The organism is Myroides sp. DW712 (genome assembly GCF_046557355.1).
Lineage (GTDB): Bacteria > Bacteroidota > Bacteroidia > Flavobacteriales > Flavobacteriaceae > Flavobacterium.
Genome location: NZ_JBKFDO010000004.1, coordinates 115,344 through 220,787, shown reverse-complemented (window position 1 = coordinate 220,787; position 105,444 = coordinate 115,344). Strand labels below are relative to the sequence as shown.

The 105,444-nt window shown below is 37.3% G+C and carries 104 protein-coding genes and 4 tRNA genes (1 of these 108 cut by a window edge); 10 read left to right on the top strand and 98 right to left on the bottom strand.

What is annotated here, in order from left to right; translation table 11 throughout:
* Positions 1 to 492 precede the first annotated feature (492 nt).
* Complete coding sequence (locus ACLJX0_RS05265) at positions 493 to 2,658, top strand: M3 family metallopeptidase (RefSeq protein ID WP_410879027.1); 2,166 nt, start codon at positions 493 to 495, stop codon at positions 2,656 to 2,658.
* A gap of 37 nt (positions 2,659 to 2,695) precedes the next feature.
* Here ACLJX0_RS05265 and ACLJX0_RS05260 read toward each other — a convergent pair whose 3' ends face one another.
* From ACLJX0_RS05260 to rpsL, 43 genes are all read right to left on the bottom strand, one after another.
* Positions 2,696 to 3,250 (bottom strand): hypothetical protein, encoded by a 555-nt coding sequence (locus tag ACLJX0_RS05260; RefSeq protein ID WP_410879026.1) that lies wholly within the window; start codon positions 3,248 to 3,250, stop codon positions 2,696 to 2,698.
* A 36-nt stretch (positions 3,251 to 3,286) separates the two neighbouring features.
* Positions 3,287 to 4,294 carry an LLM class flavin-dependent oxidoreductase gene (locus ACLJX0_RS05255; RefSeq protein WP_410879031.1) on the bottom strand — a complete coding sequence of 336 codons (1,008 nt, stop codon included), beginning with the start codon at positions 4,292 to 4,294 and terminating at the stop codon, positions 3,287 to 3,289.
* 154 nt (positions 4,295 to 4,448) lie between these two features.
* Positions 4,449 to 5,015 (bottom strand): xanthine phosphoribosyltransferase, encoded by a 567-nt coding sequence (gene xpt, locus ACLJX0_RS05250; protein ID WP_410879025.1) that lies wholly within the window; start codon positions 5,013 to 5,015, stop codon positions 4,449 to 4,451.
* A gap of 145 nt (positions 5,016 to 5,160) precedes the next feature.
* On the bottom strand, positions 5,161 to 5,817 hold the full coding sequence (locus ACLJX0_RS05245; RefSeq protein ID WP_410879024.1) for a class I SAM-dependent methyltransferase: 657 nt from the start codon (positions 5,815 to 5,817) through the stop codon (positions 5,161 to 5,163).
* A 249-nt stretch (positions 5,818 to 6,066) separates the two neighbouring features.
* Positions 6,067 to 7,515 (bottom strand): HmuY family protein, encoded by a 1,449-nt coding sequence (locus ACLJX0_RS05240; protein ID WP_410879023.1) that lies wholly within the window; start codon positions 7,513 to 7,515, stop codon positions 6,067 to 6,069.
* A 2-nt stretch (positions 7,516 to 7,517) separates the two neighbouring features.
* On the bottom strand, positions 7,518 to 9,641 hold the full coding sequence (locus ACLJX0_RS05235; RefSeq protein ID WP_410879022.1) for a TonB-dependent receptor plug domain-containing protein: 2,124 nt from the start codon (positions 9,639 to 9,641) through the stop codon (positions 7,518 to 7,520).
* Positions 9,642 to 9,783: 142 nt separating this feature from the next.
* Entirely contained in the window at positions 9,784 to 10,719 is a 936-nt protein-coding gene (gene ctlX, locus ACLJX0_RS05230; protein WP_410879021.1) for a citrulline utilization hydrolase CtlX, read from the bottom strand.
* 10 nt (positions 10,720 to 10,729) lie between these two features.
* On the bottom strand, positions 10,730 to 11,644 hold the full coding sequence (locus ACLJX0_RS05225; RefSeq protein ID WP_410879020.1) for a dimethylarginine dimethylaminohydrolase family protein: 915 nt from the start codon (positions 11,642 to 11,644) through the stop codon (positions 10,730 to 10,732).
* 153 nt (positions 11,645 to 11,797) lie between these two features.
* Positions 11,798 to 13,084 carry a citrate synthase gene (locus tag ACLJX0_RS05220; RefSeq protein ID WP_410879019.1) on the bottom strand — a complete coding sequence of 429 codons (1,287 nt, stop codon included), beginning with the start codon at positions 13,082 to 13,084 and terminating at the stop codon, positions 11,798 to 11,800.
* Between the two features lie 287 nt (positions 13,085 to 13,371).
* Positions 13,372 to 14,661, bottom strand: coding sequence for a phosphopyruvate hydratase (gene eno / locus ACLJX0_RS05215; RefSeq protein WP_410879018.1), 1,290 nt, complete (start codon positions 14,659 to 14,661; stop codon positions 13,372 to 13,374).
* A gap of 110 nt (positions 14,662 to 14,771) precedes the next feature.
* Positions 14,772 to 15,878: a glutamine-hydrolyzing carbamoyl-phosphate synthase small subunit gene (carA, locus tag ACLJX0_RS05210; protein ID WP_410879017.1), complete on the bottom strand. Its 1,107-nt coding sequence runs from the start codon at positions 15,876 to 15,878 to the stop codon at positions 14,772 to 14,774.
* Between the two features lie 101 nt (positions 15,879 to 15,979).
* Entirely contained in the window at positions 15,980 to 16,459 is a 480-nt protein-coding gene (rplQ, locus tag ACLJX0_RS05205; protein WP_182647119.1) for a 50S ribosomal protein L17, read from the bottom strand.
* A 33-nt stretch (positions 16,460 to 16,492) separates the two neighbouring features.
* Entirely contained in the window at positions 16,493 to 17,485 is a 993-nt protein-coding gene (locus ACLJX0_RS05200) for a DNA-directed RNA polymerase subunit alpha (RefSeq protein WP_182647120.1), read from the bottom strand.
* A gap of 25 nt (positions 17,486 to 17,510) precedes the next feature.
* On the bottom strand, positions 17,511 to 18,116 hold the full coding sequence (rpsD, locus tag ACLJX0_RS05195) for a 30S ribosomal protein S4 (protein WP_002987483.1): 606 nt from the start codon (positions 18,114 to 18,116) through the stop codon (positions 17,511 to 17,513).
* 84 nt (positions 18,117 to 18,200) lie between these two features.
* Positions 18,201 to 18,584, bottom strand: coding sequence for a 30S ribosomal protein S11 (gene rpsK, locus ACLJX0_RS05190; protein WP_158962485.1), 384 nt, complete (start codon positions 18,582 to 18,584; stop codon positions 18,201 to 18,203).
* A gap of 11 nt (positions 18,585 to 18,595) precedes the next feature.
* A complete protein-coding gene (rpsM, locus tag ACLJX0_RS05185) occupies positions 18,596 to 18,970 on the bottom strand; it encodes a 30S ribosomal protein S13 (protein WP_410879016.1) in 375 nt (124 codons plus the stop codon).
* Positions 18,971 to 18,972: 2 nt separating this feature from the next.
* A complete protein-coding gene (gene ykgO, locus ACLJX0_RS05180; protein WP_002987490.1) occupies positions 18,973 to 19,089 on the bottom strand; it encodes a type B 50S ribosomal protein L36 in 117 nt (38 codons plus the stop codon).
* A gap of 13 nt (positions 19,090 to 19,102) precedes the next feature.
* Entirely contained in the window at positions 19,103 to 19,318 is a 216-nt protein-coding gene (gene infA, locus ACLJX0_RS05175; RefSeq protein WP_002987492.1) for a translation initiation factor IF-1, read from the bottom strand.
* 5 nt (positions 19,319 to 19,323) lie between these two features.
* On the bottom strand, positions 19,324 to 20,670 hold the full coding sequence (gene secY / locus ACLJX0_RS05170; RefSeq protein WP_002987494.1) for a preprotein translocase subunit SecY: 1,347 nt from the start codon (positions 20,668 to 20,670) through the stop codon (positions 19,324 to 19,326).
* Positions 20,671 to 20,686: 16 nt separating this feature from the next.
* On the bottom strand, positions 20,687 to 21,139 hold the full coding sequence (gene rplO / locus ACLJX0_RS05165; protein WP_410879015.1) for a 50S ribosomal protein L15: 453 nt from the start codon (positions 21,137 to 21,139) through the stop codon (positions 20,687 to 20,689).
* Positions 21,140 to 21,151: 12 nt separating this feature from the next.
* Positions 21,152 to 21,334, bottom strand: coding sequence for a 50S ribosomal protein L30 (gene rpmD / locus ACLJX0_RS05160; protein ID WP_410879014.1), 183 nt, complete (start codon positions 21,332 to 21,334; stop codon positions 21,152 to 21,154).
* Positions 21,335 to 21,345: 11 nt separating this feature from the next.
* Positions 21,346 to 21,870, bottom strand: coding sequence for a 30S ribosomal protein S5 (gene rpsE / locus ACLJX0_RS05155; protein ID WP_182647123.1), 525 nt, complete (start codon positions 21,868 to 21,870; stop codon positions 21,346 to 21,348).
* 6 nt (positions 21,871 to 21,876) lie between these two features.
* Positions 21,877 to 22,227: a 50S ribosomal protein L18 gene (rplR, locus tag ACLJX0_RS05150; RefSeq protein ID WP_060874045.1), complete on the bottom strand. Its 351-nt coding sequence runs from the start codon at positions 22,225 to 22,227 to the stop codon at positions 21,877 to 21,879.
* 11 nt (positions 22,228 to 22,238) lie between these two features.
* A complete protein-coding gene (gene rplF / locus ACLJX0_RS05145) occupies positions 22,239 to 22,781 on the bottom strand; it encodes a 50S ribosomal protein L6 (protein ID WP_410879013.1) in 543 nt (180 codons plus the stop codon).
* 17 nt (positions 22,782 to 22,798) lie between these two features.
* Positions 22,799 to 23,197 (bottom strand): 30S ribosomal protein S8, encoded by a 399-nt coding sequence (gene rpsH, locus ACLJX0_RS05140; protein WP_410879012.1) that lies wholly within the window; start codon positions 23,195 to 23,197, stop codon positions 22,799 to 22,801.
* A gap of 22 nt (positions 23,198 to 23,219) precedes the next feature.
* A complete protein-coding gene (gene rpsN, locus ACLJX0_RS05135; protein WP_002987503.1) occupies positions 23,220 to 23,489 on the bottom strand; it encodes a 30S ribosomal protein S14 in 270 nt (89 codons plus the stop codon).
* Between the two features lie 5 nt (positions 23,490 to 23,494).
* A complete protein-coding gene (rplE, locus tag ACLJX0_RS05130; protein ID WP_410879011.1) occupies positions 23,495 to 24,046 on the bottom strand; it encodes a 50S ribosomal protein L5 in 552 nt (183 codons plus the stop codon).
* Position 24,047: 1 nt separating this feature from the next.
* On the bottom strand, positions 24,048 to 24,365 hold the full coding sequence (rplX, locus tag ACLJX0_RS05125; protein ID WP_410879010.1) for a 50S ribosomal protein L24: 318 nt from the start codon (positions 24,363 to 24,365) through the stop codon (positions 24,048 to 24,050).
* Between the two features lie 12 nt (positions 24,366 to 24,377).
* A complete protein-coding gene (rplN, locus tag ACLJX0_RS05120; protein ID WP_182647128.1) occupies positions 24,378 to 24,746 on the bottom strand; it encodes a 50S ribosomal protein L14 in 369 nt (122 codons plus the stop codon).
* Between the two features lie 2 nt (positions 24,747 to 24,748).
* Complete coding sequence (gene rpsQ / locus ACLJX0_RS05115; protein ID WP_182626739.1) at positions 24,749 to 25,006, bottom strand: 30S ribosomal protein S17; 258 nt, start codon at positions 25,004 to 25,006, stop codon at positions 24,749 to 24,751.
* A 17-nt stretch (positions 25,007 to 25,023) separates the two neighbouring features.
* Positions 25,024 to 25,215 carry a 50S ribosomal protein L29 gene (gene rpmC / locus ACLJX0_RS05110; protein ID WP_002987509.1) on the bottom strand — a complete coding sequence of 64 codons (192 nt, stop codon included), beginning with the start codon at positions 25,213 to 25,215 and terminating at the stop codon, positions 25,024 to 25,026.
* A gap of 12 nt (positions 25,216 to 25,227) precedes the next feature.
* Positions 25,228 to 25,647, bottom strand: a complete 420-nt coding sequence (gene rplP / locus ACLJX0_RS05105; RefSeq protein WP_410879009.1) for a 50S ribosomal protein L16 — start codon at positions 25,645 to 25,647, stop codon at positions 25,228 to 25,230.
* Between the two features lie 18 nt (positions 25,648 to 25,665).
* Entirely contained in the window at positions 25,666 to 26,388 is a 723-nt protein-coding gene (gene rpsC, locus ACLJX0_RS05100) for a 30S ribosomal protein S3 (RefSeq protein ID WP_002987511.1), read from the bottom strand.
* Positions 26,389 to 26,396: 8 nt separating this feature from the next.
* A complete protein-coding gene (rplV, locus tag ACLJX0_RS05095; protein ID WP_002987512.1) occupies positions 26,397 to 26,807 on the bottom strand; it encodes a 50S ribosomal protein L22 in 411 nt (136 codons plus the stop codon).
* A gap of 9 nt (positions 26,808 to 26,816) precedes the next feature.
* Entirely contained in the window at positions 26,817 to 27,095 is a 279-nt protein-coding gene (rpsS, locus tag ACLJX0_RS05090) for a 30S ribosomal protein S19 (RefSeq protein ID WP_002987514.1), read from the bottom strand.
* A gap of 11 nt (positions 27,096 to 27,106) precedes the next feature.
* Positions 27,107 to 27,931 (bottom strand): 50S ribosomal protein L2, encoded by an 825-nt coding sequence (gene rplB / locus ACLJX0_RS05085; RefSeq protein WP_002987516.1) that lies wholly within the window; start codon positions 27,929 to 27,931, stop codon positions 27,107 to 27,109.
* 6 nt (positions 27,932 to 27,937) lie between these two features.
* Positions 27,938 to 28,228, bottom strand: coding sequence for a 50S ribosomal protein L23 (gene rplW / locus ACLJX0_RS05080; RefSeq protein ID WP_410879008.1), 291 nt, complete (start codon positions 28,226 to 28,228; stop codon positions 27,938 to 27,940).
* 7 nt (positions 28,229 to 28,235) lie between these two features.
* On the bottom strand, positions 28,236 to 28,865 hold the full coding sequence (gene rplD / locus ACLJX0_RS05075; protein ID WP_182626743.1) for a 50S ribosomal protein L4: 630 nt from the start codon (positions 28,863 to 28,865) through the stop codon (positions 28,236 to 28,238).
* Entirely contained in the window at positions 28,865 to 29,482 is a 618-nt protein-coding gene (rplC, locus tag ACLJX0_RS05070; protein WP_410879007.1) for a 50S ribosomal protein L3, read from the bottom strand. The genes rplD and rplC overlap by 1 nt, the downstream gene beginning before the upstream one ends.
* 108 nt (positions 29,483 to 29,590) lie before the next feature.
* On the bottom strand, positions 29,591 to 29,896 hold the full coding sequence (gene rpsJ, locus ACLJX0_RS05065; protein WP_026710316.1) for a 30S ribosomal protein S10: 306 nt from the start codon (positions 29,894 to 29,896) through the stop codon (positions 29,591 to 29,593).
* Between the two features lie 11 nt (positions 29,897 to 29,907).
* Positions 29,908 to 32,043 carry an elongation factor G gene (gene fusA, locus ACLJX0_RS05060; protein ID WP_410879006.1) on the bottom strand — a complete coding sequence of 712 codons (2,136 nt, stop codon included), beginning with the start codon at positions 32,041 to 32,043 and terminating at the stop codon, positions 29,908 to 29,910.
* Between the two features lie 21 nt (positions 32,044 to 32,064).
* Positions 32,065 to 32,541 (bottom strand): 30S ribosomal protein S7, encoded by a 477-nt coding sequence (gene rpsG / locus ACLJX0_RS05055; protein ID WP_158962473.1) that lies wholly within the window; start codon positions 32,539 to 32,541, stop codon positions 32,065 to 32,067.
* 25 nt (positions 32,542 to 32,566) lie between these two features.
* The gene (gene rpsL / locus ACLJX0_RS05050; protein WP_002987523.1) at positions 32,567 to 32,947 is read right to left on the bottom strand and encodes a 30S ribosomal protein S12; all 381 of its coding nucleotides are present in this window, start codon (positions 32,945 to 32,947) and stop codon (positions 32,567 to 32,569) included.
* 249 nt (positions 32,948 to 33,196) lie between these two features.
* Between rpsL and ACLJX0_RS05045 the strand changes: the two genes are divergently transcribed.
* A complete protein-coding gene (locus ACLJX0_RS05045; RefSeq protein WP_410879005.1) occupies positions 33,197 to 34,792 on the top strand; it encodes a hypothetical protein in 1,596 nt (531 codons plus the stop codon).
* Between the two features lie 107 nt (positions 34,793 to 34,899).
* Entirely contained in the window at positions 34,900 to 35,634 is a 735-nt protein-coding gene (gene rlmB, locus ACLJX0_RS05040) for a 23S rRNA (guanosine(2251)-2'-O)-methyltransferase RlmB (RefSeq protein ID WP_410879004.1), read from the top strand.
* 366 nt (positions 35,635 to 36,000) lie between these two features.
* On the opposite strand, the gene ACLJX0_RS05035 is transcribed toward rlmB, so the two are convergent.
* Complete coding sequence (locus ACLJX0_RS05035) at positions 36,001 to 36,738, bottom strand: rhomboid family intramembrane serine protease (protein WP_410879003.1); 738 nt, start codon at positions 36,736 to 36,738, stop codon at positions 36,001 to 36,003.
* Positions 36,739 to 36,889: 151 nt separating this feature from the next.
* On the opposite strand from ACLJX0_RS05035, the gene ACLJX0_RS05030 reads away from it, so the two are divergent.
* Positions 36,890 to 38,167 carry a replication-associated recombination protein A gene (locus tag ACLJX0_RS05030; RefSeq protein WP_410879002.1) on the top strand — a complete coding sequence of 426 codons (1,278 nt, stop codon included), beginning with the start codon at positions 36,890 to 36,892 and terminating at the stop codon, positions 38,165 to 38,167.
* Between the two features lie 147 nt (positions 38,168 to 38,314).
* On the opposite strand, the gene ACLJX0_RS05025 is transcribed toward ACLJX0_RS05030, so the two are convergent.
* The 3 genes from ACLJX0_RS05025 to ACLJX0_RS05015 all read right to left on the bottom strand — a co-directional run bounded on the left by ACLJX0_RS05025 (position 38,315) and on the right by ACLJX0_RS05015 (position 41,285).
* A complete protein-coding gene (locus ACLJX0_RS05025; RefSeq protein WP_410879001.1) occupies positions 38,315 to 39,013 on the bottom strand; it encodes a YjjG family noncanonical pyrimidine nucleotidase in 699 nt (232 codons plus the stop codon).
* A gap of 56 nt (positions 39,014 to 39,069) precedes the next feature.
* On the bottom strand, positions 39,070 to 39,810 hold the full coding sequence (gene radC / locus ACLJX0_RS05020; RefSeq protein ID WP_410879000.1) for a RadC family protein: 741 nt from the start codon (positions 39,808 to 39,810) through the stop codon (positions 39,070 to 39,072).
* A 122-nt stretch (positions 39,811 to 39,932) separates the two neighbouring features.
* Positions 39,933 to 41,285: a UDP-N-acetylmuramate--L-alanine ligase gene (locus ACLJX0_RS05015; protein ID WP_410878999.1), complete on the bottom strand. Its 1,353-nt coding sequence runs from the start codon at positions 41,283 to 41,285 to the stop codon at positions 39,933 to 39,935.
* Positions 41,286 to 41,554: 269 nt separating this feature from the next.
* On the opposite strand from ACLJX0_RS05015, the gene ACLJX0_RS05010 reads away from it, so the two are divergent.
* Entirely contained in the window at positions 41,555 to 41,983 is a 429-nt protein-coding gene (locus ACLJX0_RS05010) for a DUF4190 domain-containing protein (protein ID WP_410878998.1), read from the top strand.
* A gap of 487 nt (positions 41,984 to 42,470) precedes the next feature.
* On the opposite strand, the gene ACLJX0_RS05005 is transcribed toward ACLJX0_RS05010, so the two are convergent.
* From ACLJX0_RS05005 to hpt, 11 genes are all read right to left on the bottom strand, one after another.
* Complete coding sequence (locus ACLJX0_RS05005) at positions 42,471 to 44,627, bottom strand: S46 family peptidase (RefSeq protein WP_410878997.1); 2,157 nt, start codon at positions 44,625 to 44,627, stop codon at positions 42,471 to 42,473.
* Between the two features lie 53 nt (positions 44,628 to 44,680).
* Positions 44,681 to 45,085, bottom strand: coding sequence for a monovalent cation/H(+) antiporter subunit G (gene mnhG / locus ACLJX0_RS05000; protein WP_410878996.1), 405 nt, complete (start codon positions 45,083 to 45,085; stop codon positions 44,681 to 44,683).
* Entirely contained in the window at positions 45,078 to 45,353 is a 276-nt protein-coding gene (locus ACLJX0_RS04995; protein WP_410878995.1) for a monovalent cation/H+ antiporter complex subunit F, read from the bottom strand. The genes mnhG and ACLJX0_RS04995 overlap by 8 nt, the downstream gene beginning before the upstream one ends.
* Positions 45,350 to 45,835 carry a Na+/H+ antiporter subunit E gene (locus ACLJX0_RS04990; protein WP_353103537.1) on the bottom strand — a complete coding sequence of 162 codons (486 nt, stop codon included), beginning with the start codon at positions 45,833 to 45,835 and terminating at the stop codon, positions 45,350 to 45,352. Before ACLJX0_RS04990 ends, ACLJX0_RS04995 begins: the two co-directional genes overlap by 4 nt.
* A gap of 8 nt (positions 45,836 to 45,843) precedes the next feature.
* On the bottom strand, positions 45,844 to 47,355 hold the full coding sequence (locus ACLJX0_RS04985; RefSeq protein ID WP_410878994.1) for a proton-conducting transporter membrane subunit: 1,512 nt from the start codon (positions 47,353 to 47,355) through the stop codon (positions 45,844 to 45,846).
* A complete protein-coding gene (locus ACLJX0_RS04980; protein WP_158962459.1) occupies positions 47,352 to 47,705 on the bottom strand; it encodes a Na+/H+ antiporter subunit C in 354 nt (117 codons plus the stop codon). Before ACLJX0_RS04980 ends, ACLJX0_RS04985 begins: the two co-directional genes overlap by 4 nt.
* An 18-nt stretch (positions 47,706 to 47,723) precedes the next feature.
* Entirely contained in the window at positions 47,724 to 48,164 is a 441-nt protein-coding gene (locus ACLJX0_RS04975; RefSeq protein ID WP_410878993.1) for a Na+/H+ antiporter subunit B, read from the bottom strand.
* Positions 48,145 to 50,463, bottom strand: coding sequence for a putative monovalent cation/H+ antiporter subunit A (locus tag ACLJX0_RS04970; RefSeq protein WP_410878992.1), 2,319 nt, complete (start codon positions 50,461 to 50,463; stop codon positions 48,145 to 48,147). The genes ACLJX0_RS04975 and ACLJX0_RS04970 overlap by 20 nt, the downstream gene beginning before the upstream one ends.
* Before the next feature lie 172 nt (positions 50,464 to 50,635).
* The gene (gene obgE / locus ACLJX0_RS04965) at positions 50,636 to 51,637 is read right to left on the bottom strand and encodes a GTPase ObgE (RefSeq protein ID WP_410878991.1); all 1,002 of its coding nucleotides are present in this window, start codon (positions 51,635 to 51,637) and stop codon (positions 50,636 to 50,638) included.
* Between the two features lie 53 nt (positions 51,638 to 51,690).
* On the bottom strand, positions 51,691 to 52,266 hold the full coding sequence (locus ACLJX0_RS04960) for an adenylate kinase (RefSeq protein WP_410878989.1): 576 nt from the start codon (positions 52,264 to 52,266) through the stop codon (positions 51,691 to 51,693).
* Positions 52,267 to 52,301: 35 nt separating this feature from the next.
* Positions 52,302 to 52,835 carry a hypoxanthine phosphoribosyltransferase gene (gene hpt, locus ACLJX0_RS04955; protein WP_410878987.1) on the bottom strand — a complete coding sequence of 178 codons (534 nt, stop codon included), beginning with the start codon at positions 52,833 to 52,835 and terminating at the stop codon, positions 52,302 to 52,304.
* A 579-nt stretch (positions 52,836 to 53,414) separates the two neighbouring features.
* Here hpt and ACLJX0_RS04950 point away from each other — a divergent pair.
* Positions 53,415 to 54,569: a 5-(carboxyamino)imidazole ribonucleotide synthase gene (locus ACLJX0_RS04950; RefSeq protein ID WP_410878985.1), complete on the top strand. Its 1,155-nt coding sequence runs from the start codon at positions 53,415 to 53,417 to the stop codon at positions 54,567 to 54,569.
* Between the two features lie 3 nt (positions 54,570 to 54,572).
* Entirely contained in the window at positions 54,573 to 55,055 is a 483-nt protein-coding gene (purE, locus tag ACLJX0_RS04945; RefSeq protein WP_410878983.1) for a 5-(carboxyamino)imidazole ribonucleotide mutase, read from the top strand.
* Between the two features lie 86 nt (positions 55,056 to 55,141).
* Here the strand turns inward: purE and ACLJX0_RS04940 are convergent, their stop codons facing one another.
* The 28 genes from ACLJX0_RS04940 to ACLJX0_RS04805 form a co-directional block, all read right to left on the bottom strand.
* Positions 55,142 to 55,852, bottom strand: coding sequence for a sterol desaturase family protein (locus ACLJX0_RS04940; RefSeq protein WP_410878981.1), 711 nt, complete (start codon positions 55,850 to 55,852; stop codon positions 55,142 to 55,144).
* Positions 55,853 to 55,955: 103 nt separating this feature from the next.
* Positions 55,956 to 57,026 carry a mannose-1-phosphate guanylyltransferase gene (locus tag ACLJX0_RS04935; protein ID WP_410878979.1) on the bottom strand — a complete coding sequence of 357 codons (1,071 nt, stop codon included), beginning with the start codon at positions 57,024 to 57,026 and terminating at the stop codon, positions 55,956 to 55,958.
* Positions 57,027 to 57,036: 10 nt separating this feature from the next.
* Complete coding sequence (locus tag ACLJX0_RS04930; RefSeq protein WP_410878977.1) at positions 57,037 to 57,660, bottom strand: ImmA/IrrE family metallo-endopeptidase; 624 nt, start codon at positions 57,658 to 57,660, stop codon at positions 57,037 to 57,039.
* A gap of 12 nt (positions 57,661 to 57,672) precedes the next feature.
* Positions 57,673 to 58,350: an SDR family NAD(P)-dependent oxidoreductase gene (locus ACLJX0_RS04925; RefSeq protein WP_410878975.1), complete on the bottom strand. Its 678-nt coding sequence runs from the start codon at positions 58,348 to 58,350 to the stop codon at positions 57,673 to 57,675.
* Positions 58,347 to 59,300, bottom strand: coding sequence for a M28 family metallopeptidase (locus tag ACLJX0_RS04920; RefSeq protein ID WP_410878973.1), 954 nt, complete (start codon positions 59,298 to 59,300; stop codon positions 58,347 to 58,349). The genes ACLJX0_RS04925 and ACLJX0_RS04920 overlap by 4 nt, the downstream gene beginning before the upstream one ends.
* A 117-nt stretch (positions 59,301 to 59,417) precedes the next feature.
* A complete protein-coding gene (locus tag ACLJX0_RS04915; RefSeq protein ID WP_410878971.1) occupies positions 59,418 to 61,052 on the bottom strand; it encodes a pyruvate dehydrogenase complex dihydrolipoamide acetyltransferase in 1,635 nt (544 codons plus the stop codon).
* A 9-nt stretch (positions 61,053 to 61,061) separates the two neighbouring features.
* Entirely contained in the window at positions 61,062 to 62,060 is a 999-nt protein-coding gene (gene pdhA / locus ACLJX0_RS04910) for a pyruvate dehydrogenase (acetyl-transferring) E1 component subunit alpha (protein ID WP_410878969.1), read from the bottom strand.
* Between the two features lie 1,099 nt (positions 62,061 to 63,159).
* Positions 63,160 to 63,474, bottom strand: a complete 315-nt coding sequence (locus ACLJX0_RS04905) for a DUF3467 domain-containing protein (RefSeq protein ID WP_410878967.1) — start codon at positions 63,472 to 63,474, stop codon at positions 63,160 to 63,162.
* Positions 63,475 to 63,477: 3 nt separating this feature from the next.
* Positions 63,478 to 67,773 carry a DNA-directed RNA polymerase subunit beta' gene (rpoC, locus tag ACLJX0_RS04900; protein WP_410878965.1) on the bottom strand — a complete coding sequence of 1,432 codons (4,296 nt, stop codon included), beginning with the start codon at positions 67,771 to 67,773 and terminating at the stop codon, positions 63,478 to 63,480.
* A gap of 71 nt (positions 67,774 to 67,844) precedes the next feature.
* On the bottom strand, positions 67,845 to 71,657 hold the full coding sequence (rpoB, locus tag ACLJX0_RS04895; protein WP_410878963.1) for a DNA-directed RNA polymerase subunit beta: 3,813 nt from the start codon (positions 71,655 to 71,657) through the stop codon (positions 67,845 to 67,847).
* Between the two features lie 125 nt (positions 71,658 to 71,782).
* Positions 71,783 to 72,151, bottom strand: coding sequence for a 50S ribosomal protein L7/L12 (gene rplL, locus ACLJX0_RS04890; protein ID WP_410878961.1), 369 nt, complete (start codon positions 72,149 to 72,151; stop codon positions 71,783 to 71,785).
* A gap of 85 nt (positions 72,152 to 72,236) precedes the next feature.
* Positions 72,237 to 72,725, bottom strand: coding sequence for a 50S ribosomal protein L10 (gene rplJ / locus ACLJX0_RS04885; RefSeq protein ID WP_410878959.1), 489 nt, complete (start codon positions 72,723 to 72,725; stop codon positions 72,237 to 72,239).
* Positions 72,726 to 72,747: 22 nt separating this feature from the next.
* Complete coding sequence (rplA, locus tag ACLJX0_RS04880) at positions 72,748 to 73,437, bottom strand: 50S ribosomal protein L1 (protein ID WP_002987567.1); 690 nt, start codon at positions 73,435 to 73,437, stop codon at positions 72,748 to 72,750.
* A gap of 18 nt (positions 73,438 to 73,455) precedes the next feature.
* Complete coding sequence (rplK, locus tag ACLJX0_RS04875) at positions 73,456 to 73,893, bottom strand: 50S ribosomal protein L11 (protein WP_410878957.1); 438 nt, start codon at positions 73,891 to 73,893, stop codon at positions 73,456 to 73,458.
* Between the two features lie 54 nt (positions 73,894 to 73,947).
* A complete protein-coding gene (gene nusG, locus ACLJX0_RS04870; RefSeq protein ID WP_410878955.1) occupies positions 73,948 to 74,502 on the bottom strand; it encodes a transcription termination/antitermination protein NusG in 555 nt (184 codons plus the stop codon).
* A gap of 12 nt (positions 74,503 to 74,514) precedes the next feature.
* Complete coding sequence (gene secE / locus ACLJX0_RS04865) at positions 74,515 to 74,712, bottom strand: preprotein translocase subunit SecE (RefSeq protein WP_002987570.1); 198 nt, start codon at positions 74,710 to 74,712, stop codon at positions 74,515 to 74,517.
* Positions 74,713 to 74,727: 15 nt separating this feature from the next.
* A tRNA-Trp gene (locus ACLJX0_RS04860) sits at positions 74,728 to 74,798 on the bottom strand.
* Between the two features lie 57 nt (positions 74,799 to 74,855).
* Positions 74,856 to 76,043: an elongation factor Tu gene (gene tuf, locus ACLJX0_RS04855; protein WP_410878953.1), complete on the bottom strand. Its 1,188-nt coding sequence runs from the start codon at positions 76,041 to 76,043 to the stop codon at positions 74,856 to 74,858.
* A 58-nt stretch (positions 76,044 to 76,101) separates the two neighbouring features.
* Positions 76,102 to 76,173: transfer RNA gene (locus ACLJX0_RS04850), tRNA-Thr, on the bottom strand.
* 23 nt (positions 76,174 to 76,196) lie between these two features.
* Positions 76,197 to 76,277, bottom strand: a tRNA-Tyr gene (locus tag ACLJX0_RS04845).
* Positions 76,278 to 76,307: 30 nt separating this feature from the next.
* Positions 76,308 to 76,381, bottom strand: a tRNA-Thr gene (locus ACLJX0_RS04840).
* A 93-nt stretch (positions 76,382 to 76,474) separates the two neighbouring features.
* Positions 76,475 to 76,774 carry a ribosome hibernation-promoting factor, HPF/YfiA family gene (hpf, locus tag ACLJX0_RS04835; protein WP_410878951.1) on the bottom strand — a complete coding sequence of 100 codons (300 nt, stop codon included), beginning with the start codon at positions 76,772 to 76,774 and terminating at the stop codon, positions 76,475 to 76,477.
* Between the two features lie 21 nt (positions 76,775 to 76,795).
* On the bottom strand, positions 76,796 to 77,695 hold the full coding sequence (locus ACLJX0_RS04830; RefSeq protein WP_410878949.1) for a tyrosine-type recombinase/integrase: 900 nt from the start codon (positions 77,693 to 77,695) through the stop codon (positions 76,796 to 76,798).
* A gap of 68 nt (positions 77,696 to 77,763) precedes the next feature.
* Positions 77,764 to 77,958, bottom strand: coding sequence for a 30S ribosomal protein S21 (gene rpsU / locus ACLJX0_RS04825; RefSeq protein ID WP_002987575.1), 195 nt, complete (start codon positions 77,956 to 77,958; stop codon positions 77,764 to 77,766).
* Between the two features lie 176 nt (positions 77,959 to 78,134).
* Entirely contained in the window at positions 78,135 to 78,878 is a 744-nt protein-coding gene (locus ACLJX0_RS04820; RefSeq protein ID WP_410878947.1) for a LytR/AlgR family response regulator transcription factor, read from the bottom strand.
* Positions 78,875 to 79,960 (bottom strand): sensor histidine kinase, encoded by a 1,086-nt coding sequence (locus ACLJX0_RS04815; RefSeq protein WP_410878946.1) that lies wholly within the window; start codon positions 79,958 to 79,960, stop codon positions 78,875 to 78,877. The genes ACLJX0_RS04820 and ACLJX0_RS04815 overlap by 4 nt, the downstream gene beginning before the upstream one ends.
* Positions 79,961 to 80,014: 54 nt before the next feature.
* Entirely contained in the window at positions 80,015 to 80,638 is a 624-nt protein-coding gene (locus ACLJX0_RS04810; RefSeq protein WP_410878944.1) for a hypothetical protein, read from the bottom strand.
* A 95-nt stretch (positions 80,639 to 80,733) separates the two neighbouring features.
* Positions 80,734 to 82,863, bottom strand: coding sequence for a TonB-dependent receptor (locus ACLJX0_RS04805; protein WP_410878942.1), 2,130 nt, complete (start codon positions 82,861 to 82,863; stop codon positions 80,734 to 80,736).
* A 225-nt stretch (positions 82,864 to 83,088) separates the two neighbouring features.
* Between ACLJX0_RS04805 and ACLJX0_RS04800 the strand changes: the two genes are divergently transcribed.
* Positions 83,089 to 84,270, top strand: a complete 1,182-nt coding sequence (locus ACLJX0_RS04800) for a dicarboxylate/amino acid:cation symporter (RefSeq protein ID WP_410878940.1) — start codon at positions 83,089 to 83,091, stop codon at positions 84,268 to 84,270.
* Positions 84,271 to 84,467: 197 nt separating this feature from the next.
* Here the strand turns inward: ACLJX0_RS04800 and ACLJX0_RS04795 are convergent, their stop codons facing one another.
* The 9 genes from ACLJX0_RS04795 to ACLJX0_RS04755 all read right to left on the bottom strand — a co-directional run bounded on the left by ACLJX0_RS04795 (position 84,468) and on the right by ACLJX0_RS04755 (position 100,163).
* Positions 84,468 to 85,610, bottom strand: a complete 1,143-nt coding sequence (locus ACLJX0_RS04795) for an acyl-CoA dehydrogenase family protein (protein ID WP_410878938.1) — start codon at positions 85,608 to 85,610, stop codon at positions 84,468 to 84,470.
* 11 nt (positions 85,611 to 85,621) lie between these two features.
* Positions 85,622 to 86,527 (bottom strand): ComEA family DNA-binding protein, encoded by a 906-nt coding sequence (locus ACLJX0_RS04790; protein WP_410878936.1) that lies wholly within the window; start codon positions 86,525 to 86,527, stop codon positions 85,622 to 85,624.
* 56 nt (positions 86,528 to 86,583) lie between these two features.
* Positions 86,584 to 86,805, bottom strand: coding sequence for a PspC domain-containing protein (locus ACLJX0_RS04785; RefSeq protein WP_410878934.1), 222 nt, complete (start codon positions 86,803 to 86,805; stop codon positions 86,584 to 86,586).
* 28 nt (positions 86,806 to 86,833) lie between these two features.
* The gene (locus ACLJX0_RS04780) at positions 86,834 to 88,123 is read right to left on the bottom strand and encodes a DUF2851 family protein (RefSeq protein ID WP_410878932.1); all 1,290 of its coding nucleotides are present in this window, start codon (positions 88,121 to 88,123) and stop codon (positions 86,834 to 86,836) included.
* Positions 88,124 to 88,225: 102 nt separating this feature from the next.
* A complete protein-coding gene (locus ACLJX0_RS04775) occupies positions 88,226 to 90,193 on the bottom strand; it encodes a putative porin (RefSeq protein WP_410878930.1) in 1,968 nt (655 codons plus the stop codon).
* A gap of 184 nt (positions 90,194 to 90,377) precedes the next feature.
* Positions 90,378 to 91,823 carry a SusD/RagB family nutrient-binding outer membrane lipoprotein gene (locus ACLJX0_RS04770; RefSeq protein WP_410878928.1) on the bottom strand — a complete coding sequence of 482 codons (1,446 nt, stop codon included), beginning with the start codon at positions 91,821 to 91,823 and terminating at the stop codon, positions 90,378 to 90,380.
* A 13-nt stretch (positions 91,824 to 91,836) separates the two neighbouring features.
* Positions 91,837 to 95,019 (bottom strand): SusC/RagA family TonB-linked outer membrane protein, encoded by a 3,183-nt coding sequence (locus tag ACLJX0_RS04765; protein ID WP_410878926.1) that lies wholly within the window; start codon positions 95,017 to 95,019, stop codon positions 91,837 to 91,839.
* Between the two features lie 557 nt (positions 95,020 to 95,576).
* Entirely contained in the window at positions 95,577 to 97,097 is a 1,521-nt protein-coding gene (locus tag ACLJX0_RS04760; protein ID WP_410878924.1) for a RagB/SusD family nutrient uptake outer membrane protein, read from the bottom strand.
* A 6-nt stretch (positions 97,098 to 97,103) separates the two neighbouring features.
* On the bottom strand, positions 97,104 to 100,163 hold the full coding sequence (locus ACLJX0_RS04755; protein WP_410878922.1) for a SusC/RagA family TonB-linked outer membrane protein: 3,060 nt from the start codon (positions 100,161 to 100,163) through the stop codon (positions 97,104 to 97,106).
* A gap of 444 nt (positions 100,164 to 100,607) precedes the next feature.
* On the opposite strand from ACLJX0_RS04755, the gene ACLJX0_RS04750 reads away from it, so the two are divergent.
* Positions 100,608 to 101,207: a ribonuclease HII gene (locus ACLJX0_RS04750; protein WP_410879030.1), complete on the top strand. Its 600-nt coding sequence runs from the start codon at positions 100,608 to 100,610 to the stop codon at positions 101,205 to 101,207.
* A 58-nt stretch (positions 101,208 to 101,265) separates the two neighbouring features.
* On the opposite strand, the gene hemL is transcribed toward ACLJX0_RS04750, so the two are convergent.
* The 3 genes from hemL to ACLJX0_RS04735 are packed head-to-tail and all read right to left on the bottom strand — an operon-like array spanning position 101,266 to position 104,360.
* Positions 101,266 to 102,546, bottom strand: coding sequence for a glutamate-1-semialdehyde 2,1-aminomutase (gene hemL / locus ACLJX0_RS04745; protein WP_410878920.1), 1,281 nt, complete (start codon positions 102,544 to 102,546; stop codon positions 101,266 to 101,268).
* Positions 102,547 to 102,552: 6 nt separating this feature from the next.
* Positions 102,553 to 103,467, bottom strand: a complete 915-nt coding sequence (locus tag ACLJX0_RS04740) for a glucosaminidase domain-containing protein (protein ID WP_410878918.1) — start codon at positions 103,465 to 103,467, stop codon at positions 102,553 to 102,555.
* Between the two features lie 8 nt (positions 103,468 to 103,475).
* Positions 103,476 to 104,360: a 1-aminocyclopropane-1-carboxylate deaminase/D-cysteine desulfhydrase gene (locus ACLJX0_RS04735; RefSeq protein WP_410878916.1), complete on the bottom strand. Its 885-nt coding sequence runs from the start codon at positions 104,358 to 104,360 to the stop codon at positions 103,476 to 103,478.
* 218 nt (positions 104,361 to 104,578) lie between these two features.
* Here ACLJX0_RS04735 and ACLJX0_RS04730 point away from each other — a divergent pair, with 218 nt between their 5' ends.
* Positions 104,579 to 105,444, top strand: the beginning of a protein-coding gene (locus ACLJX0_RS04730; protein ID WP_410878914.1) for a urocanate hydratase. Its footprint extends 1,123 nt past the window's final position; only the first 866 of its 1,989 coding nucleotides appear in the window; the start codon lies at positions 104,579 to 104,581; the stop codon falls past the right edge of the window.

Genomic DNA, 105,444 nt, shown 5'->3' with positions numbered 1-105,444 from the left:
GTCTTTTTCTTCTGCTTTTCTATGAACGTCTGCTTGTTTAATGCGGATGCAAAAGTAGTACCTTTTTAGCCACTTCCAAATTATTTTAAACCTTTTTTACAAAGTATTTTTGATTAAAACCGCAACTCGTTATTATGATGCGTCTTAGGATGGAAAGTTTTTTTTGGAATTGGTGAGGTTGGGTGAGGATTGGTGAGAATGGCTTTTTTGTTTTTTTGGAGGAATTGGTGAGGTTGGTGAGGTTGGTGAGGTTGGCTTTTTCGCTTTTTTGTTAGGGGCGGTTCTTGGGGGCGCATGTCGTAAGGTTCTGTCCGTGATTTAATACTAAGGAAGATTCTTCTTTATATAGAAAAAATATTCCCTATATATAATAGAGAAGAAATCTACTTACTAATGACTATACTACACAAACATCAAAAGCCAAACAACAAAAAAGACCAACCTCACAATATAATGCTATCTTTGAATTTCATATTTTAAATTTTACCTATTATGTATGTAAAAAAAGCAATTGTAGGTACCTTAACGGGTATAACTTTATTTAGTATTTCGTGTAAGCAGAATCAAGATCAGGCGGATGCAAATCCAAATTGGGATGAAAGCAATGCTTTTTTTGCTGCGAGCACACTTCCCTATCAAACAGCAGATTTTGAAAAAATAAAAAATAAAGATTTCAAACCAGCTATTTTGGAAGGCATGCGTCGTCAGGTAGAAGCGATTGACAAAATCACTTCAAATACTGAAGCCCCTACTTTTGATAATACTATTGCAGCATTAGAAAAATCAAGTGTATTATTGAATCGCGTAAGTTCGGTATTCCATTTATTAGTTGGCGCACACACCAATGAGGAGATTAAAGCAATCAATCAGGAATTATCTCCAATGTTCGCTTCACACAAAGATGGTATTTACCTAAATGATGCGTTATTCCAAAAAGTAAAACAACTACACGACCAGCAAGCATCTTTAGCTTTAACCATCGAACAAACACGTGTACTCGATGTATACTATCAAGCTTTTGTTCGTTCAGGTGCTAATCTTAATCCAGAACAAAAAGAAATACTAAAAAAGATAAATCAAGAACTCGCTTCTTTAACTACAAAATTTGGCGATCAACTAATGGCTGCCACAAAATCGGGAAGTGTTAGCTTCACCAAAGAAGAGTTAGACGGTTTGAGTGAATCAGAACTGGAAGCGTTCAAACAAACAGATGGCAGCTACTCTATTCCATTAAACAATACAACTCAGCAACCGATTGCTGCTTCGTTAAACAAAAAGGAGTCACGCAAAAAATTATTTGATGCTGGTTGGAGCCGCACCGAAAAAGGAGATGATAATGACACCCAAGCGACTTTAATTTCAATTGCACAGAAACGTGCAGAAAAAGCAGAGTTATTAGGATTTAAAAATTATGCAGCGTGGAGCTTACAAGGGAGTATGGCCAACAAGCCTGATCAAGCGAAAAAGTTAATGGACCAATTAAGCCCTTATGCTGTGGGAGCTGCCACACAAGAGGCGAAAGAAATCCAAGACTTAATTAATAAGGAAGCTGATCCGTTTACCTTAACTGCTGCTGATTGGGATTACTATGCTGAAAAAATAAGAGAACAGAAGTATGCCTTAAATCTAAATGAAGTAAAACCGTATTTCGAAATGAATGCTGTTTTGGAGCATGGTGTTTTTTATATGGCGGAAAAACTTTACGGCATCACCTTCCAAGAGCGTAAGGATATTCCTGTATGGCAAGAAGATGTACGCGTTTTTGAAATTTTCGATGAGGATAAAAACCCCATTGGCTTATTTTATGCTGACTTTTATGCTCGTGAATCTAAACGCGGAGGTGCATGGATGAGCAATATCGTAACACAATCCAAATTATTGAATCAAGCTCCTGTAGTTTATAATGTATGCAACTATCAAAAACCAGGAGCTGGTCAACCTACTCTGTTATCTCCTGACGAAGTAATCACGATGTTTCACGAATTTGGACATGGCCTTCACGGATTTTTATCTGATGTGACCTATCCTTCTGTCTCAGGAACTAGTGTATCACGTGATTTTGTTGAGTTACCTTCTCAATTCCACGAACATTTTGCCTTTTTACCAGAGGTATTAACAAACTATGCCAAACATTATGAAACAGGAGAAGTAATTCCAGCAAGTTTAATCGCGAAGATGAAAGCAGCTCAGAATTTCAATATTGGATATGGATTAACTGAAATACTAAGCGCTTCTTTATTAGACATGGAGTGGCATACCATTTCTTCTTCTACTGAAATTAAAGATGTAGCTACATTTGAACAACAAGCATTAGCTAAATACGGTATTGATTTAGCAACTGTACCTCCAAGATATCGTTCTTCTTTTTTCAATCACGTATTTGGTGGCGGTTATGCGGCAGGATATTATTCGTACACTTGGGCAGAAACCTTAGATAATGATGCCTTCCAATGGTTATTAGATAACGGAGGAATGACCCGTCAAAATGGACAAATATTTAGAGATAAGATTTTATCGAAAGGAAATACAAAGCCTTCGGATGAACTATATCGCGAATTCAGAGGCAAAGATGCAACAATCGATGCATATTTAAAAATGAAAGGATTTGATCAAAAAACCACATTCAAAACAAACAATAAATTAGATGCTAAAATCTAATCCGCAAAAAAAAGTCAGAGTAAACACTCTGACTTTTTTATTTGGTTACTTCTTTAAAACTATCAACCATTTGGTTCATTACCTCTTGATTCTTGTCCTTATACTCTTTCATTGTCCAAATCAATACTTGATAATAATTTTCTTTACCTTGAAAAGCTGAAAACTTATAATAGACATCCAACCCGCTAACTCTAGCTGTGAAATCAACCATCTTTACAGGTAAATCATTCAACGTACCATCCTTAAGTTTTAACTCCTCAGGATTTAGATCTTCCACCGTTGATGTCAAATACTCCAGTGTTGTTTCAGAAAAATCTCCAAAGATATCTTCCCCTTCTCCAGCAATTGCTGTTGCTTTAAAAAGTTCATCGATTTCCTTTTTATTCTCTTTGATAACAATCAAGTACAATTCTTCTTTTACATTTTGTAATTGAAGCGTAGCTTCTCCATTGAGTGCTCTTGTTTTCTGCATTGTAGTAGGAACACGAATACTAAAGGTATCATCCTGTACAATTTCTGTATAGGTCGTTTTACTATTACATCCTACGAGTACTACGAAAAGCACCAACAAGGTTCCGATTTTATTTATCATATGTATGGTATTTATCAAACAAAAATACACACAAAATTAAGATTTTGCTAAATCTTTCATTACTTCTGCAACCAACTTCATGCTATATTTTCGTTTATCATAATCGTAAATTGGCGTCGTGAACATCAACTCATCCACTTCTAATACTTCACAGAAGCGATTGAGTTCAGGCAACATCTCTTCCTTTGTACCAATAAAAGAACAAGCGGTCATATTGTAAACTGCTGCCTCTTCTTGTACTGACCATATTCCTTGCATAGATTCAATAGGGGGCTGTAGCGGTTTTCTATCATTTCGAATAATTCCCAAGAACATACGATAGAACGAGGTCGCTAGTTTTTCTGCTTCATGGGTTGAGTCTGCAAAAATAGCATTGACGCAGGGCATGAAGTAAGGCCTATCTAACTGAGTCGAAGGTTTAAAATTTGTTCGGTATATTTTAGCTGCCATTTGAATTTGATCAGGGGCAAAGTGACTAGCAAACGCATAAGGCAATCCCAGTTCTGCAGCTAAATACGCACTATCCGTACTTGACCCTAAAATCCAAAAAGGGATAGCTAATCCTTCTCCCGGAAAGGCCCTTACCTTGGCTTCGGCGTTCGTCGAACTAAAATAGGTTTTTAACTCTTGAATTTGCTGTGGAAAGAAATTCGCGCTCATCGTATCATTTCTTCTCAATGCCATAGCAGTTAACTGATCTGTTCCTGGTGCTCTTCCTAATCCCAAATCAATTCTATTGGGAAATAGCGATTCTAGAGTTCCAAATTGTTCCGCAATCACTAAAGGAGGGTGATTGGGTAACATAATTCCACCAGAGCCTACTCGGATTTTTTTCGTTCCACCTGCCACATAACCAATGAGAACAGAAGTAGCGGAACTTGCGATATGCGGCATATTGTGATGTTCTGCCAACCAAAAACGAGTATAATTCAATTGTTCTGCATATTGCGCTGTATGCAATACATTGTTTAAAGTCTCTTTCGTCGACTTTCCCGCACCAATAACGGCTAAATCCAAGAAAGAATAAGCTATATTTTTATTTATCATACGTACTCTAACGATCTAATTATTGTAAGCTATTAAGGTAATCAATAAAAAAAGAATACACTAATTCTCTACAAATAGTTTAACATTTCTCCTAGCTCTCATTCTTCATGCATATAAAAAAACCCATTCATATCGGAATGGGTTGAGTCTTTTATCGTATGGTAATAGTGCAATTAGAAAGATCCTCTATAATAGCAAGTGATTCGACGCGAACACCTTTTTCTTCCAATAAGGTTCGCCCTTGTTGAAAGGCCTTTTCAATAATAAAGCCCATTCCAACTAAATTTGCTCCAGACTGTTTAATTAGATCTAACACACCTACCGCGGCATTACCATAGGCCAAGAAATCATCAACAAAAAGCACATTATCTTCAGGAGTTAAAAAGTCATTGCTAATCACGACATCGTAGGTTCTGTCTTTGGTAAACGAATGAATTTGGGTGTGCAACATATTTTCCATCGTGCTAGGCTTCTTTTTCTTTGCAAATACCACAGGCAGATTAAGCAAGTACCCTGTCATAATTGCTGGTGCAATCCCACTTGCTTCGATCGTCATGATTTTATTTACATTGGTCGCTGCAAATCGACGCACAAACTCTACTCCGATGGATTTCATTAAAACCGGATCCATTTGGTGGTTAATAAAGCTATCTACTTTTAAAATTCCTCCTTCAAAACATTGACCATCTTGAAGAATTCGCTGACGTAATAATTCCATTCTTATGTGTGTTGTCTATGAATAAATAAAGGAGATTCGTTTAAATCTCCTTTTTGGTAATACTATAATTGCGCGAAGGTAAAATAATATAAACTCGTTTACAAAATTCGCAAACGCATTTTTACAAATAGACCTAACTTAAAACTTACTTCTTCCCTTTCAGTACCACAAAAGGTCGAATTACTTTATTACCTAATTTATCTAGTGTGTTCTCGATATACTGCCAACGTTCAACATGGCTATATCCTATATTCGTCATGATGCGAATTAACCATTCCGTACGGTAAAAATGAAAAACATCTTCTTTAGCAAAGGGTTGTTGCTGTGCAAAATCTTCACGTATATAGGACAAGGCTATACTCCCTCCAGGTTTGAGCACCCGATAAATTTCTGTAAAATACTTTACAGGATCTTCCCAAAAATAAACGGTATTGACAGAAAAACAATGATTAACAAACTTATCAGGGTAAGGAAGTGTGTTTAGCTGTTCTGTTACTTGAAGTTCAATTTTCTCTTGGACTAAAGATTCCTTTACCTTTGTAGCCATTTCCAACATCAGTGTTGAAATTTCTACACCATAATACTGAAGGTCCGGAGCTGCTGAAAAAAGATACGGTAAGTGTTTTGCACTGCCAAAACCGATTTCTAAAACTGCATCTCCCTGATGCAATTGTATACGATCTACTGTTTTGTAAATCATGTTGCTATTTGATTTAAACATAACTTCTGCCAACTCCTCTCCTACCTGTCCTGAAGGACAACGCAATTGGTTAGCTACCTCATTTAAATCTAAATTATTCATTTTTTTAATTTTGTTCAAATATAGTTATTTAGAATAAATCTACATAATATTTAGCTGTATAATTTTAACTTATTTCATTTGAAAAGAAGGATTTAAAAACGAAAAACCCCGAAAGACTACTTCGGGGTTTTCCTAACAAAAATAAACTAACAACTCAATAAAGAACAAATACAAAAAGCTATTTGCCATTCGATTGAATTCAACATATAGAGTGCGACAACTAACCCCTATATACTCTTAACTATCTTCTTATCTCAACAAGGCGTATTCAAACTTCGGATATCCACGATCTCCTTTCTCGTTGAAGAAATCTAACATTCTCATTTTATAATAATGTCCTTTAGCATCTTTGATGACATAAAACACATTTTTATACAATACTTTAGCGTTGGCTACTTCTCGCCATGTTCCGCCAATGGTAGTGAAATCATCCGACAATTCACTCTCTTCTACACTTTGTAAATTATACGCTTTATAGAAATTCTTATCACCCGCTGGGATTGTAACTTTATACGCTTTGACTCCTCCATAACTATTGTGAACAATAAAGTCCGAATATCCATACGATCCTTTCGGGTCACCGGCTTGATCTACTTTATTGGTAAACACCGTAAAGTTTAAATCCCATTTTGTTTTACTTGGTTCCACTTGTACTAAACCATTTGTATTGAAACTGAAGAAAGCAAAATTAAAACCTGTCGCTTTTGTGATGAGCACTTCTTTATGGGTACTTTCATTAATATCTGCATATTGTAATAAATACCCGCCTTCCCTTTTTAGGATACGTACTTTTTTCCATCCACGTTCTTTTCCTGTCACCAACACAGAACCAGGTTCAACTGCCTCTGTTCCTGGATCAAAGCCCATATTGATTAAATACACTTTGTTATCAGCATCTACATCCGAAATAGCCGCAATAGCTGTTTTGGTACGATCACCCGATGGATCATCAATATACGCGAGGTTGGCTGGATCGAAAGTTCCAATCTTCACTACATTTTTCATCTCGCGAATGGTATTATCTTCGCGAACATCATCAATGGAATTCACTCCCTTGATTACTCCAGCGGCCATATAAACAGACCCGTTTAGACGAACTCTAAAATCACTGCTACTATCAAAAGCCAAATCCCAAGAATTTCGTTTTACTTCATACATTGCCTTTCCTCCTAAATCAACATATACTTGATTCGGTTGGGTTGGTCCTCCTACATTCGGTGTCATGATTCCTCCCAAAGAAGTATCAAAGCTGATCATCATGATATTATAACCTTGTATCTTAGGTATTTTAACGGTATAATTAACTTTAACGATATTGAATTGAATGGTTTTATCCATTCGATCATAAGGAAATATCAAATTTTCAAAGGTAAACGAACTACTCTTAGTCCCCTTTACAATTGGCACGATTAACTTGTCTCCTTCTGCTTTAGGCAAAGTAGAGAAATCAACATCGTAGATTGCTTTACTGGGAATAATTTGAATTTCTACCGAGCCATCTTCTTGAGCAATATCAGAAAACACCAATTGAATCTCACGTGTTGTTTCAATTTCCCTATAGGGAATAGATGGATTATCAAAAGCTACGATAAACTCTCGTCCACCTGTATTTCCATTATTAGAATCTTTCTCACATGAACTAAAAAAAACAAGTGCAACAAGTGCGAGAACTAGTTTTCCTACTTTATACTTCTTCATAATTAAAATCCTAATTTATATTGTAATTTAACAAAGAAGCTCGCTCCATAACCAATTGGCGTAGACGTAGCCCCTACTGCGTGTGCGGTAGCCCCGCTTGTTGTTGAGCGAATATCCTTGATATTAAACAAGTTTCTCACTCCTACGGTTGCATACAACATATTTTTAAAGAATGGTTGTCTCACACTAAAATCCAACCATGAATAACTTTCTTGTTTTCCTTTTACATAGTACTCTCCAAACTCATCCGAACCTTTTTTGAAGCGTTCTTCCTCTCCATTAAATTTATAGTACAAAGAGAAATTGGTTCCCGTTTTAGCCAAACGATAATTGATATTAGCCGTTACTTCAGGTGTAAACAAGTACTTATCTGTCCCTTTTGGCGCATTATACACCTCTTGTGATACCCCTGACATAGTGAATCCTACACCAAAATCGAAAGCATCCCAATTCAATTGACTCAAAAATGTTACTCCAATATTGCGATACAAATCTGTATTTTCATAGATATACTTTAATCCTTCTGGGTTTACTACTTCGATTAAGTCAATCTTATCTGACACTTCCAAATAACGACCAGTCAAGCTGTTACTAATCTCAATATTATCAGCTAAAGCAAAGGATTTTTTTAAATTCAAAAAGGCTGTTTTTCCTTTTTCTGGATTTAAACTTTCATTTCCTTGTAAATCGTGATTTACGTCTACAAAGTAAGTATATAATTCTTCGTAGTTGGGCAAACGAGGGGAGGTTCCGATAGTTCCTCGGAGTTCGTAATCTCCAGGAAGTACATATTTCAATACCAAGCTTAACGCATGTTGACTATTGAATGTATTAGAAGTCATTAAGCGATAGCCTGGACGCACCATTAACCTCGGCAATACATTAATCTCGGAAGAAGCATAGAAGTCATAACTCCCCAATGCCTTTTTCTGTGGATTTTCTGCTAATTGCTCCGACATTGCTGAATATCCATTGGTATAAGCCACCTCATACCCCACCTGGAACTTCGCTGTTTCTAATTTAATGAAGTCACTAAATGTTCCCCTAGAGAAAAACACTTCTCTACTTTCACTTTTAAACGAGCTTCGATCATATTTTTCGTCGTACATGATACGATATCTGTACTTATCTGTTTCGCGTTCCTGTTTTTGATAAGAAAAAGACAAGTCGAAACGCAATAAATCTTCTAAATTCCCAGAGGTATTCAACACATTTGACCAACGTTTCGTATTTAAAATACGGTCATTCGCTATTGGATTAATCGTTTCAAAAATTGGGTCTTCGTTTATGCTGAAGAGTTTCGCATAATCTTTCATGCGCTCATCAAAAAACTCAAATTTATAGTAGACGCGATATGAATTCTTGTGATAATTTAAAAATCCTTTGACATTATTCTGATTTTTAGGCAACCATTCATGCCCTCTTTTATCTTCATCTCCGTAATAGGTAAATCCTTTACGATCATTGTACCATCCTTTAAAATCCGCGTGGGTATACGAAAGACTGGCATATAAATTATCATTGATATTATGTCCCATCGTAATTCCTTGCGTGTGCTTTCCTTCATTACTCCAGTCATATTCGTTGCCTACAGTTTCCTCCTGCACAAACAAGTTGACATTCCAATCGTGAATATTGTTCTTTTTTGTAATGATATTAATAATCCCCGTTACCGCATTAGCACCATAATCTACTCCCATAGCACCTTCAACGATTTCAATTTGTTCAATATCGTCAAGGTTGATTTGCGTTAAATCGGTATTGTTTCCAAAACCCTCATCGGAAATCATCGGTACATTATCGATTAAGATTGTAAAATACTGGGCATCTAAACCAAACATTTTAACCGTTGATCTACCTGTACTTGCATTGGGTAAAATAGAAATATTCATTACTTGATTTAAAGCATCGGCTAAAGTAACAGCGCCTAAATTTTCAATTCTTTGTCTATTCAGAATAGTTACGTTATTGATTGCTTTATTGATCGACTGCGGATTGTATTGACCAGAAATTACAATCTCCTCCAATTTCTGTTCCGGTTCTTTAATCGTATCATTTGTTTGAGCAACTACAGTCGAACTTAACGTAAGTAAAGTACCTGTTGCAAGCAGTAGTGAACGTCTCATTTATATGTAAAGTCTTTTATTTAGATAGATTCTTAATTGCAAAGATAAGAAAATATATTATTTAAAATGAATTTAAATAATATATTTTTTCATAAAAAAAGCGAAGTTTTTCACTTCGCTTTGTATATTATACGCTGAGCTTCTAGTTTTTAGGCAAGAACACTTCAGCCATCATACATCTTGCACTTCCTCCACCGCAAGCTTCGATAGTATCCAAGCTACTATGTAAAATTGTTGCGTGTTTTTCTAGCGTTTTAATCTGGTTATCGGTCAAGCTGTTATACGCTTGTGTAGACATAATCAAATATTTCATATCATTTGCTCCTACAACTTGTAACATATTACCTGCAAAGTTATTGACTTGCTCTTCTGTAATCAAGACTACTTCTTTACCCGATTCTTTTAAGTGATTCAGAACAATTTTCCGTTCTTGTTTATCGTCAATGGTATCCGCACAAATAACTGCAAAAGTATCTCCTAAACACATCATCACATTGGTGTGATAAATATTTTTACGCACTCCATCTACAGTTTGAAAGGCTTCAAAAATCACTGGATTCATTTCAAAGTCTTCACAAAACTCAATCACTAAGCCTTCGTCTGCACGTGGAGATAAGGCACAGTAAGCAATTTCATTGGTTCGGTCTAGCAACAAATTTCCAGTTCCCTCTAAGAATAAATCATCCTCTTCTGCAGAGGTATAGTCCCAGATATCATTAATCACAAATCCTTGTTCTTCTAGAACATCTAAAATATCTTCGCGTCTTTCTAATCTACGGTTTTCAGCGAACATCGGATACAAAACAACATCTCCTGATTCGTGAAAAGAAATCCAGTTGTTTGGGAAAATACTATCTGGTGTATCTGGATCTACCGTATCCTCTATTACAGTAACATGTACACCTACTGCACGTAATTTTTCCACAAAAGCATCAAACTCTTGTTGTGCTTTTGCATTCACCGTTGCGGGTGTTAAATTATCTACTATCTTTTGATAATAGTTATTCACTGCTGTTTGCTCATTCATACGAAAAGCAACAGGACGAATCATCAGAATATTGTTTGTAATCTGTTTCATACTAGTAAAATTAATCTCTAATTAGAGGTAGAGTCGAGCATCGCAATAAACCTTCTTGCTTAGCAATTTCAGCGTATGGAATTTCTTCTACCGTTATATTATGGTTTCTCAACCAATTATTCAGTCGCGTAAAATTTCGCTCCGAAACAACTACATCTGGAGCAATAGAGAAGATATTTGAATTCATATGATACATCTCTTCTCTTGTAATTTGGAACAAATTAGCTTCACCAAAGATATCAACTAAATATTGATATTCCTTCTCATCATAAAAGCCACCTTTGTAAATAATTGCTTTATCTACGCCTACAGGTTGAAAACAACAGTCTAAATGTAAGGCATTATCTCTTGGTTCTACTTTGGATTTTACTAAATCGAAGCTCTTGACTATTTTATTGGGGAATAATTCGCGGATAAATTCAACTCCTAATTCATTGGTACGAGCCGTAATATAGTTGCGGTAATCTGGTCGTTTATAAGATCCAATAAAAATATAATCATTCCACAACATTACATCACCACCTTCGAAATGAATTTCCTCTGGTGCGGATATAATATCGCTGGGATTAATTTGGTCTAAAACGTAGTTTATAGCGGTTAATTCTCTATCTCGATCGGGAAGTATGTTGGCTTTGATGAATTTATTATCGATAACGAATCCAATATCACGAGTAAAAATTTGGTTGTAATCTTCGATAATTTCAGGTCGAAATACCTTTACCTCATATTTTTCAAATACTTGATTAAAGGCTTCCATTTCGCGAATCATATCTGCTTCAACAGGATAAGTTCCGGCTTTAATATGCTCTAATGATTTTGGATCATAGGCTTCTTCTATTGTAGGTGTGGGTCCATTACTTACGGCAGTGCCAAGGACCACAGCCCGCAAACGTGAGGTTTCATTTTTTACATTTAATTGTAACATAATATGCTGTCATTTTGCACAAATATAATAAAACCTTTTTTATTTTTTATGGGTGGGTGGTAGTAAATGGTGATGCGCACACTTGTAAACAGTACACCGTAAACTGTACACCATAAACAAAAAAAAGGAGATGACAACTCATCTCCTTTTTTATTATTTTCTTTCGTTCATTGAAACAAAACTTCTCAATGGTTCTCCAACGTACAATTGACGTGGGCGTCCGATAGGCTCTTTGTTGATTCTCATTTCTTTCCATTGCGCAATCCATCCTGGTAAGCGACCAATAGCAAACATTACTGTAAACATTTCTGTTGGGATACCTAAGGCTCTGTAAATGATTCCAGAATAGAAATCTACGTTTGGATATAAGTGACGATCTACGAAATACGGATCTTTTAATGCTGCTGCTTCTAGTTGTTTAGCGATATCTAAAACAGGATCATCTACGCCTAATTTTGCTAAAACTTCATCTGCTGCTTTCTTAATGATACGCGCTCTTGGATCGAAATTTTTATATACGCGGTGACCGAATCCCATTAAACGGAATGGATCATCTTTATCTTTTGCTTTGTTGATGTATTTTTCAACATCTCCACCATCATTTTGAATAGCTTCTAACATTTCCAATACCGCTTGGTTTGCACCACCATGAAGAGGCCCCCAAAGCGCTGAAACTCCTGCTGAAATTGAAGCAAACAAACCTGCATGAGACGAACCAACCATTCTTACTGTTGCAGTTGAACAGTTTTGTTCGTGATCTGCGTGTAAGATAAATAGCTTATCTATTGCATTTTTAATAATCGGATCGATTTCGTATGGTTCTGTTGGCAAAGCAAACATCAAGTTCATGAAATTATCTACATAACTTTTGGTGTTGTTGTAGTAATTTAATGGATATCCTTTTGCTTTTCTATACGTCCAAGTTGCGATAACTAAGAACTTACTCATTGTTTTACAAACAGCTTCGTATAAACTCTTCTCACAATCTGCGTCAACCACTTTTGGATTAAAAGCAGTTAAAGCACTAGTTAGAGAAGCTAACACGCCCATTGGGTGTGCTGTTTTCGGGAAGCCATCGATAATATTCTTCATTTCTTCGTTCACTAACGAATACTTGCGAATATCTTTTTCAAACTGAGTTAATTGTTCTTGCGTTGGTAACTCTCCGAAAATAATTAAATAAGAAACTTCTAAAAAGTTAGATTTATCAGCAAGGTCCTCGATTGAATAGCCTCTATATCTTAAAATTCCTTGTTCTCCATCTAAGAAAGTAATTGCACTTTGGCATGAACCAGAATTTTTATACCCTGGATCTAAAGTGATAGCCCCTGTTAATGCACGTAATTTTAAGATATCAATTGCTACTTCATTTTCAGTACCAACTAATACTGGGAGTTCGTGTCTTTGACCATCAACTTCTATAAAAGCTGTTTTAGACATATTGTTATTTTTTATTTTTCTTTAGTTTTTATTTATACACTAAAAACATATAAACTGTTTTTTTGCAGTTGGAAAGATATGAAATATTATGCTTACATACAAGCGATAAAAGCTAATAATAATCATTGATTCACAACATTTTCAATACTATTTACATAAAAATATCTTGTTGTAAACTATAGTATTTCAATCTACAATATACTATTAAAAAAATAATAAATAACTAGTTTTTTTACAAAAAAAGCCCCAACATCATAAGTTGGGGCTTTTTTATTAAATCAATAAAATTAGTTGATTTTAAATGCTTTTTCTTGTGGATAATATGCTACATCTCCCAATTCTTCCTCAATACGAAGCAATTGGTTGTACTTAGCCATTCGATCTGAACGAGAAGCCGAACCAGTTTTTATCTGACCACAGTTCAAAGCCACTGCCAAATCTGCAATTGTACTATCTTCTGTCTCTCCAGAACGATGTGACATAACTGACGTATATCCTGCGTTTTTTGCCATATTAACAGCTGCAATCGTCTCTGTCAATGTACCAATCTGATTGACCTTAATTAGAATAGAATTACCAATACCTTCGTTGATTCCACGTTCTAAACGCGTAACATTTGTTACAAATAAATCATCTCCTACTAGTTGTACCTTATCTCCAATTCTATCCGTTAGGTACTTCCATCCTTCCCAATCATCTTCTTGCATTCCGTCTTCAATAGAGATAATTGGATATTTAGCGCTTAATTCTGCTAAATAATCCGCTTGTTCTTGAGAAGAGCGCACTTTTCCTAAATTACCTTCAAACTTCGTATAATCATATTTTCCGTTTACATAGAATTCAGAAGCCGCACAATCTAAGGCCAACATGATTTCATCACCAAAACGATATCCAGCATTTTCTACTGCTACCTTAATTGAATCTAAAGCATCCTCTGTTCCTTTTAACGTTGGGGCAAATCCTCCTTCATCTCCTACAGCAGTACTCAATTGTCTGTCGTGTAATACTTTTTTCAAGTGATGAAAAATCTCTGTTCCCATTTGCATGGCATGTGAAAACGTAATTGCTTTCACAGGCATAATCATGAATTCTTGAAAAGCAATAGGAGCATCAGAGTGAGACCCTCCATTAATAATATTCATCATTGGTACAGGCAGCGTATTAGCAGAACCCCCACCTACATAGCGATATAAAGGCATCCCCAATTCAGCAGCTGCGGCTTTTGCTACAGCCAAAGAAACTCCTAAAATTGCGTTAGCACCCAAATTTCCTTTATTTTCCGTACCATCTAAATCAATCATCAACTGATCAATATAGTTTTGTTCAAATACGCTTAAACCAATAATATGCTCAGCAATTGTCGTGTTCACGTTTTCAACTGCCTTTAAAACACCTTTACCCATAAAGGCTTTTCCACCATCTCTCAATTCGACAGCTTCGTGCTCTCCAGTAGAAGCTCCTGATGGAACAGCCGCTCTTCCTAAACTTCCATTACTTGTAATTACATCAACTTCAACAGTTGGATTACCTCTAGAATCTAAAATCTGACGTGCGTGAACGCTTAAAATTGTACTCATAATTAAAGTGTGTATTATTAATCGACTACAGACCCGTTGAATTAACTTGTCTATAATCCTTGTTGTGTATTTTACTTTTTCAAAGCTTTTAGCGCTAAAAGCAACTTTTTTTATTTACTCATATTCGATACAAAATCGTCGAATAAGTATCGTGAATCGTGTGGTCCAGGACTTGACTCTGGGTGGTATTGAACCGAAAAAACATCCTTATTTTTCATACGCACTCCAGCAACTGTCTGATCATTTAAATGTAAATGGGATATTTCTAGCGTGGGATGATTTGTCAATGCTTCTTTACTCACAGCAAATCCGTGGTTTTGAGACGTGATTTCACCTTTTCCTGTCAGTACATTTAATACGGGGTGATTTACTCCACGGTGTCCACTGAACATCTTGTACGTACCAACTCCTTGAGACAAACAAATTAATTGGTGTCCTAAACAGATCCCAAATACAGGTAAATCTCCCTCAACTACTTCTTTTACCACAGCCAGTACCCCTTTATCCGCTAAAGCTTGTGGATCCCCAGGTCCATTTGATAGGAAAATACCATTTGGATGAAAAGAAAGTAATGCTTCGTATGAACTATTGTATGGAAATACTTGGATATAGCAATCGCGTTCCGCAAGACAACGCAAGATATTTGTTTTAATTCCTAAATCTAATACAGATACGCGGTATTTGCTTTCTGGATTTCCATAAAAATATGGTTCTTTGGTAGAAACTACAGAAGAAAGCTCTAAACCTTCCATAGAAGGCACTTCTTTTAACAAGGCTTTTAATTCATCAACCGATTTACCATCTGTACTCAAAACCGCATTCATAGCGCCGTTGTCACGGATATAAGCGGTCAAGGCTCTTGTATCCACATCCGAAATAGCGACTAATTGATGTGCTTCAAAATAATCATAAAGACTACCACTTGCGTCAACACGAGAATACTCGTAGCTAAAGTTCTTACATACTAATCCAGCGATTTTAATTCCATCCGAATCTACTTCGTCTTCATTCACTCCGTAGTTTCCGATATGTGGATTCGTTGAAAGCATAATTTGTCCATAATATGACGGATCCGTAAACACTTCTTGATAGCCTGTCATTCCCGTATTAAAACAGATTTCACCAAAAGCTGTTCCTTTAATACCAATTGATTTTCCATAAAAAACGGTGCCATCAGCTAAAACAATGATACCGTCTTCCTTTCTTTTATATTCCATGTGTAAGTTGTATTGTAGTGATGCAAAAATAAAGCAAAAAAAAGGACATTCTAAAAAGAATGTCCTTTTAATTTTATAATGAAAACATATATAATGAATGATTATTCATTTGTTTCTGTTTCAGTTGTAGTAGCTTCAGCTTGAGGAGCGTCAACAGTTTCAGCTTTTTTCTTCCCTCTACGAGTGGTTTTCTTAGCTTCTTTCTTCGCTACATTGTAGATTTCGTTGAAGTCAACGAACTCAATCATAGCCATATCAGCGTTATCCCCTAAACGGTTACCTAACTTGATGATACGAGTGTATCCACCTGGACGATCACCAACTTTTTGAGCAACCTCTCTGAACAATTCAGTAACAGCTTCTTTGCTTCTCAGGTAAGAGAAAACAACACGACGATTATGTGTATCATCTGTTTTAGCTTTAGTTACTAATGGTTCAATATATTGTTTTAATGCTTTTGCTTTAGCTACAGTAGTATTGATACGCTTGTGCTCAATCAAAGAACAAGCCATATTAGCTAACATAGAATTTCTATGTCCAGCTTTTCTACCTAAGTGATTTATTTTTTTTCCGTGTCTCATTGCGTTATCGAATTTAGACTTTAGCGGTCTAGATTATTCTTTATCTAATTTGTATTTTGATAGATCCATACCAAAATTTAATCCTTTCACAGCCACTAATTCTTCTAATTCAGAAAGAGACTTCTTCCCGAAGTTTCTGAATTTCATCAAATCATTTTTGTTGAAAGATACTAAATCTCCTAATGTATCTACTTCAGCCGCCTTTAAACAATTTAACGCTCGAACTGAAAGATCTAAATCTACCAATTTAGTTTTTAGAAGCTGTCTCATATGCAATGATTCTTCATCGTATGATTCAGTTTGAGCAATTTCATCAGCCTCTAAAGTAATTCTCTCGTCTGAGAACAGCATAAAATGATGAATCAATGTTTTAGCTGCTTCTGTTAAGGCGTCTTTTGGATGAATAGAACCGTCTGTAATGATATCAAAAACCAACTTTTCGTAGTCTGTTTTTTGTTCCACACGGTAATTTTCTATAGCATACTTAACGTTCTTAACTGGAGTATAAATCGAATCTGTGAAGATTGTTCCAATTGGTGCATTAGGTTTTCTATTTTCCTCTGCAGCCACATAACCTCTTCCCTTTTCGATGGTTAAATCCATTGTAATACTTACACTGCTTTCACAATTAAAGATAACTAACTCCGGATTTAATACTTGGAAATTAGAAATAAACTTCTGGAAATCACCAGCTGTCATTTGTTCTTTCCCAGAAAAAGTGATACTTACAGATTCATTATCTACATCTTCTACCTGACGTTTGAAACGCACTTGCTTAAGGTTAAGGATAATTTCAGTAACATCCTCAACAACACCTGCGATAGTAGAAAATTCGTGATCAACTCCTTCGATACGTACTGAAGTAATAGCATACCCCTCTAACGAAGACAGAAGTACTCTTCTCAATGCATTACCAATAGTCAATCCATATCCCGGTTCTAAAGGTCTAAATTCGAATTTACCTCTAAAATCGGTCGAATCAATCATGATAACTTTATCGGGCTTTTGAAAATTAAATATTGCCATATTTGTTTCGACTGAATGTCAATTATTATTTGTTGTACAACTCTACGATTAACTGTTCTTTGATGTTTTCTGGAACTTGAAGTCTTTGAGGCACAGCAACGAAAGTACCTTCTAAAGTTTCAGGATTCCAAGTAATCCATTCGTAAACAGAACTAGAATTAGATAACGAACGTTCGATAACTTCTAAAGACTTAGATTTTTCACGAACAGCAACTTTATCACCAGCTTTCAATTGGTAAGAAGGAATATTCACTACTTCACCATTTACTGTGATATGTCTATGAGAAACTACTTGACGTGCAGCTCTACGAGATGGAGCAATTCCCATTCTGTAAACTACGTTATCTAATCTCGATTCACACAATTGAATCAATACCTCACCAGTAACTCCACGAGCAGCCGCAGCTTTCTTGTAAATATTACGGAATTGCTTTTCTAAGATACCGTATGTGTATTTTGCTTTTTGTTTTTCCATTAACTGGATCGCGTACTCAGATTTTTTAGCTCTCTTTTTTGCTAATCCATGTTGTCCTGGAGGGTAGTTTCTTTTTTCGAATGATTTATCATCTCCGAAAATAGCTTCGCCGAATTTACGAGCGATTTTTGTTTGTGGACCAGTATATCTTGCCATTTTTCAAAATAAAAAAAAGGTAGGGATTATGAATTCAGGTCACTTTCCTCCGATAATCTATCCTACCTTTGGTTATACTATAAATTAAACTCTTCTTCTCTTAGGAGGACGACATCCGTTGTGTGGCATTGGAGTAATATCGATAATCTCGGTTACTTCGATTCCACCATTATGTAAAGATCTGATTGCAGATTCTCTTCCGTTTCCAGGACCTTTAACATAAACTTTTACTTTTTTCAATCCTGCCTCAAGTGCAACTCTACCACAATCTTCAGCAGCCATCTGAGCAGCATACGGAGTGTTCTTTTTAGAACCTCTGAATCCCATTTTACCTGCAGATGACCAAGAGATTACTTCACCTTTCTTGTTAGTCAAAGAAATAATGATATTGTTGAATGTTGCATTAATATGAGCTTCACCTGTTGTTTCTACAACAACTTTACGCTTTTTTGTATTCGCTTTAGCCATATTACTACTTATTATTTAGTTGCTTTTTTCTTGTTAGCAACAGTTTTTCTTTTACCTTTTCTCGTTCTCGAGTTATTTTTCGTTCGTTGTCCTCTCAAAGGAAGTCCGATTCTGTGACGGATACCTCTGTAACATCCGATATCCATTAAACGTTTGATGTTTAAAGAAATCTCTGAACGTAATTCACCTTCAATTTTGAATTGACCAACTGCTTCACGGATTGCTCCGATCTCGTCATCATTCCAATCTTGTACTTTCTTATCTTCATCTACTTTAGCTGCTGCTAAAATTTCTTTGGCTCTACTAGAACCAATTCCGAAGATGTAAGTTAAAGCAATAACTCCTCTTTTGTATTTAGGTATGTCTACCCCTGCGATTCTTGCCATAATTATCCTTGTCTTTGTTTAAATCTAGGATTCTTTTTATTAATAACGTAAAGTCTACCTTTTCTACGTACTATGATGCACTCGGCACTTCTTTTTTTAACTGATGCTCTTACTTTCATTTTAATAGCCTCTTTAATATCTATAAGTAATTCTTGCTTTGGTCAAGTCATAAGGACTCATTTCCAGTTTCACTCTATCACCAGGCAACAACTTAATGTAGTGCATACGCATTTTACCTGAGATGTGCGCGATAACAACGTGACCATTTTCTAATTCTACACGGAACATTGCATTAGACAATGCTTCGATTATTGCTCCGTCTTGTTCTATTGCTGATTGTTTTGCCATAAAATTTAAGCTGTCGCTCTTCTATTTTTACCACTTGTCATCATACTATCGTACTGTTTGTTCAATAAGTATGAATTAACTTGTTGGATTGTATCAATTACAACGCTCACCATAATTAATAGTGATGTACCACCATAAAACATCGCCCATCCTTGTTGCACTCCTAAGATACTTACGATAATTGCTGGGAAAACAGCAATGATAGCAAGGTAAAGAGAACCAGGGAAAGTGATTAATGACATAATTCTATCTAAGAAATCTGCAGTTTCAGAACCAGGCTTAACCCCTGGAATAAAACCACCACTTCGCTTCAAGTCGTCTGCCATTTTATTAGTAGGTACTGTAATCGCGGTGTAAAAGTACGTAAAAATAATGATTAATAAAGCAAAAAGTAAATTATACTCCCAACCAAATACATTATGGAATGTATTACTAATTGATTTTGCAGTATCCGAAGTTGATAAACCAGCTACAGCAGCAGGCACAAACATGATCGCTTGCGCGAAAATAATTGGCATAACTCCTGATGCATTTAGTTTCAAAGGAATCCACTGACGGTTTCCTCCTAACATGGATTGATCATACGTTCCAGAAGCACTTCTACGTGCGTATTGCACTGGAATTCTTCGTACTGCTAATGTCAAATAGATACAAGCTACGATAATCAATAACCATAAAATTACTTCAATAACAACTAACATTGGTCCTCCGTTATTTTCTGTAATACGTGATTGGAATTCTTGGATGAAAGACATTGGTAGTCTTGCAATAATTCCAACCATAATTAATAACGAAATACCATTTCCAATCCCTTTATCAGTAATTTTTTCTCCTAACCACATGGCAAAGATAGTTCCGGCAGTTAGAATCATTACTGAAGAAAACAAGAATGAGAAAGAATTAAAACCTAGCAAAAATGCATCTGATGGCAATTGCACATACAAGTTATAGATGTAACTCGGTCCTTGTAGCAAGGTAATACCAATAGTTAACCATCTTGTAATTTGATTCATTTTCTTTCTACCGCTTTCTCCATCATTTTGTAATTTTTGCAGATAAGGAACCGCAATTCCCATCAGTTGCACCACAATGGAAGCAGAAATGTAAGGCATAATACCTAAAGCAAAAACAGATGCTTGTGCAAACGCACCACCTGTAAAAACGTTAATTAACCAACCAATTCCTTGATCTGTTTGATCTGTCAACGCTTGCAATTTCGTTGCATCAATACCTGGTAGAGTTACTTGCGTACCGAAACGGTACACAAGTAATAGTCCTAATGTGATTAAGATTTTATTTTTTAACTCTTCAATTTTCCAGATACTGGCTAATGTTTCAAAAAACTTCTTCATCCTGTTCACTAAGATTTTATAACGTTACAACTTCTCCTCCTGCTGCTTCGATAGCTGCTTGGGCAGAAGCTGAAAATTTATGAGCAGAAACTTTTAATTTTGCTTTTAGCTCTCCACGTCCTAAAACCTTAACTAAACTGTTTTTAGTAGCTAATCCTAAATCAACTAATTGAGAAAAATCTACAGTATCAGTTACTTTTCCGCTATCAACAAGACCTTGTAAAGCGTCTAAGTTAATTACAGCGTACTCAACTCTGTTAATGTTTTTGAAACCGAATTTAGGTACACGTCTTTGAAGTGGCATTTGCCCTCCTTCAAATCCGATCTTTTTCGAATAACCTGAACGTGATTTAGCACCTTTATGTCCTTTTGTAGAAGTTCCTCCTTTTCCAGAACCTTCACCACGACCAACACGTTTGTTTTGGTTGTGTACTGAACCGTTTGCTGGTTGTAAATTACTTAAATTCATCTATTGCGAATATTATTTAATTTCTTCTACAGAAACTAAGTGTTGAACTTTATTTACCATTCCTAAAATTGCAGTAGAAGCTTCATGTTCAACTACCATCCCAATTTTACGAAGTCCTAAAGCCTCTAATGTTCTCTTTTGGTTAAGAGGACATTTGATTTGGCTTTTTACTTGTTTTATTTTGATTTTCGACATAATCTTTCAAATTAACCTTTAAATACTTTTTCTAAAGAAATTCCTCTTTGTTTTGCAACTGTAGAAGCACTTCTTAATCGTAATAAAGCATCGAAAGTAGCTTTCACCACGTTATGTGGATTCGAAGAACCTTGAGATTTAGATAATAAATCTGTAATTCCTACAGCTTCTACTACCGCTCTCACTGAACCTCCAGCAATAACTCCCGTACCTAATGATGCTGGCATCAACAATACACGCGCTCCACTGAATTTTCCTTTTTGTTCGTGCGGAATAGTATGTCCGTTTAATGGAATTTTAACTAAGTTTTTCTTAGCATCCTCTACTGCTTTAGCAATAGCTTCAGATACATCTTTAGATTTACCTAAACCGTGACCCACTACACCGTTTTCGTCACCTACAACAACAACAGCAGAAAAACCAAAAGCTCTTCCCCCTTTTGTTACTTTAGTAACACGGTTTACACTAACCAAACGATCTTTTAAATCAAGACCGCTTGGTTTTACAAATTCTACGTTTTTATAATTTTGATACATAACTAATTAGAATTTTAATCCAGCTTCTCTAGCGCCGTCTGCTAATGATTTAACACGTCCGTGGTATAAATAACCGTTTCTATCAAAAGATACAGTTTCAATACCTGCTTTTAAAGCTTTCTCTGCGATTAGTTTTCCAACCGATGCAGCAGTTTCAACATTGGTTCCTCTTGTTATCCCAGCTTCTCTTGACGATGCTGACACTAAAGTTACTCCATTTACGTCATCTATGATTTGTGCATAGATTTCTTTATTACTTCTGAATACAGAAAGTCTAGTTCTAGCAGGAGTTCCGCTAACAGTCTTTCTAATTCTGAACTTTATACGTTGTCTTCTTTCAGATTTTGTTAATGACATAGTCTTAATTTTTAAGCTGATTTACCTGCTTTTCTTCTTAATTCCTCACCTACAAACTTGATACCTTTTCCTTTGTAAGGCTCTGGCTTACGGAAAGAACGGATTTTTGCAGCTACTTGACCTACTAATTGTTTGTCATGAGAAGTTAATTTTACTAGAGGGTTTTTCCCTTTTTCTGATATTGTTTCTACTACGACTTCAGGAGCAACTTCCAACACGATATTGTGAGAGAATCCTAAAGCTAAGTCTAGCTTTTGCCCTTGGTTTGCAGCACGGTAACCTACCCCTACAAACTCTAAAGTGATTGTAAATCCTTCAGAAACACCAGTAATCATATTGTTAATCAAGCTACGAAACAATCCGTGTTTTGCTCTTTCATCTTTATCGTCAGATGATCTTTCAACAATCACTTGATTATCTTCTACTTTAACACTAACTGTATCGAATTTCTGAGTAAGCTCTCCTAATTTACCTTTAACAACAATAACGCCTTCTTGAACATCAACTGTTACACCAGCAGGAATTGCTATCGGACTTTTTCCTATTCTTGACATTTCTTAGTCTTTTTAAATTAGTATACGTAACAAACTACTTCGCCACCAACATTTAGTTGTTTTGCTTGTTTCCCAGTCATCAATCCTTTTGATGTAGAAACGATTGCAATTCCTAAACCATTTAAGATTCTTGGAAGGTCAGTTGCAGAAGCGTATTTACGCAAACCTGGTTTACTAATTCTTTGGATATCTCTAATCACAGACTCTTTTGTGTCTTTATCGTATTTCAAAGCTATTTTGATTGTACCTTGAACGGTAGTATCATCAAATTTATAGCTTAAGATATATCCTTGATCGAATAAAATTTTCGTGATTTCTTTTTTGAAGTTAGATGCTGGGATCTCTACCACTTTGTGGTTTGCACGCACAGCATTTCTAATTCTTGTCAGGAAATCTGCTATTGGATCTGTATACATTGTTTTTACCTTTAAATCTTAATTACCAACTTGCCTTTTTAACTCCTGGTATCAACCCTTGGTTAGCCATCTCACGGAAAGTAACACGAGAAATACCGAATTGACGCATATACCCTCTAGGTCTTCCAGTTAATTTACATCTGTTGTGTAAACGTACAGGAGAAGCATTTTTAGGTAATTTTTGTAACCCTTCGTAGTCACCTGCTTCTAAAAGAGCTTTTCTTTTGTCTGCGTATTTAGCTACTAATGCTTGTCTTTTAACCTCACGGGCTTTCATTGATTCTTTAGCCATAACTCTTAATTCTTTTTAAAAGGTAATCCTAATTCAGCTAATAACGATTTTGCTTCTTTATCTGTTTCAGCAGATGTCACAAACGTAATATCGAAACCAGCGATTTTGTTTACTTTATCAATATTGATTTCAGGGAAAATAATTTGCTCAGTTACACCTAAGTTATAATTTCCTCTACCGTCGAATCCATCAGATTTAATACCAGAGAAATCTCTCACTCGTGGTAAAGCTGAAGTAACCAAACGATCTAAGAATTCATACATTCTTTCTCCACGTAGCGTAACTTTAGCTCCGATCGGCATACCTTTTCTCAATTTGAAAGAAGCAACGTCTTTCTTAGAAATAGTAGCTACTGCTTTTTGTCCTGTAATTTTAGTTAATTCCTCAACTGCGTAATCAACTAATTTTTTATCAGATACAGCTGCACCTACACCACGGCTAACAACAATTTTCTCAAGTTTAGGAACTTGCATAATGTTCTTGTATCCAAACTCCTCTTTAAGAGCAGAGATCACTCTGCTTTTATATTCTTCTTTAAGTCTTGGTATATAAGCCATACTATAATACTTGATTTGATTTTTTAGAAACTCTTACATTTTTTCCATTTTCATTTCTTTGGATTGCTACTTTCGTAGTCTCATTTGTTTTAGGATCTACGATCGCTAAATTAGAAATGTGGATAGGAGCCTCTTTTTTAACAATTCCACCTTGAGGGTTAGTAGCACTAGGCTTAACATGCTTAGAAATGATGTTTACCCCTTCAACAATAGCTTTGTTTTTTTCGCGTAAGATACGTACGATTTTTCCTTCTGATCCTTTGTGATCTCCAGCGATAACACGTACAGTATCTCCTGTTTTAATCTTTAGCTTCATCATGTTTAGAACGAATTACAACACCTCAGGTGCTAATGATACAATTTTCATGAATTGTTTTTCACGAAGTTCTCTTGCTACTGGTCCAAAAACACGAGTTCCTTTCATTTCACCTGCAGCATTTAACAATACGCAAGCGTTATCATCGAATCTAATGTATGATCCATCAGCTCTTCTAACCTCTTTTTTAGTGCGGACAACTACAGCAGTAGAAACAGCACCTTTTTTCACACTTCCATTTGGAGTTGCGTCTTTGATACTTACTACAATTTTGTCTCCTACTGAAGCGTAACGACGCTTAGTTCCACCTAACACACGGATTGTCAAAACTTCTTTTGCTCCCGTGTTATCTGCTACTTTAAGTCTAGATTCTTGTTGTACCATAATTATTTCGCTCTTTCAATGATTTCTACTAATCTCCAACATTTTGATTTAGATAATGGACGAGTCTCCATAATTCTAACTGTATCACCAATGTTGCAGTCGTTCGTTTCGTCGTGAGCCACATACTTTTTAGTCTGTTTCACGAACTTTCCATATAACGGGTGTTTTACTTTTTTTACTTCAGAAACAACAATAGATTTCTCCATTTTGTTACTAGTAACAACACCTATTCTTTCTTTTCTTTCTTTTCTATTTTCCATCTTTCAGCAGAATACAATTATTGTAACTCTCTTTTGCTTAGCTCAGTATTCACTCTTGCAATTGTTCTTCTCACCTTTCTGATTTGAAGAGGGTTCTCGATAGGAGAAATTGCGTGAGTAGCTTTTAAGCTATTTAATGCGTTAGTCAATTCTTTTAATTGCTCTTGTAAATCAGCTACAGATAGGTTTACTATTTCAGATTGTTTCATGATAAATTTCTATTATGCTTCGAAATCTCTAGCAATTATAAATTTTGTTTTCACAGGAAGTTTTTGAGCAGCTAAGCGTAAAGCTTCTTTCGCTACAGCTAGTGGCACACCACCAACTTCAAACATTATTTTTCCTGGTTTTACCACAGCAACCCAGTATTCTACTGCACCTTTACCTTTACCCATACGCACTTCAAGAGGCTTCTTAGTGATTGGTTTGTCTGGGAAAATCTTGATCCACAATTGTCCTTCACGTTTCATGAAACGAGTTGCAGCGATACGCGCAGCCTCGATTTGACGAGAAGTAATGAAAGCTGAATCTAAAGATTTAATTCCGAACATCCCATTTGAAAGTTCATGCCCTCTTTGGGAAATCCCTTTCATCTTACCTTTCTGTACCTTACGGTATTTTGTTCTTTTAGGCTGTAACATTTTTCTTCAGTTTAAAAATTACTTTCTTTTGCGTTGGTTAGGTCTACCTTTACTAGATCCTGCTGGAGATTTGGATTGTTTTTTATCCATACCAGCTAACGGAGAAAGATCTCTTTTACCGTAAACCTCACCTTTCATGATCCACACTTTAATTCCCATTCTACCGTAAGTAGTATGAGCTTCAGCAAGTGCATAATCGATGTCAGCTCTGAAAGTAGATAATGGAATTCTTCCTTCTTTGAATGATTCTGAACGTGCCATTTCAGCACCATTCAAACGACCAGAAATCATTACTTTGATTCCCTCAGCATTCATTCTCATCGCAGCACCAATAGCCATACGGATAGCTCTACGGTAAGAAATTCTGTTTTCAATTTGACGCGCGATACTAGCAGCCACTAAAAACGCATCAAGTTCAGGTCTTTTAATTTCAAAGATATTGATTTGAACTTCCTTATCTGTAATCTTTTTCAATTCCTCTTTCAACTTGTCTACCTCTTGCCCACCTTTTCCGATAATGATACCAGGTCTAGCAGTAGTGATAGTAACGGTTACAAGTTTCAAAGTTCTCTCAATGATTACTTTTGATACACTAGCTTTTGATAAACGAGCATGGATATACTTTCTGATTTTGTGATCCTCGGCGATTTTGTCACCGTAATCATTTCCACCATACCAGTTTGAGTCCCATCCTCTAATAATACCAAGGCGATTCCCGATCGGATTAGTTTTTTGTCCCATACTGTTTATTAATTGCTTTGTGTGTTATTATTAGATCCTAATACGATTGTCACGTGATTAGAACGTTTTCTTATTCTGTGTGCTCTTCCTTGAGGTGCAGGACGAAGTCTTTTCAACATCATTCCTCCATCTACTCTAATTTCTTTCACAAAAAGTCCAGCTTCTTCCATGTTTTCTTCGCTGTTTTTTGCTTGCCAGTTTGCAATTGCAGACAAAAGTAATTTCTCTAAGTTACGAGAAGCATCTTTTGTGCTGAATTTCAATATATTTAGAGCTTTTTCTACTTTCTGTCCTCTTACTAAATCCGCTACTAAGCGCATCTTTCTTGGAGAAGTAGGGCAATTGTTTAGCTTGGCAAAAGCAACTTGCTTATTAGCTTCTTTAATTTGCTCAGCTCTTTCTCTTTTACGAACTCCCATAGCTTCTTATTATTTTTTACCTTTATTCTTTGCACCAGCGTGACCTCTAAACGATCTTGTTGGTGAAAATTCCCCTAACTTGTGTCCAACCATGTTCTCTGTTACATATACAGGAACAAATTGACGACCATTATGTACTGCGATAGTCTGTCCAACGAAATCTGGAGTAATCATAGAAGCTCTTGACCAAGTTTTGATAACAGCTTTATTTCCAGACTCTACATTTTTAAGAACTTTCTTCTCTAACTTAAAGTGAACATAAGGTCCTTTTTTTAACGAACGTGCCATGTCTTACTCTTTTATTTCTTTCTACGTTCAACGATATACTTGTTACTCGACTTAACTTTAGAACGAGTTCTATAACCTTTAGCAGGCATCCCGTTTCTTGAACGTGGATGTCCTCCAGAAGAACGACCTTCTCCACCTCCCATTGGGTGATCTACCGGGTTCATTGCTACAGCTCTTGTTCTAGGTCTTCTACCTAACCATCTAGATCTACCCGCTTTACCAGAAACGATTAATTGGTGATCGTGGTTCGATACAGCTCCAATAGTAGCCATACAAGTTAACAAAATCAAACGCACCTCACCAGAAGGCATTTTAATTGTTGCATACTTACCATCTCTTGCTACTAATTGAGCGAAAGTACCAGCTGAACGAGCAATTACTGCTCCTTGACCAGGACGTAGTTCGATACAAGAAATAACAGTTCCTAAAGGAATTTTACTTAAAGGCATTGCATTCCCTACTTCAGGTGATGCATCTGGTCCTGAAACTACAGTTTGTCCAACTTTAAGACCAGCTTGTGCGATAACGTATGTTTTAGCTCCATCCGCATAAGCAAGTAATGAAATAAATGCTGAACGGTTTGGATCATACTCGATTGTTTTAACAATTGCAGGAACTCCTTCTTTTGTTCTTTTGAAATCGATGATACGATATCTTTGTTTATGACCACCACCTGTGTAGCGCATGGTCATTTTTCCTTGACTATTTCTACCTCCAGATTTTTTTTTCGGTGCTAGTAAACTACGCTCCGGCTTATCAGTTGTTATAGCGTCAAAACTATTTACAACTCTAAAACGCTGACCTGGGGTAATAGGTTTTAATTTTCTAACTGACATTATTTATTAGATATTTGAATAAAAGTCTATATTATCTCCTTCTTTCAATTCAACTATTGCTTTTTTGAAAGCATTAGTTTTAGCGTTAATCATACCGCTTTTTGTATACTTAACAGAACGCTTAGCGCCATAGTTCATAGTATTCACGTTAACAACACTAACACCATAAGTAGCTTCTACTGCTTTTTTGATCTCAATTTTGTTCGCTCTTCTATCAACTACGAAACCATAACGGCCAAAAACTTCACCGTCTTTTGTTACTTTTTCTGTAATTATAGGCTTAATTAAAACACTCATGTTCTTATTATTTGCTTAAATTTTCAACAATTCCAGCCACAGATCCCTCTGTCAAGACTAAGCTTCCCGCATTTAAAATCGCGTAAGTACTTAATTCTGAGTTAGTTACAACAGCAGCCTTCTCTAAATTGCGTGATGACAAATATACATTTTTATTTGATTCACCCAACACAAATAGAGATTTTTTATTTTCTAACCCTAAAGCTTTCAATACACTAATGAAATTCTTAGTACTTGGAGCTTCAAAGTTGAAGTTTTCTAAAACGATTAAGTTCTCTTCGCGAACCTTAATTGAAAACGCTGATTTTCGAGCTAAGCGTTTTAAGTTCTTATTCAATTTGAACGAGTAGTTTCTTGGTCTTGGCCCGAAGATTCTTCCTCCTCCTCTGAATACTGGTGACTTGATGCTACCTGCTCTTGCCGTTCCAGTTCCTTTTTGCTTCTTAATCTTGCGCGTACTTCCAGCAATCTCAGCTCTTTCTTTTGCTTTGTGCGTTCCTTGTCTTTGGTTTGCTAAATATTGCTTAACATCAAGGTATACTGCGTGATTATTTGGCTCAATTCCGAATACTGAATCTAAAAGTTCAACTTTTCTTCCAGTATCTTTCCCTGTAATATCTAAAACTTTTACTTCCATTACTTCTGAATGATTACATAAGAGTTTTTGTGTCCTGGAATAGCTCCTTTTACAACAAGTAGGTTCTTATCAGCCACTACTTTTAAAACTCTAAGATTTTGTACTGTTACATTTTCTCCTCCAGTTCTTCCTGCCATGCGCATTCCTTTGAATACTCTAGATGGATAAGAAGAAGCCCCTACAGAACCTGGTGCTCTTAAACGGTTTTTTTGACCGTGAGTAACTTGACCTACTCCGCCAAATCCATGACGTTTAACAACCCCTTGGAAACCTTTTCCTTTAGATACACCTTGAACGTCTACATATTCTCCTTCAAGAAACAAATCAACCGTGATAACATCACCTAATTTGTACTCTCCTTCGAATTCTTTGATTTCAACGACTTTTCTCTTAGCAGATGTTCCCGCTTTCTTAAAGTGACCTAACTCAGCTTTAGTAGCGTGTTTCTCTGTCTTGTCATCGAAACCAAGTTGTAACGCTTCATACCCGTCAACCTCATTGGTTCTGACTTGGGTAACGACACATGGACCAACTTCGATTACTGTACATGGAATGTTTTTTCCATTTTCGTCGAAAATACTAGTCATGCCGATTTTTTTACCAATTAACCCAGACATAAATATTTAATTAAATTATTTGAAACTTATTTAAAAGAATGAAGCATTAGCGTATATAACTACGCTAATACTTATTCTATTTTTTAGTTTGAAATTGCTTTCAGATTATCACACTTTAATCTCAACTTCTACACCGCTTGGTAACTCTAATTTCATTAAAGCATCAATTGTTTTAGAAGAAGAAGAATAAATATCTAACAATCTTTTGTAAGAACTAACTTCAAATTGCTCTCTAGCTTTTTTGTTTACGTGTGGTGAACGTAAAACAGTAAAGATTTTTTTATGAGTTGGTAACGGAATTGGACCTGTTACTACTGCACCTGTACTTTTTACAGTTTTTACGATTTTCTCTGCTGATTTATCAACCAACATATGATCGTAAGATTTTAATTTTATTCTGATTTTTTGACTCATTTTCTCGAAAATTAAGCGTTTCCTTTTGCTTTAGTGATTACAGCCTCTGAAATGTTTGATGGTGTTTCAGCATAGTGAGAGAACTCCATTGTAGAAGTAGCTCTACCTGATGACAATGTTCTCAATGTAGTTACATATCCGAACATTTCTGATAATGGCACAGAAGCTTTAACCACTTTTGCTCCATTTCTATCATCCATACTGTTGATTTGTCCACGACGACGGTTCAAATCCCCAACGATATCACCCATGTTTTCTTCAGGAGTCAATACCTCTAATTTCATGATAGGCTCAAGAATTACAGCACCAGCAGCTTTAGCAGCAGCTTTGTAACCCATTTTCGCTGCTAATTCGAACGATAAAGCATCCGAGTCAACCGCGTGGTATGAACCATCTGTTAAAGTTACTTTCATCGAATCCATTTCGAAACCTGCTAAAGGCCCTTGTTTCATCGCTTCTTTGAATCCTTTTTCTACAGAAGGAATATATTCTTTTGGTACGTTACCACCTTTCACCTCATTTACGAACTGCAATCCAACGAATGGTTTTCCATCCACATCATCAGCAGGTCCAATTTTAAACACGATATCCGCGAATTTACCACGTCCACCTGATTGCTTTTTATAAGCTTCTCTGTGTTGTGCATCACGAGTAAGTGTTTCTTTGTATTCAACTTGAGGCTCCCCTTGGTTCACTTCAACTTTGAATTCACGTCTCATACGGTCGATTAACACATCTAAGTGTAACTCTCCCATACCAGAGATTACTGTTTGCCCAGAAGCTTTATCTGTTTTTACAGTAAACGTTGGATCCTCTTCAGATAATTTAGCTAAAGCAGTCCCCATTTTATCCATATCCGCTTTTGTTTTCGGCTCAATAGCGATACCGATAACTGGATCAGGGAAATCCATACTTTCTAATACAATTGGGTGTTTTTCATCACATAATGTATCTCCAGTTTTGATATCCTTAAATCCTACAGCCGCTCCAATATCTCCAGCCTCAATATATTCGATTGGATTTTGTTTGTTCGCGTGCATTTGGTAGATACGAGAAATACGCTCTTTGTTTCCAGAACGCGTGTTCAATACATAAGAACCAGCATCTAAGTGTCCTGAATAAGCTCTAAAGAAAGCCAAACGTCCTACGAAAGGATCGGTGGCAATTTTAAATGCTAATGCAGCAAACGGCTCAGAAACTGACGGCTTACGCACAACTGGTTCTTCAGTATCAGGATTTGTTCCTTCGATAGCCTCCTTATCCATTGGAGAAGGTAAGTAACGACAAACAGCATCCAACATAAACTGAACCCCTTTATTTTTGAAAGATGAACCACAAGACATTGGGATGATGCTCATATCTAATGTAGCAGCACGTAATGCTCTATGGATTTCGTCCTCAGTAATTGAGTTTTCATCTTCCATATATTTTTCAAGAAGATTTTCGTCATAAGCCGCGATCTCCTCGATTAATTGACCTCTGTATTGTTTAACATCAGCAACCATATCCGCTGGAATCTCCACAACGTCAAACGTAGATCCGTGATTTTCATCATGCCATACGATTGCGCGGTTTTTCACTAAGTCAACGATACCTTTGAAATCTGCTTCATCACCAATTGGTAAAACGATTGGCACTGCGTTTGATTTCAACATATCTTTCACTTGTTGACATACTGCTAAGAAGTTAGCTCCTTGACGGTCCATTTTATTAACGAATCCCATACGAGGAACTTTGTAATTATCAGCTAATCTCCAGTTCGTTTCAGATTGTGGTTCAACACCATCAACTGCACTAAATAAGAATACTAATCCATCTAATACACGTAAAGAACGGTTTACCTCAACTGTAAAGTCAACGTGTCCCGGAGTATCAATAATATTGAAGTGGTACTCCATAGACTCAGCGATCTTTTCACCTTGTTTAGTTGGGAAATTCCAAGTACAAGTAGTCGCTGCTGAAGTAATAGTAATACCTCTTTCCGCCTCTTGCTCCATCCAGTCCATTGTAGAAGAACCTTCGTGTGTTTCTCCCATTTTATGGTTTTTACCTGTATAGAACAAAATACGTTCTGTAGTAGTTGTTTTACCAGCATCGATGTGAGCAGCGATACCAATATTTCTTGTATATTTTAAATCTCTTGCCATTGTATAATTTTTCTGTATGGATTAAAATCTAAAGTGAGAGAACGCCTTATTAGCTTCAGCCATTTTGTGCGTATCCATTCTCTTTTTAACTGCAGCACCTTCTTCTTTAGCAGCAGCTAAAATTTCAGAAGCTAATCTTGCAGCCATAGATTTCTCATTTCTTCTTCTCGCATACAAAATCATCCACTTCATTGCCATAGAAATTTTTCTATCTGGACGAATTTGCATAGGGATTTGGAATGTTGCCCCACCAACACGACGAGAACGAACCTCTACGTGCGGCATAACGTTAGTTAAAGCATCTTTCCAGATCTCTAATGAAGTTTTCTCCTCATCTTGTTTTTTCTCTTCAACGATTGCTAAAGCATCATAAAATACTTTAAAAGCCGTAGACTTCTTACCGTCCCACATTAAGTTATTAACAAAACGCGTCACTAATTGATCATTAAATTTCGGATCTGGTAAAAGAGGTCTCTTTTTCGCCTGTCTTTTTCTCATGTCTTTTTCTTAAACGTTTAAACGATTATTTTTTGTCTTTAGGGCGTTTTGCACCATATTTAGATCTTCTTTGAGTTCTACCGTTTACTCCAGCAGTATCCAAAGCCCCACGTACGATGTGGTATCTAACACCTGGCAAATCTTTTACCCTTCCTCCTCTAACTAATACTATCGAGTGCTCTTGTAAATTGTGTCCTTCTCCTGGGATGTAAGCGTTTACTTCATTACCATTTGTCAAACGTACCCTTGCAACTTTACGCATTGCAGAGTTAGGTTTTTTAGGTGTAGTAGTATAAACACGCGTACAAACTCCTCTTCTTTGAGGACAAGAATCCAAAGCAACCGATTTACTCTTCTTAGTTAATTGGGTTCTCCCTGTTCTTACTAATTGTTGAATTGTTGGCATAATGTTTATTAATAATTTCTACAATATATTATTCCCCACTATATACGGGGTTGCAAATGTAGAAAGTTTTTTTCTTTTTTCAAAAGACAATTAATTAATTTTCAAGTAATTTATTTATTTTATTCTTTAAGTCTCAGCTTCTTACTTTTTTTATTTTACTTTACAAGCAAATATGCAACCCAAGTGTCGAAGTCCGTTTTCTCTTTTCTGTTCTTGTTATTCTTTTGTTTTGCCACCTATGGACAACAGATGACATTGACCCTAGAGCTTACCTCAACCGAGGAAAAAGAACGCATACTCCTTCAAGCGTTCGGCTATAAAAAAAAACATCTTGATTTACAATCTCTTATACAGACCATCGATAGTATCGACCAACACTTATACAAAAAAGGATATTTAGCCTTCACCAAAAGTAAACAACAAGACGAATTCACAACAACCTATACCTATATATTAGGAGTTCCCATTGGTCAAGTGGTTTTGTCTAATAAGCAATTATCCCCAATGCTTCAGCAGCAGCTTGGCTTCACTACGGACAGTCTCTCCTTGGATTTTGAGTTGCTTTCCGCTACATTACATCAATACAGCCAAAAACTAGACCAAGAAGGTTTAGGGATGTCCACCTTAGAGCTGAGCCATCACAAGATTCAAAACAATATTCTGTACTGTGATTTAGAGCTTCGTTTAACCACAAGTAGAAAATTAAATCACATTGAAATCCAAAGTATAAAGAAAATTCCAGAAAAAATCATTCAACACGTAACCAAGCGCTATCGCAATAAGCCCTATAGTGAACAATTGGTATCCGACCTAACAGCCACAGTCAGTGAATTAGATTTCTTAAAACAATATAAAACTCCAGAGACACTTTTTACTGCTGATCAGACTACACTGTTTTTATATGTCGACAAAGCCAACACCAATACCTTTGATGGTTTTATGGGCTTTAGCACAGATGAAAATGAAAAGTTCACCTTAGCGGGCTATTTGGATTTATCGTTACACAATGTCCTTAACAAAGGAGAATCTATCCAATTGTATTGGCGCAGTGATGCAAATAAACAAACGCAATTTGATTTTAAGACTTCCTTTGTATATCTCTTTAATACGCCTTTAAATATCCATGCTCAATTAAACATTCAAAAACAGGATACCATTTATCAGAATACGAAACTGGCTTTACAATTGGGATACGCTATTCGATACAATCAAAATATTAAAGTAGGGTACCAAAGTACCTCCTCGACAACCAATAGTGTTCTACCCTCCATGGAGAATTTCGACAGCAAATTCTACACCTTGAATTATACGGTGGTTAAAAAGCGTCCCTACCTCCCCTTGTTTCCAATTAATTATACTTTGGATGCCCTAGTTGGTACTGGAAAACGCACCACAGAGGATATAAAAGTGTCTCAGTATATGGTTCAACTTCAAGCGAGCAAAAACATAGCACTTGCACCAAAACACTACTTCTATGTCAATTGGACGTACTATGCTCTTTTTAGTGAAGATTATCTCGTCAATGAAATGTATCGTTTTGGCGGCACACAATCCCTCCGTGGCTTTCAAGAAAACAGCTTACTAGCAAATCAGCTCAATTTAATCAACACAGAATATCGCTTTCTAGTTCACCCGAGTTTGTATTTACATACCATTTTTGATTATGCCCTACAAGAATATAAACCTTTGGAGCAAAAGAACACCTTATATAGCATCGGTATGGGCTTGGGTTTCATTACTTCCTCTAGCTACTTTAATCTCTCTTTCGCGAATGGGAAACAACCGGGAATTCCTTTTTCTTTTGACAACACGACCATACATATTGGATTTAAAACTTTGTTTTAATCTTAGCTGCTATTACAGAAGTCATGAATGTTTGATTGAGTGACAAAAGTTTAGCCCTACCTGAAAAAACATCTAACGCATAATAAAAATATAACTACCTTTGCGCCATGGATCAGGAGAATCAAATTTTTGGTATTCGTGCGATAATCGAAGCCATTGAAGCAGGTAAAGACATCGATAAGGTATTCTTACAAAAAGATGCACAAGGTGAATTAATGAATGAGTTAATCAAATCATTAAAGCGAAATAATATTAATTTTTCTTATGTGCCTATTGAGAAGCTCAATCGCTTAACAAAGAAAAATCACCAAGGAGCAATTGGAACCATTGCCCCAATTTCTTTTGTTTCTTTGGAGGAGTTAGTAGAAACAACCCTAGAGAAAAAAGAAAAACCTCTATTTGTTGTTTTAGACCAACTGTCTGATGCCCGTAATTTTGGTGCTATCATCCGTACGGCAGTATGCTGTGGGGCTGATGGAATCATTATTTCTAAAAATGGCGCTGCTCCTGTAAATGGAGATACCATCAAAACTTCTGCTGGCGCTGTATTCAACATTCCCATTTGTAAGGTTGACCACATTAAAGATGCCGTTTTCTATTTACAAGGGTCAGGAGTAATGACCGTAGGTGCTACTGAAAAAGCGGAAAAAGAAATTTATGATGTAGATCTAAATATTCCATTGGCTATCATTATGGGTAGTGAAGATCGTGGAATCAATCCTTCTGTCTTAAAAATTATTGATGAGAAAGCAAAACTCCCAATGTTTAGCACCATCGACTCTTTAAACGTATCCGTGGCTTGCGGTGCATTTTTATACGAAATCATCAGACAACGACGCTAGTTGGAAATTGGAGAGGGAGGATAAATTACTCCTCCAGAAAAAAATAGATAATATAAAAGAGGGTCCAAAACTGGCACCCTCTTTGTTTTTAGCTTTATTCTGTCAACCATCAACGAATAATCTTCCTTAGTTCCCTTTTATATGACATCATAATACTTATATCATGCATCCATACTGCATCTAGTAAAAACACCATTTTAATGGACTTACTATGGAGTCACTATGGAGTCACTATGGAGTCATCTTAAACAATTCTTGTAGTTGGTTGCGTTCACAACTAACCTTTCGGTTTAGTTGACGACACCGCCTTTGGCACAGTGTCAAGTTGAGTGCTTCACTCCTCTCCCTTCAGCAACTCCTCTCCCTTCACCCATATACAACAGGTAAAGTCTTTCGATACGGATTTTTCAGTGCCTCTGCCTCGAGTACTTCTTTTGGGATGATTACAAAATTACCGCTATCATCAAAACATTGCATAAAAGGATCTTCGCTTTCTTTATAGTCTGGAGACTGCCAATCGTATTTATATACCTTCTCTGCATATACAGGTGATTTTAAGACAAAAGACAAAATCATCCCTGTGATAAATCCACTAAGGTGTCCCTCCCAAGAAATGCCCTCTTCGATATCTGGAAATACATACCAAATCATACTACCATAAAGCATCACAATAAGTAAAGACAGTGCCACCAATCGAAAATATTTGGTTTGAATTCCCTTAAAGAACATATAACTCACCAACACATAAATTAATCCACTTGCGCCAATATGATAGCTCTCTCTAGCAATCAACCAAGTACCTAATCCCGACAGTAGAATCCCCCATCCCAAGATTTGCCACACTTGTTTTTTATAAAAGAATTGCAGCAGAAGCAACAAAACGAGCAAAGCGACAGAATTATTGTAAATGTGTTTCAATCCTCCATGAATAAAAGGGCTGAATAAAATGCCTCGCAGCCCTTTCAGGGTACGAGGATAAATTCCGTATTGATAAAGTTCTAAATAATCTTTCCAATCCAACCAGTATACTGTCCAAATCAACATCAGAAACAGCACAGGAAGGATGATTAAATCAGCGGTTATAACGAGTTGTTTATCTTTCATTCGCGTATATTGTGTACTAGGTAAAACATAAAGATATAAAATAGTCTCACAAATCAACCATACACACCACAGGGTTTTCGACACAATTTTAATAGACCATTTTTTATTCGCTCGTTAGGTTGTATTTTTGTATTTCTCAAAATCGATGACCATGGATGCACCATTAGCAGAAAGAGTACGCCCACAATCCTTAGCCGACTACGTCAGTCAGGCACATTTAGTGGGTGAACAAGGAATCTTAACAAAACAATTACAAACTGGTTTTATTCCCTCTTTACTTTTTTGGGGTCCTCCTGGCACAGGGAAAACAACTTTAGCTGAAATATTAGCCAAAGAGAGTCAACGTCCCTTTTACGTGTTAAGCGCGATAAATTCAGGGGTTAAAGATGTACGCGAAGTAATTGAGAAGGCCAAGTCAAACCACGGCTTATTCACGGCACGTAATCCCATCTTATTTATTGATGAGATTCACCGTTTTAGCAAATCCCAACAAGATTCGCTTTTAGCAGCAGTGGAACGTGGTTGGATTACCCTTATTGGAGCGACGACAGAAAATCCAAGTTTTGAGGTAATTCCAGCTTTACTTTCGCGCTGCCAAGTATATACTTTAAATGCTTTTACAAAAGAAGACTTACGTGCTTTACTCGATCGGGCTATTGCGAAGGACTCTTTTTTACAATCGAAGAAAATAACTCTTCAAGAAACGGAGGCTCTTTTTCGTGTATCGGGTGGAGATGGTCGAAAGTTGTTAAATACATTTGAGCTTATTGTCAATGCAACCTTAGGAGATGAAGTGATTGTCACCAATGCGTATGTGATGCAAATCGTGCAAAAAAACACCGTACTCTACGATAAAACAGGAGAACAACACTACGATATTGTATCTGCTTTTATCAAGTCTATTCGCGGTAGTGATCCCAATGGGGCGATATATTGGCTGGCCCGAATGATTGAGGGTGGTGAAGATGTTAAATTTATCGCGAGACGTTTGGTAATTGCTGCTTCAGAAGATATAGGCAATGCGAATCCAACAGCTTTGATTATGGCGACAAATACCTTTCAAGCCGTTTCAGTTATCGGATATCCTGAGAGTCGAATTTTGTTGAGCCAATGTGCGATTTACCTTGCTACTTCGCCTAAGAGTAATTCTACCTATATGGCTATTGGCAAAGCTCAACAACTCGTCAAACAAACCGGAGACCTATCGGTACCTATCCACTTACGCAATGCCCCGACTAAATTAATGAAGGAGTTGGGCTATGGGGAAGATTATAAGTATTCTCATGATTACCCCAATAACTTTGTTGATCAAGAATTTTTACCAACAGAACTCAGTGGAACAGTTTTGTATGAACCTGGACATAACAGCAGAGAAAATGGCACTCGTGATTTTCTGAAAAACAGATGGCAATTTAAATACAACTATTAAAATGAAAGCCTGCTTTGCAGCAGGCTTTTGTATCTAATACGGAACAGTTTTGTATGAACCTGGACATAATAGCAGAGAGAATGGTACTGGTGATTTTCTGAAAAACAGATGGCAATTTAAATACAACTATTAATACAAAAACCTGCTTTAGAGCAGGCTTTTTATAGCTAATAAGGTAGTAACTTGAGGAAGTGTATCCGGAACTGATTTATGGTGTTCATTATAGTAAATCACATCCATTCCGATATGCTGTGCTCCTTCAATATCCGCCAAGAGATTATCTCCAATCATCACAGCATCTTGCACCTTCACCTGCGCCAATTGCAAGGCATAGTTGAATATTTTAGGATCTGGTTTCTTTACTCCTGCCAACTCAGAATTTGTTACCGTTTGAAAATAGCTTTCCATACCCGAGTTCTTTATTTTTCGCGTTTGTACTTGATCAAACCCATTGGTAATGATATGTAACTTATACTTTTCTTGTAAATAGTCTAAAATTTCGATTGCTCCATCAAACAAATAATTGTAGTTTGGTAAATACGCAAGGTAACGATCTCCTACTTCTAGCATCTGATCTGTTGATGTTGTATACGCCAACGAATGAAAGGTATCTCGAATTCGCCCTATACGCAGTTCTGCTTGTGACACTTGGTTTAGGCTATACCGATCCCAATAGTCAGCATTGATACTGACATAGTATTGCAAAAATTGTTCAATAGTAAACGGTAATTTCATTTCATCTAACACTTGTTCAAAAGCTAAGGCAGAATTTTTCTCAAAATCCCATAGCGTATGATCCAAGTCAAAAAATATATCGGTTTTGTGTTCAAACTTTTTCACTTCCATCGGTCTGTTTTCCAATTAAGGTACAAAAGTAATCATTTTAAAAAAACCACTGAAAATTAGAAGCGACCATGATCGACAAAACTGTAATAATCATGTTCGGTAATAATAAAATGATCGAGAATAGCAATATCCATGATATTTCCTGCTTCTTTAATCTTCTTAGTAATTTGAATATCGGCCTCACTGGGTAACAATTTCCCTGAGGGGTGATTGTGTACAAGAATAACTGCAGTGGCTTGTTTTTCGAGCGCGAGTTTAAACAAGATTCTCAAATCGACAATAGTTCCCGTCATTCCACCTTTGCTGATATTTATAGCATCGACCCATTGGTGTTTGATAAAGAGTTCTTTTTGATTCGGCACAATCCCTCTCACCTGATTGGCATTATTTAGAAAGATCACCCAGAACTCTTCATGGGTTAGTTCTCCTATTTTGGGTTGCATAAGTTCAAACACATCTCGACTACATGTAATTTTCGTTCGATTTATCCGATCTGCCATTCTCCGACGTTGTCCAAGTTCTAAAGCAGCCACAATAGCAATGGCCTTCGCTTCTCCGATTCCCTTGAAACGCTGTAAACTCATGACCGATTGTTTGGCCAGTTCAGCAAGACTGGATTCACTATCTTCTAAAATTTTTCGACTTAAGTCAAGCGCGGATTCATTCTTATTGCCTGAGTTGATTAAAATAGCGATTAATTCTGCATCACTCAAAGCACTCTTTCCTTTAAGGAGAAGCTTTTCTCTGGGGCGATCATCTTCTGCCCAAGCATGAATTGGTTTTTTGGTTTCAAACATGATAATAGAATTAGGAATATAATTCTTCCTATACTTCAAAAACCACTCCTAAATAACCTTATTTTGATCTTATTTTCAAAGCAAAACAAATAAAAAAGCCACCTAGTGGTGGCTTTAATTTGCTATATAGTTTGAACGAATGCATTCAAATCAAGTCCTCCATAATCTCCAGAACTCATGAATAACAATACGCTGTCTTTTAGGTCTAGTGTTTTAATAAAGGCTTTGAAGTCATCCGCATTGGTATAAGTTGTCAACGTTGGTAGGGCGAATGCTTCTTGCATTTGAGCGGCAGGAATTTCTGGCATACGCTTAATCTTTAAAGCTTCCAAGGAATAAAATACGACTGCTTGATCCGCTACATCTAAACTTCCCTTGTATTCAGACAAGAAATCGGCATTCAGACTACTATAGGTATGCAATTCTAAACAAGCTACCACCTTTTTCGTTGGGTATTGTTCTCGAACAGCTTTCATCGTTGCTTTTACTTTACTTGGCGAATGGGCAAAATCTTTGTATACTACAGTAGTTCCTTTGTCATACAATTTTTCTAAGCGTTTAGAGGCCCCTTTGAAACTAGTAATTGCATCAAAGAAATCATCTTCATCGATTCCCATGTTTTGACATACCCATTTAGCCCCACTAATATTATTGATATTGTGTTGACCAAATACTTCTAAAGGCATTGGACCTTCTGACGTCACTAAATAAGCAACTCCATCTACAATTTCATTTTCTAAGGTTGTATAGGGAATTTTTCGAATTGGATTGGTACATTCTTCAGCGAGTTGACGGACAATTTCATCCTCTTCATTGTAGATTAAAATTCCTCCATTGGTAATTTTATCAAGGAAAATGCGGAATTGATCTACATAGTTATCAAAAGTTGGAAATACATTGATATGATCCCAGGCAATACCGCTTACCAAGGCAATATTCGGTTCATATAGGTGAAACTTTGGCCTTCTATCAATTGGAGAAGACAAGTATTCATCTCCTTCAATAAGCATAAAATCATTTTTATCCGTTAGGTTTACCATGCGATCGAATCCTTCGAGTTGCGCTCCTACAAGATAGTCAACCTCAACACCATGGTAGTTTAAGACGTGTAAAACCATAGAAGTAATCGTCGTTTTACCATGAGATCCTCCGATAACCACTCGAGTTTTATTTTTCGCATGTTCATAGATGAATTCTGGGTACGAATAGATTTTCAACCCTAATGCTCTCGCTTGGATTAACTCTGGGTTATCTTCTTTTGCGTGCATTCCCAGGATTACAGCATCGATATCCGCAGTAATTTTATCGGCATACCATCCCTCTTGTTCTGGTAAAAGTCCTTGTTTTGCTAATCTGGTTTTAGAGGGCTCAAAAATAGCATCATCACTTCCTGTAACCACATCTCCTTTTGCCTGTAAAGCTAAGGCTAAATTGTGCATGGCACTTCCTCCGATTGCAATAAAATGTACGCGCATTATATATCTATTTTAGTCGATTTGTAATTGGCGTTAAAATTACAATTTTATTACTAAAAAATAGGTTCCTTTTTACATGGGACTATAAAAAAAGGAGGATTTTCAAGTTTAGTTTTCTTCCAACAAGGTGTGTTTTTCTATCTAGATTTCAAACAATTGACAGAAAAACCAAATTTAAACCCTTCCTTTACCAATCATTTTTGCTATTTAAATAATAATTAAGAATAAATATATTGTATTTTCGTAAAAAATTTTAAAAAAATCACCCTATGGACAATTACAATCCACCCCCTGTACCACAGCAAAAAAGTGGTAATAACACACAAGTTTTAGGAATTATTTCCCTTGTTTCAGGTATTATTGCTTTACCTGCCTCGTTCATTCCCTGCTTTGGAATGATTGCCATTATTGTCGCTGTTGCAGCTATTGTATTGGGTATTTTAGCTATTTCTAGTGCAAAGAAAAACAACGAATCTAAAGGTTTGGGAGTTGCTGGTCTTGTACTAGGCTCAATTAGCTTTGCTATCATTCTTCTTTGGGGACTTCTATTTGCTTCAGTTACAACAGCAGCCATCAAAAACATCGATGAACTAGAAAAAATGAGCACAGAAGGTTATGAGTACTATCTAGAAGATGAAGAAGACTCTCTTCACGACCAAGAAGAGACGATTTATATAGAGGAACAAGTAGCAGAATAAGGAAGTGACAAATTACAGGATAATCAACGGGATTTTTTTTGTTCTTATGTTGGGTTTATTCGGGTATCTATTTTTACTCACAACGTCAATGTCAAGCACATTAAGTATCCGCTCTGCATGTGAGGGATTACCAGAAGCCTGGTGTAGAAGTAGAGGATTAACCCGAGACTTTATCACTTTACTTCAAGGCAAAAAACAATTGATTAATCCTTATAGCTATCGTATTTTTTTATTTTTTGTCTATGTAAGTATCTCGAGAGGTTTTTTACTAATCCTTCCACAGAGACTTCAACAACGTAAAATGATTATTTGCGATATTCTTATACTAGGTATCTTTTTTTTATATGCTTTTCTACCTCTGTTAGGATTGGCTTACAAATAAAAAACAGCTTGTGATTCACAAGCTGTTTTTTATTTGTAAATACTTAACTAAAAGAATACTCAACAAAAAAAAGTAGTAAACTGACGTGTTTACTACTTTTGATATTTATTCTTTTACAATGTTCATTTCTTCAATCAGGTGTTGTGCATCTGCAAATTTATCGATGATAAATAATACATAACGAATATCTACATTGATGGTACGCTGTAATTCTGGATCGTAGATTACATCTCCAGCCATTGCTTCGATATTACCATCAAAAGCTAAACCGATTAACTCCCCATTTCCGTTTAACACAGGAGAACCTGAGTTACCTCCAGTGATATCGTGGTTTGTCAAGAAGTTTACTGGTAGGTGCCCTTCTTTATCTGCATACATTCCATAATTTTTGGTGTTATACAAATCGATTAATTTTTGTGGCACATCAAATTCATCATCTCCTGGTATGTGTTTTGCTACTGTCCCTTTTAAAGTTGTATACCAGTTTTCTTTTGCATCATTTACTTTTTCTCCTCTTGGTAAACCTTTTACGGTTCCATAAGTTAAACGCAACGTTGAGTTAGCATCGGGGTAGTATTTTCCTGTTGGATTACTCTTTCTTACTCCATCAACGAATAAGCGATATGCTTTTTGGTATTGATCTTCTAATTTGGCTAAATCCTCGCTTTTCGCGCGGTACTGCTCCATGATAGAAACTGATAGCTTCAACAAAGGATCTTTAGTCAATACTTCGCTTTTTGGATTAGCTAAGAAAGCTTCTACTCCTTTTTTATTCACAAAAACACTTTGGTTAAATGCTGTATCAACAAATTTAGCAAAGTCTCCGTTGTACTCTTTTTGAATTTGAGCAATATAAGGAGCAATTGCGTATCCATCAGACTTTGAAGCGTACAATTCCAATTGTTTGACTAACATTTCTTTTTCTAATGCTTCGTTTTGTCCTTCGTAGATTTCATCTACATAAGCCATAAACTCTTCGTGCATTTCTTTTCTCTTCTTTGCATCACCTGCTGCATAAGCTTCCATTCCTCCTGATAAACGATAAGGAGTAGCCGCTAAAGCTGATGTACGCAATAACGTCATTAAATAGTTGTCATGACGTGCTTTTTCATTTGTTGCTTTATAGTAAGCGTTGATATCGCTAATTACGTTTCCGTATTTTGCTTTGTAGTCTTTTTGATCCGCCCAGTGTTGGAATTCTTTTTCAGCTGTTGTTTTAGTTTCTACCGTTTGGTGTTGATTCAATGCATCAATCATTCCTTGTCTGTTCTTCCAGTAGTTAGCTACACCTGCATATTTTGATGCATAATTTAAACGCACAGCATCATCTTTTGCCATGTATTTTTTCATTACATCCATTCCTAATTTAGAACCTTCTACCCAAGCTGGATAAGCATATTCTATATTTTGCGCTACTCCTTGTGCAGGCATCCAACGGTTTGTTCTTCCAGGGTATCCTAAGATCATAGTGAAGTCTCCTTCTTTAATCCCTGCGATAGATACAGGCAAAGCGTGTTTCGGTCTCATTGGAACGTTTGCAGCGTCATATTCTGCTGGATTTCCATTTTTATCTGTATAAACGCGGAACATAGAGAAATCGCCTGTGTGACGTGGCCACTCCCAGTTATCTGTATCTCCACCGAATTTTCCAATGCTATTTGGTGGAGTTCCCACTAAACGAACATCATTGAAGTCCTCATACACGAAATAGTAGTATTCATTTCCTTGAAAGAATGATTTTACCGATACCGTGTATTTTCCATCACCATCATTTTCTTTTTGAATTTTAGCAATCTCTTGGTTGATTGTTTTCTCTCTTTCAGCTTCTGTCATCTTTTCATTAACTTGAGACAAGATGCGTTTCGTTACATCATCCATACGAACAAAGAAACGAACAGATAATCCTTTAGCAGGTCGTTCTGCAGCTTTATCTTTTGCCCAAAATCCGTTAGTTAAGATATCATCCTCTGGTGTGGATAAGTTTGCGATCTTATCATATCCACAATGGTGGTTGGTCAACACCAATCCTTGATTGGAAATAATTTCAGCCGTACATCCACCGTCAAATTGCACAATAGCATCTTTTAACGAGTGATTGTTCACGCTATAAATTTCTTCAGCTGTAAGCTGTAATCCCATTTTTTCCATATCGCGTTGATTCAAACGCTCAATGAACATTAAAAACCACATTCCCTCATCTGCCTTTAATTTAATAGGCGCAACAAGTAAAAATGCGGTCAGTAATAAAACGATTTTTTTCATAATTATAATAGTATGTTACTTCGTTTGCGAAGATAGTTTAATAAACAAAATAATTAATCCTTCTTGGGATCATTTTTAGGGGTATTTACAGTTGATGATGTGTTTTTCTCTTCCAATTCGCAGGATTCATCGAAGCCATAGCGTTTTCTTAGCTCATCAATTACGGATTTATTCCACAATTTAATACCCGTCATATAGGCCGTTCTGGCAATTAAGAAAGCTGCTACAGGAGACGTAATAAACAGGAAGAATACGATTGCAAACACTTTAGTTGTGATTGAAAACTCGGAAAAGTGAATAGCTGCTGCCCCAAGGATACATCCAATACCAAGCGTAGCCGCTTTAATGGTTATGGATAATCGCGTATAGAAGTCAGGCATTCTAAAAATACCAATAGAAGCAATTAAAATAAAAACAGCTCCTAGTGTACTCAATATCATGATTAGTATATCAGTCATCTCTATCTCTTTTATCTAAATAAAACGAAAAGGCTACCGTACTTAAAAAAGCAATAAGTGCCATGATCACGGCCACATCAAGGAAAATAGGATTATTGGCAATAAGGCTAAATAGTCCAATAAATCCAACGCCAACGGTAATCAACAAGTCAATAGCCACCACACGATCTACGACTGCAGGTCCTTTTAAAAATCGAATAAAGATCAAGACTAAGGACAAGCAGATGATCGGCATGACCACATTGATTAAATAAGTTTCTACTGTCATCGTAAAATAGCTAATAGTTTCTTTTCAGTTCGCTCTTTCATGCGTTGAATAAATTTGTCTTTATCTTTCAGATACATGGTGTGAATGAAGATATGACTTTTATCGTCAGCAATATCAATCACCATGGTTCCAGGAGTTAAGGCAATAATATTAGCCAACATGGTAATTTCAAAATCAGTCTTAGCATCGATTTCGTATTTGATAATTCCCGGTGTGGTGTGATAATTTGGTGTAATCACATCCATAGCTACTTGTAAATTCGCTTGTAGCATATCAACAAAGAAGTAAAATATAAAAACGATGATTTTGGGCACGCGATAAAAGTATTCTTTATCGGCTTTATTGGACGATGTTTTTGTTAACATCCACAGAATAAAGAAACCCGCTACTCCTCCAAAGAAGAAGTTGGCGTAGTTTAATTGTCCTGTGAGTGCCACCCAAACAAAGGTCAATAATATATTAAGTAAAAAATATTTTAACATACAGTTCTTTATTTAATGCCTTGTAACACGGATTCAATATAGATAGAAGGGTTCATCATTTCATGGGCAACACGTTGAGAAACCTCAAAAATCAAAGGTGCATTTAACCCGATAAACAGAGATACACCTGCTAGAGCAGCCACAGGTAAAATTAGGGCTACTTTTCCAGAGCTCACAAAAGGGGCAAAATGATCGATTTCTTCGCTATTTGGTTTCGGTAAATCTTTCCAAAACACTTCAGACCAAATGCGCGCTACAATAAACAACGTAACAAAACTCGCAAAGATTAACGTACCCAATAAGACATACTGTTCTAATCGGAATGCTTCCTGGAACAACATAATTTTAGGCCAAAAACCAGATAAAGGAGGAATTCCTACCAATGAAAACAGGATGACAGCGAACAAAATAGAAAGCTTAGGATAATCCTTATACAATCCACCTAATCGGTTAATATCTTGTGTTTCTCTAATTTTCTGAATTAATCCACTCATCATAAAAAGATTACTTTTGACAATGACATCGTGAATGAGATAAAAGATTACCCCGACAAAAGCTAATTCTGTATAGAGTCCAAATCCTGCAATCAAATATCCGATATGACAGACGATAAAGTACGAAAGAATACGGCGAATATTTCTTTTATTGATGGCACCTAATGCTCCACTAATCATCGTAAATATAGCGATAACCACGAATACCCCTAAAATAAAATCATCGGGTTGGAATACGATGGTAAACACGCGAAACATCGAATACACGCCCATTTTGGTTAATAGTCCTCCAAAAATTGCTCCGATAGCAGAAGGAGGCGTATGATAAGAAGAAGGCAACCAGAAGTACATCGGAAAGACCGCTGATTTAATTCCAAATCCCACAAAAAACAGCAAAGCTGTTACAGTTACCAACCCTCTATTTTCAACAATAGCCACTTGATGTGCTAAATCTGCAATATTCAAACTTCCCGTAATACCATACAGAATACCAATAGCTGTCAGGAAAATTGTAGAAGCCAACATATTCATGGTCACATACTTAACCGCAGACTCCATTTGTCTTTTCTTTCCTCCTAGTGTTAGCAAAACAAAAGAGGAAATAATAACGACTTCAAACCACACGTATAAATTGAAGATATCTCCTGTTAAAAAGGCACCTAGCAATCCCATAATCAAGAAATGGAAGATAATAAAATAACCATACTTGATACGGCTAATGTTTATAGCAGAAGTAGAGTAAATACCAACGGCTAGGGCTACTGTTGCTGTTAAGAGTACCATGACAGCACTTAGCGTATCGGCTACGAAAGTAATTCCAAAAGGTGCTCTCCAACTTCCTAGCTGTAGGATAATTGCACTATGTTCCCAGGTAGCAAGGAATAAATTCCAACACAATAGAAAAGCAATACTATTACCTATGATGCTTATTATTTTCTGAATTTTTACATTCTTCCAAAAAATCAATAAGACTACCGCTGTAAGCATATGAGCAAAAATGGGTGCTAATATGAAATTTGAAATCATATATCTAAATCTTGAATATTAAGGGAATCTAAATCATCTGTTCCGGTTGTACTATAAACCTTATTCAACAAAACAATAGCGAAGGCAGTTAAACCAAAACTGATTACAATTGCAGTTAGAATAAGTGCTTGTGGCACTGGATCGGCATAAGCATCAAAAAACTGCGTATGTTCCTCATCAATAATAGGTGCTTTTCCCTTTGTCAATTCTCCCATGAGAAAAATAAGGATATTCGCTCCGTTTCCCAACATCATCAGTCCGAGAAGTAGTTTGACCATACTTCTGCGGAACATTAAGTAAATTCCCGCAGAATATAATATACCGACTAAAACGACGAGTAGTAATTCCATCTAAATCTTTCTAATTAATTAAACGTTTTCGGAGATAGTGAACAGAATGGTTAAGACCACACCAATCACAACCAAATACACTCCGACATCAAAAAACAAAGCTGTCCCCACTGCGCCAATAACCGCAACAGATTCAGCAAACCACACTCCAGTCATCACGGGTAAACCAATAAAAACGGGAATTATTGCACTAATAATGGAGATAGACAAACCTAGACCAATTAAACGCATAGGTGAAAATTGGAATAAAGCTAAAGTTTGTTTTGTGCTATAGGCAAAAGAATGCAACACAAAAGCAATGGAAGCAATTAACCCCCCTACAAAACCACCTCCAGAGAGATAATGTCCTCTCAATAAGACAAACAAAGAGAACAAAATCAATAACGGCAATAAATAATTGGTTGCCGTTCGCAAGATGGTTGAATCTAAAACGTGGTATTTATTCTGATATTTCTTCATCTTTTGTTCTGTATTTTAAAAGACCATATACACCTAATGCGGCGATTGACAGTACAATAGTCTCAATTAATGTATCAAAGCCTCTGAAATCCACGAGAATAACGTTGACTACGTTCTTCCCTTTAGCTAAAATGTAGGCATTTTCGGCATAATATCTACTAATTTCTTTATCCGCTGGTGATACTAAAGCCTGTAATGTAATCAGAGAAATTAATCCTCCAAAAGCAATAGAAACTACGGCATCCCTAAATTGAATTCGTCGGTTACTCAGCTTTAAGAAACCGGGTAACTTGAATAATACGAGTACAAATAGCACAACAGTTAAGGTATCAATTGCGAATTGGGTCATAGCCAAATCGGGTGCTCCATAGAACACAAAAATCAAACAGATACAATACCCTACCACGCCTGTAGCAGCAATGGCAGACAGACGAGAAGGCGTGTTAATGGCAAAAAATATCGCGATTACCGTAATCAAGAAGACGACTAATTCATAGACCCTAAATTCAGACAAATCCTCCGTATTGACGCGAAGTGGCACATCTGCAAAAAGTTTATATCCCACTAATCCAATGAAAAACACAATGATGACCATCAGATAAATGCGCAAATACCCACTTTGAAATAATCTCGTATAGGCGTAGGCAAATAATCGGAACTTTTCAATGGCAAATCCAAAGAGATGTTGAGGAGAAAAGGTATAAAAACGCGAGACAGTAGTCAGGGAATTTTCGTAGCCTTTAAAAACGAAATACAGGGCTGTTCCCAATAGAATTGTTGCACCACTTAAGGCGACAATTTCATTAAAGCCATGCCATAAAGCCAATTCCATATCGATGGGTTTTCCACCTATTGCTCTCGCTACGGCAGTCAAAATTTCTTCGTTTACTAGTTGGGGCAAGAGCCCAAATCCAAGACTTAATGTAGCTAAAATAACTGGAGGCATCCACATTTGCATGGAAGGCTTAGGAACGTCTTGGCACAACACTTTAACTTTACCAAAGAAGGGTTTGATTCCGACAAGAAACCCCGAGGCTGTCAAAAACACATTGGTTAAGACGGCAGCTCCTGTAAAAGCAAGTGCCCACTGATTAAGAGGATAGGTATAAGTAGCCTCATATATAATTTCCTTCCCAATAAATCCGAAAGTAAATGGAATTCCAGCGCTAGATAGCGCAGCAATTAAAGCGGCCCCTGCTAAAGCAGGCATTGTTTTGCGCAGTCCTCCGAGTTGAGTGATATCACGTGTATGGGTTTGATGATCTACCGTTCCGGTGACCAAGAAAAGTGCTGCTTTATATAGGGCGTGAACTAAAATAAAAATAGTAGCCGCATAGATTGCCTTCTCTGATCCTACGCCGAGAAGAAAAACAATCAGTCCAAGCGCCGAAATGGTTGTATAAGCCAAGATTCCTTTCATATCCTTTCGGAAGACCGAGTGTATAGCGCCAAATAACATGGTTAAACCACCGATTACTTGTAAAGTGGTATTCCAATACAGGTGATCTCCTAAAATAGGCGTAAAACGCGCTAAAAGATAGATCCCTGCTTTCACCATGGTAGCGGAATGCAAATAAGCCGATACAGGTGTTGGAGCTTTCATGGCACCAGGCAACCAAAAATGGAAAGGAAATTGAGCTGATTTAGTAAAGGCTCCCATGAACAAGAAGAATAGCAAAATGCCGTACACACTATTTTCTTTTAGAAAATCGGCTTGTGTCAGTAGTTCGTGAATCGAATATGTACCTGCTATTCCTCCGATAATTGCGGCAAAGGAAAGTAGAAAAAATCCACCAAGTCCAGTGATGCCCAGTGCCCAAAGTGCACTTTTGCGCGAATCTTCTTCTTCGTTATTAAATCCAATCAAAAAGAAAGAAGTTATACTTGTTAGTTCCCAGAAAATAAAAAGGGAGATCAAGTTATCAGCTAACACGACCCCAAGCATAGCTCCCATAAAGAGTCCTAAAAAGGCAAAAAATCGATGAATATAGACATGCCCTTTGAGATAATAGGAGGCATACCAATAGACGAGAGTTCCAATCCCGGTGATGAGCAAGGAGAACAAGAGGGACAAACCATCTAATTTAAAATCAAAAGCAATACCCAAGGAAGGTACCCATTCGTTTCTAAAGAGTAAGACTTCCTTTCCTGACCTAATTTTTGGCAAATAGGAAAGGAAATAAAAGAAAAGACTTCCTGGTAGTAAAGTTAATAATCCTGTAAATTTAGAACGTTCTAACCCCTTCAAAAAAAGTGTACTAAAAGCTAGTACAAAAGTGAGTAAAATAATAAATAGCATATAGGAGCTTTATTTCTCTTTTTCAAATATTTCTATTGAGGGTAAATATATAAAAAAATCAAAAAAAAACGAATAAAAGCCAAATAACACGCTTGTTTTTAACAAAAAAATAACCATTTTTTTGCTTCTTATGGCATAAAAAAAGCGAGACGTTACAGTCTCGCTTACTGGGCTAGTTATTTAACATTTGCCACAATTTATCTTTTAACTCCTGAAGACCTTGATTCGCTACTGCCGAAATAAACATATAAGGAACTCCTTCTAATGCTATATCCAGCTCTGCTTTCATTTCTGCTTTTAGTTCTTCATCCAGCATATCTGATTTTGTAATCACTAAAAGGCGATCTTTATCCAACATTTCCGGATTATATCGTCTTAACTCGTCAAGTAAAATTTCATATTCTTTTTGAATATCTTCTGCATCTGCAGGCACCATAAAAAGGAGCGTTGAATTGCGTTCAATATGTCTCAAGAAATAGTGTCCTAATCCTTTTCCTTCTGCTGCTCCCTCGATAATTCCAGGGATATCTGCAATAACAAAGGACTTAAAATCGCGGTAAGCGACAATTCCTAAGTTGGGTTTCAAAGTTGTAAAGGGATAATCCGCAATCTTGGGTTTAGCCGAAGTTAACACCGATAAGAGTGTAGATTTTCCAGCATTTGGAAATCCTACTAATCCAACATCAGCCAACACTTTCAGCTCTAAGATGATATCCAGCTCTTGGCCAGGCATCCCTGGTTGTGCATAACGAGGAGTTTGGTTTGTTGATGTTCTAAAGTGCCAGTTTCCCAACCCTCCTTTTCCACCTTGTCCTAATATTCTCTTCTCGTTGTGCTCCGTAATTTCAAAAAGAATTTCTCCTGTTTCTTTATCTTTTACCACTGTTCCCAAAGGTACTTCAATAACGCGATCTTCACCATCTGCTCCTGTACTTCTTGAACTACCACCATCACCTCCATGTCCCGCTTTAATATGGCGCATGAACTTCAGGTGATACAACGTCCACAATCCTTCGTTACCGACAATATAGACATGACCTCCACGTCCACCATCTCCACCATCAGGACCTCCTTTTTCAATAAATTTTTCTCGGTGTAAATGCGTAGAACCTCTTCCACCTTTTCCTGAGGCTACATAGATTTTTACGTAGTCTACAAAATTCCCTTCAGTCATCTTTTATTTTATTACCTTCTCTGAGTTTTTATCTTTTTTAATCAAAAGATTGATTAAATTAAACGGTCAATTACATGGCTTAATCGAGCTGTAATTTCTTCTACCGTTCCAATTCCATCCACTGAATTATAACAGTTTTTATCTGTATAATAATCAATTAACGGCGCTGTTTTTTCATTGTATTCTTCATAACGACTTCTGATGATTTGCTCATCTTGGTCATCTGCTCTCCCACTTGTTTTTCCTCTTTCAAGAATTCGCTGTACTAATACATCATCATTAGCTTCTAGCCCAACAGTTCCTACAAAGCGAATATTTTTCTTGGTTAATAAAGCTTCTAAAGCTTCTGCTTGTTGAATAGTACGAGGAAAACCATCAAATAAGAATCCTGCCTTATCCATGTTTTTCTCTACTTCATCAGCAAGCATATCAATTGTAATAGAATCTGGAACTAATTCTGCTCTATCCATAAAAACTTTGGCCTGTTTCCCTAATTCTGTTCCATTTTTTAGATTATAACGAAACACATCTCCGGTAGAAATATGAGTTAAATTGTACTTTTCTTTCAGAAATTCTGCCTGTGTGCCTTTTCCTGCACCAGGTTTTCCAAATAAAACTATTGCAATCATGCTACTATACTTTATTTATGCTGTTACTGTTTTTATTACTCTTTAATTTGATAAATCTCGGGAATATTGCGCCCATGCTTATCGTAATCCATCCCATACCCCACGATGAATTTATTCTCAATTTCAAAAGCGACATAATCTAATTTAATGTCTTTCGTATACGCCTCTGGTTTCAAACATAGGGTACAAATTCTAACTTCTTTTGGACGTTGTTGCTCAAAAAGCTGTTTTAATGCCACTAAGGTATTTCCTGTGTCTACGATATCTTCGATGATAATCACTCGTCGATCCGTTACGTCAATATCCAAGCCTAATAGTTGATTGACTTGATTGGACGACTGCGTTCCAATATACGAAGCCATCTTGACAAAACTCATCTCACATTCGCCTTTATACTGCTTAACTAAATCCGAAACAACCATGAAAGATCCATTCAAAACACCAATAAATATAGGTATTTCCCCCTTCATATCACGCAAGATTTCACCTGCAATTTCCCCTAATCTTTCTTGAATCTGTTTTTCCGAAATAAAAGGAACAAAAGTCTTGTCTAAAACTTGAATTTCCATAAACAATTGAATTGATAGTTTGCAAATATACAAAAAAGATAGACCACATTTATACTCCTTAACAGATGAATTCCAAACAAATTGATGGTCGAGGATAGTTCACGGTAAACTGTAACCGTACACCGTAAACAAAAAAACGTAGCGCTTTCTTCAAACGCTACGTCTAAAACAAACTAATTCAATCTAACTCTAAAACCAAAGCTAATAAGTCTTATTGTTACGATTATTTTTCATACACTCCAGTTAGTGTATATTATATCTTTAAATACGTGAAACTACACGTAGTATTTCGCTATATTGTTTTCAAATATAAGTTAATTTTTTAACTAAACAAGACTTGCTTTAAGTTTTTTTTCACATTAATAAAGCAATGTGTTTGTCGTTATCACCACGTTCAACAGCAAACGCCTCTAAAAAATTAAAAATTAAAACCAACATATTCTTAAGCTGTTCAACAAAAGTAATCCCTCTACTAATCTTAGCTAGTCGCTATCATCCTTCTTTCACATTTTTTGTCGCTACACTATGTACACGATTTGATTTCGCTTATCTTTGCGTAAACACAATTACAACAACACAATGAATTACTATTCAACTGATTTTCGCTTGGGCATATTAGGAGGCGGACAATTAGGCAAAATGCTTTTGTACGATACGCGCAAATTTGACATTGCCACTTTCATATTAGATCCAAGTAAAGAAGCTCCCGCTCAGTTTGGGGCACATCATTTTTTTCAAGGTGACTTGATGGATTATGAAACCGTTTATCGCTTTGGCAAAAAGGTAGATGTCTTAACCATCGAAATAGAGGGGGTAAACCTAGAAGCTTTGGAGCAATTACAGAAAGAAGGGATAAAAGTATATCCTGCACCAGAAACTTTGCGTTTAATTCAAAATAAAGGTAAACAAAAAGACTTCTATGCATACCATCAGATTCCTACTGCTCCTTATTTGCGTTTCAGCACGAAAGCGGATTTAGTTAATGCAATAGATCAACAAACTATAACGATTCCCTTTGTTTGGAAATCTGCACAATTTGGTTATGATGGTAATGGAGTAAAAGTAGTTCGTACACTAAGTGATCTTGCAACAATACCTGAAGTAGAATGTATTGCAGAAACGATGATTCCCTTCAAAAATGAATTAGCTGTTATCGTAGCTCGATCAGCCTCTGGAGAAATTAAAACATTTCCTGTTGTTGAGATGGAATTCCACCCCGAAGCAAATCAAGTAGAATATGTAATTTGTCCCGCACGTATTGACGCAACGGTTGCTGAAAAAGCGAGAGCTATTGCCCTAACGGTTGCTGAAAAGTTCAATCACGTCGGATTATTAGCTGTCGAAATGTTTCAAACACAAGAGGATGAAATCTTAATCAATGAAGTGGCTCCACGTCCACATAATTCAGGACATTATTCTATTGAAGCAAGCTATACCTCACAGTTTGAGCAACACATCCGTGCGATATTAGATTTACCCTTAGGCAATCCAGAAAGCAAGGTAGCGGGTGTCATGGTTAACTTAGTAGGAGCAGAAGGCCATACTGGCCAAGTATATTACGAGGGAATGAATGAAATTTTAGCTATTCCTGGGGTGACACCTCATATTTACGGAAAAAGAGAAACGCGACCTTTCCGCAAGATGGGACACGTAACCATTGTGAATAGCGATATGGACAAAGCGAGAGAAATCGCTCAAAAAGTAAAAGAAACGATAAAAGTAATCAGTCAATAACATATGAAAATAGCCGTAGTAATGGGCAGTATTTCGGATATGCCCATCATGCAAGACGCCATCGATATCATCAAAGAATTTGGAGTAACTGTAGAGGTAGATATTGTTTCTGCTCACCGTACCCCAGAAAAATTAGTTGATTTTTCTTCTCATGCACACCAACGCGGGATTCAGGTTATTATTGCTGGAGCAGGAGGTGCTGCACATTTACCAGGAATGGTAGCTGCTATGTCTCCCCTTCCTGTAATTGGTGTTCCTGTTAAATCTAGTAATTCCATTGACGGATGGGATAGTGTTCTTTCCATTCTACAAATGCCAGGAGGTGTACCTGTTGCTACTGTAGCCTTAAATGGCGGAAAAAATGCAGGTTTACTCGCTTTACAAATTTTAGGAAGCCAGAACGAAGATATTCAAAATAAGATGATTGCTTATAAAAACGGATTAAAAGAAGCGGTTTTAAAAGCTGCTGAAAACCTTAAGCAATAAGTGCGTCTCAAGTACAAATTAAGCCAGTAGTTTACGCTACTGGTTTTTTTATGGAAAAACCCAAGAAATGACACGCCTTTATTTTTTTACTCTTTTTTATGCGTTTGAAATAAACGATCCCAAACCGTTGTATAAAAACCAAAATTTGCACGGGGTTCAATATGATGCGTATTGTGAAAACTCGCCGTACCTAGCCAACTTTTCCATCCCTTGGAAGATACTCGTCCTACACGATTAAAGTGGCCAATCGTCCCCCAAATAACATTAATCAAAAAATACAGCCCTACGCTGATGTAATGAAAAGGATAGCTCATCAAAATAGCCATCAACATCAAACCAAACCCAAGAGATTCAAAAGGACTAAGTACAAAAAGACTGAACACATTAACTCCTATATGTTCGTGATGTCGCTGGTGAATCAAGGGATAGAGCCACTTGCTATGCGCCAGTTTGTGAAACACATACATCCAAAAATCAACCACTAGAATTAAAATAATTAATTGTCCTGCAATTTTACCAGCATTTAACGCAGTAAAATCTACCTCTAAACCCCCTTCTTTCCACAAGAATACACCGAAAACAAAAACGAGCACATTGCAAACTAATGTGCACAATACCGCCCAATAATCCGATGAGACAATTGGCTGAACCTGGTTTACCGCAAATTGATTCTTCTTGATGGCATGCCAGCTAAAATACAACAAGAAAGACCCCAACATTAAGGCTATATTAAATAGCCCCGCAAATCCCACAATAGTTAGGTAATCCCGTTCTAATACATCTACTATCTCTATCATTTTTTCCACTTAGCCCCCTTAAGCTACTTACACACTTCTATTCTCCAAAAATACAAATTACATCAATAAAAAAAGCCCTCGTATCTACGAAGACTTCCTCTACTTATTTTTCTTTTTTACTCGTTATATACTGACTAACCGTTTTAATTTCTTGCTCTTTTTTCTTAGGGTAAATAAGCAATATATCCTCCTTATCTACCACAATATAGTCATTCAAACCATCAACAACTACACATTTTCCTTTGTCTGTACGCACAATATTATTTGTTGCGTTGTTAAAATAAACATTGGCATTGACTACCGCATTATCCGAAATATCCTTGGGTAACTTTTCATACAAAGACCCCCAAGTTCCCAAATCGTTCCAGTCAAAGGTTGCAGGTAATACATAAACATTGTTCGCTTTTTCCATTACAGCATAATCGATGGAGATATTCTCTGCTTTGGAATAATGCTCATTGATAAATGTTTTTTCCCCTGCTGTATTGAACAAATCATATCCTTCTTGAAAAAGTGCAGTCATTTCGGGTTGGAAATCACCAAAAGCCTCTAAGATTGCTTTTACACTCCACACAAAAATACCTGAATTCCACAAGAAATGTCTACTTTGAATAAACTTACGTGCGGTAACATAATCTGGTTTTTCTCTAAACTGTACTACTTTTTTAATCGGTCTTGAGTCTAATTTATTAAATTCAATGTAACCATACCCCGTATTGGGAAAAGTAGGAAGAATACCCAAGGTCATTAAAACTTGATCTCTTTCACAAACGTCAAAGGTCCGTTGTAAATTAGACATAAACTGAAGCTCGTCTTCAATCCAGTGATCACTAGGTGCTACGACCATAACGGCATCTGGGTTTAATTTTTTTATTTTCATGGCAGCATACAAAATACACGGAGCGGTATTTCGCATGGCAGGTTCTAAAATGATATTATCGGATTCTACTGAAGGCAATTGTTCCTGAACGATTGTTTTGTAGTTCTCATGCGTTAAAATCAGGATATTCTCCTTGGGGATTAACTGAGACAATCGCGAAAATGTTTTCTGAATCAAGGTTTCACCCGATCCTAGCATATCGTGGAACTGTTTTGGGAATTCTGGCGTACTTACTGGCCAAAAACGAGAACCAACTCCTCCCGCCATCACAACAGCATAATAATTCGAACTCATACTATTCTTCTTATTGTTTTACAACATAATGTGTCATTATTTCAACCTCAGCATTGGCCTTAAAGACAAACAAACGCCCAGTTGCTACTTCCAAACACTCAAATCGCTTTATACGCAATGGTCCTCGTTTAAACACTCTCCCATTATGCGCCCTGAAATGGCTTCCTAACGGCACTTCGTACACGAAGCAGACATTGCTGTTCTTTTCTACCTTGTCATACATCCGCATCGCTATAGATAGCCGTTCATCTGTATCACTACTCGCAGAAGGGTTTCTAAAGTGATTTGCCAACAAAGGCAACAATTTAGAAGGAAATACTTCTGGTCGTAAAAAAGGCAACATCAGCAATTGGAAGGTATGTTTCCACTCCACGCCATGCGGTTTAATCGATGATCCATACTTCTGAAAAGCTACTAAATGGGCAATCTCGTGAATCAACGTCATCAAAAAGCGATAAGGATTTAAATTGGAGTTGACCGTAATGACATGCTTGCCATCCAGCCCTCTAGTATAATCTCCATGTCGCGTCACCCGTTCATTTACAATTTTTAAATGAATATGGTAATGCTTGATTAATTCAAACGCTGCCTCTACAGCTTGTTCAGGTAAATAAGGACTGAGTATTTTAATCAATGGATTATTTTTTTAAGGAGTTGTACTCGATGCTTGTAGTACTTTACCATTAAAATATTTATTTCCTGTAAGTGCAAAATCACTTATATATTCTCCTATTTCTTCTGGCATCAACGGTGCTTGATAACCAGGAAAAGCTTCTTCCAACATTTCGGTTTGAACAGCTCCTAAAGCAATTACATTAAATGAAATTCCTTTCTCCTTGTATTCCTCAGCTAAGAGTTCACTTAAGATAATTACCGCTCCTTTACTCGAACTATAAGCAGCTAATCCACCAAATTTCATTGTTCCTTGGACGCCTCCCATACTACTGATGGTTACCACATGACTGTTCATCGCAAAATAAGGAATACACAACTGAACCAAACGCGCTAAACCAAATACATTGACTTTGTATACCCATTCAAATTCTGCCTGGGTAATTTCCTCAAAAGGCTTGTTTACTAAAGCACCCGCATTATTAATTAAAATATCAACATGCCCCCATTCCTTAGCTACGTATTCGCTTACTTTTTGTACATCTTCTTCTACCGTAAGATCGATTTCCATGCAAGTAACATTGCTGATTTGGGTCAACTCTACTGCTTTTTTTCGGGATACAGCTAGAATTTTATGTCCCTTTTCTGCTAATATCTTTACTGTTTCTAAACCGATACCACGGCTTGTTCCCGTAACAATTATATGTTTCATTCTTCGTTTTTCAATCTAATTTCACCAGAAGGTAAGTTAATCAATTTTTCTACGACTGGAACAAATTTTTTTGTTAGCTCCGTCATAAACGTTACATCCATCAAATGCGCTTCATCCTTCACGTGGTGATAGTATTTAAAGTTCTCAAAATCGGAAGAACTAAACGTTTGACTCGGTATTTTATAGGCGAGATAAAATGGATAATTATCTGAACGCTTAAACAATTGCATACTCTCAGCTTCTTCAAATCGTCCCGTTAAATTTTCACCTGCAATTTCATTAATCTTAGTTGCTAAATTACTTTGATCATAACCTGTAATAAAAGTAGTGTACGCTCTTTGCATTGGCACACCTAACATTTCAAAATTTAACATCAGTACAACATTTGCCTTTTCCTCTTTTAAACGCGTAGCTAAGTGCTTCGAGCCGAAGAGTCCCAATTCTTCAGCCGTAAAAAAACAGACTACTACTGTTCGCTTCACGTCTTTCTGTGCTAAATTTCGCGCCAGTTCCAACAAGATACTCACACCAGAAGCATTGTCATTCGCTCCATTGGCAATGGAATCTCCTTTTACTGGCGGTTGGATACCGATATGATCGTAATGTGCCCCTAAAACAACCAGTTCTTTTTTCAATACTGGATCTTGTCCTGGAATAACACCCACGACATTCCATGTGTTTTCTACCGTATCTAAATGATCCTCATAAGTATCAAAATAGGGTTGAATGCCGTATTTTTCAAGCGCATGGGTCAAATAATTAGCAGCCTTTACATTCCCTTCTTTTCCTGAATCTCTACCTAGCAACTCATCCGATGCTAAATAGTGTAAGGTAGTTTGAATATTCAATGCCGAAACTCCTGTTTCTGCATGATTCGACATCTTAGACGATACTCCGCACGAAGTAGCTAAAATAGCAGCGAATAAACTACAACAAATCTTTTTCATCATGCCTCAAAAATACAAAATACCCTTGGTACTTTATAGTAATTTACTCAAAACTAATTATAAAAAAAACAAAAAAAGCTTGCATTTTGCAAGCTTTTAATTCAATTCTGTATTTTTCAATTACGCCAGCATGGTAACTGGGTTTTCGATATAATTTTTCAGTGTTTGTAAGAATTGTGCTCCTGTAGCACCATCTACTGTTCTATGATCACAAGCCAGGGTAACTGTCATAGTATTACCAACTACAATTTGTCCGTTCTTCACTACTGGTTTTTCAACAATAGCTCCTACCGATAGAATTGCAGCATTTGGCTGATTGATAATTGAAGTAAACGACTGGATACCGAACATTCCCAAATTGGAAACGGTAAATGTACTTCCGTCCATTTCAGCAGGCGTCAATTTTTTCGTTTTTGCTTTACCTGCCAATTCTTTCACTTTAGCTCCAATATGCGTTAATGACATTTGATCGGTAAAAGGCAATACAGGTACAACTAGTCCATCCTCTACTGCTACCGCAACACCTACATTAATGTGATTGTTGTAAATCGTAGCAGCATCTGTCCATTGTGTATTTACCTGTGGATGTTTACGCAAGGCCATCGCACAAGCTTTTACTACCATATCATTGAATGATACTTTGGTATCTGGCAGGTCATTAATCAACTTACGAGAAGCCATGGCATTTTCCATATCAATCTCAATAGTCAAGTAATAGTGAGGAGCCGTGAATTTAGATTCCGCTAAGCGACGTGCAATTGTTTTGCGCATCTGAGAATTTTTCACTTCTTCGAAGCTCATTTCTCCCGCAGGAATAAACGGTTGTACAGCCGCTACTGTTGCTGTTGCTTGTGCAACTGGAGCAGCAGTTTGCGCTGGAGCCTGAGCTGCAGTTGGTACAAAGTTTTCAACGTCACGCTTGATAATACGTCCGTTTTCTCCAGTACCTTTTACTTGCGCTAAGTTAATTCCCTTTTCCTCTGCAATTTTCTTAGCTAAAGGTGAAACGAACACTCGACCTCCAGCTGTAGTTGCTGTAGCTACTGGCGCAGCCGCAGGTTCTACTGCTTTTGGTGCTTCAGCTGGTGCAGCAGTTTCCATCGAAGTTGTAGCAACTCCTCCGTTTTTCGCTCCTTCAACAAGAGCAGAAACGTCTGTACCCGCAGGCCCTAAAATAGCTAGTACACTATCAATAGGCGCAGATTCACCTTCTTGTATACCAACATATAATAGCGTTCCAGATTCAAAAGCTTCAAATTCCATTGTCGCTTTATCTGTTTCAATCTCCGCTAAGATATCTCCTTCTTCAATTTTATCTCCTACTTTTTTGATCCAACTCGCCACTGTTCCTTCAGTCATTGTATCACTTAGGCGTGGCATTGTAATTACTTTCACACCTTCTGGAATAGCGGGTGCTGCTGTAGTTGTTTTTTCTTCTGTTTTTGGCGCTTCAATCTCTTGTGCTTTCTCAGCAGCTGGAGCTTGATCTCCACCGAGTAAAGCCGAAATATCTTCTCCTTCTTTTCCAATAATAGCAAGAAGCGAGTCAACTGGAGCAGCTTCTCCTTCTTGTAATCCAATGTATAACAATGTCCCTTCGTAAAACGATTCGAATTCCATTGTTGCTTTGTCTGTTTCGATTTCAGCAAGGATATCTCCCTCCGAAATCTTATCTCCAACTTTCTTTAACCATGCTGCAACAACACCTTCTGTCATAGTGTCGCTTAAGCGTGGCATTGTAATTACTTCTGCCATATTATTTTATTATAATCTATGAGGGATAAAAGGATAATTTTCTTGATCGTACACCACATCGTACATCACATTCAGTTCTGGGAATGGAGATTCTTCAGCGAATTTCTCACATTCAGCAACTAAATCTTTTACACGTTGGTCCATCACCTCAATTTCACTTTCTGTTGCATAACCATTTGCTTTGATCACATCCAGCACTTGTGTAATTGGGTCAATTTTTTTGTACTCCTCTACCTCTTCTTTTGTACGGTAGTTTTGCGCATCCGACATGGAGTGACCTCTATATCGGTACGTTTTCATTTCCAGTAACGTTGGCCCATCACCACGACGCGCTCTTTCAATTGCTTCATACATCGCTTCCGCTACTTTAACCGGATTCATTCCGTCCACTGGTCCACTAGGCATTTCATAACCTAAGCCCAATTTCCAGATTTCAGAATGGTTGGCTGTACGCTCTACTGACGTTCCCATTGCATATCCGTTGTTTTCAATAATGAACACCACTGGCAATTTCCAGTTCATCGCCATATTGAACGTTTCATGCAAGGATCCTTGACGTGCCGCCCCATCTCCAAAGTAACACATCGTTACTGCTTTTCTATCAAAATATTTATCTGCGAATGCTAATCCAGCTCCCAAAGGAATTTGTCCACCTACAATTCCGTGTCCTCCATAGAAGTTATGTTCTTTAGAAAAAATATGCATCGATCCTCCTAAACCTTGAGAAGTCCCTGTACCTTTTCCTAATAACTCTGCCATAATTCTTCTTGGGTCAACACCCAATCCGATCGGTTGTACGTGATTTCTGTATGCTGTAATCATTTTGTCTTTTGACAAATCCATTGCGTGTAAAGCTCCAGCCAAAACCGCTTCTTGCCCATTATATAAATGTAAGAATCCTCTTACTTTTTGTTGTATATATAAAGCGGCAAGTTTGTCTTCAAACTTTCTCCAAAATAGCATGTCTTCATACCACTTTAGATAAACTTCCTTTGTAATTTCTTTCATATGACTTTACTTTTCATGAGTAGATTAGCTACTCTAAATACAGACTTTGCTAAATACCCACTATACTGTGGAAAGGCAAAAATAGCACATCTACTTTACATTGAAAAATTTATTTGAAGTATTTTAAATTACAGGGATTATTCTTTATTTTTTTTAAGAAAATATTTAATTTATCCCCATATTTTATTCTTAACACTCATAGTAATCTATCGCTTACCCTAAACTTTTCTATCATTTTTCACAGTAGATGTTCGCTTTTAGTACCAAAGCGTCAGTGGAATAAATAGCAGGATTTTTGGTGTTTGGCTTTTTTGCTTTTTTGTTAGAACTGTGCTGTATAAAAAAGTTTCTCACCAACCCACACCAACCCACACCAAACCCTCACCAAACCCTCACCAAACCCACACCAACCCACACCAAACCTCACCAACCCACACCAATTCCACCAAAAAAAGCCCTTCTAGAGAGGGTTCTCATCAAAGGGCTCCATTCACGCTTAAAATAAAATATAAATTAGGTCATTACTTTCTGCTTTACCAAATGTAAAAACGGGTGTAACAACGACTATCCAAATTTTAGCTTTATAGCAAGGTTAGGCAAAACACATGTTCACTCACAAGTAGCTTTTATGAATATGCTTACACTTTCTTCTACTCGCTATTGTGTTGTGTACTACTATTATTTTACTAGGACAAAACAAGCGAATTTCCGTGGTAATACCAACAGATTTAAATTAAGGTATGGTTAACTCATATCAAGTTTAGGTTACGAAAATCAAGAAGAATAAAGGCTTGAATAGCTAGATCCCAGGTTTAAAAACCAAGCGATTCTTCCATTTTAAATGAATAATGGAACGATTAGTTGATTAAAAGGATGCCAATGGCAAACAATTACAGGAAAACAGCTTAAACTGACCGAAATCCATAAAACATCAACGGAATTACAAACATTAATACTTCCCTAACATATCGCTTCACTTCAGACCGCTATAGAAAGAACTTTACTGCATTGCAAATAGCCCCCAATCAATCTAACTTGATTCCCTTAAATAAAAAAAAACCTCGCACTTTCGTACGAGGCTTTCTTATATAGCGCTAAATTAAGCTTCTCCTTTGGGACCAAAATTAATGGGTGGAACTAACGGATTATTACTTGTTTCATAATCTTTAATTTCACCATTTGACTTTTCAAACCGATCGATATTCTCGCTTAAGGCTTGTAATAATCGCTTAGCATGTTGCGGTGTCAAAATGATTCTCGACTTCACACGTGCTTTTGGCACCCCTGGCATAATGTTGACAAAATCAACGACAAATTCAGTGTTTGAATGATTGATTATTGCCAGATTTGAATAGGTTCCTTCTGCCGTTACTTCATCCAATTCAATGTTGAAGTTATTTTGTTCTTCAGCCATGGTTTAGAAATTTAATTCTTGTTCTTGCGTTACTAAATCTCCGTTTTCATTCGAAGAGACAATAATACTTTCATACTCACGCATACCAGTACCTGCAGGGATTCTATGTCCAACAATTACGTTTTCTTTTAATCCCATTAACGTATCAATCTTACCAGCAACTGCTGCTTCGTTTAACACTTTTGTTGTTTCCTGGAAAGATGCTGCAGAGATAAATGACTTCGTTTGTAACGAAGCTCTTGTAATTCCTTGTAGAATTGGTGTACCAGTTGCTGGCATAACATCTCTAGAGATTACTAAGTTTTTATCCTCGCGTTTTAGCAATGAATTCTCATCGCGTAATTCTCTCATGGAAACAATTTGTCCTTCTTTCAAGTTCTCAGATTCACCTGCATCCACAACCACTTTCATACCGAATAAACGATCGTTTTCAACGATAAAGTCGCTCGTGTGAACCAATTGATCTTCTAAGAACAACGTATCTCCTGGATCTTGGATTTGTACTTTACGCATCATTTGTCTAATAACAACCTCAAAGTGTTTGTCATTAATTTTCACCCCTTGTAAACGGTACACCTCTTGAATCTCGTTTACTAAGTACTGTTGTACAGCAGAAGGTCCTTGGATACGTAAGATATCATCTGGTGTAATGGCACCATCTGACAAAGGTACACCAGCACGCACGAAGTCATTTTCTTGAACTAAGATTTGATTTGAAAGTTTAACTAAATACTTTCTTACATCTCCAGTTCTTGATTCAACAACGATTTCTCTGTTACCTCTTTTCACTTTACCGAAAGATACTACCCCATCAATTTCAGAAACTACAGCTGGATTCGACGGATTACGCGCTTCTAAAAGCTCTGTAATACGAGGTAAACCTCCTGTAATATCCCCTGCTTTTGAGGTGTGACGAGGAATTTTCACTAAAACCTTACCAGCCTTAATTTTTTCCCCATCATTTACCATTAAGTGAGAACCTACTGGTAAGTTGTATGAACGAATTAACTCACCGTCTTTACCGTAAATCAATAAAGTAGGAATTAATTTTTTGTTTCTTGATTCACTAATTACTTTTTCTTGGAAACCTGTTTGCTCATCGATTTCAACCATGAACGTTTGTCCTTGTTCGATATCTTCATAAGCCACTTTACCAGTAAACTCAGAAACGATTACACCATTATAAGGGTCCCATTTACAGATTGTAGCTCCTTCTTCAACAACATCACCGTCATTCACATAGATTGTAGAACCATAAGGAATATTATTTGTTGTTAACAAGATTCCTGTATTTGGATCGTACAATTTCACCTCTGTAGAACGAGAAATTACGATGTTGATTGTTTTTCCTTCATTGTCTTCGCCTTGAACAGTTCGAAGTTCTTCAATTTCCAAACGACCTTTGAATTTCGTTGTAATTGTAGAAACCTCAGAAATATTTCCAGCGGTACCACCCACGTGGAACGTTCTCAAGGTCAACTGTGTACCAGGCTCCCCAATTGATTGAGCAGCAACTACCCCAACAGCTTCTCCTTTTTGAACCATTCTTGCTGTCGCAAGGTTACGTCCGTAACACTTCGCACAGATTCCCACTTTAGCCTCACAAGTCAATGGCGAACGAACTTCAACTGATTCAATTGGAGCAGCGTTAATTGCTTTAGCGATAGCTTCTGTGATTTCCTCACCAGCACCAACAATTACTTCTGAATTTAATGGATTTACTACGTTATTTAACGCAACACGTCCTAATACTCTTTCTCCTAATGACTCAATTACCTCTTCGTTTTTCTTTAATGGCATTACATCAATACCTCTTAAAGTACCACAATCTACAGAGTTAACGATAACATCTTGTGCAACGTCGTGTAGACGACGAGTTAAATATCCAGCATCCGCTGTTTTTAACGCCGTATCCGCAAGACCTTTACGAGCACCGTGAGTAGAAATGAAATACTCTAAAATCGATAGACCTTCTTTAAAGTTAGAAAGAATCGGGTTTTCGATAATTTCACCACCACCTGCTGTTGATTTTTTTGGTTTTGCCATCAAACCACGCATACCTGTCAACTGACGAATCTGCTCCTTAGAACCCCTCGCTCCAGAATCTAGCATCATGTATACTGAGTTAAATCCTTGTTTATCTTCGCGGATGTTCTTCATCGCTAATTCCGTTAACATTGCGTTTGTTGATGTCCAAACGTCAATTACCTGGTTGTAACGCTCGTTATTTGTGATAAGCCCCATGTTATAGTTCATTGTAATATGATCTACTTGTTGGTTTGCATCATCAATCAAATCTTGTTTTTTCTCTGGAACGATAATATCACCTAAACTGAATGACAATCCTCCTCGGAAAGCGTAACCATACCCCATTCCTTTGATATCATCTAAGAATGCAGCGGTTGTTGGTACATCAGTAGTAGCTAAAATACCACCGATAATATCACGTAGTGATTTTTTAGTCAATACCTCATTGATATATCCTGCTTTTTCAGGAACCACCTCGTTGAACAAGATACGTCCAGCCGTTGTTTCAATGATTCTGTATGCTAATTCACCATTTTCGTTATAGTCTTTTGCACGTACTTTTACCCCTGCGTTCAAGTCCAGTTTTCCTTCGTTGATAGCAATGTGTACTTCCTCTACAGAGTAGAACGTTAATCCTTCTCCTTTCACAATTTCTTCTGGTGTAGACTTGCGTAACTTAGTCATATAGTAAAGACCAAGTACCATGTCTTGAGAAGGTACCGTGATAGGTGCACCATTCGCTGGGTTCAAGATATTGTGTGAAGCCAACATTAATAATTGAGCTTCTAAGATTGCCTCTGGTCCTAATGGCAAGTGAACGGCCATCTGGTCACCATCGAAATCCGCGTTAAACGCCGTACACACTAATGGGTGTAACTGAATCGCTTTACCTTCAATCAATTTCGGTTGGAATGCTTGAATACCTAAACGGTGCAACGTAGGGGCACGGTTCAATAGAACTGGATGTCCTTTAATTACGTTCTCCAAGATATCCCAAACTACTGGCTCTCTTTTATCAATAATTTTCTTTGCAGATTTTACTGTTTTTACAATTCCTCTTTCAATCAATTTACGGATCACAAACGGTTTGTATAGTTCAGCTGCCATATCTTTTGGCAATCCACATTCGTATAATTTCAATTCAGGTCCAACGACAATTACCGAACGAGCAGAATAATCCACACGTTTACCTAATAAGTTTTGACGGAAACGTCCTTGTTTACCTTTTAATGAATCAGAAAGTGATTTTAATGGACGGTTTGATTCCGTTTTAACAGCAGAAGATTTTCTTGTGTTGTCAAATAAAGAGTCAACTGCTTCTTGAAGCATACGCTTTTCATTACGTAAAATTACTTCAGGAGCTTTGATTTCCATTAATCGTTTCAAACGGTTGTTACGGATAATCACACGACGATATAAGTCATTCAAATCCGACGTTGCAAAACGACCACCATCTAATGGCACTAATGGACGTAATTCAGGTGGAATAACTGGAATTACTTTTAAGATCATCCACTCCGGTCTGTTCTCGCGATTCTCATTAGACTCACGGAATGCCTCAACCACTTGAAGACGTTTTAATGCCTCCGTTTTTCTTTGCTTAGATGTTTCGTTATTTGCTGCGTGACGTAGTGTATACGACAACTGATCTAAATCGGTTGTAGCTAATAAATCCATGATACATTCAGCACCCATTTTGGCGATGAATTTATTTGGATCATTATCATCTAAGAATTGATTTTCCATCGGAAGAGAATCTGCAATATTCAAATACTCTTCTTCCGTTAAGAAATCAAGGCGATTTAATGGTTCACCCTCAGCATTTTTAGCAATACCTGGTTGAATTACTACATATCGCTCGTAGTAAATAATCATATCAAGCTTCTTTGACGGAAGCCCTAAGATGTAACCAATTTTATTAGGTAAAGAACGGAAATACCAAATATGTGCGATAGGCACAACAAGGTTGATATGTCCCACTCGATCTCTACGTACTTTCTTTTCAGTAACTTCAACACCACAACGGTCACAAACGATTCCTTTGTAGCGAATTCTTTTATACTTACCACAAGCACACTCGTAATCTTTTACAGGACCAAAAATACGCTCGCAGAATAAACCATCACGTTCAGGTTTATGCGTACGATAGTTAATTGTTTCTGGTTTTAGCACTTCCCCTCTTGATTCAGCAAGAATCGATTCAGGTGAAGCTAAACCAATTGAGATTTTATTAAACCTTTTTACGGTATTTTTCTCTTTATTTCTATTCATGGTAAACTTACTTGTTAAAGTGTATGATAAAGAGTAAGCAGCACAAAACTGCTTACTCTAAAATCTATAGTTTATTCTTCTAATCTGATGTCTAATCCAAGACCTTTTAATTCATGCATTAATACATTGAATGATTCAGGTAATCCTGGTTCTGGCATAGTTTCACCTTTAACGATTGCTTCGTAAGTTTTCGCTCTACCAATAACGTCATCCGATTTTACCGTCAAAATCTCACGTAATGTACTTGATGCTCCGTATGCTTCTAGAGCCCAAACCTCCATCTCTCCAAAACGCTGACCTCCAAATTGAGCTTTACCTCCTAATGGTTGTTGCGTAATTAAAGAGTATGGTCCGATTGAACGCGCGTGCATCTTATCATCAACCATGTGTCCTAATTTCAACATGTAAATAACTCCTACTGTTGCTCTTTGGTGGAAACGTTCTCCTGTTCCTCCATCGTACAAATAAGTATGTCCAAATCTAGGAATACCCGCTTCATCTGTAAGTGCATTGATTTGATCTAATTCAGCACCGTCGAAAATTGGAGTAGCATATTTTTTACCCAATTTTTGTCCAGCCCATCCTAATACAGTTTCATAGATCTGACCAATGTTCATACGAGAAGGTACCCCTAATGGGTTTAACACGATATCTACTGGTGTACCGTCTTCTAAGAATGGCATGTCTTCATCTCTAACGATTCTGGCAACAATACCTTTGTTCCCGTGACGTCCTGCCATCTTATCCCCTACTTTTAACTTACGTTTTTTAGCAATATAAACTTTTGCAAGTTTTAAGATTCCAGATGGTAATTCATCCCCAACTGTAATCATAAATTTCTCTCTACGTAAAGCACCTTGTAAGTCGTTCAACTTAATTTTGTAGTTGTGGATTAAATCAGTAATCATACTGTTTGTCTCCTCATCTACGGTCCATTGTCCTTTTGTTAAGTGAGCGAAATCATCTACTGCATGTAACATTTTTTGAGTGAATTTCTTTCCTTTTGGTAAGATTTCCTCTCCTAAATCATTCAACACCCCTTGTGATGTTTTACCATTCACGATGAAGAATAATTTTTCCACTAAACGATCTTTCAATTCATTGAACTTCACTTCGAATTTTGTTTCTAGTAAAGCTAAATCATCTTTATCTTTCGAACGTTTGCGTTTGTCTTTTACAGCTCTTGCAAATAATTTTTTATCTAATACAACCCCTCTTAATGAAGGTGAAGCTTTTAACGATGCATCTTTAACATCTCCCGCTTTATCACCGAAGATAGCACGTAATAACTTCTCTTCTGGCGTTGGATCAGATTCACCTTTCGGTGTAATTTTACCAATAAGGATATCACCTGGTTTCACTTCAGCACCGATGCGAATCATACCGTTCTCATCCAAATCTTTTGTTGCTTCCTCACTCACGTTCGGGATATCATTAGTCAACTCTTCGTTTCCTAATTTTGTATCTCTCACCTCAAGTGTATAGTCATCGATATGGATTGAAGTAAAGATATCTTCACGCACCACTTTTTCCGAAATTACGATTGCATCCTCGAAGTTATACCCTTTCCATGGCATAAATGCCACTTGTAGGTTACGTCCAAGTGCTAACTCTCCTTTTTGTGTAGCATATCCTTCACATAGTACTTGTCCTCTTGTTACTCTATCCCCTTTGCGAACAATAGGCTTCAAGTTAATACACGTACTTTGGTTCGTTTTTCTAAACTTAATTAGATTATATACTTTTTCGTCTGGGTCAAAGCTGATTAAACGCTCCTCATCCGTACGGTCGTATTTAATAATAATTTTCTGTGCGTCTACATACTCTACAACTCCTTCACCTTCTGCGTTAATTAAAACACGTGAATCTGAAGCTACTTGTCTTTCTAAACCTGTACCAACGATTGGAGAATCCGCACGCAATAAAGGCACAGCTTGACGCATCATGTTTGATCCCATCAAGGCACGGTTCGCATCATCGTGCTCTAAGAACGGAATCAACGAGGCAGAAATCGAAGCAATCTGATTCGGAGAAACGTCGGTATAGTGTAAATCTTTCGGTTCAACCACTGGGAAATCCCCTTCTTCTTTTACAACTACACGTTCTTCTGTAATATTTCCTTCGTTATCCATTGGAACGTTCGCTTGAGCGATTAACATTCCTTCTTCTTCTTCTGCACTTAAATATACTGGAGCATTCACGATATCCACTTTACCATCCACAACTGGGCGGTACGGTGTTTCGATGAATCCCATATTATTCACTTTTGCATACACCGCAAGAGATGAAATCAAACCAATGTTTGGTCCCTCTGGCGTTTCAATAGGACATAAACGTCCGTAGTGCGTATAGTGAACGTCACGTACCTCGAATCCAGCTCGTTCTCTAGATAAACCTCCAGGTCCTAAGGCAGACAAACGACGCTTGTGCGTAATCTCTGCCAATGGATTCGTTTGATCCATAAACTGAGATAACTGGTTTGTTCCGAAAAATGAATTAATTACGGACGATAACGTCTTCGCGTTAATTAAGTCGATTGGAGTGAACACCTCGTTGTCACGTACATTCATACGCTCGCGAATTGTTCTAGCCATACGCGCTAAACCAACACCAAATTGTGCTGACAATTGCTCACCTACTGTACGTACACGACGGTTTGATAAGTGGTCAATATCATCAATTTCAGCTTTAGAGTTAATTAATTCAATCAAGTATTTAACAATCGTAATAATATCTTCTTTTGTTAAAACTTGTTTGTCAATTGGGGTATCAAGATTCAGTTTTTTATTCATTCTGTAACGACCTACCTCACCTAGATTGTAACGTTGATCGGAGAAGAATAATTTATCAATAATACCACGTGCAGTTTCCTCATCAGGCGGTTCTGCATTACGCAACTGACGGTAGATGTGCTCTACAGCCTCTTTTTCAGAGTTTGTAGGGTCCTTCTGTAATGTATTATGAATGATGGCATAATCTGCCTGATTATTATCTTCTTTGTGTAGGAGGATATTCTTAACGTTCGCCTCAATGATTTCTTCGACATTATCTTTATCTAGGACTGTATCACGGTCTAAGATAATCTCATTTCTCTCAATTGAAACTACTTCTCCTGTATCTTCATCTACGAAGTCCTCATGCCATGTATTTAACACACGCGCAGCAAGACGACGGCCGATGTATTTTTTTAACCCTGTTTTTGATACTTTCACCTCTTCTGCTAGGTCGAAAATCTCTAGGATATCCTTGTCTCTTTCGAACCCAATAGCACGGAATAAGGTAGTAACAGGTAATTTTTTCTTTCTATCAATATACGCATACATCACGCTATTGATATCTGTAGCAAACTCAATCCATGATCCTTTGAAAGGAATTACTCTCGCTGAATACAACTTAGTTCCATTAGCATGGAATGACTGTCCAAAGAACACACCAGGTGAACGGTGTAATTGAGACACTACCACACGCTCAGCTCCATTGATTACAAATGTACCGCTAGGCGTCATATACGGTATTGTTCCTAAATACACATCTTGAACGATAGTTTCAAAATCCTCGTGTTCAGGGTCAGTACAGTACAATTTTAAACGCGCTTTTAACGGAACGCTATACGTTAGTCCTCTATCAATACATTCTTCAATTGAATAGCGAGGAGGATCAACAAAGTAATCAAGAAACTCCAATACAAACTGATTTCTCGTATCAGTGATCGGGAAGTTCTCCATGAAGGTATTATATAAACCTTCATTACCTCTTTCTTCTGATTTCGTTTCTAACTGAAAGAAATCTTTAAAGGACTTAACCTGGATATCCAAGAAATCTGGGTATGCAGGAATGTTCTTTGTAGAGGCAAAATTTAATCTTTCATTCTGATTTGTGATCATCAATGGACAATAAATTTTGTTTATAATTTAATAAGATTTACGCACAAATCACTTTATACGCAAAATGGTTTAGGCCTTTGGGATTGCTCCCAAGACCTAAACCTAAAATATTTTGGTTAAAAAGCTTATTTAAGCTCAACAACAGCTCCAGCTTCTTCCAATGCTTTTTTAAGACCTTCAGCCTCATCTTTTGTAACACCTTCTTTGATGTTTGCAGGAACAGAGTCAACCATATCTTTAGCTTCTTTAAGACCTAAACCAGTTAATTCTTTAACTGCTTTAACTACTGCTAATTTAGAAGCACCAGCTTCTTTTAATACTACAGTGAATTCAGTTTGCTCTTCAGCAGCTCCAGCGTCTCCACCACCAGCTACAACTACAGCAGCAGCTGCAGGCTCAATTCCGTATTCGTCTTTTAATATAGTTGCTAATTCGTTAACTTCTTTTACTGTTAAGTTAACTAATTGTTCTGCGAATTGTTTCAAATCTGCCATTTTTTCTATCGTTTAAATGATTTGTAAAAATATAATTTATTAATGTGCGTTCGTTTATGGAACATTCAAACACAAGAATCGTTTTTTATTCTTCGTCTTTGAATTGATTTTGTAGAGCTGAGATAACTCTTTGAGCTGGTGATTGTAGTAATCCGATGATTTCTCCAATAACTTCCTCTTTCGATTTAATTGCTACTAACGCGTCTAATTGGTTATCACCGATATAAACCTCTTCGTTAATATACGCTCCTTTTAATGCAGGTTTATCGCTTTTCTTTCTAAAATCTTTGATGATTTTAGCCGGTCCGTTAGCCACGTCCGAAATAAAAAGAGCACTGTTCCCTTTTAAAACTGAAGCTAAATCTTCATAGTTTCTATCAGAAGCTTCCATTGCTTTAGCAAGCAACGTATTCTTAACTACTTCAACTTTGATTCCAGCTTTATTACAAGCTCTTCTCAAGTTTGTTGTAACCTCTGCATTTAATCCTGAAATATCAGCAATATAAAAGATATTAGCCTCAGCTAATTGTCCTTTAATTTCTTCTATCGCTACTGCTTTTTGTTCTCTAGTCATACGTAAAAATTTTTTCTACCAATTATACTGCTTTAGGATCTAAAGCAATAGCAGGGCTCATAGTACTAGATATATGAATAGACTTAACATACGTACCTTTAGCTGCTGTTGGTTTTAATTTGATTAATGTTTGAATCAATTCAGCTGCGTTCTCTTGAATCATATCAGCACTAAATGATACTTTTCCAATACCTGCGTGAACGATTCCCGTTTTATCAACTTTAAAATCGATTTTACCAGCTTTCACTTCTTGAACTGCTTTCGCTACGTCCATAGTTACAGTACCAGTTTTAGGGTTAGGCATTAATCCTCTAGGACCTAAAATACGTCCTAATGGCCCTAATTTCCCCATAACAGCAGGCATAGTGATGATTACATCAACATCTGTCCAACCGTCTTTAATTTTTTGTAGGTACTCATCTAATCCAACATAGTCAGCCCCAGCAGCTGTAGCTTCAGCTTCTTTATCCGGAGTAACTAATGCTAACACTCTAACATCTTTTCCAGTTCCGTGTGGTAAAGTTACTACCCCACGCACCATTTGATTTGCTTTACGTGGATCTACACCCAAACGTACAGCGATATCAACAGATTCGTCAAATTTTGCAGAAGCAACTTCTTTAATTAAAGCAGACCCTTCTTTCAAAGAATAAAATCTACCTTTCTCAATTTTAGCAGCAGCTTCCTTTTGCTTTTTTGTTAATTTTGCCATTTCTTTTTTCTTTTACAATTAAAAAGGAGCTGTTCCTGTTACTGATATACCCATAGATCTTGCAGTACCCGCAATCATTGACATCGCTGATTCAACAGTAAATGCGTTTAAATCCGGCATTTTGTCTTCTGCGATAGCACGAACTTGTTCCCAAGTTACGCTAGCTACTTTTTTTCTATTAGGCTCTCCAGATCCAGATTTTGCTTTTGCAGCCTCTAATAATTGAACAGCAGCAGGTGGCGTTTTAACAACAAATTCAAATGATTTGTCTTTGTACACAGTAATTTGTACTGGTAAAACTTTACCGGGTTTATCTTGTGTTCTAGCATTAAATTGCTTACAGAACTCCATGATATTAACTCCAGCAGCCCCCAAAGCAGGTCCAACCGGTGGCGAAGGATTCGCAGCACCTCCCTTAACTTGTAGTTTAACTACTTTACTAATTTCTTTTGCCATTTCTAAAAAAATTTAGCACATCTCTTTTGGAAGCAAAGATGCGTCTATGTAACATTATATTTTTTCTACTTGTGTAAAGCCTAATTCCAAAGGTGTCTTTCTTCCAAAAATCTTCACCATCACCTCTAGCTTACGCTTATCTTCATTTATGTTTTCGATGGTTGCATCGAATCCTTTAAATGGACCATCAGTCACTTTTACTGACTCACCAACTTCATAAGGAATTGCACCTGAATCAACTTTCACAGCCAATTCATCGACTTTTCCTAACATGCGATTTACTTCTGATTCTCTTAAAGGAACGGGATCTCCCCCTCTTGTTTCTCCTAAGAATCCGATAACACCTGTTATCGATTTAATAGCATGTGGAACCTCTCCTGTCAAGTTAGCCTCAATCATCACATAGCCTGGAAAATAGACACGTTCTGTTGTTTTCTTCTTACCATTCTTATCTTCAGTTACCACTTTTTCAGTTGGCACTAAAACTTGTGAAAGATAATCTGACAACCCCAAACGAGAAATCTCAGTTTCGATATAATTCTTCACTTTATTCTCTTGTCCACTTACCGCACGAACCACATACCATTTTTTGACATTTGTATCAGCCATAATATTTTCTCCTTATGATCTTATCCAATTATAAAACTTCCCTAACAGGTCTCCAAACAAACTATCTACACCCCACGTAGCAAGTGCTAACACAATTGCGAAGATTGCAATTACGATAGTATACTTTTGCACTTCTGCCCAAGGCGACCAAGTTACATTTGATTTAAGTTCTGTAAAAGCTTCTGATATGTAATTAAATACCTTTGCCATGTTATATTGTTTTTGCACGGGTGGAGGGATTCGAACCCCCATCAACGGTTTTGGAGACCGCTATTCTACCCTTGAACTACACCCGTTTGTTATAAAAGTCAGCGGTGACCCGCTGACTTTAAAAATGTATTTATACTAATAAATTAGTCAATAATTTCAGTTACCTGACCAGCACCTACTGTTCTACCACCTTCACGGATAGCGAAACGTAAACCTACTGATAAAGCGATTGGGCTTAATAACTCAACAGTAATCGTTAAGTTATCCCCAGGCATTACCATCTCAGTTCCTTCTGGCAATTGGATTGTTCCAGTTACGTCAGTTGTACGAACGTAGAATTGAGGACGGTAGTTGTTATGGAATGGAGTGTGACGTCCACCTTCTTCTTTTTTCAAGATATAAACCTCAGCTTTGAATTTAGCGTGTGGTTTTACTGAACCTGGCTTACAAATAACCATACCACGACGGATATCAGTTTTGTCAATACCTCTCAATAATAAACCTACGTTATCTCCAGCCTCACCACGGTCTAAGATTTTACGGAACATCTCAACTCCTGTAATAGTAGAAGTTAATTTGTCAGCTCCCATACCGATGATTTCAACAGCATCTCCTGTATTAGCAACTCCAGTTTCGATACGTCCTGTAGCAACAGTACCACGACCTGTAATTGTAAATACGTCTTCAACTGGCATTAAGAATGGTTTTTCGTTGTCACGTACTGGCTCTTCGATCCAAGCATCAACTTCATCCATTAATTGCAATAATGCATCTACCCATTTTTGCTCTCCGTTTAAAGCTCCTAAAGCAGAACCTTGAACTACTGGTCCATTATCACCGTCGTATTGGTAGAAAGATAATAAATCTCTAACTTCCATTTCAACAAGCTCTAACAACTCAGCGTCATCTACTAAGTCAACTTTGTTTAAGAAAACAACAATTCTAGGAATACCTACTTGGCGTCCTAATAAGATGTGCTCACGAGTTTGTGGCATTGGTCCATCAGTAGCAGCAACTACTAAGATAGCACCATCCATTTGAGCAGCACCAGTAACCATGTTTTTCACGTAATCCGCGTGACCTGGACAGTCAACGTGTGCATAGTGACGGTTTTTAGTTTGGTACTCTACGTGAGAAGTATTAATTGTAATACCACGCTCTTTTTCTTCTGGAGCATTATCAATTGAATCAAATGAACGAGCTTCTGAGAATCCTGCGTCAGCTAAAACTTTAGTAATAGCAGCAGTAGTAGTAGTTTTACCGTGGTCAACGTGTCCGATAGTACCGATGTTTAAGTGCGGTTTCGAACGATCAAAAGTTTCCTTTGCCATGATCTAATAATTTAATCTTAGTTATATAATTAGTGTTCAAATATAATAAAAAAACCTGAGCCAATGACGGGATTTGAACCCGTGACCTCTTCCTTACCAAGGAAGCACTCTACCCCTGAGCTACACCGGCTTATGCATTTTTATATTTAGTCGTGGGGAGAGCAGGATTCGAACCTGCGAAGGTTTCCCAACGGATTTACAGTCCGTCCTCGTTGGCCGCTTGAGTATCTCCCCTCAAACCTTGTGTTTGTATCTTTTTCTTTGAGCCGATGGAGGGACTCGAACCCACGACCTGCTGATTACAAATCAGCTGCTCTAGCCAACTGAGCTACACCGGCATTTTGCTCAATAGAAAAAGTCCGCTATTTCTAACGGACTGCAAATGTATATATTTTATTGATTAAAAAAAACAATTTACTGATTTTTTTGTATTAATGTGCTTTCATTTTCTCTTTGTACTTCACAACCATGCGTTCTACTGCATCAGCTCCCAAGTCCACCCCCTCTTCAAATGTTTTACATGTTTTTTTCGCTACAATATCATCCCCTGGAACCAACACTTTAACCTCAACTGTTTTATTTTCTTTCTCATTGGTATTTTCTACTTTCAAAAATACATCAACAGAAATCACTTTATCGTAAAACTTACCTACTTTCAGCATTCTTTCGTTGACAAAATCTACTAACTTACGATCTACGTTAAAATTAACGGCTTGAATGTTTACTTTCATAACTTTCTGTTTTTAAGGTTTCTATTTTTTTTTCTTCAACCGAGGATGTGTCTTCAGGTAAGTCTCTTTCAGTTCTTTCAAATTAACATGAGCATATACCTCTGTTGAAGCTAGACTTTGATGCCCCATCAACTCCTTGATTGAGTTGATATCCGCCCCATTTTCTAAGAGGTGCGTAGCAAAAGCATGCCTCAACATATGCGGACTATTTTTCTCCTTTGTTGTTGTCTTACTAAAATATAAATTAATCGTTCGATAAACAAATATTTCATCAACTTTAGCACCCTTGCTGTCTATTAAAAAATAGTTAATTTTTTCAACATCCTTTAAAACATTCTCACGTGCTGTACCATAGCGCTTTAAAAGTACAAGCAAATGATCAATCATGGGAACATAACGTACTTTGTTTCCTTTTCCCGTAATGCGAATCATGCGCGTATAAAAATCAACATCCCCTACTTGCACCCCACACAACTCACTTCTACGCAACCCCAAGCAATACAGCATCTCAACAATCACCAAATCGCGTAAAGCATCAAAACCTTCTTGCCCTTCCAAAGCAAAACGCACCGCATCTACTTCCTCCACTGAAAAAGGCAACTGAAGCTTCTTCTCTACTTTCAGCGTCTTGTGCTGTTGTAACGGGCTTACCTTCACCTCTCCTACTTTCAGTAAGAATTTATAAAATGCTTTGAGCGCACTTATTTTTCGATTAATGGATCGCTTGCTAATCCCCCCCTCCATCAAAGCGACAATCCACTGACGCACGCCCTCGTATTTAATCGTGAGATATTCCAGTTCTACTTCTGTCATAAAAACCAAAAAAGAAGCAATATCCCGTTGGTACGCTTCAATCGTATGGAAAGAATAATTCTTTTCCTTTTCTAAGTATTCCAGAAATTTCGCTACATTTTTATCCATAAAAAAACCGTTGTAACAAAGATACTACTTTATTACAACGGTCTTATACTTTAATCCATCGTTTAAGTCTAGATTTCTACTGAATCTCTTAAGTGTTGGATATACTCTGCTTTTTGCATCTTATCTCTTTTCAAAACTGATGGTTTTGTAAAGTGTTGACGAGATCTTAATTGACGTAACGTACCTGTTCTGTCAAATTTTCTTTTGTAGCGCTTTAGTGCTCTATCAATATTTTCTCCGTCTTTAATTGGAATGATCAACATGTTTTCATACACCTCCTCTCATTTGGTGATGCAAAAGTAAAACTTTTTTTACACAACACCATGAAAAATTACTTTTTTTATTTTAACGCGTTGTATTTACTTTTTTGTATCCTATTGAACCCCAATTTACACAAGCGAACAAGTGCATGTAAGTGGGTTTACACTTCTGCCCTATCTTAATTGGTTCCCAACCACTTTTTAAATTCACTCACGCGTTCTCGACTGACGATTACTTCTTCTTTGTAATTCTTTACGCTTATCTTTAAACGCGACGTACTAAACTGGGTTATTTGCTCAATATAATCAATCGAAACCAACTGATGCCGATTGACTCTAAAAAAGGTCAAAGGATTTACAAGCTTCAAAACCGCTTCGATGGAGTTCTCTTCTATTAAGTGAATTCTTCCCTCTGTTGTCACCAGATATACTCCGCGGTCTTCTTTATAAAAACAAACCACCTCATCCACCAAGATCATTTTAATCTGCATTCCCACTTTTATCATGAAGCGTTTAACATAAGAGGTTCCTCCCATAGTCGCGCGTATCGCTTGTACTTTTTGCTCCATGTTGCGCTGCTGATTCTTGTACTTTTCAATAGCTTGTATTAACTCTGTCGACTCTATGGGTTTCAAGAGATAATCAATACTGTTTAACTTAAACGCTTTAATGGCATAGTGATCGAAGCTTGTGACAAAAATCAATGCACTATTCACTTCTACTTGCTCAAATATCTCAAGTGATAATCCATCTGCGAGCTGAATATCCGCTACAATTAAATCTGGATGTTCGTTTTGCATCAACCACGGTATGGCCTCACTAACGGAGTACAACACACAAGTAACGGAAAACCCCAGTTTATTCAACTCACGCACCAACAGTCGAGCAGCAGGCTTTTCATCTTCTATGACAACTATATTCATCCTTTTTCATTTTGAGGTAAGGGGATAATCACACTAAATTCCCTAGCTGTTTCTTCGATTCGAATCTCTTGTTGCATCAACACTTGGCAGCGGCTCGACAAATTTTTGAGCCCCAATTCCGAGGTGTACTCCTGTTTAGGTTTGGTGTACTTCTCATTCCATACCTTCAGTCCTCCATCGACAATACACAAGGCGATGCTAATTTTCCCTTCAGATGGAATGCTGTTGTGTTTGACTACATTTTCTAATAAAAGTTGTAAACTCAATGTGGGAATTAAAACATTTGAATACTCATAGACTTCTTCTGCCAAATGAAAGTTAATGGCATTGTCATAACGGACATTCAAGAGATAAACATAATCTTGGCTAAATTTCAATTCATCTGCCAAGGTACTTGACGTAGCATCCAATCGTTCTAAGACGTAGCGGTAAATTTTTGAAAAGGATCGCGCAAACTGTTCAGCCTTGACAGCATCTTCCTGAATGGTACTAATCAACACATTGAGATTATTGAACAAAAAATGAGGAGATAGCTGTTCCTTCATGCGTTCAATTTGATTTTTCTGCAACGTAATTTCCATCTCTTTATTTTTCAATTCTAAGATTCTCAACTGATCGTGATAAGCAAAAGCAAATACTAGGAGTAAAATAAAAACACTAACCAAAACTACTCCTAGAAAATTCCCCAAACGAAAGTGATTGCCTTGCCAGAAATCAGCAAAGGGAAGATTAAAAAACAACTGTAACAGCAATCCTAAAAATAGATAATACGTTACGATAGAAGTTATAATTCCAGAAAAAAAATAAAGCGTATTACGCAATCGTTGGCTGAGTACAACTCCTGTTTTCCTTTCTCGTTTATTTAACGCTCCACTTACCACGAGGCTCATCAAGACATTAGAAGCATAAATAAGTAAGGAAAGTACAAAGGAGAAAAATGTATTCTTTACAAATTGAGGATTTACGAGTATTTCACCCAAGGACAGTGCACTGTCATAAAAAGAATAGTACGATATAGCAAGGCTAATTAGTATACCCAAACTAACAGCCAAGACCAAATGGCGGTACCAATTTACAATCATAGTTCTTCTTTTTTAGACAATTTACAACTATACACGAAAATATAAAAAATCATTTTATTGGAGTTCTCCACAATGTTCTTTTGTTTTAATGGCCCAATCTTTTCCCCAGGAAGGATAAAAAGGCAACGGGGTTTCTTGTTGTTCAAATAAATCCAATGCCTGCTGTAACATGGCACAGTACTTAGCCTGATCTATTTTCATAAACGCGGCACTGTTCAACTTAAAACTTGCCAAAGCATAAAGCGCTCTTGGATTTTTCGGATTTAACGCCCTCGCCTTTTCATAGGCTTGGGTGATGATTGAACTTTGTGTCATTCCCTTATTCATTGGGTCGGTCATCAGTTCTAAGGTTTCATTCATACCCTTTAACACATACCATTCTGCCCCACCTTGATTCAACCATTGTTCAATCAATAGGCGATTTTGGTTGATTTTTTCCTCGACCTCCTCTCCATAGGGGTTATTCATCCCTGTTGTGATTTGGATAAAAACTTTATAATACACTGGAATCCAATTGTCTGGTTCCGACGCTGCAATGCGTTCGAGTAAAGCAACTGCTTCTTTGGATTCTCCACTTTGCCATTGCTGTAGGGCTTTTTGCATGCCCATTTCGTATTTGGTTTGTGCCGAGCTAAACAAACTATAGCTACACAGAAGTAAAAGCATTATTTTTTTCATGATAACTGTATATTAAATAATTTAAAACTACAAGATGATAAACAAAGTTTCAAAATAAAGGGTATGAACGGTAGTATTTCTAACATTAACGGTGGTTATAGGTTATCGAGCTGATTGGACTTTTTATCTGCACTCAGCGTCCACATAAATCCGACATAAATAAAACGCTTAGCCGAGCCACGAACTACATCAGGTGATGCCTGAGGCGCAGTAAATTGATAGGCATAAACAGGATCTCTTCCCAAAAGATTGTCTATAGCTAAGTAGACTATCTTTTGTGTGTGAAACACATATGCCCAGCTGAGACTCAGATTATGCACTGGACTTGATTGATAGGTTATTGTATTAGTAGCATAAACATCGTGGAACGTACGGGGTGAGCTGTAATGATACGTCAGGCTTACTTGGGATTTCCAAGGCTCGAACCAATGTTTTCCCACAACCACTAAACTGTTTTTCACCACATAAGCGGGTTGCATCCATTGCTCCCAATAACTTTCTTTTCGCTGTGAATCTGTATAGGTATAGGTCACCCAAAACTGAACGTTTCGAAGGGAATTATTCTTCCAAAATAGATCTAATCCTCTGGCGTATCCTTTTCCATTTTGTGTATGGTTTCGCTGTTGATCTAAGGGAGTAAGCAATAATTTGTCATAGGTTTTATAAAACACTTCCGCCCGTAGTTGATGCTTTTTAAAGGTATACGTATAATTTCCCACCCAGTGCTGGGCTTGCATGGGTGTTTCTTTTTCTTGCAACACAGTTGATTCTAATCCTACTTTTTGATTGAATACCCCATAAGCAAAAGATATACTGTGATTGAGATTCGGTTGATAGGTTAACAGCGTCCGCGGTTCTACGTTCCAATCCGACGCTATTGAATACTTCGTGATTCTCGTACCGACCCTTAGGGTAAAAACGGGAGACATCTTCCAATTATTTTCTAAAAAGAAGGCCCATTGGGTTGTCTCTTCTTTCCACGGGAGCACATTTACAGCTGCACGTTGTACAAGATCCAGCTGTAAAAATTGAAAATCCACACCAACAACTGATCGCAACTGCCCATTCCATTGATATGATAGCTTGACTTTTTGAACCCAATCCCAACTTGTATTGCGCCTTTGCTTTTCATTCTGATCTCCTTTGTACTTCGAATATCCAATTCCTGTACCTAGTTCCAATTTCAAATAGGACGATAGCTTGGCAAAATACAAACTGTTCAAATAAAGGTTATCTGATTTTAGTTCTAGTGTATCTACACGATTACTAGGGCGAATTTCCTGTTCATACTTCATTGAGGTTCGATCAACCGCTGCGTACAACTTATATCCTCCGCGGGGTGTTTCTCTTTTATACTGCATTTCTCCTGCGAGCGTAGCAAAGGGTTTTCTCGTTGTATAGCGTTGTTTTACCAAAACGGTATAAGCCCCAAGATTGAGATAACTCAAGTTATACGATAGCGAACTCTTTCCCCATTGATACGTTTGAGCGGCACTTCCTCCTACTGTAGAAATAGAAAAGTCTTGACGAGAAGGATCTATATCATTCGAGGTATCTAGTTGTAAAATACCCGATAAGGCATCGCCAAACTCCGCACTATATCCACCCGCTGAAAAGGACATTCCTCGAAACAGGAAAGGAGAAAACTTAGCGCGAACGGGTATATTTCCCATCGAGGCGGTATACGGCTGAAAAACTTTGATTCCGTTAACCACAATACCACTTTCTTCGGGTCGTCCTCCACGAATCATGAGTCTACCATCTTCTCCTGCCACTTGAGCTCCCGGTAGCGTGCTTAAAACCCCTATAATATTCCCAGGACTACCTGCAGTACTCACCACATCCATCGCTGTAAACCCAATGCTTTCTGCGCGCTCGAATTTAGCTTTACCTTTGGTTCGAATTACGATTTCCTGCATTGCATCTGTTCGAGGACTGAGAACCATACGGCTTTCCCAGTCCTCTTTAGTATCAATTGGTAGGGATACCTCATCAAACTGTGGATGTGTAAATTTTAAAACCCCTTGTACAACTGTATCCTGCACAACAAAAGAAAAATGCCCTCTTGCGTCAGATAAAGCACCATCAAAGCTGTCCTCTAGATAAATGTTAACATTTTCTATGGGTTTATTTTTCTTACTTACCACGGTACCAGATAACGTAATCTGTTGCGCCTGTACGAGTCCCACAAAGAAAAAGAAGAACCAACTGAATCCTATTTTCATTTCGCGATTGTATTATATAGCAGCAAACCTAAGGCGTAAACACAACAGCATCAACAAAAGATGCGCGACTTGTTACTTTCTATGTTCGAACGGTATCATCCCCCTTTTTCTGATCTATCTTTATCCTACCACGAATATGGTATTTTCATTGCTATACTGCATATATCCTAGTTACTCCCACTATATTTAACGTATGAAATCCAATAATTATAATGATAAAACAAAATGATTAAATACATGAACAATACAATGATCAAACTACTTTTAGGAGTAGTTGTGGGCTTACTGATTGGTCCTTATCTGTCTCCAAGCTTCTTACAAGTCTTTTTATCTGTCCGACATATTCTTGGTCAAATTATTTTATTCTTGGTTCCTCTAATTATTTTAGGATTTGTGGTTTCCTCCATTGCTCAATTAGACAAGAAACAAACCAAAATTATTGGTTTTTCTATTCTCATTGCCTATTTGTCAAGCATAGGAGCTGGTTTTTTCAGCAGTGCATTAGGATATTCTATTATACCTCATTTGCACATAGAAAATAATGTAGCGGACTTAAATGAACTACCTGCCTTATTGTTTAAACTCGATATCCCTCCCGTTTTTAGTGTGATGACTGCACTGACGCTTGCCTTAATGATAGGTATTGGTATTTTGTGGACAGAATCTAAACCATTAGCGCAAGCTTTTGAATCATTTAAGAATATTGTGTTGTTACTCGTGAACAAAGTATTGATTCCCATCTTACCGTTTTATATCATGGCTAACTTTGCGCTATTGAGCTATGAAGGCTCCATCCAATCGCAACTTCCTGTATTTATTACCGTCATTGCGATTGTCATTGTCGCCCATTTTGTGTGGTTAGGAGTGCTCTATCTTCTTGCCGGACTCTATGCCAAACAAAACCCATGGGAAGTAATCAAGCATTATCCACCTGCTTATCTGACTGCTATCGGAACAATGTCTTCTGCAGCAACATTAGGTGTAGCGCTCCAATCTGCACATAAAAGCAAAATCTTGAAACCTGAAATTACAAACTTCACGATTCCCTTCTTTTCGAATATCCACCTTTGCGGTTCGGTATTAACGGAAGTTTTCTTTGTTATGACGGTATCACTAGTGCTTTATGGATCCATACCCGATTTAGGCACTATGATCTTGTTTGTGCTCCTCCTCGGCATCTTTGCTATTGGTGCGCCGGGTGTCCCAGGAGGAACGGTGATGGCTTCTTTAGGGATTATCTCCTCAGTATTAGGGTTTGATGATGCTGGAATTGCCTTAACCTTGACTATTTTCGCCCTACAAGACAGCTTTGGTACAGCCTGTAACATAACAGGAGATGGTGCGTTGAGTTTAATGGTGACTCGATATGGAAAGGGAAAAGAGAAAAGAGAAATGGGTGATGCGTGATGCGTCGCTTTGTCTTTTTGACTTTTGGCTTTTGGCTTTTGAAAGATAGTTTTTACAATGATTTTTTTTTGAGGGATGGCCGATAAGACCTAATTTAAAAAGAATGTTTGAATTAGAAAAAACGAATCTCATAAACTTCTTCTAAATAAAAAAGCCAACCTCTTGGTTGGCTTTACTTATCTTGATAAAGAATACATTTAGTCTTTTAAAATTTGACGAGAGATTACTAATTTTTGAATCTCTGTTGTCCCTTCTCCAATGGTACATAATTTTGAATCACGGAAGAACTTTTCTACTGGAAAATCTTTCGTATATCCGTATCCCCCGTGGATTTGAATAGCATCTGTTGAAACTTTTACACAAACTTCTGACGCATACATTTTTGCCATAGCTCCAATTTTGGTCATTGGTTTATTGTTGTTTTTCAAGAAAGCTGCTTTGTGTAATAACAATTCTGATGCTTCGATTTCTGTGGCCATATCAGCTAGTTTGAATCCAATTGCTTGGAAATCACTAATTGGTTTTCCGAACTGTACTCTTTCTTTTGAATATTTTAAGGCAGCTTCATAAGCTCCTTTTGCAATACCTAAAGACAAAGCTCCGATAGAGATACGTCCACCATCCAATACTTTCATCGCTTGGATGAATCCTTCTCCAACTTCTCCTAAACGGTTAGCATCTGGCACACGACAGTTATCAAAAATCAATTCTGCTGTTTCAGAAGCGCGCATTCCCAATTTGTTTTCTTTTTTACCACTAGCAAATCCTGGTGTTCCTTTTTCAATAACGAACGCAGTCATTCCACGTGAATCTCCTTTTTCTCCAGTACGAGCAATAACAACGGCAACATTTCCAGAAATTGCATGTGTAATGAAGTTTTTTGCTCCATTCAATACCCAATGATCTCCGTCTTTTACTGCTGTAGTACTCATTCCACCCGCATCCGATCCTGTATTGTGTTCGGTTAATCCCCAAGCACCAATCCACTCTGCAGTAGCTAATTTTGGCAACCATTTTTTCTTTTGTTCCTCGTTACCGAATGTCAAGATGTGATTTGTACATAATGAATTATGAGCTGCAACTGATAAACCAATAGACGAATCTACTTTTGATATTTCTTCTACAATGGTAATATATTCATGGTAGTTCAATCCTGATCCTCCGTATTCTTCTGGTACAAGCACACCCATATACCCCATTTCTCCTAATTTTTTAAATAAATCAACTGGAAAAATCTGTGCTTCATCCCATTCCATAATGTATGGACGAATATTTTGTTCTGCAAAATCTCTAATAGACTCAGCAATCATTGCTTGAGTTTCATTGTATTCAAAATTCATGGTTGTTTAATTTAATTCCTAATTTCCAAATATAAACTAATTATGTGAATCTTGTCAAGGGGAATTTTTTCAATTTCTCTTAATTGCTCTTTATTAACGAAATCTCCATGTAAACTTCTATATTTAACAATCTCTCTTGCGAGATAATAGTTCAAATACGGTATATTTTTCAAATCGTCAACAGTCGCTTGATTGAGGTCTAACAGCTGAACTGAAGGAGGCGATAAAACGGCATAGTGCTGTAACAGCGTGATAATAACTGCATCGGACAAGCCATATACAAACTTCAACTGATCGATATGCACATAACCGCCCCATTTATCTCGATCATCCAAAATACGTTGGGATAAGGTCGGACCGATACCATAAATCCCTTGCAGCCCTTCAACGGTTGCCGTATTAATATCTTGGATTGGTTTTGATTTCACTTCTCTAGCTTTGACTGAAGGTGGTCGATTCAGATCTTTATTCTGCTGCCTATATGGTGTAGATCGACTTGAAAATACCATAAACCGACCATACTTTTGCATCCAAGCTTCCGAAACTCCTGTAACTTCTTGAAATGCCTGCGTTGAGTTGACATAGCGCTTCGCCTCACGATAGGCAAATAAACGATCCAGTGCTTCCATACTTAGTTCAAGCATGAATCCTTTGTAATCTGTCAGGTAATTGGGGTTAAAGGGATAAATCGTATCCTTCTTTCGGGTAGCAAGTATACGCAAGCTGTCTAATTCTCGTTGGATAAATTTTTGTTCCTCACTTGTTAGGGTGTACTCCTTTCTCGTGTCAGGATATCGATAATAACACAGATACAATAATCCTTGTACCACACATACAACAAGAATCAACGCAATAAAACCACGCTTTTGCGATTGGGTATAGTAATACCAATGATAAAAATTGTTTTTCCATTTCATACATCATACAGAGCGATGTGTATTACTTCACAAAGAGGAAAATACCGTTCCCTTCGTTATAAGTCAAACACAGAGCTTCGTTTGGTATAGACTAAATCTTTTAATCGCACAACAAAAGCTAAGGTTAAATAAAGGGCAAAAGCTAATCCTAGGGTAAAAAAAGAAAGGTAGATAAAAAAGAGGCGAATATTGGTTACACGAATCCCCAAGCGATCTCCTAAACGAGTGGATACTTTAAACCCGTGTTTTTCAAAAAAATAACGCAAATTATTAATCATTTCTTCCCTTATTTGTAGTAATACAAAGTTAGTTCTTTTTATTTAAAATTGCCATACCTACGGCACAAGACAAACATTTATTCCACACACAATACTTTTTATTCAATTGAAGGAATGCCTGAGAATCAAAAGCATGCACCAAATACACACCCTCTTTTTGAAATAAGGCTGTAATGGCATTGGATTCAGCCTTGAGTTTCGTACTCATTTCGATAATTTGCTCGATGTCCTCTACTCTTCCTTGATGACCAGCAAATACATATTGTATGGGAATAAGGGTATTGAGCAATACAAGTTCTCGAAAAGCATCTGACAACTTTTTTGCGCTGCGTTTACCTTCTTTTCCGAAGGTATAATGCGTTTGCCAATATTCACTAACTGTAGTTTGGAGGAGTGCTTTTAATTGACTTACCTCTTGGGTATGGAGCAAGTCCGACAATTGGTATTGGTGATGATAAAACCACGCAGCCAATTGTGCCAAGCGAATAGTAGGGAAATTCGTTGGTCGAAGCTTAAAAAAATGCAATTCTTGGATCGCCCGTTGTTGCAATTGATACTTCTGTTGATAAAAACCCCAACGTTGTACTAAATCCCAATAATAACGATCGGGTATTTTATGTTGCGGTTCATTCAGGAATCCAGCCATTCCAAAAAACAAGGCTTCAATATTGAGCAATTCTCCGCCTTCTCTTCGCAAAATTTGAATGGGCAATGCTTTACCAATAGAAAAAAATGCTTCTCCATTAATGTTCAATCCAAAACTCTTAGCTAACAGCGCTACTAACACCTGATTCCAATCACCCGTTGTTGCTTCTAGGAGTTTTTGTATCTCCACTGCCTTTTCTTCGAGACGTTCGATATACAACGTTTCTTTCCATTTATACCATGCAGTGGGAGACAGACTATCACAAAGTAAGGTCTGACAATTAATCGTGGTCTTGGGAGCAAAAAGTTGCTCGGTTCGATGGAGTAAGCTCGGCTGAACATACTGCGCCACAACCAAAGTCGGTACTTCTTCTCCTCGGAGATTAAACACAGGGGTATCATATTCCCAAACGACATGTAAAATGACATTATCATATCTTGCATCCCGTTCATGATTATGCCGATACCAATCGGATGATTGCAGGTGTACCTCGATATTCCCTGCCCAGACTTGTCCATCGAGCGCAAGTTGCGCATTAAAAAAATCAGGTCCTGCTAAAGTGGACCATTGACCAGGGTGTATCACTTTAATTTCTTGCTTTTGTAAGGTCTGCAAGAAAGGCGTGGTAAACAATTGTTTCTCCCAAACATATTGTACAAAAGCTTCCTTCATTATTTCGTTTTTTGTTGGTGTAGCTATACATTAACAAAAATCTCTCCAAAGAAGAAACAGCAACAAAAAAAGGTTGACCTATTGATCAACCTTGCTTTATATTTAACTAAAGAAATTCCAAACTAAACCAAATCGAAACGTAAAATCTTTATACGGATAATTGGGTGCGGTATAGTAATTATATCCCGACATACTACTATTGAAATGCTCTAAGATAAAATAAATTCGCGCGGTACGCACTTTCATATCAATAAAGAAATCAAACATCGGATAGTCTCCAATTTTCACTTTGTCTTGTACATAGAAATCACCAATTACAGGGTTGTAATCATTCCCATAGAATTTGCTGAAATAGGTAAAAGTAATTCCCGTTTGAAACTTCAGCGCTTTATCAAATAAAGCTCCTTTGTAATAGAGGGTATTACGCGTGAGTAACTTTGGAACATTCAGGATGTGATCTTCTTGATCCACTTCTTGATATAAAATGGTATTATCCAATCCAAATCTTCCGAACTTAATTTCTTTCGAGGCCTGAAGGGATAAAAAGTTGATGGTCTTACCATACTGTTTTGGCGTAACTAACAACTGCTTTGCGATACCAAAATCATCATAGACGGGATTATCATTGGAGAAATACAATTTATCTTTAATCACTTGATAACTTCCTTCTAGCGTTACCCAAGGGGTTGTCAGTGTTGCATCAAATTGATTAATTTTTTCGTTGTTGAAACTATTGTTCCAATTGTAATGCAAGTAATCACTTTGATACAAATAGTAACTTAAGTTCCCCATGCGGCTCAACTTTTGATATCCTCCTTGTAGTCCGATGTTTTCTGCTAAAGCATAATCGATATTTGCTTGGATATTACTCGTATTATCACTTCCTAAAGAATTATAAAGCAATAAAAAGGCTTTCCAATGTTCCTTTTTGTAGGTATACTTTCCTCCAACGAGCGTCATGTTCTTTTCTAGTAGATTAGGAATAAACCCTCCATTAATATTGGCTACGCTATTGTATTGATAGTTGTACTTATAAAAATCCGCATACACTTCCACACGTCCTAAAAGTCCCGATTGAAAGGCTGCTCCTACTTTGTTGGAAAGGGTATAGTACTTTGTTTTATTGGAAATGGACGATTGAAATGCTGAACCAAAACGATCTTTTTGGGTATAGGTACTATTTAAATCCTTCTGATCATATTCGAAGAACTTATCTTCATAGGTAAATTCATGAGTCAATAACAATCCATTAGCCAATGAACTATTTAACTGGTATTCGTGGTGTACAAACAAGCGTTTTCCTTTTAAGAGAGATTCTCCATCGCGGAAATAAACATTCAAACGCTCGCGTTTATTATAGGGTTTCTCACTGGTTTCGAACAAATCTAAATCGGTAATTCCACCATTTTCTTGATTGAGGATATCTTGTGCAACAAAATGGGTGAATAACACATAGCGTTTATTTGGCGAATAATAACTACCACCAATACGGAAGTTTCCCGTAGAAGACAACTGACTCATGTATTTTCCAAGCGAACGCATTCCTTTATACGCCACGAACAAATTTAAATGCTCACTGGTATTCAGTGTAATAAAAGCATCTAAACTTTGTCCTTGTTTCATCACACTTTTATAATACAATTCTGTACGCGGTGTTGGGCTGGAATGATACATAATATCCTCCGCTTTTAGGTAGTTGAAATGTTTGGCATCAAATCCAAATCCTGGGAGTACTTGGTTTTCTTTTTGGGTGTATTTTAGCGTCGCATAAGTTTGCCCTTCATTAGCAAAGGGCAACAATCCGAAATTATCTTTGCGCAAATAATTGAACTTGTAGTAGCTTTTCAAAGTCAAAGCAGTATCTACAGCCACCGTATCACGAAGGATACTAATAATCTTATAATCCTTCATGGGAGCAATAGAATCCTTCTTTACCTTTTCTCTTAAACTTCTCGGTTCTTTATTTTCTTGCTCGATGTTTCGGTTATTTGGATCACCAAAATTATTCTGATTGCCGTAATTTAAATTATTACTTTGACTTTGTTGATTTAAATTAACCTTTTTCACCATACCTTGTCCGTATGATACTAAACTTATTAAACACAACACCAAGTAAAGACACTTTCGCATAAAATCTAAATTTAAGCAAAGGTAATTTTATTTTTATTATAATAGTGATCCTGTGCTAATTTAAGGGAATAAAAAAAGCCATCCGAAGATGGCCTTTTCTATTTTACAGGAATGATTTCACAAATTATCTTGTTCCACCAGCCCACCAAACATTCTCAGTATACACATAATTTCCATCACCGTAAGCTGCTCTTACGTGTGGGTTATTCGATACATCAGAGTTTCCGTACGCAAAGCGTTTCGGGAATTTTGCTGGATCTTTGTGTTTCAATTCAATCAACTCTTCACCCATTGCTTTCCATCTACGGATGTCATTGTACATTTCAATACTTTCTACCTCAAAAGCAGATAGGTATTTCTCTTGTGCAATGCGCTTTAATAAGGCTGGTCCGGTTAAATCTGTTGGAATTACGCGATTGTAACTACCATAAGTATAATATTGATGCTTATTTAATCCAGCTTCAACAGCTTCTTGCAAGGTAGAAACAGCTGCTGGGTCACCTATACGCGCTTGTGCTTCTGCTTTCAAAAACAACAATTCATGGTAACTCATTAAGTATACGGCATTAGCATCATTCATTCCTCCAATACTTAATCCTGAAAGAGAATAAGTATCTTGTGATTCTAAAGTTTGTTGAGAATGATCTAATAATACAACTTGTCCTCCTTTTTTAACAAAATAATCTTCTAAACGGGGATCGTTTGAATCTAACCCTTGCATTATATCATAATAGGTCTTAGATGAGAACAATCCTGATCTAGCAGCACGAAATGCATAAAATGGATATACTACGTTAGCATTTCTAAAATAGAAATCTTCATTTACTCCTCTAAATGACTCATTTACATTATCAATAACAGCCTGATAATCAGGAGAAACAGCCGATAAATGCATTAAATATCTTGCCTTCAATCCGTAAGCAGCACTTTTCCAAAATCCTACGCTATCATCAGATCCCCCATAAATGATATCTTGCTTACCTAAAGCATCAAATTCCGATTCCTTATCTAGATTTACAATTGCATCATCCAATAATTTAAATATAGCCTTGTATATATCTTCTTGTTTATCCAATTTGGCTTGTGGATTTAAAATCGGATTTAATGCTTCTGAATAGGGTACGTCACCAAACAAATCGGTCAAAACACCTAAATTATAAGCTTTTAAAATTTGAGCAATGCCCAATGTATGATAGTTACCAGCTTCTTCTCCACCTTCCGAGCACTTTTTCTCAATAGTAGTTAACCCTCTTAAGTTACGGTAAATTGAATTCCACGAATTATTATAAGTTGTACTTAAGATAGGTTCCCCCATTCTTTCTTGAGCCTTATACATCTGATTATGTCCACCTCCTAACAATTCCGTATAAACAGACGCATAAAAGGCCAAATCCGATCCTGTCACAGAAAATCCCGTACTCACCATTACTTCCGTAATAATGTACTTAGACTCCATGAATTCAGGATTATTCTTGTTCTTGTTGATATCGTCCATTTTATCTTCCGAACACGATTGCAAAGCCAAAGCCCCTATGACCATGCTTGCTAAAATATATTTTATTCTTTTCATTTTTCTCTTCTAATTAAAATGTAACATTAACAGAAAAACCAATACTCTTGGCTTGTGGAATAGAATAGTGTTCAAATCCACCTGTCATATTGTTGTTTCCTTGAGAAGCTTCTGGATCCAAGTTTGGCATTTTTGACCATAACAATAAGTTACGCGCAAAAGCAGATACTCTTACATCTACTTTGTCTTTCCAAATTTTGTCAAATTTATACCCTAAGCTCACATCACGTAATTTCACAAAGCTCGCATCATACACATTGCTCTCTGTAATATCACTCATAACACTCTCATATATAGCGCGATTTTCACTTGTAATTGCTACATCATTTTTCACAAAAGATCCATCGGCTTGTTCGCGAACCCCATTGAAAACGAATGCTTGATCACGATTGCCTGTACTAGAATCTACTCCGTATAGTTTCATTCCCATATTGGATCCGCTATACATCTTACCTCCATTTTTCCATTCTACCGTAGCACTTAAGTTCCAGTTCTTCCATGTTAGACTCGTTGATCCACCTAAGATGAATTTAGGGGCTACTTCTCCCAAGGCTTTCGTTACACCCAGAATTGGCATTCCATCTTCATCTACTAAGATATCCCCTGCTTCGTTACGAGCAAATGAATTTCCGTAGATTACTGGGAAACGGTCTCCTACCTGTGCGCGAATTTGAGGCTCAACAAACCCTCCTAATACAATATCCTCCACTCCTTCTTTTAACTCATCTACTTTGGAATCAACCTTTGAGAAGTTAGCATTAATCGTCCATTGCCAATCTTGGGTTTGAATTGGTGTTACAAAGGCAGTAATTTCATGCGCAACCGTATGGATTTTCCCTCCATTGGTCACAAAACTAGATGCACCCGTTGATCCTGCTAATGGCACTGGAAAAATTTGGTCTTTCACATCTTGACGCGAGAAAGTATAATCAACTCCGAAACGGTTGTCAAAGAATCTAAAGTCCCCACCAATTTCCCATGATTTGGTATTTTGTGGTTTTAATTCTGGGTCATAAATAATTGGATAATGCGTATATCCCATTGTACCACCTAAAGGATATAAAACTGGATTTCTAGACCAAAAGCCTCCTGAGTAATCTGGGGTATAGAAATAATCATTATAATACTCTCCCGCTTGTCCCACTTCTGCATAAGAAGCTCTTAGTTTCGCAAAGCTCAAACCGCTCTTTCCTTTCAATCCCTCTAATTCTGTTACCACAAAACCTAAAGATACCGAAGGATAAACGAAGTCTCTGTTTCCTCTTGGCATGGTAGATACAATATCTTTACGAATCGTTCCGTTCAAGAATAACATATCGCGGTACGAGAAACCTACGTTAGAGAAAAAACCAACATTTCGCTTCATACGACGCGTTTCTTGAGATTTAACCGAAACCGCATTTTCAATGGTTGGCCATCCTCCAAAGTTCAATCCTCCTCCGAAATCGTCATACATTTTCAAGTTCGTCTCATTAAACTCATTTCCGACCATGATGTCAAAGCGGAAATCCTCTCCTAATAGCATGTCGTAATTAATCGTGAATAAAGAGTTGGTTACCGTATTGGTCACTCCATATAAATTTAGATTCGCCGAGTCACCACTTAAGTCATGTGCCGTACCAAATTCATATACATCGCGATAGTGCGTCGTATAGGTATCTACACCTGCTTGGTAACGGAAGGTTAAGTTTTTAGACCCATCCACACTGATTTCTGGTGCATAGGCAATATTGGCATTCCCATAAAAACGTCCTGTTTTTTCCGTAAACTCATTGTGTTTCGCTGCCCAATATGGATTATCAAACCCATTCGCTCTGTAGTGGATTTGATCATACTCATTCGTTGGATTAGCGTAAGGAATCCCTTTCAAATTATAACTTAGAGGACCTCCCCAAATTCCTGGTAAAGTAGAGTTATTTGCTGCCGAAGCTTTCCATACATCAGAGGTAATATAGCTACCTGCAAAACCAGTTGTCCATTCCGAATTCAATTTCGTCTCTCCTGAGAATTTAACGGTCGTACGCTTCATCTCTGTTCCAGGCATAATCCCCGTTTGAGTCGTATTAGCTAGACCAAAAGAGTAGTTTGTTTTTCCTGTATTTTGACTGATGTTGAAGTTATTCGTCAGGGTTCTACCCGTTCTAAAATAATCGTCAATATTGTCATATACACCTGGTTTTACCCATGGGTCTAATCCTGCTTTTGCCAATTGAGGTACATAGTACATACCTGGACGCAAAACACCGTCGGTATATTTATTGTCCGTATTTCCACCATATTCTGGATCATTCGGTAAATCCGAAATTTTAGGCCCCCAAGACATAGAGTTAGTTGGATCATATTTTCCATCCTTACCTTGTGCATAGGTTTTTTGCAATCTTGGCTTTTTAGACAAGGTCTCGAAACTACTCGTAGACGTAAAGCTAATCACCGGTTTTCCTTCTTTTAGTCCTTTTCCACTTTTAGTTGTAATTACTACTACCCCATTAGAAGCACGAATACCATATAAAGCAGAAGCTGCCTGTCCTTTTAGGATGTTGATCGTTTCAATATCACTAGGATCGATATCAATAGCTCTGTTGGCAATATCCGCACCTGATGTACTGTTTCCTGTAGAAATCGGTGCTGTTGACTCGATTGGCATTCCGTCAATTACATATAAAGGGGTATTATTCCCTGTAAATGAACGTGCTCCACGAATTACAATTTGAGAAGAAGCTCCTGGTGCACCACTTGATGGTGTGATTTGCACCCCTGCTAATTTTCCTTGTAATGCTCCTGATAAACTGCTGTTTTCCGTTTTGTTCAAATCGGCTGCTTTAATTTCTTGTGTTGCATACCCTAGGGCTTTAGCACTTCGTTTGATTCCCATAGCGGTAACCACTACTTCTTCCAACTGATGCTCATCGGCCACCATGTTTACATTAAACACATTAGCACCCCCAACGGTGTGCTTCACATCTTTCATTCCAATAAATGAAAACACAAGCACTTCACCTTGCTTGGCTTTTATGGAATACTTTCCATCTAAATCGGTTTGTGTCCCCATCTGGGTTCCTTGAATCACAACCGTCACACCTGGCAGTGGCATACCTTCTTCCGATACCACTCCAGATAGTGTTTTTTCCTGCGCAAATCCTACTTGTACAAGCAGGATCATGATGCACGCATAAATCCACTTAATCTTCGATCTCATTCTTAAAAAATTGATTAGTTAGTTAAACAAATCTAAACATTTTTTATCAGACTGCCCAAACCATTTTCACTAAATCACCACAAAAAACACACAACCAAAAGATTTTAACTACATAATCCTTATTTTTATTGCCAATTTAAGAGCATTAAACAAACTTTATTTCCATAAACCCACAAGTATCTCTAAGTCTCTAAACATTAGACTAACCCAATATTTAGTATATTTTTAGCATTACCTCTGGTTTTTAATTAACTATTTCTCTCTTCTATTACTATCATAATAAGTATTAAAAAAAGAAAATAAACACGTATAATACTCGTAAAAACAGAAATAATACAAAAAACAACTCCTAATACCCTTAATTCATTTCAACTGTGTTAAATAAAACTTAGTCCTCTTGTTACCTCCCTATAACGTAGCACAATACTCGTATAAACTACAGGAACTTTTTGTTCTTTCCTGCTGATTACTTTTTCTCGTTCTTTCGATACATACAAATGGTATACGAATAAAAAAAGGGCTGTTCGAAAACAGCCCTTTTTTTTATAATCAGGATATTAATACCCTTCGTTTTGATCGATCTTACTTGCATTGATTTCACTACGTGGAATAGGAAATGCCAATTTAGGCGCTCCATACTTCATTCCTTCGGTAGATTGAGGCGTAACACCTAAGTTCTCTTTATTACGCATTTGATCTTCAAAGCGGAATCCTTCAAACACAAGCTCTTTACGTCTTTCTATCAATACATCATCTAACTTCAGCGTCGCATACTTTGCTACCGGTTTATCCTTATAACGCTCAGCAGCCACTTTATTTAACAAGTCTAAAGCCACCCCTTCATCAGTATGTGTACGTGCTGCAGCTTCAATAAAGTTAAACACCAACTCTTCATAACGCATAACTTTAATGTTTGCACTAATACCGGTGTATTTACCAAAATTTCGGTAATGCTCTAAATTATAGCGAATTGCAGGATCCACTGGTACGTCTCCATCTAATTCCTCTTTTGTCAATTGGACATACTTATTTGTTCCAATCTGTTTATAGTTTCCTTTCTCATTTTGAGTTAGGTTGTTATATCCTTGCATCTCTAAAGAAGAACGAATATCTGTTACATCTTCAAATAACTCTTGTAAGTTTGTTCCTAAACCAACAACGTCACCATATCCATTATATGAATAGATGCTGTACAAAGAGTTGTTTCCTGGATTATTGATATTGTCTTGGGCTAATTCGAATACAGCATTGCTTTGTGGTTCTTCTGTTCTAAACGATGATACATAAGAATCTCTTTGAATAATTGAACCACCTAAATCCATAGCCGCCTTAGCACTTTCCATTGCAACGGTATAATCTGCTGCATCAAATGCACCAAAGAACAACGCTACTCTAGATTTTACTCCATAAATTGCTTGTTCAGTAAAACGCTTTTTATTTGATGCGTTTTTATCCACCAACTTCAACGCTTCGTCTAAATCTTTATAAATATTAGCTCGAACTTCGCGAACAGAAAGGCGTTTGTAGTTTTTTGTATCTAACTCACCAAATTTTGTGATATAAGGGACTCCCATTGCGTTCAACCCTCCATCATTCCAATATTGCTGTCCGTAAATACGCAATAAGTCAAAATGAGCCAAGGCGCGAATAGCATAAGCTTCTGCTTTTCCTTGCTTAATTTCCGTTTCATTACCGCTTTTAATTTCTGAACCAATTGCTAAGTTTGCCGAGCTAATTACTTCGTAAATTTTCTTCCAGGTATCCGCTGGAAACGCGTGTGTAGGCGTTAAGCTGAATGAGGATACATTTTGGAAACGGTTTGAAAATCCTGCAGCTGCATACGCATTGTCTCCACGAGCTTCACTATACACAATAATGTCACGACCATAATAAGCCACATTCACCATTCTATAATAAGCTCCAGATACTGTTGCACGTAAATCAGTTGCAGTTTCTATAGGTTTAGCCTCGATATCTCGAGAGCCCTCTAAGGTAGCATCTAAACGGTCATCCGAACAACTAGTCAGTCCAGAAGATAATAAAGCTACCGCTAAAATTGAAAATATAATCTTTTTCATAACTTTTTAAAACTTAACATTAACAGAGAATACAAATGATTTCACTGGTGGCGTCGCTACACTTACATAACCAGTAGCATCTACTTCTGGATCATATTTCAGTCCGCTGTCTTTTACCCAAGTCCACAAGTTTGTACCAATAACAGAAAGTGTAACACCATCTAAATTCAAGGTTCTCGTGAAAGCAGAATCAAAATTATACCCTAGTGTTACGTTTCTCAATCGAATATAATCCCCATCATACAAGAATCGCGTTGATGGGCTAGTAAAATACTCATTTCCTCCAGTAGCTGTATATTCTACGATAGGCACATCTGTAATATCGCCAGGTTTTTGCCATCTATCTAACATTTGTGAAGAGGCATTTGAGGAAACCAAAGCACTTGTTGTTCCTGCTGTTTTAAATGCATATTGTTCATATACTTTATGTCCACCAGCAAACGTAAACATACCATCTAAATAGAATCCTTTGTAATCTACATGTACATTAGCACCTCCTGTAAATTTAGGCAATGCACTTGCACCTTGGAATCTAGACTCTGCATCTTTGTAGACAGATGTCTTCTGGTTATTTGCGTCATACCAGGTAGGTTGCCCTGTTTGAGTATCAACACCAGCCCAAGTCGGCATATACCACTCCCCTACTGCATGTCCTTTGACATCTGCTGTATATGATTTGTAATCAGCCATTTCTATACCATCAATTACAGGCATTTCTGTAATTCTGTTTCGAACTGAACCGAAATTAGCTCCTACCGATACATTAAAATCTTTTGATCGGATGATATCCGCATTGAACTCAAGCTCAATTCCGCGGTTATTCATCGCTCCCATATTCATCATTTGAGACTCAAATCCAGACATTTTAGACAAGCTTTTCTTGTATAATAAGTCACTTGTTTTACTCTCAAAATAGGTAGCCCCTAAAGTCAAACGATCCTCAAAAACACCTAACATGAAACCAAAGTCCATTTTTTCTTGTTTTTCCCAACCAATTGGCCCACCAATTTGAACGGGAACTAATGTTGCCTCTCCATCATAAGATCCAATATCTGCACGACGAACAAATTGGTTTGGATTAATTTGAGAGTTTCCATTCGTACCATAGGATCCTCTAAAACGCATCGTAGAAATTCTCGATTGGTTTGCCATCCAGTTTTCTAAATGCATATTCCATGCTCCACCTACAGAGTAAAAATATCCAATTCTATCCGTAAATTTAGAAGAACCTTCACGTCTTCCTGTCAAATCCACTAAGAATCTATTTTGGTAGTTGTAGTTAATAATCCCTACATATCCAAGATTAGCGTCATCTAAAAATTCATACGCTGCGTCTTTATTCGCTGCTGCTGCTGCCAAAGAATTAAATCCTTCTAAAATAATTTGACCTGAACCTTCTAAGAAACGTCGTTTTGATTTTTGGTATTCCACCAATACTTTCGTATTGAATTGGTGATCTTCTCCAATATAGAATTTGTAATCTAATCCGTTTTGTGCCACGTAGTTAAAATTAGTTCGAACTGCTTTTGCAGCTGTACCATCATAATTTTTACCGTCTCCGTGAATAGGGTTTCTGTAATCAGAGAAATCAGCTAACGTATAGTCGATCGCCATGGAAGATGTAAACTTCAAATCATCCGTAATCGCATAGCTAATTGAGTTCGAATTAATTACACGCGTTACATCATTTAATGTCTGGTTGTGTTCTGTTGTATACACCACATTGTGGTATCCTGAATTTGGTAAATAGTATGATCCGTCTTCATTATACAATGGATTCCAAGGGTTCATTACTAATTTGATATAGTTCGGGTTAGAGAAGTAAGCTCCTCCTTCTGAAATACCGTTTTGCTTGGTATTCGTTACCTTAATACTAGTATTAAACTCAATTTTATCATTGATTTTTTGCATAAAGCTCAAGGACGCTCCAATACGTCTAAAATCAGATCCGATTACTGTACTTTCAATTTTGTCATGCGACAAGGAAGCGTAGAAATTATGACGTTCGCTACCACCTGTAGCAGAGAAATTGATACTTGTCAGTGGAGCATCTTGATTTTTCACATAGTCTCCCCAATCATTATCTGGGCGACCTGCAGCAATCCAGTTGCCGTAATTTCCAGCTTTAGAGAAATTTGCTAAAGCAAAAGCCCCTGTTTCTTCGCGTGCAAAACCACCTTCTTTTCGCGTTCCAAATGTATTGTACACCCCGTCTAAAAAGATTTGTTCTTTTTCATTTGAACTCAACAAACGAGGACCTTTCACTGCATTTCTTTGAAAACCAACACGCGTGCCAAAACTAAATTTTGTTTCTCCCGTTTTTCCGCGTTTTGTCGTAATCAAGATAACCCCATTTGTACCACGTGCACCATATACAGCAGTTGCTCCCGCATCTTTTAATACCGTCATCGATTCAATATCCGCTGGGTTAATCGTTGCTAACAAAGATAAAGAAGTAGAAGGCGAGTCTGTATCATTATTTCCCCCAGAGAAGTCACCATCATACATTGGAATTCCGTCAATTACGTACAAAGGCTCATTCGTAGCTGTCATGGAGTTACGTCCACGAATACGAATATTTTGTTTTGCTCCTGGAGAACCTGAAGAGGCTGACATTTGCAAACCTGCTACACGTCCTTGTAAGGCTTGATCAGCTGAAGCCATTGGTGTAGCCGCAACTGCCTCTCCTTTAATTGCCACAGCATTTCCTGTTACTTGATTTTTTGTTTTTACCTGTCCATAGGCCAAAACAACAACCTCTTCTAACATATCTTCGACTGCTGTCATCGAAACATTATAACTATTTGGCGCACCTACTTTGTAGGTTACATCTTTTAAACCTATAAAGGAAAAAGATAGTACATCGCCTTGTTTTACCTTAAGGGAGTAGTTCCCATCTAAATCCGTCTGTGTACCCATTTGTGTTCCTTGGATAATCACAGTTACTCCAGGCAAAGGCATACCTTCCTCAGAAACAACACCCGTAAGCGTTTTTTCCTGAGCGAACGAAAATTGCACAAATAATGCCATAAATAGCACTAAAGTCCATTTTAACTTTGATCTCATTATTTAAATTGAATTAGTTAGTGCGCAAACATAAAAAACTAAACTAAAACGACGTTAACTTTCCTTATCATTAACTACAAACTAAACAATGATTTACTAAAGAATAAAAATTAAATCACCTAAATTATATAAAAATTAAGAAACCCATCTGAAAATAAATTAAAAAATCAAATAATAAACATCTGAAGTTAAACCAAAAACTTAACAAAGCCTTATTACGCTCTTTACATTTAACAGCGCCTGTATTTCCTGGGAAAACACGAAAAACTCCAACAAACTAAGTATCAATCAACAACATTAAAACACAAAAAAAACAAGTTTTTTTTCCGAAATGTTAAAATTTAGGTTCTTATGATTTCTTTAGTGGATTTCTTCGTTAATATTACCTTTTTGTCTCCAAGATTCCCCTTTAGAAGTTTACCTTTGTTTTTCATTTTACTGCTTATGTTACTCCATCACTTTTCAGATTTACAATACGAAGCCGGAACAGATGAAGCAGGTAGAGGCTGTATTGCTGGTCCCGTTACGGCGGCGGCCGTAATCCTTCCCCCTGATTTTGTCAATGAGATTCTAAACGATTCCAAACAATTATCAGCCAAGAACCGATATGCTTTGAGAAGTATTATTGAAGAACAGGCGCTAAGTTATGGCGTTACACATCTACATGAAGATGTTATTGAAGAGCTGAATATCTTACACGCGGCTATCAAAGCGATGCATGAAAGCGTTCATCAACTACAGCCTATCCCTGATTTTCTTCTTGTCGATGGAAATAAATTCACTCCTATCCCGCATATTCCGCACCAATGTATTGTCAAAGGAGATGCTAAGTATTTGAGTTTAGCTGCTGCATCCGTATTAGCCAAGACCTATCGCGATGATTATATGAATCAAATACACGAGGAATTTCCGATGTACAATTGGAAAAAAAACAAAGGATATCCTACCCAAGAACACCGGGCGGCTATTTTAGAATATGGACCGTGTAAATATCACCGAAAGTCATTCAAACTTTTACCCGATCAATTGAAATTAGATTTATAACAAAAAAACTCTTTTGTTGTTAGCAAAAGAGTTTTTTTTATTCATTATCTTGTATTTCTTAGGCGAATACTTTATCAACCGCTTGAATCGTAAAATCCAAGTCTTCATACGTCAATGCATCCGTAATAAACCATGTTTCATAAGAAGAAGGTGCGATATACACCCCTTCTTTCAACAACCCGTGAAAAAAGGTTTTAAAAGTATCATTATTACCATAACCTGCAGTTTCAAAATCAACTACTTCACGCGCATCAAAAAACACTGAAATCATTGATCCTATGCGATTAATTGTATACTTTACTTGCTTTGCATCTAACACGCGACGCATACCTTGCTCTAAATAAGCTGTTTTTTCTTCTAAGCGCTTAAATACATCTAAGTCAGCGTGAATGGCACGCAACATAGCTAATCCAGCCGCCATAGCTAAAGGATTTCCAGAAAGTGTTCCCGCCTGATATACAGGTCCGACAGGCGCTAAGTAATCCATTACCTTAGCTGAACCAGCAAATGCTCCTACTGGCAACCCCCCACCTATGACTTTACCAAAAGTAACGAGGTCAGCGCGTACGCCAAATAATTCTTGTGCTCCGCCTTGTGCTAAGCGGAATCCCGTCATTACTTCATCAAAAATCAATAGCGTTCCATGCGCATCACACAGTTGGCGTAATCCTTCTAAAAAACCCGCTTTAGGAGGAACACACCCCATATTACCAGCAACAGGTTCTATAATAATAGCCGCTACTTCCCCTTTATTTGCTTCTAAGATGGATGCAACATTTGCTAAATCATTATACGTAGCAAGTAACGTGTCTTTTGCTGTCCCTTGGGTTACCCCAGGACTATTTGGTGATCCAAAAGTTACCGCTCCACTTCCAGCCTGAATCAAGAAAGAATCAGAATGCCCGTGATAACAACCTTTGAATTTAATAATTTTTTCTCTGTCCGTATAGCCTCTCGCCAAGCGAATGGCACTCATACAAGCTTCCGTTCCCGAGTTCACAAAGCGAATCTTATCGATATTGGGTACCATAGACACTGCTAATTGAGCAATTTCGGTCTCAATCTCGGTCGGCATCCCAAAGGAAGTTCCTTTTTTTGCTTTTTCAATAACCGCGTCAACCACAGGTGGATAGGCGTGCCCCAATAACATAGGTCCCCAAGAATTGATGTAGTCAATCAGTCGATTGCCATCCACATCATACAAATAAGCTCCTTTCGCTTCTTGAACAAATATAGGGGTACCTCCTACAGATTTAAATGCTCTTACTGGTGAATTCACTCCTCCAGGAATCACTTTTTCAGCTTCTGCAAACAGCTGACTACTTCTCTGATATAACATAGTGTATTATAATTTTAAGCGTTGACCAATCGACAGATTCGTCCCGTCTAATTTATTTGCTTTCTGTAATTTCGCTACAGTTGTATTGTATTTTTTTGAAATAGAATACAAGGTATCTCCTTTTTGAACCACGTGCGTTTTGGCTGTAGCTTTAGTTTCAGCTTTTGCTTTTGGCTCTACTTTCGCTTCCGTTTTTTTCTCTATTCCTCTTTTAGGTCGTGACGAACTTACTCCCAATACCTCTCTATCATATTGATCGAGTGTATAGCGTTCAATCAAACTAATTAATTTATTGGCATATTTAGGATCAGTTGCATACCCCGCTTTTTTCAAGCCATGTGCCCAACCTTCGTAATCGTCCTTATCTAATTCAAACAAGTCCTTATACCGACTGCGTGTTACCAAAAATTGCGAGTGATCGCGATACGATTCTTCTGGGGCATCATACTTTCTAAAACACTCATCTGGCGCATCGTCCGTATGACGAACAGAGGGGCCTTCCCATTCTTTATGGCACTTAATACCGAAGTGGTTGTTCGCATTTCGACTCAACGTTCCTTGTCCTGATCCAGATTCCAATACCCCTTGTGCCAATGTGATACTAGCAGGAATCCCATACGCGGACATATTGTCTTTCGCTATATCTTTGTACTGTAAAATATAATCCTGAATCATATCAGAAGTCACCGAAATTCGAGAGGTTGCCTCTAAAGTTTCGCTCGCTTTGGCTGCGGTTCGCTTTTCTTTCCTTGCCTCTTCTTGTATACGGCGTTGCTCTTCGACTTTTCTTTGCTGTGCTCGATATTGTTCCTTAGAAACCAACTCTTTGGTTCTCATCTTCTTTCCTGTCAGTTTGGAATTGTTCTTCACTCCACAACTGACCAGTGTGAGTAAACAGAACAGTAAAAGGATTTTTCTCATTTATATAGCTATTTTATTTTTTCATTCCATCCTTGTAAGCCTCCTGTGTGTATAGCGAGAATCTTACTGTTTTTTTTAAATCGATCTTGCGCAATTAAATCAAAGATACCAAAAAGTAGTTTACCTGTATAAATCGGATCTAAAAGAATTCCTGTATCCCGTTCAAAATGGCGTATAAATTGCAGGAGATCTGCATTATACTTCGCATATCCCCCAAAGTGATACGCTGTTTCCAACTGCCAATTCTTCTTCTTGGTATATTTAGCAATTTCCGCTTGGAGAAAATTGCCTTTCAGCGCAGGAAAACCAAGTACATGCTGATGAGCTGCAGCGCCATTAATAAGTCCAGCTAGGGTTCCCCCGGTTCCTACGGCACAACATACATAGTCATACTTTTCATCTTCTTCTTGTAAAATCTCAGCAGTTCCCCTGACTGCCTCAAGATTCGTTCCTCCTTCTGGAACCAGATAAAAATCACCAAACTCCGCTTTTAATTTTGTTAGAAAAACTGTTGAGTCTTTCGCTCTGTAATCGGTTCGGGTAACAAATTTAAATCGCATTCCATCAGCGGCAGCCTTTTTCAAGGTTGGATTATCTTGATAACACGAAGCTATTTCTTCCCCGCGAATCACTCCTATAGTGGATATTCCCAATATTCTTCCTGCAGCCGCTGTAGCGGCAATATGATTGGAATAAGCCCCTCCAAAAGTCAAAACTTGATGATGTCCATTTGTCCATGCTGCCGCCATATTGTATTTCAATTTCCGAAATTTATTTCCAGAAACTTCAGGATGCAACAAGTCTTCTCTACGAATATACAATTCAATTCCATTGGGAAACGGAAGCTCAACCTTTGTGGTAGGCACAACCCTATTAGCAAACAAATCCATCATTATACCACACATTTACAAGCACTTAATTTACAATCGATTTAACTAAAAACGTTTTTTTTTGTATCAATATTAAACAAAATAATACAAGAGTTTTTAGTAACTTACCTACGGAAATTTGAGTCAAAATCCGAAGCTAGACTACAAAGCAAAACTAGTTAATAGTTTTTAGGTTTTTACTTAAAAAACACATAAATAATTAATCACAAAAAACTCAGAAAATGACTTTTAAGGAACAAATTTTACAAGGAATTCCCAATGAGCTACCAGCAAAAAAGGAGTATGATGCGTCCATTAATCACGCTCCGAAGCGCAAAGAAATATTGACCGAAGAAGAAAAGAAACTTGCCTTGCGAAATGCTTTACGTTATTTTGATGCCCAACATCATTCCGAGTTAATTCAAGAATTTAAAGAAGAATTAGACACCTATGGTCGCATCTACATGTACCGTTTCAGACCGGATTACAAGATGTACGCTCGACCAATTGAAGAATACCCTGGAAACTCTACCCAGGCGAAAGCTATTATGTTGATGATTCAGAATAATTTGGATTATGCAGTTGCGCAACATCCTCATGAATTAATCACCTATGGCGGAAATGGGGCTGTTTTCTCCAATTGGGCGCAATACTTACTAACGATGCGTTATTTAGCCGAAATGACAGATGAACAGACGCTTGTGATGTATTCAGGTCATCCCATGGGGTTATTTCCTTCCCATGCTAAAGCACCCCGTGTTGTCGTTACCAATGGTATGATGATCCCAAATTACTCTAAACCGGATGATTGGGAGAAATTCAACGCCTTAGGTGTTACTCAATACGGTCAAATGACAGCGGGAAGTTATATGTATATTGGCCCACAAGGGATTGTACACGGAACGACCATTACGGTATTAAATGGAGGAAGAAAAATCGCCAAAAATGGTGAAGATTTAGCAGGTAAACTATTCGTTACTTCAGGATTAGGTGGTATGAGTGGTGCTCAGCCTAAAGCGGGAAATATCGCAGGCTGTATCACGGTTTGTGCTGAAGTAAATCCAAAAGCAGTTCACACCAGACATTCTCAAGGCTGGGTAGATGAAGT

Bases quoted from the DNA above. Each gene is read 5' to 3' on its own strand.
- ACLJX0_RS05265 (WP_410879027.1), top strand. From the start codon at position 493: ATGTATGTAAAAAAAGCAATTGTAGGTACCTTAACGGGTATAACTTTA.
- ACLJX0_RS05260 (WP_410879026.1), bottom strand. From the start codon at position 3,250: ATGATAAATAAAATCGGAACCTTGTTGGTGCTTTTCGTAGTACTCGTA.
- xpt (WP_410879025.1), bottom strand. From the start codon at position 5,015: ATGGAATTATTACGTCAGCGAATTCTTCAAGATGGTCAATGTTTTGAA.
- ACLJX0_RS05245 (WP_410879024.1), bottom strand. From the start codon at position 5,817: ATGAATAATTTAGATTTAAATGAGGTAGCTAACCAATTGCGTTGTCCT.
- ACLJX0_RS05240 (WP_410879023.1), bottom strand. From the start codon at position 7,515: ATGAAGAAGTATAAAGTAGGAAAACTAGTTCTCGCACTTGTTGCACTT.
- ACLJX0_RS05235 (WP_410879022.1), bottom strand. From the start codon at position 9,641: ATGAGACGTTCACTACTGCTTGCAACAGGTACTTTACTTACGTTAAGT.
- ctlX (WP_410879021.1), bottom strand. From the start codon at position 10,719: ATGAAACAGATTACAAACAATATTCTGATGATTCGTCCTGTTGCTTTT.
- ACLJX0_RS05225 (WP_410879020.1), bottom strand. From the start codon at position 11,644: ATGTTACAATTAAATGTAAAAAATGAAACCTCACGTTTGCGGGCTGTG.
- ACLJX0_RS05220 (WP_410879019.1), bottom strand. From the start codon at position 13,084: ATGTCTAAAACAGCTTTTATAGAAGTTGATGGTCAAAGACACGAACTC.
- eno (WP_410879018.1), bottom strand. From the start codon at position 14,661: ATGAGTACAATTTTAAGCGTTCACGCACGTCAGATTTTAGATTCTAGA.
- carA (WP_410879017.1), bottom strand. From the start codon at position 15,878: ATGGAATATAAAAGAAAGGAAGACGGTATCATTGTTTTAGCTGATGGC.
- rplQ (WP_182647119.1), bottom strand. From the start codon at position 16,459: ATGAGACACGGAAAAAAAATAAATCACTTAGGTAGAAAAGCTGGACAT.
- ACLJX0_RS05200 (WP_182647120.1), bottom strand. From the start codon at position 17,485: ATGGCAATATTTAATTTTCAAAAGCCCGATAAAGTTATCATGATTGAT.
- rpsD (WP_002987483.1), bottom strand. From the start codon at position 18,116: ATGGCAAGATATACTGGTCCACAAACAAAAATCGCTCGTAAATTCGGC.
- rpsK (WP_158962485.1), bottom strand. From the start codon at position 18,584: ATGGCTAAAGCGAATACAAAAAAGCGTAAAGTTGTTGTAGAAACAACA.
- rpsM (WP_410879016.1), bottom strand. From the start codon at position 18,970: ATGGCAAGAATCGCAGGGGTAGACATACCTAAATACAAAAGAGGAGTT.
- ykgO (WP_002987490.1), bottom strand. From the start codon at position 19,089: ATGAAAGTAAGAGCATCAGTTAAAAAAAGAAGTGCCGAGTGCATCATA.
- infA (WP_002987492.1), bottom strand. From the start codon at position 19,318: ATGGCAAAACAATCAGCAATAGAACAAGACGGAGCAATAATCGAAGCA.
- secY (WP_002987494.1), bottom strand. From the start codon at position 20,670: ATGAAGAAGTTTTTTGAAACATTAGCCAGTATCTGGAAAATTGAAGAG.
- rplO (WP_410879015.1), bottom strand. From the start codon at position 21,139: ATGAATTTAAGTAATTTACAACCAGCAAACGGTTCAGTACACAACCAA.
- rpmD (WP_410879014.1), bottom strand. From the start codon at position 21,334: ATGTCGAAAATCAAAATAAAACAAGTAAAAAGCCAAATCAAATGTCCT.
- rpsE (WP_182647123.1), bottom strand. From the start codon at position 21,870: ATGTATCAAAATTATAAAAACGTAGAATTTGTAAAACCAAGCGGTCTT.
- rplR (WP_060874045.1), bottom strand. From the start codon at position 22,227: ATGTCATTAACAAAATCTGAAAGAAGACAACGTATAAAGTTCAGAATT.
- rplF (WP_410879013.1), bottom strand. From the start codon at position 22,781: ATGTCAAGAATAGGAAAAAGTCCGATAGCAATTCCTGCTGGTGTAACA.
- rpsH (WP_410879012.1), bottom strand. From the start codon at position 23,197: ATGTATACAGATCCAATAGCAGATTTCCTGACAAGAATTAGAAATGCT.
- rpsN (WP_002987503.1), bottom strand. From the start codon at position 23,489: ATGGCTAAAGAATCAATGAAAGCCCGTGAGGTTAAAAGACAAGCATTA.
- rplE (WP_410879011.1), bottom strand. From the start codon at position 24,046: ATGGCTTATATACCAAGACTTAAAGAAGAATATAAAAGCAGAGTGATC.
- rplX (WP_410879010.1), bottom strand. From the start codon at position 24,365: ATGATGAAGCTAAAGATTAAAACAGGAGATACTGTACGTGTTATCGCT.
- rplN (WP_182647128.1), bottom strand. From the start codon at position 24,746: ATGGTACAACAAGAATCTAGACTTAAAGTAGCAGATAACACGGGAGCA.
- rpsQ (WP_182626739.1), bottom strand. From the start codon at position 25,006: ATGGAAAATAGAAAAGAAAGAAAAGAAAGAATAGGTGTTGTTACTAGT.
- rpmC (WP_002987509.1), bottom strand. From the start codon at position 25,215: ATGAAACAATCTGAAATAGTAAACCTATCTGTAGCTGATTTACAAGAG.
- rplP (WP_410879009.1), bottom strand. From the start codon at position 25,647: ATGTTACAGCCTAAAAGAACAAAATACCGTAAGGTACAGAAAGGTAAG.
- rpsC (WP_002987511.1), bottom strand. From the start codon at position 26,388: ATGGGACAAAAAACTAATCCGATCGGGAATCGCCTTGGTATTATTAGA.
- rplV (WP_002987512.1), bottom strand. From the start codon at position 26,807: ATGGGAGTTCGTAAAAGAGAAAGAGCTGAGCAAATTAAAGAAGCTAAT.
- rpsS (WP_002987514.1), bottom strand. From the start codon at position 27,095: ATGGCACGTTCGTTAAAAAAAGGACCTTATGTTCACTTTAAGTTAGAG.
- rplB (WP_002987516.1), bottom strand. From the start codon at position 27,931: ATGTCAGTTAGAAAATTAAAACCTATTACCCCAGGTCAGCGTTTTAGA.
- rplW (WP_410879008.1), bottom strand. From the start codon at position 28,228: ATGAGTGTTTTAATTAAGCCTATAATTACAGAAAAAGTAACAAAAGAC.
- rplD (WP_182626743.1), bottom strand. From the start codon at position 28,865: ATGGAAGTAAAAGTTTTAGATATTACAGGGAAAGATACTGGAAGAAAA.
- rplC (WP_410879007.1), bottom strand. From the start codon at position 29,482: ATGTCTGGGTTAATTGGTAAAAAAATCGGCATGACTAGTATTTTCGAC.
- rpsJ (WP_026710316.1), bottom strand. From the start codon at position 29,896: ATGAGTCAAAAAATCAGAATAAAATTAAAATCTTACGATCATATGTTG.
- fusA (WP_410879006.1), bottom strand. From the start codon at position 32,043: ATGGCAAGAGATTTAAAATATACAAGAAATATTGGTATCGCTGCTCAC.
- rpsG (WP_158962473.1), bottom strand. From the start codon at position 32,541: ATGAGAAAAAGACAGGCGAAAAAGAGACCTCTTTTACCAGATCCGAAA.
- rpsL (WP_002987523.1), bottom strand. From the start codon at position 32,947: ATGCCAACAATTCAACAATTAGTAAGAACAGGGAGAACCCAATTAACT.
- ACLJX0_RS05045 (WP_410879005.1), top strand. From the start codon at position 33,197: ATGACATTGACCCTAGAGCTTACCTCAACCGAGGAAAAAGAACGCATA.
- rlmB (WP_410879004.1), top strand. From the start codon at position 34,900: ATGGATCAGGAGAATCAAATTTTTGGTATTCGTGCGATAATCGAAGCC.
- ACLJX0_RS05035 (WP_410879003.1), bottom strand. From the start codon at position 36,738: ATGAAAGATAAACAACTCGTTATAACCGCTGATTTAATCATCCTTCCT.
- ACLJX0_RS05030 (WP_410879002.1), top strand. From the start codon at position 36,890: ATGGATGCACCATTAGCAGAAAGAGTACGCCCACAATCCTTAGCCGAC.
- ACLJX0_RS05025 (WP_410879001.1), bottom strand. From the start codon at position 39,013: ATGGAAGTGAAAAAGTTTGAACACAAAACCGATATATTTTTTGACTTG.
- radC (WP_410879000.1), bottom strand. From the start codon at position 39,810: ATGTTTGAAACCAAAAAACCAATTCATGCTTGGGCAGAAGATGATCGC.
- ACLJX0_RS05015 (WP_410878999.1), bottom strand. From the start codon at position 41,285: ATGCGCGTACATTTTATTGCAATCGGAGGAAGTGCCATGCACAATTTA.
- ACLJX0_RS05010 (WP_410878998.1), top strand. From the start codon at position 41,555: ATGGACAATTACAATCCACCCCCTGTACCACAGCAAAAAAGTGGTAAT.
- ACLJX0_RS05005 (WP_410878997.1), bottom strand. From the start codon at position 44,627: ATGAAAAAAATCGTTTTATTACTGACCGCATTTTTACTTGTTGCGCCT.
- mnhG (WP_410878996.1), bottom strand. From the start codon at position 45,085: ATGACTGATATACTAATCATGATATTGAGTACACTAGGAGCTGTTTTT.
- ACLJX0_RS04995 (WP_410878995.1), bottom strand. From the start codon at position 45,353: ATGACAGTAGAAACTTATTTAATCAATGTGGTCATGCCGATCATCTGC.
- ACLJX0_RS04990 (WP_353103537.1), bottom strand. From the start codon at position 45,835: ATGTTAAAATATTTTTTACTTAATATATTATTGACCTTTGTTTGGGTG.
- ACLJX0_RS04985 (WP_410878994.1), bottom strand. From the start codon at position 47,355: ATGATTTCAAATTTCATATTAGCACCCATTTTTGCTCATATGCTTACA.
- ACLJX0_RS04980 (WP_158962459.1), bottom strand. From the start codon at position 47,705: ATGGAATTACTACTCGTCGTTTTAGTCGGTATATTATATTCTGCGGGA.
- ACLJX0_RS04975 (WP_410878993.1), bottom strand. From the start codon at position 48,164: ATGAAGAAATATCAGAATAAATACCACGTTTTAGATTCAACCATCTTG.
- ACLJX0_RS04970 (WP_410878992.1), bottom strand. From the start codon at position 50,463: ATGCTATTTATTATTTTACTCACTTTTGTACTAGCTTTTAGTACACTT.
- obgE (WP_410878991.1), bottom strand. From the start codon at position 51,637: ATGACTGAAGGGAATTTTGTAGACTACGTAAAAATCTATGTAGCCTCA.
- ACLJX0_RS04960 (WP_410878989.1), bottom strand. From the start codon at position 52,266: ATGATTGCAATAGTTTTATTTGGAAAACCTGGTGCAGGAAAAGGCACA.
- hpt (WP_410878987.1), bottom strand. From the start codon at position 52,835: ATGGAAATTCAAGTTTTAGACAAGACTTTTGTTCCTTTTATTTCGGAA.
- ACLJX0_RS04950 (WP_410878985.1), top strand. From the start codon at position 53,415: ATGAATTACTATTCAACTGATTTTCGCTTGGGCATATTAGGAGGCGGA.
- purE (WP_410878983.1), top strand. From the start codon at position 54,573: ATGAAAATAGCCGTAGTAATGGGCAGTATTTCGGATATGCCCATCATG.
- ACLJX0_RS04940 (WP_410878981.1), bottom strand. From the start codon at position 55,852: ATGATAGAGATAGTAGATGTATTAGAACGGGATTACCTAACTATTGTG.
- ACLJX0_RS04935 (WP_410878979.1), bottom strand. From the start codon at position 57,026: ATGAGTTCGAATTATTATGCTGTTGTGATGGCGGGAGGAGTTGGTTCT.
- ACLJX0_RS04925 (WP_410878975.1), bottom strand. From the start codon at position 58,350: ATGAAACATATAATTGTTACGGGAACAAGCCGTGGTATCGGTTTAGAA.
- ACLJX0_RS04920 (WP_410878973.1), bottom strand. From the start codon at position 59,300: ATGATGAAAAAGATTTGTTGTAGTTTATTCGCTGCTATTTTAGCTACT.
- ACLJX0_RS04915 (WP_410878971.1), bottom strand. From the start codon at position 61,052: ATGGCAGAAGTAATTACAATGCCACGCTTAAGCGACACTATGACAGAA.
- pdhA (WP_410878969.1), bottom strand. From the start codon at position 62,060: ATGAAAGAAATTACAAAGGAAGTTTATCTAAAGTGGTATGAAGACATG.
- ACLJX0_RS04905 (WP_410878967.1), bottom strand. From the start codon at position 63,474: ATGGCTGAAGAACAAAATAACTTCAACATTGAATTGGATGAAGTAACG.
- rpoC (WP_410878965.1), bottom strand. From the start codon at position 67,773: ATGAATAGAAATAAAGAGAAAAATACCGTAAAAAGGTTTAATAAAATC.
- rpoB (WP_410878963.1), bottom strand. From the start codon at position 71,657: ATGATCACAAATCAGAATGAAAGATTAAATTTTGCCTCTACAAAGAAC.
- rplL (WP_410878961.1), bottom strand. From the start codon at position 72,151: ATGGCAGATTTGAAACAATTCGCAGAACAATTAGTTAACTTAACAGTA.
- rplJ (WP_410878959.1), bottom strand. From the start codon at position 72,725: ATGACTAGAGAACAAAAAGCAGTAGCGATAGAAGAAATTAAAGGACAA.
- rplA (WP_002987567.1), bottom strand. From the start codon at position 73,437: ATGGCAAAATTAACAAAAAAGCAAAAGGAAGCTGCTGCTAAAATTGAG.
- rplK (WP_410878957.1), bottom strand. From the start codon at position 73,893: ATGGCAAAAGAAATTAGTAAAGTAGTTAAACTACAAGTTAAGGGAGGT.
- nusG (WP_410878955.1), bottom strand. From the start codon at position 74,502: ATGGCTGATACAAATGTCAAAAAATGGTATGTGGTTCGTGCGGTAAGT.
- secE (WP_002987570.1), bottom strand. From the start codon at position 74,712: ATGGCAAAGGTATTTAATTACATATCAGAAGCTTTTACAGAACTTAAA.
- tuf (WP_410878953.1), bottom strand. From the start codon at position 76,043: ATGGCAAAGGAAACTTTTGATCGTTCGAAACCGCACTTAAACATCGGT.
- hpf (WP_410878951.1), bottom strand. From the start codon at position 76,774: ATGAAAGTAAACATTCAAGCCGTTAATTTTAACGTAGATCGTAAGTTA.
- ACLJX0_RS04830 (WP_410878949.1), bottom strand. From the start codon at position 77,695: ATGGATAAAAATGTAGCGAAATTTCTGGAATACTTAGAAAAGGAAAAG.
- rpsU (WP_002987575.1), bottom strand. From the start codon at position 77,958: ATGTTGATCATTCCAATTAAAGACGGAGAAAATATTGATAGAGCACTA.
- ACLJX0_RS04820 (WP_410878947.1), bottom strand. From the start codon at position 78,878: ATGAATATAGTTGTCATAGAAGATGAAAAGCCTGCTGCTCGACTGTTG.
- ACLJX0_RS04815 (WP_410878946.1), bottom strand. From the start codon at position 79,960: ATGATTGTAAATTGGTACCGCCATTTGGTCTTGGCTGTTAGTTTGGGT.
- ACLJX0_RS04810 (WP_410878944.1), bottom strand. From the start codon at position 80,638: ATGAAAAAAATAATGCTTTTACTTCTGTGTAGCTATAGTTTGTTTAGC.
- ACLJX0_RS04805 (WP_410878942.1), bottom strand. From the start codon at position 82,863: ATGAAAATAGGATTCAGTTGGTTCTTCTTTTTCTTTGTGGGACTCGTA.
- ACLJX0_RS04800 (WP_410878940.1), top strand. From the start codon at position 83,089: ATGATTAAATACATGAACAATACAATGATCAAACTACTTTTAGGAGTA.
- ACLJX0_RS04795 (WP_410878938.1), bottom strand. From the start codon at position 85,610: ATGAATTTTGAATACAATGAAACTCAAGCAATGATTGCTGAGTCTATT.
- ACLJX0_RS04790 (WP_410878936.1), bottom strand. From the start codon at position 86,527: ATGAAATGGAAAAACAATTTTTATCATTGGTATTACTATACCCAATCG.
- ACLJX0_RS04785 (WP_410878934.1), bottom strand. From the start codon at position 86,805: ATGATTAATAATTTGCGTTATTTTTTTGAAAAACACGGGTTTAAAGTA.
- ACLJX0_RS04780 (WP_410878932.1), bottom strand. From the start codon at position 88,123: ATGAAGGAAGCTTTTGTACAATATGTTTGGGAGAAACAATTGTTTACC.
- ACLJX0_RS04775 (WP_410878930.1), bottom strand. From the start codon at position 90,193: ATGGTGAAAAAGGTTAATTTAAATCAACAAAGTCAAAGTAATAATTTA.
- ACLJX0_RS04770 (WP_410878928.1), bottom strand. From the start codon at position 91,823: ATGAAAAGAATAAAATATATTTTAGCAAGCATGGTCATAGGGGCTTTG.
- ACLJX0_RS04765 (WP_410878926.1), bottom strand. From the start codon at position 95,019: ATGAGATCGAAGATTAAGTGGATTTATGCGTGCATCATGATCCTGCTT.
- ACLJX0_RS04760 (WP_410878924.1), bottom strand. From the start codon at position 97,097: ATGAAAAAGATTATATTTTCAATTTTAGCGGTAGCTTTATTATCTTCT.
- ACLJX0_RS04755 (WP_410878922.1), bottom strand. From the start codon at position 100,163: ATGAGATCAAAGTTAAAATGGACTTTAGTGCTATTTATGGCATTATTT.
- ACLJX0_RS04750 (WP_410879030.1), top strand. From the start codon at position 100,608: ATGTTACTCCATCACTTTTCAGATTTACAATACGAAGCCGGAACAGAT.
- hemL (WP_410878920.1), bottom strand. From the start codon at position 102,546: ATGTTATATCAGAGAAGTAGTCAGCTGTTTGCAGAAGCTGAAAAAGTG.
- ACLJX0_RS04740 (WP_410878918.1), bottom strand. From the start codon at position 103,467: ATGAGAAAAATCCTTTTACTGTTCTGTTTACTCACACTGGTCAGTTGT.
- ACLJX0_RS04735 (WP_410878916.1), bottom strand. From the start codon at position 104,360: ATGATGGATTTGTTTGCTAATAGGGTTGTGCCTACCACAAAGGTTGAG.